Annotated in this window: 111 protein-coding genes and 2 riboswitches (2 of these 113 running past the window's edge); of the genes, 25 read left to right on the forward strand and 86 right to left on the reverse strand. The window is 39.7% G+C overall.

Annotated elements, in window-relative coordinates; all coding sequences use genetic code 11:
• The 13 genes from fdhA to ACHUFV_RS09875 form a co-directional block, all read right to left on the reverse strand.
• A protein-coding gene (fdhA, locus tag ACHUFV_RS09815; RefSeq protein ID WP_394233585.1) for a formaldehyde dehydrogenase, glutathione-independent crosses the window boundary here: on the reverse strand, positions 1–133 show its beginning. It extends 1,082 nt beyond the left edge of the window; 133 of the gene's 1,215 nt are visible here — the first part of the coding sequence; its start codon is at positions 131–133; its stop codon lies off the left edge, out of view.
• A gap of 268 nt (positions 134–401) precedes the next feature.
• Positions 402–1,046, reverse strand: a complete 645-nt coding sequence (locus ACHUFV_RS09820) for a GntR family transcriptional regulator (protein WP_394233587.1) — start codon at positions 1,044–1,046, stop codon at positions 402–404.
• Positions 1,047–1,371: 325 nt separating this feature from the next.
• Positions 1,372–2,733: an MFS transporter gene (locus ACHUFV_RS09825; RefSeq protein ID WP_394233589.1), complete on the reverse strand. Its 1,362-nt coding sequence runs from the start codon at positions 2,731–2,733 to the stop codon at positions 1,372–1,374.
• Positions 2,734–3,092: 359 nt separating this feature from the next.
• On the reverse strand, positions 3,093–3,854 hold the full coding sequence (locus ACHUFV_RS09830) for an SDR family NAD(P)-dependent oxidoreductase (protein ID WP_394233591.1): 762 nt from the start codon (positions 3,852–3,854) through the stop codon (positions 3,093–3,095).
• The gene (locus ACHUFV_RS09835; RefSeq protein ID WP_394233593.1) at positions 3,855–4,556 is read right to left on the reverse strand and encodes a 4-carboxy-4-hydroxy-2-oxoadipate aldolase/oxaloacetate decarboxylase; all 702 of its coding nucleotides are present in this window, start codon (positions 4,554–4,556) and stop codon (positions 3,855–3,857) included.
• Positions 4,553–5,293 carry a PIG-L deacetylase family protein gene (locus ACHUFV_RS09840; RefSeq protein WP_394233595.1) on the reverse strand — a complete coding sequence of 247 codons (741 nt, stop codon included), beginning with the start codon at positions 5,291–5,293 and terminating at the stop codon, positions 4,553–4,555. Before ACHUFV_RS09840 ends, ACHUFV_RS09835 begins: the two co-directional genes overlap by 4 nt.
• Before the next feature lie 88 nt (positions 5,294–5,381).
• On the reverse strand, positions 5,382–6,206 hold the full coding sequence (locus ACHUFV_RS09845) for an alpha/beta fold hydrolase (RefSeq protein WP_394233597.1): 825 nt from the start codon (positions 6,204–6,206) through the stop codon (positions 5,382–5,384).
• A gap of 79 nt (positions 6,207–6,285) precedes the next feature.
• Positions 6,286–7,248, reverse strand: a complete 963-nt coding sequence (locus ACHUFV_RS09850; RefSeq protein WP_394233599.1) for a DODA-type extradiol aromatic ring-opening family dioxygenase — start codon at positions 7,246–7,248, stop codon at positions 6,286–6,288.
• 79 nt (positions 7,249–7,327) lie between these two features.
• Positions 7,328–7,717: a RidA family protein gene (locus ACHUFV_RS09855; RefSeq protein WP_394233601.1), complete on the reverse strand. Its 390-nt coding sequence runs from the start codon at positions 7,715–7,717 to the stop codon at positions 7,328–7,330.
• Between the two features lie 238 nt (positions 7,718–7,955).
• Positions 7,956–8,477, reverse strand: a complete 522-nt coding sequence (locus tag ACHUFV_RS09860) for an aromatic-ring-hydroxylating dioxygenase subunit beta (RefSeq protein ID WP_394233603.1) — start codon at positions 8,475–8,477, stop codon at positions 7,956–7,958.
• 49 nt (positions 8,478–8,526) lie between these two features.
• A complete protein-coding gene (locus tag ACHUFV_RS09865; RefSeq protein WP_394233605.1) occupies positions 8,527–9,885 on the reverse strand; it encodes an aromatic ring-hydroxylating oxygenase subunit alpha in 1,359 nt (452 codons plus the stop codon).
• 74 nt (positions 9,886–9,959) lie between these two features.
• Positions 9,960–10,409 (reverse strand): GlcG/HbpS family heme-binding protein, encoded by a 450-nt coding sequence (locus ACHUFV_RS09870; protein ID WP_394233607.1) that lies wholly within the window; start codon positions 10,407–10,409, stop codon positions 9,960–9,962.
• Positions 10,410–10,755: 346 nt separating this feature from the next.
• Positions 10,756–11,397, reverse strand: coding sequence for a GntR family transcriptional regulator (locus tag ACHUFV_RS09875; protein WP_394233609.1), 642 nt, complete (start codon positions 11,395–11,397; stop codon positions 10,756–10,758).
• 333 nt (positions 11,398–11,730) lie between these two features.
• On the opposite strand from ACHUFV_RS09875, the gene ACHUFV_RS09880 reads away from it, so the two are divergent.
• The gene (locus tag ACHUFV_RS09880) at positions 11,731–12,972 is read left to right on the forward strand and encodes an MFS transporter (protein ID WP_394233611.1); all 1,242 of its coding nucleotides are present in this window, start codon (positions 11,731–11,733) and stop codon (positions 12,970–12,972) included.
• Positions 12,973–13,070: 98 nt separating this feature from the next.
• Here ACHUFV_RS09880 and ACHUFV_RS09885 read toward each other — a convergent pair whose 3' ends face one another.
• Both ACHUFV_RS09885 and ACHUFV_RS09890 read right to left on the reverse strand, forming a co-directional pair.
• A complete protein-coding gene (locus ACHUFV_RS09885; protein WP_394233613.1) occupies positions 13,071–14,198 on the reverse strand; it encodes a hypothetical protein in 1,128 nt (375 codons plus the stop codon).
• A 34-nt stretch (positions 14,199–14,232) separates the two neighbouring features.
• Positions 14,233–14,694 (reverse strand): Hsp20/alpha crystallin family protein, encoded by a 462-nt coding sequence (locus ACHUFV_RS09890; protein WP_394234445.1) that lies wholly within the window; start codon positions 14,692–14,694, stop codon positions 14,233–14,235.
• Between the two features lie 245 nt (positions 14,695–14,939).
• Here ACHUFV_RS09890 and ACHUFV_RS09895 point away from each other — a divergent pair, with 245 nt between their 5' ends.
• The 4 genes from ACHUFV_RS09895 to ACHUFV_RS09910 are packed head-to-tail and all read left to right on the forward strand — an operon-like array spanning position 14,940 to position 15,980.
• Positions 14,940–15,164: a hypothetical protein gene (locus ACHUFV_RS09895; RefSeq protein WP_394233615.1), complete on the forward strand. Its 225-nt coding sequence runs from the start codon at positions 14,940–14,942 to the stop codon at positions 15,162–15,164.
• A 26-nt stretch (positions 15,165–15,190) separates the two neighbouring features.
• Entirely contained in the window at positions 15,191–15,454 is a 264-nt protein-coding gene (locus ACHUFV_RS09900; RefSeq protein WP_394233617.1) for a hypothetical protein, read from the forward strand.
• Positions 15,455–15,465: 11 nt separating this feature from the next.
• Complete coding sequence (locus ACHUFV_RS09905) at positions 15,466–15,702, forward strand: hypothetical protein (RefSeq protein ID WP_394233619.1); 237 nt, start codon at positions 15,466–15,468, stop codon at positions 15,700–15,702.
• 41 nt (positions 15,703–15,743) lie between these two features.
• Positions 15,744–15,980: a hypothetical protein gene (locus ACHUFV_RS09910; RefSeq protein WP_394233621.1), complete on the forward strand. Its 237-nt coding sequence runs from the start codon at positions 15,744–15,746 to the stop codon at positions 15,978–15,980.
• Positions 15,981–16,097: 117 nt separating this feature from the next.
• On the opposite strand, the gene ACHUFV_RS09915 is transcribed toward ACHUFV_RS09910, so the two are convergent.
• The 5 genes from ACHUFV_RS09915 to ACHUFV_RS09935 all read right to left on the reverse strand — a co-directional run bounded on the left by ACHUFV_RS09915 (position 16,098) and on the right by ACHUFV_RS09935 (position 22,543).
• Positions 16,098–16,775, reverse strand: a complete 678-nt coding sequence (locus tag ACHUFV_RS09915) for a CoA transferase subunit B (RefSeq protein WP_394233623.1) — start codon at positions 16,773–16,775, stop codon at positions 16,098–16,100.
• 2 nt (positions 16,776–16,777) lie between these two features.
• Positions 16,778–17,464, reverse strand: a complete 687-nt coding sequence (locus ACHUFV_RS09920) for a CoA transferase subunit A (RefSeq protein WP_394233625.1) — start codon at positions 17,462–17,464, stop codon at positions 16,778–16,780.
• Between the two features lie 97 nt (positions 17,465–17,561).
• Positions 17,562–18,062, reverse strand: a complete 501-nt coding sequence (locus tag ACHUFV_RS09925; RefSeq protein ID WP_394233627.1) for an acetone carboxylase subunit gamma — start codon at positions 18,060–18,062, stop codon at positions 17,562–17,564.
• 26 nt (positions 18,063–18,088) lie between these two features.
• Entirely contained in the window at positions 18,089–20,365 is a 2,277-nt protein-coding gene (locus tag ACHUFV_RS09930; RefSeq protein WP_394233628.1) for a hydantoinase B/oxoprolinase family protein, read from the reverse strand.
• A gap of 42 nt (positions 20,366–20,407) precedes the next feature.
• A complete protein-coding gene (locus tag ACHUFV_RS09935; RefSeq protein ID WP_394233630.1) occupies positions 20,408–22,543 on the reverse strand; it encodes a hydantoinase/oxoprolinase family protein in 2,136 nt (711 codons plus the stop codon).
• A 408-nt stretch (positions 22,544–22,951) separates the two neighbouring features.
• Between ACHUFV_RS09935 and ACHUFV_RS09940 the strand changes: the two genes are divergently transcribed.
• On the forward strand, positions 22,952–24,919 hold the full coding sequence (locus tag ACHUFV_RS09940; RefSeq protein ID WP_394233632.1) for a sigma-54-dependent Fis family transcriptional regulator: 1,968 nt from the start codon (positions 22,952–22,954) through the stop codon (positions 24,917–24,919).
• 109 nt (positions 24,920–25,028) lie between these two features.
• On the opposite strand, the gene ACHUFV_RS09945 is transcribed toward ACHUFV_RS09940, so the two are convergent.
• The 3 genes from ACHUFV_RS09945 to ACHUFV_RS09955 are packed head-to-tail and all read right to left on the reverse strand — an operon-like array spanning position 25,029 to position 29,705.
• Positions 25,029–25,646 (reverse strand): hypothetical protein, encoded by a 618-nt coding sequence (locus ACHUFV_RS09945; RefSeq protein WP_394233633.1) that lies wholly within the window; start codon positions 25,644–25,646, stop codon positions 25,029–25,031.
• Between the two features lie 11 nt (positions 25,647–25,657).
• Positions 25,658–26,095, reverse strand: coding sequence for a hypothetical protein (locus tag ACHUFV_RS09950; protein WP_394233634.1), 438 nt, complete (start codon positions 26,093–26,095; stop codon positions 25,658–25,660).
• The gene (locus ACHUFV_RS09955; RefSeq protein WP_394233635.1) at positions 26,088–29,705 is read right to left on the reverse strand and encodes an AAA family ATPase; all 3,618 of its coding nucleotides are present in this window, start codon (positions 29,703–29,705) and stop codon (positions 26,088–26,090) included. The genes ACHUFV_RS09950 and ACHUFV_RS09955 overlap by 8 nt, the downstream gene beginning before the upstream one ends.
• A gap of 106 nt (positions 29,706–29,811) precedes the next feature.
• Here ACHUFV_RS09955 and ACHUFV_RS09960 point away from each other — a divergent pair, with 106 nt between their 5' ends.
• Positions 29,812–30,183 carry a hypothetical protein gene (locus ACHUFV_RS09960; protein WP_394233636.1) on the forward strand — a complete coding sequence of 124 codons (372 nt, stop codon included), beginning with the start codon at positions 29,812–29,814 and terminating at the stop codon, positions 30,181–30,183.
• Between the two features lie 139 nt (positions 30,184–30,322).
• Here ACHUFV_RS09960 and ACHUFV_RS09965 read toward each other — a convergent pair whose 3' ends face one another.
• Positions 30,323–30,451 (reverse strand): anti-repressor SinI family protein, encoded by a 129-nt coding sequence (locus ACHUFV_RS09965; RefSeq protein WP_394233637.1) that lies wholly within the window; start codon positions 30,449–30,451, stop codon positions 30,323–30,325.
• A 32-nt stretch (positions 30,452–30,483) separates the two neighbouring features.
• Positions 30,484–30,567: riboswitch (cyclic di-GMP riboswitch) on the reverse strand.
• A 408-nt stretch (positions 30,568–30,975) separates the two neighbouring features.
• Between ACHUFV_RS09965 and ACHUFV_RS09970 the strand changes: the two genes are divergently transcribed.
• Entirely contained in the window at positions 30,976–31,359 is a 384-nt protein-coding gene (locus ACHUFV_RS09970) for a globin domain-containing protein (RefSeq protein ID WP_394233639.1), read from the forward strand.
• Positions 31,360–32,126: 767 nt separating this feature from the next.
• Complete coding sequence (locus tag ACHUFV_RS09975) at positions 32,127–32,849, forward strand: hypothetical protein (protein WP_394233641.1); 723 nt, start codon at positions 32,127–32,129, stop codon at positions 32,847–32,849.
• A 135-nt stretch (positions 32,850–32,984) separates the two neighbouring features.
• On the opposite strand, the gene ACHUFV_RS09980 is transcribed toward ACHUFV_RS09975, so the two are convergent.
• The 3 genes from ACHUFV_RS09980 to thrC form a co-directional block, all read right to left on the reverse strand.
• Entirely contained in the window at positions 32,985–33,269 is a 285-nt protein-coding gene (locus ACHUFV_RS09980; protein ID WP_394233643.1) for a DNA-binding protein, read from the reverse strand.
• A 131-nt stretch (positions 33,270–33,400) separates the two neighbouring features.
• Positions 33,401–33,826: a DUF4395 domain-containing protein gene (locus tag ACHUFV_RS09985; RefSeq protein WP_394233645.1), complete on the reverse strand. Its 426-nt coding sequence runs from the start codon at positions 33,824–33,826 to the stop codon at positions 33,401–33,403.
• 157 nt (positions 33,827–33,983) lie between these two features.
• The gene (gene thrC, locus ACHUFV_RS09990) at positions 33,984–35,396 is read right to left on the reverse strand and encodes a threonine synthase (RefSeq protein ID WP_394233647.1); all 1,413 of its coding nucleotides are present in this window, start codon (positions 35,394–35,396) and stop codon (positions 33,984–33,986) included.
• A 278-nt stretch (positions 35,397–35,674) separates the two neighbouring features.
• Positions 35,675–35,772: riboswitch (guanidine-I (ykkC/yxkD leader) on the forward strand.
• Positions 35,773–35,838: 66 nt separating this feature from the next.
• On the opposite strand from thrC, the gene ACHUFV_RS09995 reads away from it, so the two are divergent.
• The 3 genes from ACHUFV_RS09995 (at position 35,839) to ACHUFV_RS10005 (ending at position 38,420) form a co-directional block, all read left to right on the forward strand.
• The gene (locus ACHUFV_RS09995; RefSeq protein ID WP_394233649.1) at positions 35,839–36,177 is read left to right on the forward strand and encodes a DMT family transporter; all 339 of its coding nucleotides are present in this window, start codon (positions 35,839–35,841) and stop codon (positions 36,175–36,177) included.
• Complete coding sequence (locus ACHUFV_RS10000) at positions 36,177–36,491, forward strand: DMT family transporter (RefSeq protein ID WP_394233651.1); 315 nt, start codon at positions 36,177–36,179, stop codon at positions 36,489–36,491. Before ACHUFV_RS09995 ends, ACHUFV_RS10000 begins: the two co-directional genes overlap by 1 nt.
• A gap of 990 nt (positions 36,492–37,481) precedes the next feature.
• Complete coding sequence (locus tag ACHUFV_RS10005) at positions 37,482–38,420, forward strand: LCP family protein (RefSeq protein ID WP_394233653.1); 939 nt, start codon at positions 37,482–37,484, stop codon at positions 38,418–38,420.
• 128 nt (positions 38,421–38,548) lie between these two features.
• Here ACHUFV_RS10005 and ACHUFV_RS10010 read toward each other — a convergent pair whose 3' ends face one another.
• From ACHUFV_RS10010 to ACHUFV_RS10060, 11 genes are all read right to left on the reverse strand, one after another.
• Complete coding sequence (locus ACHUFV_RS10010) at positions 38,549–39,316, reverse strand: DUF1259 domain-containing protein (RefSeq protein WP_394233655.1); 768 nt, start codon at positions 39,314–39,316, stop codon at positions 38,549–38,551.
• A gap of 183 nt (positions 39,317–39,499) precedes the next feature.
• Positions 39,500–39,952 (reverse strand): PNPOx family protein, encoded by a 453-nt coding sequence (locus tag ACHUFV_RS10015; RefSeq protein ID WP_394233657.1) that lies wholly within the window; start codon positions 39,950–39,952, stop codon positions 39,500–39,502.
• 75 nt (positions 39,953–40,027) lie between these two features.
• Entirely contained in the window at positions 40,028–40,864 is an 837-nt protein-coding gene (locus ACHUFV_RS10020) for an alpha/beta fold hydrolase (protein ID WP_394233658.1), read from the reverse strand.
• Positions 40,865–40,930: 66 nt separating this feature from the next.
• A complete protein-coding gene (locus ACHUFV_RS10025) occupies positions 40,931–42,844 on the reverse strand; it encodes a XylR N-terminal domain-containing protein (RefSeq protein WP_394233660.1) in 1,914 nt (637 codons plus the stop codon).
• 86 nt (positions 42,845–42,930) lie between these two features.
• Positions 42,931–43,239 (reverse strand): 2Fe-2S iron-sulfur cluster-binding protein, encoded by a 309-nt coding sequence (locus ACHUFV_RS10030; RefSeq protein ID WP_394233662.1) that lies wholly within the window; start codon positions 43,237–43,239, stop codon positions 42,931–42,933.
• Between the two features lie 124 nt (positions 43,240–43,363).
• Positions 43,364–44,212: a cytidyltransferase gene (locus ACHUFV_RS10035; protein ID WP_394233663.1), complete on the reverse strand. Its 849-nt coding sequence runs from the start codon at positions 44,210–44,212 to the stop codon at positions 43,364–43,366.
• A 155-nt stretch (positions 44,213–44,367) separates the two neighbouring features.
• Complete coding sequence (locus tag ACHUFV_RS10040) at positions 44,368–45,564, reverse strand: acyl-CoA dehydrogenase family protein (protein WP_394233665.1); 1,197 nt, start codon at positions 45,562–45,564, stop codon at positions 44,368–44,370.
• Positions 45,565–45,681: 117 nt separating this feature from the next.
• Positions 45,682–46,596 carry a catechol 2,3-dioxygenase gene (locus ACHUFV_RS10045; RefSeq protein WP_394233667.1) on the reverse strand — a complete coding sequence of 305 codons (915 nt, stop codon included), beginning with the start codon at positions 46,594–46,596 and terminating at the stop codon, positions 45,682–45,684.
• Positions 46,597–46,906: 310 nt separating this feature from the next.
• Positions 46,907–47,233 (reverse strand): 2Fe-2S iron-sulfur cluster-binding protein, encoded by a 327-nt coding sequence (locus ACHUFV_RS10050; protein ID WP_394233669.1) that lies wholly within the window; start codon positions 47,231–47,233, stop codon positions 46,907–46,909.
• 55 nt (positions 47,234–47,288) lie between these two features.
• Complete coding sequence (locus tag ACHUFV_RS10055) at positions 47,289–48,203, reverse strand: catechol 2,3-dioxygenase (RefSeq protein ID WP_394233670.1); 915 nt, start codon at positions 48,201–48,203, stop codon at positions 47,289–47,291.
• A 445-nt stretch (positions 48,204–48,648) separates the two neighbouring features.
• A complete protein-coding gene (locus tag ACHUFV_RS10060) occupies positions 48,649–49,305 on the reverse strand; it encodes a DsbA family oxidoreductase (protein ID WP_394234447.1) in 657 nt (218 codons plus the stop codon).
• Positions 49,306–49,796: 491 nt separating this feature from the next.
• On the opposite strand from ACHUFV_RS10060, the gene ACHUFV_RS10065 reads away from it, so the two are divergent.
• Entirely contained in the window at positions 49,797–51,209 is a 1,413-nt protein-coding gene (locus ACHUFV_RS10065; RefSeq protein WP_394233672.1) for a GntP family permease, read from the forward strand.
• Positions 51,210–51,290: 81 nt separating this feature from the next.
• On the opposite strand, the gene ACHUFV_RS10070 is transcribed toward ACHUFV_RS10065, so the two are convergent.
• From ACHUFV_RS10070 to ACHUFV_RS10095, 6 genes are all read right to left on the reverse strand, one after another.
• On the reverse strand, positions 51,291–52,598 hold the full coding sequence (locus ACHUFV_RS10070) for an MFS transporter (RefSeq protein ID WP_394233673.1): 1,308 nt from the start codon (positions 52,596–52,598) through the stop codon (positions 51,291–51,293).
• A gap of 131 nt (positions 52,599–52,729) precedes the next feature.
• Positions 52,730–53,596, reverse strand: a complete 867-nt coding sequence (locus ACHUFV_RS10075) for an alpha/beta fold hydrolase (RefSeq protein WP_394233675.1) — start codon at positions 53,594–53,596, stop codon at positions 52,730–52,732.
• 28 nt (positions 53,597–53,624) lie between these two features.
• Positions 53,625–54,602 carry a DODA-type extradiol aromatic ring-opening family dioxygenase gene (locus ACHUFV_RS10080; RefSeq protein WP_394233677.1) on the reverse strand — a complete coding sequence of 326 codons (978 nt, stop codon included), beginning with the start codon at positions 54,600–54,602 and terminating at the stop codon, positions 53,625–53,627.
• A 20-nt stretch (positions 54,603–54,622) separates the two neighbouring features.
• Complete coding sequence (locus ACHUFV_RS10085) at positions 54,623–55,450, reverse strand: bifunctional riboflavin kinase/FMN adenylyltransferase (RefSeq protein ID WP_394233679.1); 828 nt, start codon at positions 55,448–55,450, stop codon at positions 54,623–54,625.
• Positions 55,451–55,470: 20 nt separating this feature from the next.
• Complete coding sequence (locus ACHUFV_RS10090; RefSeq protein ID WP_394233680.1) at positions 55,471–55,953, reverse strand: flavin reductase family protein; 483 nt, start codon at positions 55,951–55,953, stop codon at positions 55,471–55,473.
• A gap of 82 nt (positions 55,954–56,035) precedes the next feature.
• Positions 56,036–57,223 (reverse strand): acyl-CoA dehydrogenase family protein, encoded by a 1,188-nt coding sequence (locus tag ACHUFV_RS10095; RefSeq protein WP_394233682.1) that lies wholly within the window; start codon positions 57,221–57,223, stop codon positions 56,036–56,038.
• Positions 57,224–57,472: 249 nt separating this feature from the next.
• Between ACHUFV_RS10095 and ACHUFV_RS10100 the strand changes: the two genes are divergently transcribed.
• Positions 57,473–58,681, forward strand: coding sequence for an MFS transporter (locus ACHUFV_RS10100; protein ID WP_394233684.1), 1,209 nt, complete (start codon positions 57,473–57,475; stop codon positions 58,679–58,681).
• Between the two features lie 81 nt (positions 58,682–58,762).
• Here ACHUFV_RS10100 and ACHUFV_RS10105 read toward each other — a convergent pair whose 3' ends face one another.
• Positions 58,763–60,625, reverse strand: a complete 1,863-nt coding sequence (locus ACHUFV_RS10105) for a XylR N-terminal domain-containing protein (protein WP_394233686.1) — start codon at positions 60,623–60,625, stop codon at positions 58,763–58,765.
• Between the two features lie 221 nt (positions 60,626–60,846).
• Between ACHUFV_RS10105 and ACHUFV_RS10110 the strand changes: the two genes are divergently transcribed.
• Positions 60,847–61,038 (forward strand): hypothetical protein, encoded by a 192-nt coding sequence (locus ACHUFV_RS10110; RefSeq protein ID WP_394233688.1) that lies wholly within the window; start codon positions 60,847–60,849, stop codon positions 61,036–61,038.
• Positions 61,039–61,161: 123 nt separating this feature from the next.
• Here the strand turns inward: ACHUFV_RS10110 and ACHUFV_RS10115 are convergent, their stop codons facing one another.
• The gene (locus ACHUFV_RS10115) at positions 61,162–62,550 is read right to left on the reverse strand and encodes a M28 family peptidase (RefSeq protein WP_394234449.1); all 1,389 of its coding nucleotides are present in this window, start codon (positions 62,548–62,550) and stop codon (positions 61,162–61,164) included.
• A gap of 546 nt (positions 62,551–63,096) precedes the next feature.
• Positions 63,097–64,680, reverse strand: a complete 1,584-nt coding sequence (locus ACHUFV_RS10120; protein WP_394233690.1) for an amidohydrolase — start codon at positions 64,678–64,680, stop codon at positions 63,097–63,099.
• 105 nt (positions 64,681–64,785) lie between these two features.
• Between ACHUFV_RS10120 and ACHUFV_RS10125 the strand changes: the two genes are divergently transcribed.
• Both ACHUFV_RS10125 and ACHUFV_RS10130 read left to right on the forward strand, forming a co-directional pair.
• The gene (locus tag ACHUFV_RS10125; RefSeq protein ID WP_394233691.1) at positions 64,786–65,004 is read left to right on the forward strand and encodes a hypothetical protein; all 219 of its coding nucleotides are present in this window, start codon (positions 64,786–64,788) and stop codon (positions 65,002–65,004) included.
• Positions 65,005–65,430: 426 nt separating this feature from the next.
• The gene (locus tag ACHUFV_RS10130) at positions 65,431–65,721 is read left to right on the forward strand and encodes a HesB/YadR/YfhF family protein (RefSeq protein WP_394233693.1); all 291 of its coding nucleotides are present in this window, start codon (positions 65,431–65,433) and stop codon (positions 65,719–65,721) included.
• A gap of 51 nt (positions 65,722–65,772) precedes the next feature.
• Here ACHUFV_RS10130 and ACHUFV_RS10135 read toward each other — a convergent pair whose 3' ends face one another.
• From ACHUFV_RS10135 to ACHUFV_RS10195, 13 genes are all read right to left on the reverse strand, one after another.
• Positions 65,773–66,993: an MFS transporter gene (locus ACHUFV_RS10135; RefSeq protein WP_394233695.1), complete on the reverse strand. Its 1,221-nt coding sequence runs from the start codon at positions 66,991–66,993 to the stop codon at positions 65,773–65,775.
• Between the two features lie 210 nt (positions 66,994–67,203).
• Positions 67,204–67,689, reverse strand: a complete 486-nt coding sequence (locus ACHUFV_RS10140) for a carbonic anhydrase (RefSeq protein ID WP_394233697.1) — start codon at positions 67,687–67,689, stop codon at positions 67,204–67,206.
• 69 nt (positions 67,690–67,758) lie between these two features.
• The gene (locus ACHUFV_RS10145) at positions 67,759–68,124 is read right to left on the reverse strand and encodes a Na-translocating system protein MpsC family protein (protein ID WP_394233699.1); all 366 of its coding nucleotides are present in this window, start codon (positions 68,122–68,124) and stop codon (positions 67,759–67,761) included.
• 87 nt (positions 68,125–68,211) lie between these two features.
• Positions 68,212–70,842 (reverse strand): DUF2309 domain-containing protein, encoded by a 2,631-nt coding sequence (locus ACHUFV_RS10150; protein WP_394233700.1) that lies wholly within the window; start codon positions 70,840–70,842, stop codon positions 68,212–68,214.
• Entirely contained in the window at positions 70,842–72,359 is a 1,518-nt protein-coding gene (locus tag ACHUFV_RS10155) for an NADH dehydrogenase subunit 5 (protein WP_394233702.1), read from the reverse strand. Before ACHUFV_RS10155 ends, ACHUFV_RS10150 begins: the two co-directional genes overlap by 1 nt.
• A 658-nt stretch (positions 72,360–73,017) precedes the next feature.
• Positions 73,018–73,755: a glucosamine-6-phosphate deaminase gene (gene nagB / locus ACHUFV_RS10160; protein WP_394233704.1), complete on the reverse strand. Its 738-nt coding sequence runs from the start codon at positions 73,753–73,755 to the stop codon at positions 73,018–73,020.
• Positions 73,742–74,959: an N-acetylglucosamine-6-phosphate deacetylase gene (nagA, locus tag ACHUFV_RS10165; protein WP_394234451.1), complete on the reverse strand. Its 1,218-nt coding sequence runs from the start codon at positions 74,957–74,959 to the stop codon at positions 73,742–73,744. Before nagA ends, nagB begins: the two co-directional genes overlap by 14 nt.
• A gap of 164 nt (positions 74,960–75,123) precedes the next feature.
• Positions 75,124–76,110 (reverse strand): aminoimidazole riboside kinase, encoded by a 987-nt coding sequence (locus ACHUFV_RS10170; RefSeq protein WP_394233706.1) that lies wholly within the window; start codon positions 76,108–76,110, stop codon positions 75,124–75,126.
• A gap of 6 nt (positions 76,111–76,116) precedes the next feature.
• Positions 76,117–77,550: a sucrose-6-phosphate hydrolase gene (locus ACHUFV_RS10175; RefSeq protein WP_394233707.1), complete on the reverse strand. Its 1,434-nt coding sequence runs from the start codon at positions 77,548–77,550 to the stop codon at positions 76,117–76,119.
• A gap of 62 nt (positions 77,551–77,612) precedes the next feature.
• Complete coding sequence (locus tag ACHUFV_RS10180) at positions 77,613–79,016, reverse strand: sucrose-specific PTS transporter subunit IIBC (RefSeq protein WP_394233709.1); 1,404 nt, start codon at positions 79,014–79,016, stop codon at positions 77,613–77,615.
• 249 nt (positions 79,017–79,265) lie between these two features.
• Positions 79,266–80,255 (reverse strand): LacI family DNA-binding transcriptional regulator, encoded by a 990-nt coding sequence (locus ACHUFV_RS10185; protein ID WP_394233711.1) that lies wholly within the window; start codon positions 80,253–80,255, stop codon positions 79,266–79,268.
• 84 nt (positions 80,256–80,339) lie between these two features.
• The gene (locus ACHUFV_RS10190) at positions 80,340–80,879 is read right to left on the reverse strand and encodes an HXXEE domain-containing protein (RefSeq protein WP_394233713.1); all 540 of its coding nucleotides are present in this window, start codon (positions 80,877–80,879) and stop codon (positions 80,340–80,342) included.
• Between the two features lie 158 nt (positions 80,880–81,037).
• On the reverse strand, positions 81,038–82,261 hold the full coding sequence (locus ACHUFV_RS10195) for a benzoate/H(+) symporter BenE family transporter (protein ID WP_394233715.1): 1,224 nt from the start codon (positions 82,259–82,261) through the stop codon (positions 81,038–81,040).
• A 275-nt stretch (positions 82,262–82,536) separates the two neighbouring features.
• Here ACHUFV_RS10195 and ACHUFV_RS10200 point away from each other — a divergent pair, with 275 nt between their 5' ends.
• Both ACHUFV_RS10200 and ACHUFV_RS10205 read left to right on the forward strand, forming a co-directional pair.
• Positions 82,537–83,139 carry a TetR/AcrR family transcriptional regulator gene (locus ACHUFV_RS10200; RefSeq protein ID WP_394233717.1) on the forward strand — a complete coding sequence of 201 codons (603 nt, stop codon included), beginning with the start codon at positions 82,537–82,539 and terminating at the stop codon, positions 83,137–83,139.
• 413 nt (positions 83,140–83,552) lie between these two features.
• Positions 83,553–83,939 (forward strand): hypothetical protein, encoded by a 387-nt coding sequence (locus tag ACHUFV_RS10205; RefSeq protein ID WP_394233719.1) that lies wholly within the window; start codon positions 83,553–83,555, stop codon positions 83,937–83,939.
• 96 nt (positions 83,940–84,035) lie between these two features.
• Here ACHUFV_RS10205 and ACHUFV_RS10210 read toward each other — a convergent pair whose 3' ends face one another.
• Positions 84,036–84,179 (reverse strand): hypothetical protein, encoded by a 144-nt coding sequence (locus ACHUFV_RS10210; RefSeq protein WP_394233721.1) that lies wholly within the window; start codon positions 84,177–84,179, stop codon positions 84,036–84,038.
• A gap of 342 nt (positions 84,180–84,521) precedes the next feature.
• Here ACHUFV_RS10210 and ACHUFV_RS10215 point away from each other — a divergent pair, with 342 nt between their 5' ends.
• Positions 84,522–85,055: a YitT family protein gene (locus ACHUFV_RS10215; RefSeq protein ID WP_394234453.1), complete on the forward strand. Its 534-nt coding sequence runs from the start codon at positions 84,522–84,524 to the stop codon at positions 85,053–85,055.
• 120 nt (positions 85,056–85,175) lie between these two features.
• On the opposite strand, the gene ACHUFV_RS10220 is transcribed toward ACHUFV_RS10215, so the two are convergent.
• Entirely contained in the window at positions 85,176–85,940 is a 765-nt protein-coding gene (locus tag ACHUFV_RS10220; protein ID WP_394233722.1) for a hypothetical protein, read from the reverse strand.
• Positions 85,941–86,167: 227 nt separating this feature from the next.
• Between ACHUFV_RS10220 and ACHUFV_RS10225 the strand changes: the two genes are divergently transcribed.
• The 3 genes from ACHUFV_RS10225 to ACHUFV_RS10235 are packed head-to-tail and all read left to right on the forward strand — an operon-like array spanning position 86,168 to position 87,306.
• Entirely contained in the window at positions 86,168–86,548 is a 381-nt protein-coding gene (locus tag ACHUFV_RS10225) for a group-specific protein (protein WP_394233724.1), read from the forward strand.
• Positions 86,549–86,564: 16 nt separating this feature from the next.
• Positions 86,565–87,080: an RNA polymerase sigma factor gene (locus ACHUFV_RS10230; protein ID WP_394234455.1), complete on the forward strand. Its 516-nt coding sequence runs from the start codon at positions 86,565–86,567 to the stop codon at positions 87,078–87,080.
• Positions 87,061–87,306: a hypothetical protein gene (locus ACHUFV_RS10235; protein WP_394233726.1), complete on the forward strand. Its 246-nt coding sequence runs from the start codon at positions 87,061–87,063 to the stop codon at positions 87,304–87,306. The genes ACHUFV_RS10230 and ACHUFV_RS10235 overlap by 20 nt, the downstream gene beginning before the upstream one ends.
• A gap of 168 nt (positions 87,307–87,474) precedes the next feature.
• Here the strand turns inward: ACHUFV_RS10235 and ACHUFV_RS10240 are convergent, their stop codons facing one another.
• From ACHUFV_RS10240 to ACHUFV_RS10345, 22 genes are all read right to left on the reverse strand, one after another.
• Entirely contained in the window at positions 87,475–88,764 is a 1,290-nt protein-coding gene (locus ACHUFV_RS10240; protein ID WP_394233727.1) for an SLC13 family permease, read from the reverse strand.
• A gap of 266 nt (positions 88,765–89,030) precedes the next feature.
• Positions 89,031–91,070, reverse strand: coding sequence for a (Fe-S)-binding protein (locus ACHUFV_RS10245; protein WP_394233729.1), 2,040 nt, complete (start codon positions 91,068–91,070; stop codon positions 89,031–89,033).
• A gap of 266 nt (positions 91,071–91,336) precedes the next feature.
• Positions 91,337–91,828: an aromatic-ring-hydroxylating dioxygenase subunit beta gene (locus ACHUFV_RS10250; protein ID WP_394233730.1), complete on the reverse strand. Its 492-nt coding sequence runs from the start codon at positions 91,826–91,828 to the stop codon at positions 91,337–91,339.
• An 18-nt stretch (positions 91,829–91,846) separates the two neighbouring features.
• Positions 91,847–93,094: an aromatic ring-hydroxylating dioxygenase subunit alpha gene (locus tag ACHUFV_RS10255; RefSeq protein WP_394233732.1), complete on the reverse strand. Its 1,248-nt coding sequence runs from the start codon at positions 93,092–93,094 to the stop codon at positions 91,847–91,849.
• Positions 93,095–93,167: 73 nt separating this feature from the next.
• Positions 93,168–94,163 (reverse strand): dihydrodipicolinate synthase family protein, encoded by a 996-nt coding sequence (locus tag ACHUFV_RS10260; RefSeq protein ID WP_394233733.1) that lies wholly within the window; start codon positions 94,161–94,163, stop codon positions 93,168–93,170.
• The gene (locus ACHUFV_RS10265; RefSeq protein ID WP_394233735.1) at positions 94,160–95,002 is read right to left on the reverse strand and encodes a DODA-type extradiol aromatic ring-opening family dioxygenase; all 843 of its coding nucleotides are present in this window, start codon (positions 95,000–95,002) and stop codon (positions 94,160–94,162) included. The genes ACHUFV_RS10260 and ACHUFV_RS10265 overlap by 4 nt, the downstream gene beginning before the upstream one ends.
• A 36-nt stretch (positions 95,003–95,038) precedes the next feature.
• Positions 95,039–95,296: a hypothetical protein gene (locus tag ACHUFV_RS10270; protein WP_394233737.1), complete on the reverse strand. Its 258-nt coding sequence runs from the start codon at positions 95,294–95,296 to the stop codon at positions 95,039–95,041.
• Between the two features lie 45 nt (positions 95,297–95,341).
• On the reverse strand, positions 95,342–95,866 hold the full coding sequence (locus ACHUFV_RS10275; protein WP_394233739.1) for a cupin domain-containing protein: 525 nt from the start codon (positions 95,864–95,866) through the stop codon (positions 95,342–95,344).
• Between the two features lie 18 nt (positions 95,867–95,884).
• The gene (locus tag ACHUFV_RS10280) at positions 95,885–96,418 is read right to left on the reverse strand and encodes an aromatic-ring-hydroxylating dioxygenase subunit beta (protein WP_394233741.1); all 534 of its coding nucleotides are present in this window, start codon (positions 96,416–96,418) and stop codon (positions 95,885–95,887) included.
• 18 nt (positions 96,419–96,436) lie between these two features.
• Complete coding sequence (locus ACHUFV_RS10285) at positions 96,437–97,771, reverse strand: aromatic ring-hydroxylating oxygenase subunit alpha (RefSeq protein WP_394233743.1); 1,335 nt, start codon at positions 97,769–97,771, stop codon at positions 96,437–96,439.
• Between the two features lie 227 nt (positions 97,772–97,998).
• Positions 97,999–99,453, reverse strand: a complete 1,455-nt coding sequence (locus ACHUFV_RS10290; RefSeq protein WP_394233745.1) for an aldehyde dehydrogenase family protein — start codon at positions 99,451–99,453, stop codon at positions 97,999–98,001.
• Between the two features lie 41 nt (positions 99,454–99,494).
• Positions 99,495–100,793 (reverse strand): ATP-binding protein, encoded by a 1,299-nt coding sequence (locus ACHUFV_RS10295; protein ID WP_394233747.1) that lies wholly within the window; start codon positions 100,791–100,793, stop codon positions 99,495–99,497.
• 83 nt (positions 100,794–100,876) lie between these two features.
• Positions 100,877–102,217 (reverse strand): CapA family protein, encoded by a 1,341-nt coding sequence (locus ACHUFV_RS10300; RefSeq protein ID WP_394233749.1) that lies wholly within the window; start codon positions 102,215–102,217, stop codon positions 100,877–100,879.
• A gap of 158 nt (positions 102,218–102,375) precedes the next feature.
• Complete coding sequence (locus tag ACHUFV_RS10305) at positions 102,376–103,494, reverse strand: CapA family protein (RefSeq protein ID WP_394233751.1); 1,119 nt, start codon at positions 103,492–103,494, stop codon at positions 102,376–102,378.
• 32 nt (positions 103,495–103,526) lie between these two features.
• Positions 103,527–104,516, reverse strand: a complete 990-nt coding sequence (locus tag ACHUFV_RS10310; RefSeq protein WP_394233753.1) for an electron transfer flavoprotein subunit alpha/FixB family protein — start codon at positions 104,514–104,516, stop codon at positions 103,527–103,529.
• Positions 104,503–105,267, reverse strand: a complete 765-nt coding sequence (locus tag ACHUFV_RS10315; protein WP_394233755.1) for an electron transfer flavoprotein subunit beta/FixA family protein — start codon at positions 105,265–105,267, stop codon at positions 104,503–104,505. Before ACHUFV_RS10315 ends, ACHUFV_RS10310 begins: the two co-directional genes overlap by 14 nt.
• Before the next feature lie 23 nt (positions 105,268–105,290).
• Positions 105,291–106,775: an FAD-dependent tricarballylate dehydrogenase TcuA gene (tcuA, locus tag ACHUFV_RS10320; protein ID WP_394233757.1), complete on the reverse strand. Its 1,485-nt coding sequence runs from the start codon at positions 106,773–106,775 to the stop codon at positions 105,291–105,293.
• Positions 106,776–106,857: 82 nt separating this feature from the next.
• Positions 106,858–108,162 (reverse strand): TRAP transporter large permease, encoded by a 1,305-nt coding sequence (locus ACHUFV_RS10325; RefSeq protein WP_394233759.1) that lies wholly within the window; start codon positions 108,160–108,162, stop codon positions 106,858–106,860.
• A 76-nt stretch (positions 108,163–108,238) separates the two neighbouring features.
• Positions 108,239–108,850 (reverse strand): TRAP transporter small permease, encoded by a 612-nt coding sequence (locus ACHUFV_RS10330; RefSeq protein ID WP_394233761.1) that lies wholly within the window; start codon positions 108,848–108,850, stop codon positions 108,239–108,241.
• 40 nt (positions 108,851–108,890) lie between these two features.
• Positions 108,891–109,928, reverse strand: coding sequence for a TRAP transporter substrate-binding protein (locus ACHUFV_RS10335; protein ID WP_394233763.1), 1,038 nt, complete (start codon positions 109,926–109,928; stop codon positions 108,891–108,893).
• A 61-nt stretch (positions 109,929–109,989) separates the two neighbouring features.
• Entirely contained in the window at positions 109,990–111,153 is a 1,164-nt protein-coding gene (locus ACHUFV_RS10340) for a cytochrome P450 (RefSeq protein ID WP_394233765.1), read from the reverse strand.
• A gap of 95 nt (positions 111,154–111,248) precedes the next feature.
• The gene (locus ACHUFV_RS10345; protein ID WP_394233767.1) at positions 111,249–111,857 is read right to left on the reverse strand and encodes a hypothetical protein; all 609 of its coding nucleotides are present in this window, start codon (positions 111,855–111,857) and stop codon (positions 111,249–111,251) included.
• A 460-nt stretch (positions 111,858–112,317) separates the two neighbouring features.
• Between ACHUFV_RS10345 and ACHUFV_RS10350 the strand changes: the two genes are divergently transcribed.
• Entirely contained in the window at positions 112,318–113,232 is a 915-nt protein-coding gene (locus tag ACHUFV_RS10350; protein WP_394233769.1) for a LysR family transcriptional regulator, read from the forward strand.
• A gap of 62 nt (positions 113,233–113,294) precedes the next feature.
• Here ACHUFV_RS10350 and ACHUFV_RS10355 read toward each other — a convergent pair whose 3' ends face one another.
• Together ACHUFV_RS10355 and ACHUFV_RS10360 are read right to left on the reverse strand one after the other, a co-directional pair.
• Complete coding sequence (locus ACHUFV_RS10355; RefSeq protein ID WP_394233771.1) at positions 113,295–113,609, reverse strand: 2Fe-2S iron-sulfur cluster-binding protein; 315 nt, start codon at positions 113,607–113,609, stop codon at positions 113,295–113,297.
• A 16-nt stretch (positions 113,610–113,625) separates the two neighbouring features.
• Positions 113,626–114,540 carry a catechol 2,3-dioxygenase gene (locus ACHUFV_RS10360; protein WP_394233773.1) on the reverse strand — a complete coding sequence of 305 codons (915 nt, stop codon included), beginning with the start codon at positions 114,538–114,540 and terminating at the stop codon, positions 113,626–113,628.
• A 458-nt stretch (positions 114,541–114,998) separates the two neighbouring features.
• Between ACHUFV_RS10360 and ACHUFV_RS10365 the strand changes: the two genes are divergently transcribed.
• Positions 114,999–115,343, forward strand: the 5' portion of a protein-coding gene (locus ACHUFV_RS10365) for a DMT family transporter (protein ID WP_394233775.1). 576 nt of this gene lie beyond the right edge of the window; only the first 345 of its 921 coding nucleotides appear in the window; its start codon is at positions 114,999–115,001; its stop codon lies off the right edge, out of view.

Genomic DNA, 115,343 nt, shown 5'->3' on the forward strand with positions numbered 1-115,343 from the left:
CATGTTCACACTTACGACCAACATTTAAAGGGTTGACACCAGGGCCATCTCTTAGAATCAAATCAGGGTAGCTGATGTCCTCTACCGCTACACGTCCTTGACCTTTATATACTACAGCTCTATTACCTACCATGTTTATCCACCTCATTCTTCTTTCTTTGAATCTAGTTATCTAGTAATCCTTATCATTAATGGAGTATTTTACATCTAAGAAGATGGTTTCATTTCTGGCGAATACAACTACCTCCTTTTTTAAACTAAAATGAACTCTTATTTGTTGAACAATGTTGTGCATAGATTTAGTATAATTTTGTATAATTTGTTTGTCAATATTGAATATTTACAATTATTTGAATATTGCAATAAGTTTTATTAACTCTTCTTCAACCAGTCCTAGTCAATTAAACTAAATAATTATAGTTACACTCTATTAATTCGCGAATATTCATTACATGTAATTTTACGGCTTCCTCACATTTGACTGGATCCCTGCTCTGCAAAGCTTTTAAAATCGCTTCATGTTCTTTTATCGAATGATCCTTTCTACCGGGAACAAGGATCGTTCTTAAGTAATAGCGATTTAGTTGAGTTTTAATAGTATTAATCATTTTTACAGCTTCCGGATTGTTCGAGGCCTGATAAATGATTTGATGGAACATACGGTTTTTCTTTGAATATTCATCAAAACGGTTCTCTTGTATTAACGTACTCATTTCAGAATATAGTTCCTCAAGCCGTACTAAATCATTATCTGTAATGTTTAGTGCTGCCTTTCTGCCAATGAGACCTTCCAATACAGCACGCATTTCTAAATAATTCATCATTTCTTCCAATGTGAATGACTTGATAGTGGCCCCTTTATTCATTTCAACAGTTACTAGATTTTCTGTTTCCAGCAACATTAGAGCCTTTTTAATCGTATTTCGGCTCACATTGATTTCTTCGGCCAATTTAATTTCTGTTAATTTTTGAGATGGTTTAAAAACACCATTTAATATTCTTTGTTTAATAAAATCATAGGCAATTCCCGTTTGTGTCACGGCCATAATAACTTCCTTCCCCCTCTCTTTGAAGCTAACAATATCCCTTTTAATAGAAAAAATGATCACAATGATCAAATAAAAATAATAACCTGCTTAGCCCAAGTACATGATAATCAAAAGGGCCTACCACACATTAAGCTAAAAAAAAACTGCAAGTAATAAAAATAAGGCTGTCTCTAAAGAAAACGTATTATCAAGAGCCTCGATCCTTTTAATTAGAAAAAATTACCTCACTAATCATAGAGAATTCCATTGGCACCAGACACATAAGAGACAGCCTCATTTTGTTATAATTGATAGATTGTTATAAATGATAGAGATGTAACTTTTAGTGGTTAACAGCTGATTCTGCCTTTATATCATCTTCTTCCACTACTTTGTCAAAAGACGCATACTTTTCTTGAACGAGCAGGTAACCAAGAGAAACAACAATACATGGTACGGCAAATAAAGCAAAGGCAAATTTTGTATCTATTCCTGTTGTAATTAGCATAGCAATTAATGTAGGGGCAAGGATGGAACCAATCCGTCCTACAGCCAGAGAATATCCAGATCCGGTTGCACGTATTTCACGCGGGTAGTATTCGGCAATATATGGGTTCGCTATGTTCATGCCTCCAAATGTACCAACACCTGCAAGGAAAATCAGTATGTACACAAAAGCAATATTTGATGTAAGACTCATACCAATAAATGATACAATACCCAATGCAAATGACCATACAAGAACCCACTTATGTCCTATCTTGTTAGCAAAATATCCACCTACCAAAGTTCCGACAATCTGACCAAAGCTTACAACCATATTAAATGACAAGCTTGATTTCATACTAAAACCTGCATCTTGCATTAATTTTGGCAGCCATGTATTCAGACCGTATACAATCATCATCGTAAAAAATACAGCCACCCAGAAAGCGATTGTGCTGAACGCACGGTTGTTAGTAAAAAGCTTTTTAACTGGAAAGCCTTTACTTTCTTTTGCCGCCTCAGCTAATTTATAATCATATGTTTCTTTAAAATTTCCTTCAGGTTTTACTTTATTAAGGATTTCTACGACTTTTCCAATTTGTTTTCTTGCTAAATAATAGGACAGTGATTCAGGAAAGTATTTAATAAATAGAGGAATCGTCAGCAATGGAATTCCGCCGATATAGTACAATACTCTCCAGCTAGTTTGTTGAATCAAAAACATTCCAATTAATGAAGCTAAAATACCACCCAAAGCATAGCCAATATAAATTGATCCTACAAGGATAGGACGGTTTTTCTTCGGTGAATACTCTGTCATGAGAGAAATACAGTTTGGCATCAATCCTCCCATTCCAATAGCGGATATAAAGCGCAAAGCAGTAAACCAAATCAGATTTGGAGCGAATCCAGCCGCTAACGTAAAGGCACTGAATAAAAACATACATAATACAATTGCATTTTTACGGCCAAATTTATCAGCCAATGGAGAAAGTACGAGTGCCCCTAACATCATACCAATTAAAGAATAACTTCCAACGGCACCTGCCTGAATCGGGGATAAGTTCCATTCTTCCATCATCGAAGACAATCCAACACCATACATTGCAATATCATATCCATCAAAGCCTATTAAATAAAAACACCAAGCAAAAACCAAAAAATGAAAGCGGTTAAATTTACTAGCAGATACAACGTCTTGTGCATCAATTGTACGCATACCTATTTCCCCTTTTATTTAAGTTTATGAGTGTCAAACCATGATACTTAATTCAAAATTCGATTCGAATATTTACGAAAGAAGAGTCTGAATGAATAGGCTGATAGAAATATTGAATCAAAAAGCATTCCTTTTGAATGGTTGGTAAGACGATGAGAAAATAATTAAGTAAAAGCATCGCAACAATGAAAAGAGACTGTCTCAAAATGTTTGGCCCACTATATTACTTTATTATATTCAATTGTAAGTGTCAGACGCATGAACAGTCTCTTTAGTCAAGTAATCTAATAAAAATCTATTATATTAGCTCTACCGATTAAAAAATCGATTATACCTTGATTTTTCATTTCACTCCATAACTAAATCATCAAGCTACCGCCATTTACATCTAAGACAGCACCATTTACATAACTGGCTTTATCTGAAACAAGGTAAAGAACGGCATCAGCCACTTCGTCTGGCTGACCGATTCTCCTAAGAGGTGTTCTTAGTGCAGCTTGACGGCTCAATTCTTCATCAACACTCTGAGTCATGGGTGTATCAATCCTGCCAGGTACGACCACATTCACTCGAATGCCATTAGGACCATATTCACCAGCAAGCTTCCGGCTTAATCCTAAAAGTCCTGCTTTACTCGCTGCATAATGTGCGGATGTTACAGGGCTAAAGGTTCTAGATGCTTGTGAACAAATATTAACAATAGAACCTTGACCTTGATTGACCATTATTTCTAAAGCAGCCTGGCTGCAAAGAAACGCACCATTTAAATTGATGGCAATCACTCTATTCCAATCTTCAAAAGTGATATCCTTAAATGGAATCGCACCATTCGGACCTTTTGGTGAGATTCCAGCATTATTAATCAATATATCTACTCTATTGAATCGCTCTTTTATTTCTTCTTTCGCTGCGGACACCGACTGTGGATCTGATATGTCGATTGGAAGAGCTAACACGTCAATATCGAACGTTTTTAGTTTCTCTGATACCTTGTTTAAAGCTTCCTTGTTTATATCACTTAAAACAAGATGACTACCTTGCTGGGCCAACTTTTCACTTATGGATTGCCCGATGCCGCCGGCTGCCCCTGTTACCCAGCTAACCTTATGCTTCAGTTCCATTTAAGACTCCACCTTCACAGTACCTTTATCAACGTAAGTTACACCTAAATTTTCTAATTTTTCACGAAGTCCATAAATATCTAACCCAAGCTCCCCTTTTGCAAGACGTTGTCTAACTTTTGCTTCACGATCTTCCCGTGCATGTGCAGCCAGTGCTACTTTTTCGACATCCTCTTTAGGTACTATTACGACACCATCACGATCTCCAATAATAACATCACCTGGGTTTACGATTGCACCTGCACATACAACTGGAATATTTACGGAGCCCGGTGTTGCTTTAACTGTTCCCTTTGCAGAGATCGCTTTTGCCCAGACTGGAAATTTCATTTCCGTTAATTCCGTTGTATCACGTACCCCTGCATCAATGATTAAACCTTCCACACCTCTTGATTGTGCGGATACACCAAGGAGGTCTCCGAACATTCCATCCGTATTATCAGAAGTGACTGTCACTACTAGTACATCACCTGGTTGACACATTTCAATTGCTGCATGAATCATCAAGTTATCTCCTGGATGAGCAGAAACGGTAACGGCTGTTCCACATACCTTAGCAGTATCATAGATGGGGCGAAGGTACGGGTTCATTAAACCCGTACGTCCCATTGCTTCATGAACCGTCGCAGTTCCAAATGACTTTAACTTTTCAATTGCATTCTGATCTGGCCGATCGATATTTTTTACAATGACATGACTCATACTAGTGTACCTCCTACAGTTGGAAACAGACGTTGATAGGCCTCAGCATATTTGATCTTACTGCCTGAAACGTTGATGGCACTACCGATGTTACGACCAGCTTGCATACCGCGGCGCTTCGCTAATTCTGAATAATACTCCCATAGATGTTCTTGTGCATTCATACATTCCATTGCTTTACGCTTACGATCAAACACAGAACTAATATCTAAAAAGGCATTCGGTTTGAAATCACATTGTTCCGGTTGATGGGGCTCAAATGAGAATACTTGAGGTGCCCCTAGTATACCGTGTTCTGCAGGATAGCCTTCTGCTTGAGCAAGAACGCGGCATTCAAGAGCAAATTCTGCTGTTCGCTTATGGTCAAAATTATATGGATCCTCAAGTGAATGAGTCAGGATGATTTCAGGTTGATGTTCTCTAAATTCATTAACAACAATATCCTGTAATTCCTTTGTTATTTGTAAAGGATAATCCCCAGCATCTAAGAAGCGAATTTCTGCTCCTAAAATTCTAGCTGCTTCTTCTGACTCAGCACGGCGTTTTGCCTTAATTTCATCTAATGTTTTTCCTTCTTTCCATAAACGGGCAGACTCTCCTCTTTCACCAAAAGATAAACAGATGACACGGACTTGATATCCTTGATCATGATATAGAGCGATTGCTCCCCCACAACGCCAAATAAAATCTGCTGAATGGGCACTTATAACTGTAATTGTTTTTTGTGTATTAGACATGATTTAATTCCCCTTTACCATCGTTTTACTACTCAGATCATATATTTGAAATACCGATTATAATGATAAGTATACTTTTATTTGGTTTTTATCTTTTTAAGGTTTGTAAATCAGCGTGTTTTTGAATAAACTGTATGACTACATTATTGAATTCTTGCGGTGCCTCACTTGGAAGAAAATGTCCATAAGGCAATACAGCCATTTCAGAATTTGGAATAAGTGAATGAACTCTCTCACCCATACTTAAGTCATTTACTTTATCCTCTGATCCCCATACGACCATTGTTGGTACTTTTATATGTGGCAATCTTCTTTGAAGATTGTATCTTGCCCTATGTAAAGGCTGATTCATATGATTTAAGATTTTTTGATAGGCTTCAACAGCATCTGTTATCTTTGTACGCTCATACCATCTTTGAGCCTTTTCTTCTATATTAATGCTTCCTGGTTCAGTCGTTTGCTTAATATGTTGTAAAATATCTTCGTAAGAAGGCGGAGTAAAAGCAGTCATGGTTGATAAGGTTCGAGTTGAAATGCCACCATTGCCTACCAATGTTAATGTACGGATACGTTCTGGACTTTCATATCCAAAAAGGGCTGCCACCCATCCGCCCATGGAATGACCTACTACGTGTGTTGACGAAGCCCCAATTGCATCCTGAAACTCTCTTACAAAATCGGCTAGGTACGAAAACGAATACTCCACTGGAAGTCGGTCTCCATTACCCCATCCTACAAAATCTGGAGCGTACACATGAAAGTACTTGCTAAGTTCTTCAATATTTTTTAACCAATAATCGCCGCCTGTATAGAATCCAACCCCGTGAAGCAGGATCAGCGGCTCGCCCTGACCTGCTTCTAAGTAATAAGTTGTACCGTGACTTAATTGAATCTGGTTTTCATTAATCTCCATCTTAATCATCCTTTTCTAGTATTCTTATCTATTCTGGTAATAAAAGATTGAGTTTTATATAGAACTAGATTGGGATCGATTACTTCCAAACTGCAAATGTCATTCCTACTCCCGTACCCGCTGGTGAACGATAGCCTGCCACATATTCTAAGTAATCGATTTTTTTATCTTCTAAAGCCCCCGCTGCAACAATCCAATTCAAAATCTCTCCAGAGGCTCCCTCTAATTTTTCTCTTGGGATAGACTTAAGGACTTCCGCATCTCCTCTTTTTAAACCATCGATTACCACTTCATCCAGTTTTTCATCTAGTTTAAAATGGCTTAGACCACCGGAACCGATGATGACAACACGTTTATCTTCTCCCCAAGATTCAATCGCTTTTCCCAGCGCTTTACCAAATTCGTAGCAGCGAGCTGGTGTCGGCTTATTTGGCGGGAAGAAACAGTTTACGAAGATTGGAACCATTGGGATTGTTTTATTAGAAAGAAGACGTCTCCTTACAAATGTATAAGCATGACCGATTGAACGCCCTTCAACTTGTGTTGTACTCTGAGAAACATCAAATCCATCTAGCATCATTTGTTCAATGATGTGATTCCCAAGTCCACTTTCTGTTGGATAAATATCCGTTTCTTCTGTAGTATGCCATGCCCAAATGACAGGACGTAATGATGGATGAAGATCGTCTAATCTCACAGGAAAATCTTTTAATTCTGTTCCATTGAACACCCCGAAAGTTGGCTTCGCTTCGTTCATAAACAGTTCTTCCTGATCATCTCCAATGACAACGAGAATGTCTGGATCCGCAGCAAGGATTTCTTTGTTAAGATGATTAACGGCTACATTACACATTTCGTATTTTTCTTGCCAAAGTTTTGGGTCTAAATGTCCTTCAAGTGTTGCAGCCAGCTCCTGTGAACGCACTTCAAAATTTGTCTCAGGATTCAAACGATCCCTGTCTGCATGCATGGACCAAACTTCCGCTGGACTGCTAACTTGAGGACTATGTGATGAACCAATCCCTAGTACAATTTTTGCCATTTAAACCTCTCCTTTATATTTTATAAAATAATTAATTTCGTTATCTTCTAAGCCCGTTGTCCATCATTGGAAATAACTATCATTCAGGTAAAACTGCGATAATCTCCAATTGTACAACTGCTCCTTGTCTTAACTGGGTCACTTTGGAATGTCGAGCAGGCCTGCTTTCGGGATCTGGAAACATTTTGATCCACTCTTCATTCACTTTATCTCGGATGCTTTCATCCTGAACTAATACGGTCACTTTCCCGATATGTTCAGGACTCCCGCCCGCAACCTCCATAAAACTTCGAACGTTTTGAAAAACATACTTCACTTGTTCTGCGGGATCCTCTGGAATCAACCCTGTTGCAGGATTATTACCAGCAATCGCTGAGGAAAAAACCATATTACCTAGTTTAGAACCCAATGGAATGGGTGTGTTACCATGGGCTACTCCTTCAATTTCAATACTTTTACGATAAGTCATTTCGTCACCTCATTAGCTTAACTCTTTATTCATTTTCCGATTTATTGTCCTCATAAATGGGTTCAATATTGTTCAACACTTTTGTGTATGAGTTTAGTATATTTTTTAATTATTAATCTGTCAATAAATAATATTTAAAATTTTCTAAATATTGTATAAAAAATAACATACCTTAGAGAAGCCATCACATCATGCTTTCACCTCTCAAAGGCAGTCATATCAAAATTTTTACAAGAGTTTATAAAAACGTAGTTAGATTCATAACAGTTAAGATAGATTGGTCAGGATAAATGCATCGAGAGGCAATTTTCCACTCTCCGTTGACTTTGCGAAGGACATCAATACGCTCACCGAAAATTTCTTCTGCTTGAAGGTCCGTACCTCTGCTTCGTTTTGTTAAAAAATAGCTTTTTACATTAATTTCATTGTTCATTAATCCTGGTTCAATCATAATATTAGAAACAAAATGACGGGTATGTAACGGCGGATCTTCCGCCCATGCTGAAGTCGTTCCAAATCTTAGTACACGCGTTGTCAAAGATTTCTTACTTTCTTCAAAATAAGTCATAGCATCGTCTTTACCTGACAGATCTTTTGATTCTCTTGTCACACGTACTGGCATACGATAAACGATGTCATTAGTCAGTAATTCCAACCAATCCATATATTTTCGATCGTCTAATAATCTTGCTTCATGATTAAGCAAATTAGTAATTTCATAGAGTAAATCCATGTTTAACTTGATCTCTTGTACTTCCATATACAATCTCCTCTCCTAATAACTACGATATGATTCAAACGCTTACAAATTATTCATCCCGATTCGCAGACAGTAAGTCAAGCCAATAATCATGCATTCCCCTTAAAGCAAAGTCAGTAAAACAAGTTGGATAAGCAATCCCAGGACCAGGCCAATTTTTGTTCGGCTCAATTTTATCCATGCCCATCATATAATTTAGAACATTATTAAAGTTTAGATCACGATCTCGTGCCATTTTCCCTTTACTTGCTTTTGTCACACGAGTCCAAATTTCTGTATCATCTGCCTCTAACGTTCCAGATGGGCCGAATGAAGCTACATAGCCTTTATACGAAGCTTGTTTATACTCCTCAGTAGCAGCCTTATCAATTAAAAACCATGCCCAAATTTCAGTTTTATCCGGTGCAATCGGTCTCCAAATTCGTAACGTTAAATAGTTATGCAAATGCCCTTCATTTCCATGAACTGGACAGTGGAAAGCAAGATTTGGAAAACAGTTTCCAACGATTACAACTGTTTTTTTGTATACTTCTAACTGTTCTTTCGTTAGATTTCGCTCAAACATTGGCCACATTTCTTCTGGAAGTCCTTGATATGGAGGTACATTTAAACCATTATCTGAAGAACTAACATTAATTGCGTGTCCATGATTTAATTGAACCTGATGTCCATAGCTGGCATAAAGCGGATCCTGTGGACTAATCCCAAGCTCAACGGTTGATTTATGTGTAGTTGCAACATGGTATGGATCTCCACCAAAGTTTTCTGCCGCTATCTTCCAATTCGTATTGACAACCCAACGCTGTGGAGAGCCAACTACTTCCATCCCACCATCACTACGTGCCAAAAATAAATCAAAATACCATTTAAGTTCACCTAGATAATCGTCAAGCGGCATCGCATTTTTATCTAAATTTCCGAAAATGAGTCCTTTATAAGTCTCAACTCGTGGAATTTTTCGTAAATTCCATTCTGGTCTTACCATTTTATCGCCAAAGACCTTATTACCAGCAATGACTCCCATTAATTCTCCATCTGTATTAAAGCTCCAGCCATGGAATGGGCAGGTAAAGGTCTTCCTATTTCCCACATCTGCGGTACATAAATGAGTTCCACGGTGTGAACATGAGTTTAAGAATACATTAATTTCACCTTTTTTATTTTTAACTAACAAGACTGGATCGTCCATTAACCATCTTGTAACGTAATCCCCAGGCTCCTTTAGTTCAGATTCATGCCCTAAATATTGCCATGTAAAACCAAATACCTTATCCTTTTCTAATTCATAAATCTCTGGATCACTAACCATCCATTGTGGAAACAATCCTTGGTCAAACTTTTCTTTTATATCCTCTAATCTATCTTTTGAAAGTACACCATTTGAGTTTGGTTGACGTGTAATACTCACTTAGAATCCCTCCATTTTACAAATATATTAATCTCCTAATATGAAAATTATTTGGTAAAGTCATTTTCCATATATTACGAAAAAACAATTCCCTCTTCCTCTATAACTTTTTCTATTACTGAAATCGCAGCTTTAGCACATTCAATATCTTCCTCCGCTGTACCGCCGGAAACACCAATTCCTCCTACCAACACACCATTCAAATGAATAGGTAATCCTCCGCCAAATATGGCTAGGCGATTAGTATGGACAATCCCATGAAGTAGAGCTGGGTTATCCTTAATTGTTGGATACCATTCTTCAGTAGCTCTGCCTGAAGCTGATGTGTAAGCCTTATTTTGAGAGATTTCTAAACTTAATAAGCTCGCACCATCCATCCTTGAGAATGATTTCAAATTTCCACCATCATCATATATGGCTACAGTCACTTTAATTTTCAACTCTTTTGCTTTTTTACAAGCTGCCTTGATCATTTCCAAGGTTAGTATTTGAGGTAGTATTGGTTTTTGATAACTAGATTGCATTTTTTCTTTCCCCTTTCAGTTTTAAAAACAGTGTTGTGTTTTATTTTAATTACATTCACAAAGATTAACGAAACTTTTGAGAGCAAAATTGATTAACATTTTTGTTTACAATTTGAGTATAAATTCTGAATATTTACATGTCAATAATCAAACTAATAATATTTATAATTTTCCTTTAATTTCTCCCCCTAGAATACAATTTTCTCAAATCCTTGACATATAGAGAAATTTGAAATCAAAAAAAAGCCCTGAGAACAATATGTCCCATGACTTTTATCATCTATTATATGGAATTTCAAGGATATGTGCTATTTAATACCCATATAAATCGATTTTTTATCTATTTTTACTGAAGGAACTGATAATTCTGAACAATCACTTTCCGTACATGATCAACATGGTGTTCAACCGCTTCAGCAGCTGCTTTCTCATTTCGATTTTTTAATGCCTCATAAATCTCTATGTGCTCCTGTAGCGATTCCTGATTCCTTCCAGGTAGTAAAAGGCTTCTAAAATTAATTCTTTTTAATTGGTTTTTTATAGTATTGATCATTTCAACAGCCTGCTTATTTTCTGAAGCTTTATAAATAATTTCATGAAATTCATTATTTAATAATGTATATTGATCGAAATCGTTTTCTTCTGTATACTTTTTCATCTGCTGTACAATTTGTTCAAGTGCTTTTAAATCAGTATCTGTTATTTTTTTTGTTGCGATTTTTGCGACTAATCCTTCTAACACTCCCCTAATTTGCATGTAGTTAACAACTTCCTCCATCGTGTAGGACTTAATCGTGGCACCCTTATTTTTCTCAAGGTCTACTAAATTTTCACGAGAAAGCATTAATAAAGCTTTTTTGATTGTATTTCTACTAACTCCTACATCTTGAGATAACTGTGCCTCTATTAATTTTTGCGAAGGTTTATACGTTCCATCTAGAATTCTTTCTTTAACATATTGATATGCTGTTTCCGTTTGTTGACTCATATTTCAACACTCCACCTGATTATTATTAAAAAAGTTCAACAATATTGTATACAATTATCTTACAACTCTTTAGATTATTTAGTCAATGAAATTTGATATATGGTCTGTGTAGCTATAAATAATCTCGAACAAGTCCAAGATTTTGTAGTAAAATTATCAATAGATCACTGGAGAAATTATCAATCAATAAAGGACTTTCATTCATTTATTACGCCATTATAAAATAATAATGGATTAGGCGAAGGTAATTTCAAATTCTTTGGAAAGAGGTTAAATGTGGCATCATACAAAACAAAAACTTTAGAAAGACAGCCGTCATGGGTCCAGAGTTACATGGATTCAAAAGAAAAGCAAAAACAATTATATCGGCGTACGTTAATAATTGTTGTGATTTCACAAATTTTTGGCGGTGCCGGCTTAACTGCAGGTATTACGGTCGGAGCCCTACTAGCTCAGAATATGTTGGGTACAGACAGCTTTACAGGCGTTCCCACCGCCTTATTTACCCTTGGCTCTGCCGGATCTGCGTTTCTCATTGGAAGGGTTTCGCAACGTTATGGGCGACGTCCGGGACTTGCTGCTGGATTCCTGACTGGAGGAATTGGTGCAATCGGCGTTGTGATTTCTGCTATTACGAATAATATTTTGTTACTTCTAGCCTCCCTACTTATTTACGGCAGTGGTACAGCGACCAATTTACAGGCAAGGTATGCAGGAACTGATTTAGCTGATTCAAAACAAAGAGCCACAGCAATTAGTATCGCCATGGTATCTACGACATTTGGTGCGGTTGCCGGTCCCAATTTAGTTGAAGTAATGGGCGACTTTGCTACAACGATTGGTATTCCTGCCTTGGCAGGTCCCTTCATTCTTGCAGCTGCAGCGTTCATCCTTGCCGGTTTAGTTCATTTGATCTTCCTTCGTCCGGATCCACTCGTTGTTGCGAAGGCCCTAGCAGATGATGTGAAAAATGCTGAAACCAATCTATCAAACACAGATTCTCTAGCTCTAGCAAAAAACAAACAGGGAATTGCTGTCGGTGCAGCCGTTATGCTCATTACCCAGATTGTGATGGTTGCTATTATGACTATGACACCCGTGCATATGAGGAGTCACGGACATACGTTAAGCGCCGTTGGGTTAGTTATAGGCTTCCATATCGGAGCCATGTTCCTCCCCTCTCTCCTAACTGGTATCCTTGTAGATAAAATTGGTCGAACGAAAATGGCCATAGCTTCCGGTGTCACTTTGCTCTCAGCTGGTGTCATAGCTGCAGCAGCACCTGCTGATTCCATGTTTGTTCTGACTATTGCATTATCCTTGCTTGGACTGGGTTGGAATTTTGGCTTAATCAGCGGCACTGCCTTAATTGTGGACTCTACTACTCTACAAAACCGCGCAAAGACACAGGGAACCGTAGACATCTTAATTGCTTTAGCGGGGGCATCAGGTGGAGCACTTTCTGGGATGGTTGCAGCATATTCGAGTTATGCGATTCTTTCTCTTTCGGGAGGATTTCTTGCCTTACTGCTTATTCCTGTTATGATTTGGTCTCATCGTAGGGAAAAAGAATAGTTAAAAATATTTACATCGAGACCGAGGAACCCGTCCCCCTGGTACAAAAAGGAAGCTGGTTTCACTTTACCAACTTCCTTTTTGTGTTCAGAGTTTTCTTATGACGACTCTTCCTCCGTTAAGGAATCGACTTCAATTTGAATTTCTGTGAATGGAGTTTCATCTGTTGAATGGGCACTTGGAGGTGATTCACTATTTGATGTGGATTCCTTACCCATATGGTCACTTAATGATTCCGACTTTTGTTGCGTCTCCATTTCTTCTTTTGCCGCCTTCATCTTTTCTATATCCTCTTTAACTTGTTCAGCAATCGGCATGGGCACACTTCCATATGTTGCACCAATATTCAACGCTCCGCTCAGACTTTTAATCCCAAGCTGGGCAAAGTTATTATTTTGCTCATATTTATCAAGATATAGCTTGTCTATATATACGGTTCTCAAAAGGGGGTCAGCCTGTTCTTCTTTTTCAGAGTCTGCCATTTGGTTATCGTTGGATTTTCCAATCAGTTCATTTACTTGCCTAAGAAGCATAACTTGTCCTTCATTTAACAGATTAATATTTTGTTCTAGCAAAAGAAGCCTTTGGCGGGTATCAAAATAAAAGGATTCTATGCTCTCGTTTTGCAGGATACCTTCAGATGGTGCTTGTTTACACGACTCGCTGTCTAGATTGAGTTGAGAATTCTCCCCTTTTTGTCGAACTTGAGTTTGGTCATTTTCTCCTTCCAATATTTTAGATACCTGGATTTCTAACCTTCGAATTTTGTCATGCCATTCTTCTTCTTTTTTCCGATCTTCATTAAATTTTTGGATAAGGATTCGCTCTACTAACTCCCTCACTTGCTTTTCTACTTTCAAAGAATGGAGTTGCCGTTCTTCAATTGAAGGTATGTTCTCGTTTATATAAAGTTCCAGTTTGTCTATTCTTCGGGATAGTTCCTCTATTTTTTTGTTAACAAACTTACCCGCTTCAAATGTGTCTTTCGATGAATCCTCATGGGATGAACGTTGATTCAAATTATTCTTCCGATTGACTAAAGTCTTTTCTTTGTAGCTGCTTGCAACTGGACGCGACATGGATCTCTGGAACTCGTTTTCAAAGTTTAATAACCTTTTTAAATGAACCTCAAGGGCATTGATTCTAAGCGTGATCTTTTCAATTTCATTTTTATGATTCGAGTGTTCCATTTGTCTATTTTGATTAAATAACCCTTTAAACGGCATACATGAGTCCTCACATTAGTTTTTTATTAGCTGATTATTCTATTGGTACTTGTTCATCCTGCATAAATTGCCTTTTATAGGAGACGAAAAGGAGTCCATCTTTAAAGGTTGCCCGTATTTGGTCCGGAAGCGTTGGTTCAGGGAGATGAATCACTCGTTCAAACGGTCCGATATTTCGTTCCTGCTGTATTGGTTCACCTGGGAAGACTTGATTGCTGTTTCCCCGTATTAAAAGCTTTGTCCCAGAAATAGATAATTGAATATTATTTTTTTGATAACCTGCTAATTCTGCTATTAATAGAACCTCTTGATCAGTAACATAGATATCTATTGCAGGAAATAATTTATTTTGCTTCATTTCAAAAGGGGACCCCGTTCCTGAATTTTCATGGTTCTTCATCAAATCTTCAAAGGAGGACTGCTCAAAGACCTCTTTCCAAAAATCATTGGTTTGATACTTTTTTGCTAAATCCATCCATTGAAATATTTTATTCATATCCACGATGGATCTCCTCCTTGCCGTGCCCGTTTTGAGAGAAATAGGCTATTCTATGTGCATCTATAATTAATCATATTTAATTATTAACAATTCATTCTTAAAAAAGGTGGCTTTTAGTATTTAGTTTAACTGTCCACACCTCCGCTTTTATGCGGCAAGGTGCTACCTAACATAATCAAAGCTTTATGAGCATATCTTTAATTAATCCGTAAAAAAAGAAAGGAAAACTGCGTATGTCTTTTATGCCAATAAAGGTAAATATTGGGGATATAAAATCAAATAATATTGACCACTTATCCGCTGTATCCTTTGGTTCTACCAGTAAGAAAAATAGAAATGTGAGCGCAAAAAAAAACCAAGGTTTTGGGCAGGATTTTGCAGATGGGAACATAAGAATCGATACTTCTAGCTCCATTCTTGATAATGAAATCCATGATTCCAATTCTGAGAAGACAAAAATTAAATAAACAGATTCATCGTGAGGAGGTTTCAAATGGCTGGTCAAGTGCCATACATCAACATTAATATAAATATTATTAAAGTGAATTCATTTGAAAATGCATCTGCTATAAATGTTGGGCAAAACCTCTTGGCTGAATGGCATAATTCTGATAAAAAGAACATGGGGTTAGGCCAAAATATGGGAGACGGGAGCAATTTTTTTGGAACGAGAAGTTTTGTTGATGACCGGGATCAGCTTGATTCCAATTCTACCTTTGAGACAGCTAATTCAGCGTCTGCTCTTCCAGATCTCTAAGGAGTGAAAAAATGACATTATTTACACCAGTCAATCTCAATATTTTAGGGGTGAAAATCAATGCCATTGACAATGGCGGGATTGTCAATTTTGGCCCTAGTCAGCACCTAGACATTTTTGTTTCCTACAAACGAAATCAGGGATTTGGGGAACATAATGGAGATTACAGTCTCATCCTTCAGAATCATTCATGGGTTTGGGATATGGATTTACTCGATAGTTTGTCTGTTAAATCTAGTATCGTTTAGCCATATATCTTGACTATCATTTTATGATTGGAGTGCTGTTTATGGTTTTTTTCTCACCAACAATTGTCAATATCCTTGGAATTAAAATTAATGCGTTAGATAATGGAGCTATTTCAAATACGGGTTCACTTCAGGTCATTGACCAGTTAGTAACGTATAAACGAAACCAAGGTTTTGGTGAGCAAAACGGAGACTTATCCCCTTCAAATGCCATCACTCCTGCAGTTGTTGATCCAGATGTCAGTGATAGTAATTCAATGAAAAATAGTGTTGTTTAATTTTTTGCAAGACGAAAAGAGCTGGGTTTTGAACCTAGCTCTTTTTATTTAGATTTCAAATTGGACATTTTCCTTTTAAATTACTTAGGAAAAAGAACCTCTCCTTCTCCCAATTGATTAAAAAGCATCCATTTTTAGATGCGGATCGATGAGAAGATCAGGCTCTGTAGCCGACTGAATATCCTCAACAGTATAACCTTTTGCGACTTCAACCAGCTTTAGACCAAATTCTGTTACATCTATCACTGCTCTCTCTGTAATGATTCGATTGACTACCCCTTTACCAGTCAAGGGCAAGGTACATTGCTTTAGTAGTTTAGGCTGCCCGTTTTTATTGGTGTGATCCATAATCACAATAATCTTTTTGGCTCCATGAACAAGGTCCATCGCACCACCCATTCCCTTGATCATTTTTCCGGGAATCATCCAATTAGCAAGATCACCTGTCTCTGAAACCTCCATGCCTCCTAAGATCGCCACATCAATATGTCCTCCGCGAATCATGGCAAAGGACTCAGCACTTGAAAAAAAGGATGCCCCATTAATCGCCGTAATCGTTTCTTTACCTGCATTGATTAAGTCAGGATCTAATTCTGATTCCTTCGGATAGGGACCAATACCAAGGAGCCCGTTTTCAGACTGAAGAACGACTTTTTTAGTTTCATTAATATAATTAGCGATTAATGTGGGCATACCTATCCCAAGGTTCACATAATTCCCCGAAGCAATTTCTCTTTCCGCTCTTTTGGCAATTCTTTCTCTTGTATCCATCGTTTGTTCCATTGGAGCACCCATTATTACCCCACCTTTTGTATTGTTCGTTTTTCAATACGTTTTTCTTTTTTTCCTAGAATAAGCCGCTGTACATAAATACCGGGAGTATCAACCTGCGATGAAGGAATATCTCCTATCTCTTCTACTTCTGCTATGGTAATTGCACCGGCTGCTGCCATGATAGGATTAAAGTTTTGCGCTGTTTTGTTATAGATTAAATTTCCCATTTCATCTGCTCTAAAGGCCGATACTAAGCTGAAATCAGCCTTCAACGCTGTCTCGAGAATATAGTCTTTCCCATTAAAGGTGCGAACCTCTTTTCCCTCTGCAATGATTGTCCCTACCCCCGCAGGCGTATAAAAAGCAGGAATCCCGGCCCCTCCAGCACGGATTTTTTCTGCTAATGTTCCTTGCGGCAGAAGCTCAACCTCGATTTCACCTGATAAATATTGTCTTTCAAACTCCTTATTTTCACCAACATAGGAGCTAATCATCTTTTTAATTTGCTTCCGTTTTAAAAGAATTCCCAGCCCCCAATCATCGATTCCGCAGTTATTCGAAATGACGGTTAAGTTTTTGACACCTGTTTCAGCAAGGGCTTGAATCAGGTTCTCGGGGATCCCGCATACACCAAACCCGCCAACCATAATCGTAGCGCCATCCTGTATATCCTTTACCGCTTCTATTGAAGAGGAACATATTTCTATCATTAGCTCTACCCTCATTTCTATTGGTCTATCATTCTCATAAAAATAAATAAAGGGAAACCCCTAAGGGTCTCCCATCCTAGAGGATCACCGGTTAACTCTATTTAACGGTCGGCAGCGGCTTTTTAATCCACTCTTTATAGAACGTATCAATATCCGGTTCAAAATCAAGAATAATTGGATACCAAGGTGGTACAGCTTCAACCTCGAGCTGCGTGGCGCAGCTTGGACAATAATATTCGCGAATGACCTGCCACTCTGGATCCGGTGACATTAATTTAGGATAAATTTCATTCATTTTTTCCTCTGTATCGCGGACAAAGATCTTTGCTTGGAGCTTCCAGTTTTCTCGATAATCACAGAATTCGTGACCGCAATCGCATTTGACTACCCGATCACCGTTGGCTTTTTGCACAATATAGAGATGCAGCCCATACGGAAGCAGGATTGGATCATCCCAGCTCACACGATCCTGCAATACCTCCCGATAAATTTCAAAGCGCTCCGGGTCTTTATGGCTTGTCATCATATCCTTCAGCTGATAAAATTCCAGCGTTCCATCTATTAATTCACCAATTCTTTTTTTATCGTATTTTGCCACTTTCTTCACCTCTTTGTCTCATTATATTATTTTTTCTTTTTAAAACGATTGATACGTGATCCTAGCGTTGGTACACCTAAATCATCCTCATAGATCATCCACTCTTCAGGGATACTCCAGAAGCTCTTGAATTCATTTGTAAACTTTTCACTTAACGCAAAGCTTTGTGCATACATATGCTTCACCTGAATGGCAGCCTCTTCGTTCATAATCTTCGTTCTCTCGCCTTCCATCCACTCTTGAGTTGGCTGGCTGCGGTTCAAACGCTCCATACGAAGTTCCTTGCGTCTTTCTTGCGTTGCTTTAAGGTCAACTGTATAAACACCATTTTCCTCTGTAAAAGCACATCCGTATACTTGCTCTGCATAACGAAGTAGGATATATTTTTCATTCAAGTCTGTTTCAACCTGTTTTGGATCCCTTTCAAGCGGATCACCAAAGCCAGGACCCCCGCGAAGGTAGTTCATAATTACATCGTAATCACCAAATTGCTCCTGTGTTGATACCGCCTGTCTGTCACGGTGAATAACCTCGGCCTCCATATTTTCCTCATAGATTGGATTGTCCGGATCGACATCGCCGCCTAACGGGATTGGAAGACCTTTCTCAATTCGTTCTTTAATATTCGTTTTATTTGCTTGGAAACGATAGCCTGCAGATGCCGGATAGCCGCCCATGAGACCGCAGTCTGTCGCCATGACTCCAGAGCCGGCAACGAACATTGTCCATTCCTCTGCACCCCATCCTAAACGAAGCGATTGCCAGCCATTTCCGCCACGGTATTTACCAGCTCCGCCTGATCCAGGTAGAATTTGTCTTCCAAGGAAGATAAGCGGCTCAAGCAGCTCCCAAATTTCCATGTCTCCCATATCCCCCTCTGGATTCCAGAGAGCAGCAGAGTGGCTGATTCCATCCTGAACAGCACTTGCCCCTACCCCACATGAGGAGGTTTCAAAGCTGTTCATAGCGGATAATTGACCATACTGATCATATCCTCCGCCCATCAGCCAGTTAGAGGTATGTGCATTTCCAGCGTTTACTTCCTCCAAATAGCCGCGTCCAAAGTAAGAACGGCTCAAGCCGCGCCATAGAGGTGACCATGCTGCCACGAGCGCATGCCATGTATTGGAATGGGCAGAACGAATATCATCAGGATTAAACCAGGATCCATACGGAATGCCAAACTTACTTGCATAATAGGCCCCATCATTAATCCGGTCATTTGGTACAAGTGTTTGGGAAAGCATAACCCAGATACCACTAGTAATCGAAACCGGCGTTGCGTTGAACGGGTGCCAGCCCCAGCGGTTTGCTCCTTCAAAATCAATTTCAAACTTCGCATCCTTATGAACGGTAATTTCAGAAGGTGTATGAATGATCGTATTCAGCTTCGCGAATGAAGGAAGATCCAAATCCTTAAACGGCACATCAACAAAGGATGCTTGACGATATTTTCCTGGAATTAACATTGTTTTTACTTGGTTAACGAAACCACGGCGTCCATCTTCAATAATCTCACGCATAAATTGTTTATACGCGTCAACGCCTTCTTCCTTAATAACTTCTAGTACAAGGTCACGGATCATATGACATCCGGCGATACGTGTTTTTTCATCCAAAGTCCAGTATTTAACGGCACGTACGGACCTGGTACTTTCAAGCAGCCAATCCTTTGATAACGTGTCATTTTGACCAATTTTTCGGCATGTGACTTGATAACCGTCATCATAGCGCTGAACCGGACCCATTGGCATACTACCTGGCGCAGAGGCACCTGTATCGATTACGTGCGTTACACCGCCAGCCCAGCCAACGACCTCCCCTTCCCAGAAAATTGGAACAAGGGTATGAACATCACAGGTATGAACGTTCCCTACATGGTTATCGTTATTACAGAAAATATCTTTATCGGCAATTCCCGGATTATCCTCATAATCATTTTCAATCATAAATTTAATTGCCGCACCCATTGTACCTACGTGAATAATAATCCCGGTAGAGGTGACAATCGAATCGGCTTCAGGTGTGTACAAGCTAAAGCACAGTTCGCCTTCCTGCTCAACAATCGGTGATGCAGCCACCTTTTTTGCCGTTTCCCTTGCATGAACAACCCCGCCGCGCAGCTTGGAATAAATTTTTTCAAAACGAATCGGATCCTTTTCTTTAAAATGAAGTGTCTTTAAACCAGCATAATGACCGGTTTCCCGACTAATTTCATCCATTTCCTTCCGCATTTGCTTAAGCGTTTTTCCGTCCCAGCCGATCGTTTTTTTGCCTTGAATATCCTCAAGAGTTTTTGCCAAATTTAGTACCCCCTTAAATTGAATTAAATGGATTAGAATCGATTACTTTAATTCTCTTAAATGGAAAATACGATTGCCATCAAGATATGCTTCAAATCCAAGCGGAACAACTAATGTAGTCGCAGTGGATTCAAGAATCGCAAAGGCTGAAATTCGGTTACCAGGCAGTAATTTTTCCATTTCATAAATCTCCGCTTGCAGGAACTCGCCATCCCAATAAATTTCACGGTAACCCATGAAGGCATCACGAGGCGGTGTTTCACCGGCTAATGGCTCCTGTGGAATTTGCGGTTTTGCTACTTCAACCACACCACGCACAATCGCGCCTGTGATGGAATAGCCAAGCTCTGGGGAAAGAGCTGCTTTTGCATAGACACGTGCATAGGTCTCTTCAAAGGTCCTCACAAGGTTTTCCCAATCTTCGACAGATTTAAAGGAAGAAATAGGGGCTTCGATTTCGAGATCATTCAATTGTCCTTGATATTGCATCCGGAATAACAGACGGAAATCGACATCCTCTGGCTGGTAATCATTTTTCCTAAATTCCTCTGTTACTTTTGTCTTTAATTCATCCCATGCAGCTTGTAATTCTCTGCCCGCAATCAATGCATCGGAATCCTCTGCTCCATCATCAACATTTAGATCCAACGTTTTGTCATAACGATATTCGAAATCTGCTGCGCCGCAGCCAAATGCTGAGAATCCGGCAGCCCAAGCAGGGATTAGAACATCCTCAAAGCCGAGCCCCTTCGTATAGCCTGCTGTGTGCAACGGACCACCGCCGCCGTAAGAGAAGCAAACATATTGAGAAGGAGAATATCCTTTTCCTAAAATCATCGACTCAAGGTAGTTTCGAAGCTGTGATTCTAGTAATGCAATAACTCCATATGCCGCATCCTCAACGGTTAATCCAAGTGGATCAGCAATTTGAGTTTTGACTGCTTCATAGGCTTTTGCCTTTGAAAGCTTAATGACGCCGCCAATAAAATTATCAGGATTAATTAAACCCAGCACAACGTGACAATCTGAAACAGTCACTGTATCGAGACCGCCTTCAGGGTTACATACACCAACGCGTGAGCCTGCACTATCAGGTCCTAACGTAATATTTCCATAGTTTGGATCAATTCGAACGAAGCTTCCTGTACCCGCACCGGTTGTATCCATGGATACAAGCGGCAATGACAGTACAAGTCGAGCCATATCCGGACTTGCATTAATTGCTAATTCCCCTTGGGTAATTAGTCCAATATCAAAGCTTGTACCGCCGATATCGGAGCATGCTACATTTTTCAACCCGAGCTGTTCTGCTAAGTATTTCGCACCAACCATGCCTCCGATTGGTCCGGAAACGCAGGTTCTTGCCAATTCATTTGCTTTGATACTGATCGTACCACCGTGACTGGCCATAATCCTTAGATCAAAGTCAGTTCCTGCTTCCCTTAATGCTTTATCAATGTTTGCTAATGTTTGACGTGAAGGCTCCGCCGCATAGGCTTCAACAATGGTTGTATTGGTCCGATGTGATTCTTTCCGGACTGGATAATAATCCACCGTTGCAAAAACCTTTATGTCTTTATTTGCCTTTGCGATAATCTTTTCCGCAATATCACGAACTTTTCTTTCGTGATCAGGATATTTATAGGAATGCAGTAAGCTGACAACAATCGCTTCCACATCCTCATCAATTAACTTTTGGATAGCTGGTTCAATTTCATGCTCATAAAGAGGAATTACTACATTTCCGAAAAGGTCAACTCGCTCTGTTACACCAACCGTCCACTTTCTTGGTACAAGCGGCGGATCAAAGTGATGGGTATTAATATGAATTTTGTCAGAATAGGAGTAGCCAAGAAATGACTGCAGCCCACGACCCATTCGATGGTTATCCTCCATCCCTTTATTTACAACTAGTCCAACTCGTCGTCCAACCCTGGAAACGAGACGGTTGAGCATCGCAGTTCCGGAATAAACCCCTGCAAGCAGGTTCGGGAACTCCTCCTCCATTTTTGCATCCCATTGGCTCAAAGCATCTCGAGCAGAGTTTAATAGCCCAATGTGTTCATCCATCGGAGTAGTTTGTGCCTTGCCGACAACAAAATCTCCTTTTTCATCAATAATGAACGTGTCTGTCATCGTACCGCCGGCATCAATAGCAAGAATTTGAGATTTGGCCAAATAAAACGCTCTCCCTTCAAGTGAAAGTAAATGGATTAAACAGCAGTTCAATATAAATCATTTATTCATCATATTTTTGCTGTCATTCTAATACATGCAAGTAGCATGCCAAAGAGTGAATTTTTTTAATTTTTTTATTCATTAGGCGCTGCTGTATGATTTCTAAGTGAATAGCAGAAAAGCTAAAGGAGACAAAACAATCAAGTGTAGCGTTTTGCAACAGTTGTAGCGCTACAGTTTGTTTTCATGAAACAAATTAACTATTGATTTTGTTTATGGGATTGTTTAATATTTTAAATATACTGAATATTTGAAATATTAAGCAACTTAGTATTGTGTCTATATCCCTTGATTCAGCGGTTTTAGGAAAAAACGTTCCGAATACATCTCTAAGGAGGTTTCATATAGTTGCAAAACCCTTATCTCTCTATTTTTTCTACACAGGATTTGTCTACTAAAGTTAATGAAATCAAACATAAATGGGAAAATTTCATAACAAATCCTACTGATAGTGAAAATTTACAGAACGCCGTTCGTCAAGAGATACTAAATTCATGGAGCCGTTGTCAATCATTTGGACTAAATCCAAATCAAAAACAAGCAAGAACTGCCCTCACCACATTTGAGCTAGAAGAATTACTTCTAGGATCCGATCTATTTGGTGCTGCCAAACCAATTATTGATAGCATTTATGATAAATTAATCGGTACTGGCTATTTAATTACACTGAATGATGAAAGTGGAAAAATGATTTATTTAAAAGGGGAAAAGGAGATTATAAAGAAAACCGAAAAAATCAACTTTTTGCCGGGAATGGACTGGAGTGAACATGCTGCAGGTACGAATGCAATTGGTACAAGCATTGTGTCTAAAAAGCCTATTCAAGTGTTTTCTGCTGAACATTTCTGTGAAGGCTTTCATCCCATGACCTGTTCCGCAGCTCCTATTTTTCATCCCTACACTAAAAATGCGATTGGTGCCATTGACTTCACTGGATTTTGGCCAAGTACGCAACCACACACACTGGGGTTAGCCGTCACCCTCGCACAGATGATCGAACAACAGCTACGTACCACATACAGTACGAAATATTCGGAGCTGGAAGACTATTATCATCAATGTACCTTGAAATGGAAGGATCATTCCGTCCTTGTTTTCAGTAAAGATTCCGTTCTTGTTAATGGGGACCCGGCGCTATTACATGCTTTACACTTGAAAAAGGAAACAACCTTTGATAACCATATAAAAATAAAAAAACTTCTTCAAAATCAAGATCAATTCGAAAGTATAGAAAAAGGATTTCAATTCACCCAGTTGGACCCCATTATAATTAATCATGAAGAAATTGGTTACGTGGCTATTTTTAAAAAGAAAAGCAATCTGGCATCGAGGATGCAAACCACATCAAAGGATCATCAGTTGGTCGGTGAATCCGAGGAAATCAAAAATATCCTACTTAAATGCCAGCAGATAGCATCGGTCGATACCCCTATCCTATTAACAGGTGAAACCGGTACAGGGAAAGAATTAATTGCCAGATATATTCATGATGTAAGCTCAAGAAGTGATAAGCCTTTTATCGCGATTAATTGTGGGGCAATGCAAAAGGAGCTTATCGGAAGTGAGCTATTCGGATATGAAAGCGGCACCTTTACCGGAGGAAAAAAGGAAGGAAAAAAGGGGAAATTTGAAGAAGCGAACGGCGGGACCATCTTTTTAGACGAAATCGGTGAAATGCCGCTTGAGCTGCAGGTACATTTACTGAGGGTACTACAGGAAAAAGAGCTGACAAGGCTCGGTTCATCTAAGACTATAAAACTAGACGTCAAAGTAATTGCCGCCACACACAGAAATTTGGAAGAGATGATTGAGGAAGGGCTGTTTAGAAGAGATTTGTTCTTTAGGCTAAATGTGATTTCCTTTACGGTACCCTCGTTACGGGAAAGGAAGGAGGACATACTTCCAATCAGCCTTTATTATTTAAATCAATTTGCAAAAAAATATCATAAGACCTTGCCCTTTCGTTTAACAGAGCGTACAAAAAATTTCTTTTTAACCTACACATGGCCTGGAAACATTAGAGAATTAAGAAACGCTTTGGAGCATGCCGTTATTTTTAGTCATTCAGTTGAAATTGATCCTTGTCATTTACCCGATTATCTAGCCAACTACAAGGCACTCCCTTCGCGTAACGAGGTTGAACACTCAAACCTATCCATCATGGAAAAAACTGAAAAGGAAGAAATTAAGAAGCTTTTAATTCATAACCGTTGGAATATTTCAGCTGTAGCAAAGGAATTGAAAATCGCGAGGTCCACCTTATATCGGAAGCTGAAAAAGTTTGATTTAACAGAACAAACCTCTAATCAGTTATAAGGAGGAAATTGAATATAATAAGAAGGAAGTGCAAGCTTGGCCACCTAACCTAGCTTGCTTTCCTTCTATACTTTAATATACTCCCTCTTCTTTTAAGACGATTAATTGATTACGGTTTAGGAAGGACCGTATAGGTATTCGATCCCCCAACCGTTACAACATTAAAATAGGTGTTATGATTGTTTGGAAATTTTACAGCATAGGAAATTCCCCCACCATTATCCTTGACACCGCTGATTGTAACTAGGCTGGGAACAGGGATACTAATACTAATTGCATTATCCGATAGGATTAGCTTTTCCTTAATCGGAGCCCCGTCAACAAAGACAGCTACTTCATCGAAATCGATCGCGTTGAAATCCCATAGCAGCATTCTTGCTTCTCCACCATCTCTTCCTGCATCTGTGACCTCAAAATTTCGACTTTCAATATTCGCATTTGATTCAACTGAAAATAACTCCTCACCAGCTGCAGTTGCAGAACTGATACGATTGGCAACTACTTCCTCTGCTGTCCCTTCATCCGTAAAGCTTGTCGTAAAAAAACCACCTAGGATACTAATCCCAATTAAAACCAAGGACATGATCCAAATGGACCGGCGTATCCCTGACTGATGCGGTACCAGTTCATGCTCCTCCTCACCCACTGGATCGTTGTCAAAGTCTTCCTGCTTGTTATACAGTCGTTTCTTTAAATTCAATGATTCATGCTGTTTTGTTTTTTTCATCAACATTCACCCTACATCTTGTGTACTTTATAACTGATTGGGTATTTACTGTACCAGTACGACAAATAAACTCGCACTACGAGAATACTGATAATCGAAAGAACAATAGAGGTTCCTTTTCCAATCAACTGTTTATCTGCCCAAAGGTTGGCGAAGAAAATCGCTGCCTCAATTCCCACCAAGGTGACAAAAAACATTTGCAGCAATGGGATCAGGACGGGATAACGTCTGTATAACCAACCTAATCGAGGATAACGATAGGACAGGAATAAGAGAAAGCCTAAGAAAGTCATCGCCCACAAGGTTAATCCACCCCGAGGAGATTCCAGCTTGTAAATTTCGCGCAGCACGTCAAATTCCATCATTGGTCCAAAAATAATCAGGATTAATAAGACTGGATAGAACAAGTAATAGGCAATAACCCCAATGATCGCGAATATATTACCCAATCTTCTCACCCGCTTCCATTATATCCGGCGGCAGTATGGTGACCAATTCCTCAACTGTCGGATTATTGATCTGACTCACCCGTAATGCATGAAGACGGATAGCAAGTTCACAAATATTACGGGCCATTCTCCCATTACCGGCATTTTCAATTTGACTGTTTTCACGAAACTTGGCTAAAAGAGCTTCCTCAGTCTCTTGCGTCACTTCGTATCCCTTTCCCTTTAATATCAAGCGGCTAATCTGAAGCAATTCACTTGGCGAATAATCAGGAAACTCAATCATAGTTGGAAAGCGTGACCGCAAGCCGGCATTCGTATCAAGGAATCGCTCCATATCCTTATCATAGCCTGCTAGTATGACAATGATATTTTCCCGGTGATCATCCATAAATTTTACAATGGTATCAATGGCTTCTTGACCAAAATCATTCGTCCCTCCTGCTAAAGCGTAGGCTTCATCAATAAACAGGACGCCTCCAAGCGCTTTTTCAAGTACTGTTCTTGTCTTCAGTGCCGTTTGACCGACATAGCCCGCCACTAATCCAGAGCGATCCGTTTCCACTATATGATCCTGCTTAATCACACCTAATTCCTTCAGCCTTTTTGCTAAAATGCGGGCAATCATTGTCTTACCCGTTCCTGGGTTTCCTTTAAACACCATATGAAGGGACTGAGCACCTGCAGCTGGGAGCCCTAGTTCCTTTCGTTTATTGGCTATTTCGATTTGAGCGGATAGGGAACGAACAAAATTCTTGATTTCTTCCATTCCAATTATCTGTTCTAATTCCTTTAAGGCTGTTTCTTGTTTTTCAACTGCAGCAATTCTGAAATCCTCAAGCGTTAATCTGGTCAGCTCTTCTACTGGTAAATCAAGCTGCTCGGCAATTCGGATTGACTGATTACGAATCGCTGCTTCTAATGTATTCCGCACCAGTCTGCCATTGCCGCTGTCATTTTTGCCTGGGATCTGTTTCTTCTCGTAAAAGGGAATCATTGCATGTTTTACTTCACTCGCTACAACAAATCCCTTTGATTTTGCTATTACATCGGTCATTTCGGCTAGCTGCTCTGCTGTATAATCAGGAAACGGAATGGTTAACGGAAATCGGGATGAAAGCCCAGGGTTTGATTTAAGGAACTGTTCCATTTCATTCGTATAGCCCGCAAGGATCACCACCAAATTCTCCCGGTGGTTTTCAATCAGCCGAACCAGCGTATCAATTGCTTCCTTACCAAATCCCCCGCCAACTGTCCCTTCTTCCACAAGTGAGTAAGCTTCATCAATGAATAACACTCCGCCTAATGCACTCTCGACGACTTCCGTTGTTTTGACCGCCGTTTGCCCGGCATACTCAGCGACGAGCTGCGATCGATCGACTTCAACTAGATGACCGCGCTTTAAAATGCCCATAGATTGAAGCATCAAAGCTAAAAGCCGTGCAATGGTCGTTTTCCCTGTCCCTGGATTTCCAGAGAAAATCATATTCAGAGTCTGTTCATTTCTTGTCTCAATCCCCGCTTCCTTCCGCCGTTTATTCGCAATGATTTGTTTCTCCAGTGTTCGGACGAAATTCTTCACATTTTCTAAGCCAATGATTCCCGCAAAAGCTTCATCCAAACGAAATTCTTCCTTCACACCTATTCCAAAATCACTACTGGTTAGGACGTTGATGTCTGTTTCTTGCCTTTTTGAACTTTCACTGATCCGTACTGATTGCTTCCGAATGGCTTCTTCCAGGAGATTGCGTACAAGTCGCCCATTGCCGCTGTCGTTTCTGCCTGGAATTTGTTTTTTCTCAAAAAGCTCCAGTAGCCCTTCATGCGCTTCGGAATCGATGACATATTCCCGTTGTTTACTCTGCAGGAGCAAAATTTCCAGCATATCCTTTGGAGTATAGTCCGGAAACTCGACAATAAAAGGAAAACGGGAACGCAAGCCGGGATTGGACTTGATAAAGGTTTCCATTTCATTTGTATAGCCGGCCAGGATCACGACAAGATGCTCCCTGTGATCCTCCATTCCTTTGACTAATGTATCAATGGCCTCCTGGCCAAACGGGTCATGCTTATCTCTTGCAAGCGTATAGGCCTCATCCACAAATAAAACACCGCCAACTGAACTTTGGATAGCCTGATCCGTTTTACGTGCAGTCGAGCCTACATACTCTCCAACAAGGTCCTGTCGTGCCGTCTCCACCAGCTGGCCCTGAGGAAGAATCCCCATCGCCTTTAAAATTCGGGAAATGAGTCTTGCCACAGTCGTTTTCCCTGTTCCTGGATTTCCGGTAAACACCATATGCAAGGTCATCGGAGTGATTTTACCGCCTCTTTTTTCCCGTTCCTTTTGTAATTGAACCGTCTGCATCAGTTCGTTAACGAAGGTTTTCACGGAAGACAATCCAATCAAATGCTGCAATTCATTCAGAACATCCTCCAGCGATTCTTCTTTTATGATGGAGATTTGCTTTAGCAAAACAGGTTCTTTTCCCGTATCGGCTACAAGCTGATCATTCAACATTTTAATTACGATATGGCTGCTGGATGTGAGAACCCCTCGAGCCCTTGCGTCCAATAATACAGAGGTAAAATGGTTCTCCACCAGATCCTCTACTGCTTCTCCATATTTTTTAGACGGCAGGATTCGTTTCGCCAATTCAGTAAAAACAAGCGGATCAAACCGAACGTTCAGCTGTGCCTTTGCAGACAGGGACTCTGCTGCTTTGTGTAATTGTTTCTCCAAAATCGTGCTGAGTGCGTCTACCCCTAAAGGCTCTGTATAGGCAAAGGATTGAATTTCCCGCAATAATCCAGGCGGAACACGCTCCGCAATCGACAACGGAATTTTCTCTCCCGGCTCTTTTTCCTTCACCGCCGCATCCAAGTATAGAATTAAAAAGTAGTCAGTAGCACTTACGACAATCCCTTCAGGCGTCCGAAAATAACCATCTCTAAATAATTTGGTTAGATAACCTAGAACATCCTGATGAGCCTTCTCAAATCCGGTAAAACAAACGGTTCCTATTCCATAGCTAAATAAACTCGAACAATCGACAATAAAATTCGTGTTAACGTCTTTTTCCCCATATTGACTTAAATCAAGGGTGGAAAAGCTTTTATAGGGTGTCAGTTTCTTCTTGTATAATTCATGGATAAGAATAGACAAGCTCCGATTTTTCCCGGTACCCGCAGGACCGCTGAGCAGGATCGAATTTTGAACAGCTCCCTTATTTCTCGCTAAAAAGGCCTTCTTAAAGCTGACCAGTAAATCATCTATGAATCTTTCCTGTTCCCATACATGCTGATGTAATGTTTCTTTTATCTCTCGGAAGAGCTCGTCCAATTCTTCATTTGTTTTGTGCAGGGTCAGATTCTTTACCCCAAGTTTTGCATCACGTGCCACTTCTTTAACAGCCCCGCTTGATTGAGGAAGTGCAGAGGGATTCCTCCCAGGCTGCTTTGAAGCAGCCGGAATACTGCCTCCCCCAAATTGTGCTGTTTTTGTACTTGTGACAGCCTTTTGATGTTTCTTTCCACGGAACCCTTCCTTTTGAATAAAATCAATCAATTGAATCTCAGGAAGGACTATTCTTAGCCACTTTTGCAAGCTCATTATGATCACCTAATCTATGTCTGAATTCCTTGATGATTTAAAGGTTTATAAATATAAGTTTGTTCAATTGGAGGGGTTTCTATCAACAGCGAGGTAGATATAGGAATTGATTAACATTATTGTATTACCGTATAACCTGTATCAAGCAGGTAAGAATGATGATAAAGTTTGGAAAAAGAATTTCTCATTGGAGGATTTTAACATGACAAATCATTTAACTGAAAGTGAATTTCAGGATATCATTCGAAGAAGAAGTGAGGGTGTTATTACGTTTGCCGAATTCTTAAATGAATTGTCTCAAAAAGGGATATACGAATACGAAATTGATGTTGCTACAGGCCAAGCAACCTATAAAGCCAAGGAATCAAGCTTTAAGACAGATTCCCAGGTTACGTTAGTGGTTGCCAATACATTTAATAGGGATAAAGTATTAAAGGCAATTGCTACCATTTCACTTCCCTTTTTAGCGTTTCTTTAGGAGATTGCCGACGCAGGAATTGTTCGGTATCGTGTACAAATTGAAGAGAAAGAGGTTGGTTACATTGGAATTGGAGGAGAGCTGCTCGAGGAACAGCTTACAATATAGTTATTGGTTTTGCCAAGGAAAAAAAAGACCATTATTGAGGTCTTTTAGTTTGATTGATAAATTCTCTTATATCCTCAATGGATAATCCTTGTTTTCTTGCCTGTAAAATTAATTCAACCCACTCTTTATCTAGTTCATTTTCTTTCAATACTGTATCCAATATTACATCCTCCTAAAATATTGGGATATATTTTAGGCAGCACAGCCATCATAGTTTAGAACCTTAGACCTGTAGCTTTGCGTCCCTATCTTTCGAAAGGTTTGCCTTTATCTAATTAACTAATTAAAGTACAATTTTATAGTACAAGGAATTTTCTGAAAATGAAATATAAATGATGCTGCATTTTTAGACAAAAACTAACATTCATGCAAATCTCAGAGGATTAAAGTAACCTTATCCAATCATTTCAAGGTGTTTTTCATATGGAATAACCTATTTCACCTCTTTCTTTTAGCCCCGTAAAGGACCCTCTCTATATGCACTCAAGTTCATTATATACCTATCTATTATTATATAATCATACATGAAATGAAAACTAGTATTATGAACTGAAAATTCAAAATAAAGCAGAGGGACGGTTCTTTTGCTTCCAATCCTTTCTCCTATCATGTATGAGATAAATCACAATCGTGAGTGATGTATGGGTTTATACTATAAAGATAATGAATAAGGGGGTAAATTAAGTGAGTGAATCAAGCTTAACCACATTATTTGACCAAATCGGCGCAGAAAAGATAGAGGAATTAGTTCGTGCTTTTTATCCAAAGGTATACAGTGATCCTGATTTAAGTCCATTGTTTGAAGGGGATATAAAGGAAATCATGCGAAAACAACGAATGTTTCTAACCCAATTTACGGGAGGTCCCGCACTTTACAGCGAAGAATTCGGACCACCTGCCATGAGACAGCGTCACCTTCCCTTCGAGATTACTCCATTGCGTGCACAATGCTGGCTCCGCTGCATGAGAGAAGCCTTTGCAGAAGTGGGATTGGATCAGCATCCAGCAGGGGTGTTTTTTTACAGCAGATTACAGCAGGTTGCCGGGATTATGATTAATTCGGACTAAGTTTAAGATGTGGTTTCTCATAGAATGGGGTGCTCGGACTGTTTGAGACAATCCTCCCCCGTTTTACTATTTGAATGTTAATCCATAAATTGAATTATGGACCATCGAAATGCTCTGAAAATGGAGTAATGTGCTTCAGTGCCTTCTATTAGATATGTTTCAGCTTGAATTGTAGTGGCTTGGCCTTTAGGAAGCTGCTATGAGACATTTTTCTACTTTAACCCTGGTGGCTTGGTCTTTAGAGAACTGCTATAAGACATTTTTCTGTTTGAACGGTGGGGGACTGGTCTTTAGGAACCTGCTATGAGACATTTTTCTACTTTAACCCTGGTGGCTTGGTCTGAGAGAACTGCTATAGACGTTTTTCTGTTTGAACGGTGGGGGCTTGGCCTTTAGGAACCTGCTATGAGACATTTTTCTACTTTAACCCTGGTGGCTTGGTCTTTAGAGACCTGCTATAAGACATTTTTCTGTTTGTATGGTGGGGTTTTGTCCTTTAGAAACCTCCTATACGACAAACTTAACAAAAATAATTACAACCGTAGCTTTTCATCACATTGGAAAAAATTCCCTTAATCTCTTTCTTGCAAATCCCCCATATGATACCTTAGCAAAAAATCTATATATCCTGCTAGATTGGCGGTACCATTGATTGAAGTTCCCTCATTTGTTAGAATATTATTGCAACAAGAATTAAAATAATTTTCTAGTATGCAAATGTTGTTAAATGATATAGAAGGATTTTTATTTTTGGGGGAAATAAGGAAATGTCAACAGTAGTAGAAAGAAATCTTTCTGAGAGATTTGAAGTCGCGTTTAACCAGATTCATAGCTGGCTTCAGAAAAATATAAGAGATGCTCATTCTAATAATTTCACTGATTTGCTAAAAAGTGGGTTTCCACAGCACTCACTGATTCGCAAAAATTATCATGACTTAAAAATGTTTGCTCGTCTGCGCAATTCAATCGTACACGAGAAAATTGATCAAGGATTCTATATAGCAGAGCCGCATGAAACGGTGGTTGAGCAGATTGAAAAAATTGCTTCATTGGTATATCAGCCAAGATATGCTCATTTAATCGGCTCTAAACCAGTATTTTACTATCATGAAAACACTGTACTCGTTGACGTTTTACGAGTGATGAAATCAAAGCCGTATTCGATTTTCCCTATTTATGACCAAGATGGATATAAATGGCTGTTAACAGCTGAGTGTATGATACAGTGGCTTGCCCTAAATCTATCAGATCAAACCATCCATTTAGAGGATATTCAAGTGAAAAGTTTATATGGCATCAGTAAACCACGTCCGGTTGAATTCATGGAAAAGGATGCTGAAATGTTTGAAGTAGAAGAAATTTTTGAGCAATATCACCAGAGTAATCGCAGGCTTGAAGCTGTCATTATTACCGCTTCGGGTAATAAAACAGAAAAACCATTAGCCATTATCACACCAAGGGATTTAATTGAGATGGATACGATGATTTAATGAATCAAGTAGATGAAAAAATCCCAATGTACAACCATGTAAAGTCTTGTACATTGGGATTTTTTCAAATTTTAATACATTTTTATCAGATTAGTATATGTAGATAAAGATTCGTCATAGCAGGTTCAATCTGCATTATCTTTTATAAAGCTCTTTAGAGGATAGCCAGTCTAAAAAATAATGATACGGATAATAAGTAGTTCCCTTCAACTCCATTTTTGGTGCATCAGGATATTTAGTTAACAGCTCGTTGACTTCTTCTTTACTTAAACCTAAATAAAGGTGCAAATCCCTTTCCTTGATTAATGTCGGATATGAGGATGGGCTCCCTTTTGGATTCTTAAAATTCTTTAATCCATCCCCTATAAAATAGCCTAAAGCTGCTAATCCAATGCCTATCCAGAAAAAACTAATATCCATTTAGTGTTACCCCTTCCCTTAAGGTCCTTTACTTTCATACGGTTGAGGGCGTAAAAGGTTTCCTTCTTTTTCATTAATTTAACACAGTACAGCGCCGGGGGACTGTCCCCCGGCGCTGTACTGTGTTAAAGCTAGTGTTGTGCTCGTCTATATTGGTACTGTTTCCACTGGTACAATATAAAACAGCCTATGCAAAATCCTAGTATCGCGATGAATGCTGCTGTTGCAACCATTATCGTAAAAACGTATCCTGCTGTATTCCAGCCAAGTAAGAAGCTTACAAAGCCTGCTCCTAAACATAAAACTGCTATTTTTTGATTAAATTGCTGCTGTTCCCAATCTTCCGGGATGTAGCTTTTCATTGGTTTCTTCAGAAATTTTTTCGCCAATTGCATAATCGGATTATATCCAAATAGGATACCAGATAATCCAGCTATAAAAGGAATGAGCAATATCCATTCACTTTGGGTAAGCCAGGTTAATAAAACACTTATGACAATAACCGATTGATTTGTTTTAACAAGCGGTCTTGGAATCGAACGAGGAATCTCAGACATAAAACCATACCTTTCCTATTGGTTTTATTTATTATATATCCATTCTCTCCTTTTGTCACGAAAAGTGTATAAAAAACCAGCAGTAGTACATGACCTACTGCTGGTTTTTTTGATTTATTGGATTAAATGATTTTACTACTCCAGCACTGCTGCAATCTTACTTCACATCAGCAAGTGAAGAGCGAAAATGCTTTTCTAATTGAGCGCAGATTTCCTCATTGCTTGCCTCAATCACTTCTACATATTGCGGTTTATCAAACAACGCTTTAATTTCTTCCGGATACGTTTGTTCAATGTCACAACGTTCGATAGCTTCATTGAATTTTGCTGGATGTGCTGTCGAAAGGGTTACACACACTTCACCCTGATCATTACAATTTTCGTATGCTGCAACGCCGCAAGAAGTATGAGGATCTAATAAATATTGAGTCTCTTCATAATATTTACTAATCGTTTTCAGACTTTCTTCTCCCTGTACACCATATGCTGAAAAATCAGCTTGTACCTGACGCATCTGCTCCTCATTCACAGAGATTTTTCCCTCTGCTTTGAATTGCTCCATTAATTCAGCTGTTGCACTTGGGTTTTCATCCAACAGGTAGTATAAGTAGCGTTCAAAGTTGCTTGCCACCTGAATATCCATTGATGGACTGTAGGTGCTATGGAACTCTCCTGGCTGATAGACGCCTTCCTTAATGAAACGCTCTAAAATATTATTTTCATTTGTCGCAACAATTAGCTTTCCAACAGGCAGACCCATTCTTTTCGCTAAATATCCGGCAAAAATGTCACCGAAGTTTCCAGTCGGTACACTAAAGTTGAGGCTTTGAATATCCTTTTCCTTTGCCACTTGGAAATAAGCATAGAAATAATACACGGTTTGCGCTAATATCCGGGCAAAGTTAATGGAATTGATCGCACGAAGATGGTATTTGTTCTTGAAATCCAAATCAGCGAAGATTTCCTTAATGATTCGTTGGCCATCATCAAAGGTTCCTTTAATCGCTAAATTTAACACACTTTCGTCATCAACCGTTGTCATTTGCAACTCTTGTACCTTACTTACTTTTCCATGCGGATGCAGAATGCAAATGCGGATTCCTTCTTTTCCTCTTACACCCTCAATCGCAGATGCACCTGTATCTCCAGAAGTAGCTCCGAGAATATTGATGGTTTCCCCTGTTTTCTTTGCGATATAGGAATACAAATTTCCTAAAAACTGAAGCGCTACATCTTTAAAGGCAAAGGTAGGGCCATGGAACAATTCAAGTACATACATATCATCCTTCAGCTTAACAACCGGAGTTACCTCAGGTGAACGGAAAGTACCGTAGCTTTGTTGAATTAATTCCTTTAGTTCATTTTCCGGGATTTCTCCATCAACATAATAGGAGATAATTTCAAAAGCTAATTCCTGATAGCTAAGCTTAGACATTGCCTGCAGCTTCTCCTCAGGTATCTGCGGGATTTGTTCCGGAACTAACAGACCTCCGTCAGTTGCCAGCCCCATTAAGACTGTATCAATAAAACCAATTTTGCTTACATTTCCACGAGTACTAGTGTATTTCATAGCATCCTCCAAGAATAAAAAAATATATTCCTATCGTCACCTAAATTCGGTTTAGAGTCAATAAGAATTATACTGAAATACCTGAATAATTTAAAAAACATTTAAAGTAACAGAAACCTGTTAATTTTTTATTTAAATATAGCAAATATATAACCATTTTTTCAAAAATTTTAAAGTGCGTTTTCATAATTATTTCTATAGACTGTCTCTTTTCACTATCCTTTTTTCTCCATTGAATAAAGTTTTTACTCTATGTATAATATTTATTAATTATATATGAAAATGTTTTCTAGGGTTCCGCAGCTTTTAGGCTGGTCTGGTCCGAGAGAAAACTCACAGCAATGCTGTGTCACGGAAGGACAAAAGCCTGGGAGATACTGTTTAACAGTAATCTCCCAGGCTTTTTTTCGTTTCGTAGAAATTTAGATGGAGGTATACAGTGATGAATGCACATTGGATGAAGGTGTTTATTGGTGCTTTTTTTGAAGTGTTTTGGGTGATAGGTCTAAAACATGCAAATGAATTTTGGGGCTGGACAGGGACGATCCTCTCCATTATTGTTAGCTTTTATTTAATTGTACTCGCTGGACGCAAGCTTCCCGTTGGTACCGTGTACGCCGTTTTTGTGGGAATGGGGACAGCAGGGACTGTCTTATCTGAAATTATGTTCTTTGGGGAACCCCTTAAATTAGAGAAAATACTTTTGATATTACTTTTACTTGCTGGTGTTCTTGGATTGAAGCTATTAACGAAAGAAGAACAGGAAGGAGCTGATTCTTAATGGCATGGATTTCATTAATCATAGCAGGCCTATGTGAAGCATTCGGTGTATTTACAATCAATAAATTGAATAACAATCGTGATTGGCAATCCTTATTCTTATTCGTTCTCGGCTTTGGAGCCAGTTTTTTATTTCTTGCCTACGCGATGAAAACTCTTCCGATGGGAACGGCTTATGCTATTTGGACAGGAATTGGTTCGTCCGGTGGAGCACTGGCAGGAATATTGTTTTATGGAGAATCAAAGGATTGGAAACGATTGACTTGTATTAGCATAATCCTAAGTGCAGCAATTGGGCTAAAGCTTGTTTCCTGACATGTTTATGTGTAGGATCATCTCTACCACAAGGTCACCAGATTTTCTTGGTGACCTTGTGCTTTGCGACCCCTACCCAACAGGCATCAGATTGCCTTCTTGGTGACCTTGTGCTTTGCGACCTCTACCCAGCAGGTATCAGATTGCCTTCTTGGTGACCTTATGCTTTGCGACCTCTACCCAGCAGGCAACAGATTGCCTTCTTGTTGACCTCTTGCTTTGCGACCTCTACCCATTGGGCATCAGATTACCTTCTTGGTGACCTTTCGCTGGGTGCTCCCTATCCAGCGGGCAACAGATTGCCTTCTTGGTGACCTTTTGCCGGGTGCTCCCTATCCAGCGGGCAACAGATTGCCTTCTTGGTGACCTTTTGCTTAGCGACCCCTACCCAACGGGCATCAGATTGCCTTCTTGGTGACCTTTTGATTGGTGCTCTCTATCTAACGGGCATCAGGATGCATTCTTGGTGACCTTTCGTTGGGAGCTCCCTACCCAACGGGCATCAGATTGCCTTCTTGTTGACCTTTTTCCGACAATTCCCTCCAAACGGGCATCAGATTGCCTTCTTGTTGACCTTTTGCTTTGCGACCCCTACCCGACGGGCATCAGACCTCCTTCTTGGTGTCCTTTTACTTGATGCTCCCTACCCAACGGGCATCAGATTGCCTTCTTGGTGACCTTTTTCCGACAATTCCCTCCAAACGGGCATCAGATCCCTTTCTCCATGACCTTTTCCTTAGTACTATCTAATTAATTTAGTTTTGTCTATTAAATAAATCTGTATTTGCACCTTGAATTTAGTAAAATATCTTATATGTTGGATTCTATTTGACGAAAGAAAAAAAGTGTAATCATAATTTCAACATAATGTAACAAAAATTTTAATAGAATGAAATCTTTTTATGGAATAATAATGAATCCGATAGCCTATCAAAAAAGATAAATTTCTCGTTTAATAGACTACATTTTTACAAAAAAGGTGGTGAAAAATTGTCACGTGCAAAAAAGAAAAGAAGAATCAGATGGGGCAGAATCATCGGTGCTTTCTTCTTCATTGGAATTTTTCTGGTTGGCCTTTTCCATATTGTCGACTACATAAGCGCAACGTTTACAGCGCTAAACCAGCCGTTAAAAAAAACTGAGCAGACTCTATCGTTCCAGGGTAATAAGAATCAAGATAAACTAGATCCGATTAATGTTCTATTGTTAGGCAGTGACTCACGTGGAGAAGAAGATGCCCGAACAGATACGATTATGGTTGCCCATTACGATCCGGAAACCCAGCAGGTAAAGCTTATTTCTCTCATGCGCGATATGTATGTCTCGATTCCTGATTACGGGGAGGAAAAATTAAATGCGGCCTTTTCACATGGTGGTCCGGATCTGCTAAGGGAAACAATTAAAGAAAATTTTGGGCTCGATCTTCATTATTATGCCATTGTGGATTTTAAAGGCTTTGAAAAAGCTGCTGATATCCTTGCTCCAAATGGGATTGAAGTAGATATTCCATATGAAATGTCTGATGGAATCGGTATGACGTTAGAAGAAGGAGAGCAGACGCTTCATGGGAATGAGCTGCTGGGCTATGTTCGATTTCGTCAGGATCGCTTAAGTGACTTTGGGCGAATACAAAGACAGCAGGAAGTGATTACCAAGCTAAAAGATGAAGCGGTTAGCCTGAATAGTATTAAGAATCTTCCTAAGCTGTTAGAGCTTTTACATACATATGTGGATACTAATTTGGAGACTACTACCCTTCTGCAAATTGGAAAAGACCTCTTAACGGAGAAAAGCGGGGACATTGAAACATTACGGATTCCAGAAGATGGAAGCTTTGAAAATAATCGTTATGATGGTGTTGGGGAAGTATTAGAGGTGGATTTTCCGCAGAACAAGGAAAGTATTAATAAGTTTTTGGCTAAAGATTAAGAGTCAATGATTAATAGAATTATATAATTGCTCGCAAAAATCTTCAGATTGTAAAAAAACTGCCTACACACATTCATCTGTAATTGTGTAGGCAGTTTTCGTTTTCATTTACTGCCCTCTAATCCCCGTTAAAACAATCCAGCTTCTTTTGCAGCTTCAAAGCTCTTTCTGGCAAAATCAAACGGGTCTCCGGTATTCTCCCAATGCATGTACATTAAGCGCGGCTCATCAAACAGCCAGTGGTTATGAACAGCAGTCACGATAAGTCCTCTTTTACGCAATTCAGTTAGAAATGGATTAATTTCCTTTTGAAGAATGACAGTTTCTCCGAGATTAAGCGTATTTCTACTATGATTTTCAAAGGAAAGTGCAAATGGCAGGGCTAGCGGTGACTGAGTACGACGGCCTAAAATTTTTGCATCAATATCCCGAAGCCGCTGCACAACACAGACAGGGTCACTTGTAATTACGTCTCCGCCAATAATGTCTGCGAGCTTCCGACATGTTGACCGATTCAGTCCTTCAACATCCCGATGTGATTCCCTTTGGTTTGACCGATTCAGTCCTTCGACATCCCGATGTGATTCCCTTTGGTTTGACCGATTCAGTCCTTCGATATCCCGATGTGATTCCCTTTGGTTTGATCGATTCAGCCCTTCAACATCCCGATGTGATTCCCTTTGGTTTGACCGATTCAGTCCTTCGATATCCCGATGTGATTCCCTTTGGTTTGACCGATTCAGTCCTTCAACATCCCGATGTGATTCCCTTTTGTGATGCTGCCTTTCATCCGACTCAGATTCGACATCGAATTCATCGTTTAATCTTTCATGATGGCTTTCACGATGACGATTTGATCCCCCGTACATAAAATGCCAAAAATCCCTTTGTTCCATTTTATACATCTCCTTACTTCAGAATCTTTAAATTCTTAAATAAGGTATTCAAAACATTTTGACCTGCATGGTTTACATACCTATGCAAAACAAAGTTAGATGGAAAAATGGACAAGAGTAACCTGTTAATGCCCTTACTAAACAAAAACAGGCCCCATTTAAATGGGGCCTGCTTAAAATCTCTTATTCCTTTGAACTTAGTAATTCATAAACCTCATCATCTAACTTCTTAGCTAATGCTGGATCATATGTCTTTTCATATTTAGGGAGTGTCGTTAATTTTCCACCATAAAACATAACGTCTTCTACCTCTTCCACGTCAACTGTAATGACGCGATACTTCATGGTTCCTGAAAAAATGTCAGATACGGATGCTTGTCCTGTCACAGAATAGCAGCTTTCAGGTCCAATCAATCCAAGTGTAACAGAAGGATCTGCTTCAATGTTGTTGATGCTGGAGCCTTTATGTCCAACTGCAATTTTAATTTGTTTTCCATCGTCTGTTGCTAGTACCCAGGATACAACCGTCAGCTCCGGTTTTTTGGTTTCACGATTAATTGTTATTAATTGGACGATCGTTTCCTCTTTTAACAAATCAATGATTTTCGAATCTAATACTGTTTGAACCTTGCTCAAATTAATCTCTCCTCTTTCGAATAGTTTGACTAACTATATTCTATAGAAAATTCACAAAGAACGTTAGTGTTGTGCTCAGACATTTGCTGTTTCTGGCTGTTTCAAAAATCCAATCACTTGGGCAATAAATTCTTGTGTTTTCTCAATTTGGACCCAGTGCCCACAGTGTGGAAATACATGAAGCTGGGAATTCGGAATCAGCTGAGAAATTTTCCAGCTTGTTTCTTCAAGAGGAATTACTTTGTCCTCTCGACCATGAATCAATAGCACAGGCTTCTGAATGCTCTTAAGTTCATCATCTGACAATGCCATCGCATCTAAATGCCTTTGTCTTGGTGCAGGGAACATACTTGAAAAGGCCTCTTGGAACCCTTCTTGGATACTCGCTTGATAGCGCATTTCTACTAAATTATCATTTGCCGCATTGCTTTGATCATAGGAAAAGATCTTGATCAAATTTTTCATATTTTCAAAGCTTGGTGTATAACCCCAAACTGCATCCAAACCATCTGAAAGTGTTGATTTATTTCCGACACTACCCATCAAGACCACTTTATTAACGAGATCAGGGCGACGATTGACCAAATGAAGAGCAATCGCTCCCCCGAAGGAATTCCCAATAATATTAACCTTACGCTCACCAATTGCTTCAATAAAATTTATCATATGATTGGCCCAGACATCAATAGAATATTCCTGTCCCTCTGGTCGATCTGTGTAGCCAAAGCCAACGACATCTGGTGCGTATAAATGAAAATGCTCTGAAAGCGCTGGAAATGCTAAACGCCAGTTCGCCCATGCTGAAACCCCTGGACCAGAACCATGGATTAAAAGAAGGGCTTCTCCCTGTCCATCCTCGTGATAATGTGTACGAATTCCTTTCACATCAATATATTTTCCTTGTTCTACCATTTTAAATTCTCCTCTCATTTCTAAAAGTTCCACTACATCTATTTCTCTAACATTTTCTTCTATTTCTTATGAACCCTTCTCACTTAAATCAATTGAACTGCTCACATCAATATCCAATTCACCCCAATAAATCATGAGCTTAAGCGATAAATAGATTTGATAGCCCACGTCAGGAACATTAATATCCGCGTCTAGTAATTCATTTATTTTTTGAAGACGATATCTTAGACCGCTAATCGAAAAATTCATTGCTCTTGACGTTCTATTAATATTACAGCCATTATTTAAATAGTGAAAAAGAGTTTTAGTCAATTCCATATCCTTTTTCTTATCTTCCTCAAGTAGTGCCCCTAATTTCCTTTTAATAAATGTTTGCAGGCGCTCATTTTCCGACTGAATGATCATTCCCTCAATCCCTAAAAATTCAAAGAACACCACTTTTTGATAATGATTGGCAATTTGTAAGGCTGAGGTGCTCTCATCAAATAAATGGGATGCATCCACTACATTGGCGGAACTCGAACTGATACCAAATTTAAGGTCGTACGAGGAATACTTTTTTGAGATATAATCCTGCATGGATTGACAGAACTTTTTCTTACTGTTTTGGCTTTTCAAACTCAAATCTTCAGATAAAAAAATAATCAATTTGCCTGATTTCTGACCTAGCAACGCATTTACTTTCCGATCCTTAAGGAATTGGGAAATGTCATTGATTAAGCGGTCATTCAACTCTAACTCGTCTCGGATCGTTAACTTTTCCTGATTAGGACTAACCGCAATCATGAAAAATGGGGAATTTAATTCAAATCCAACGTAATAGGCCTTTTTTGATATTTCTTCAAATGTCATTCGGTTTGAAAGAATCGTATCCAATAAATTACCTTGCATCCGCAGCTCTGTTTGAATCATTGTACTCTGATTAAATAGATAGAGAGAGCAAGCCAGGGCCCCTTGTTCTAAAATTAGCTTGTCTACCTCCTGAGGCTGTGATGCTTTATATAAAAAGGAGCAGTATGCTACCACTTCTTTTTGCAGGTAAATGGGCGTAATCAGTCTGCTGTAGTCGTCAAAATCATTTAGTAATTTTGCCCTTGTTATTTTGTTTAAATCCTTTTTCCTTTTGTTCGTCATGAGTGAGCTTAATTGCTTGGAATAAAGGTGACTCTCTTCCTCCGAAATTCCCGCCGTTGCTAAAACTTCCAAATGTTCACTTTCAATAAGAACAGGCAAATCGGTATGCTGATATAGAACCTTAGCCACTCCGGAAAGGTCATTTTCCTTTAACAATTCTTCAACCAGCTTTTGATGAACATCATACGCTTTGCTTAAATGATCTCTTTCTATTTTAAGCTTTCGAAACGTCTCATTCAGTTCATCAATAATCGATTCCTCTTTATAATATTTTAGTTCCTGTTCAACCGCTCCATCCCATTCCTCAACGGTACGACAAAGCACCTGACAATGATCATGACCCATTGCCTTACATTTTACTTCCTTAGCAATGACTTTCTTCTCAAGAATGTTAGATAGGTAACCGCTTGCATAACCTGTTAATGAGTGGCAAACAGGCTCATCACTATAACCATACCGATTAATATGTTCCTCTGCTTCATAGGAATTTTTCCACAAGGCTTCGTGATAAATCGATCCTACATGAAAATTTGCTTCTGCTCTAAGATTGGGTGCTTCTTCGATATACCCATGTAATGTATGCATTTTAGGACCGGCTAACAGCATCTCACGTTGATCCTGCCAGCTTAACTCCTTTACCTTTTCTGCATCATACGCACCTGTATGCCATCCATACCTTAGGAGAAAGCCTTTTGTTCGTTCCAGACCAATGGTTTCAAGGAGTTCATGCCGGAGCATTCCAATTGAAGCTGCTGGAATGGAAACCATTCTTGCCTTAGGATCATGTTGATTAAAGGGATCAGATTTTTTATAAAATAGTTCTAGCTTTAGTTCTTCAGCTTTCAAATTCCCACCACCATGTAAACGAAATATATCTGCCTTTCAAGCTGAAAAAACCTTTGGCGTTTAGAGCTAGAGCATATTTGTGAATTTTAGCTGCTAATCTTTTCACTTTGTCTAGCTAGATCTAATTGAATACGCATATTGCCTTTTGGATAGGTTTTACAAGCGAGTGAGTAGTTAAGCTCTCTTTCGTCTGCGGGCAAAACAGCTACTGAGCTGCGGCCTCGTTCAAATTCGCCCTCTTCAACCCATATTTTGCAAAGGCCGCAGCCTCCTCCTTTGCAGGCATAAGGAATTTTCACTCCGTTTCTTTGTGCTCCATCTAGTACACTTTCAGGTCCACTGCTGTTCCATTGAATAGTAGCAGCCTCGTTATCAGTTACTTTGATTGTATACATGAGCATCCCTCCATCTATGTATCGTGCTTTGAAAGGGATTCTATTCTTATCATAAGTCAATCGAACAATAAATTCAAATATTCTGTATTTTTCGACTTAGATCCCCTTTAGAATCACTATTCCTTTAAATTTGCACCAATTGAACATTCTCTATCTCAAAGCTTCGAATCCATTTTAATGTAATGGCATGGTTTTTCTGACTTTTAAAAGAACCATCGAAGGAAAGCTTTATTTTATTGGAGTATACAAGTGCACTTCCTTGATAAATCTGTTCTCCCGTTTTCATCTCTACTTCATAGATTCCATTGTATGGCAGGGTGTAGTAGGGATGGGTCGATACATCCAAATAAAATCGGTTCCCCGTTTTACTGCGAAAGGAGGAAACGACCTCTCCCCTTGTTTCATAATAATCTCCAAGATACGAGGCAATTTCACTCACCTTACCATTTGACAACAGGTTCCTAATGGAAGTTGAACTGATTTTATTACCTCGATAATCAAGTTTTGAAATGACGGTTACAAGAAATTTCCCATCACCATCCGTACTCATTGTTTTCATATTTCCTTTTCCCTTTTGTCCGTATGTAAAATCAAAACCCGCCACAACATGCTTCACATCAAGACCAATTACATAGGTTTCAATAAATTTCTTTGGGGAAAGTTCAGCAAAGAACTGATCAAATTTGATGACATAGACAATATCAACCCCGAGCTTCGAAAACCGATTCAGTTTAACCTCGATCGGAGTTAAATAATTCATCTTTTCTTTTCCACAGCTTAGAACTTCTTTTGGATGGGGGAAAAAGGTCATGACTGCCAGTTTAATCTTTCTTTTTCTAGCAATGTTTTTAGCCTCCAGAATCACTTGCTGGTGTGCTACATGAACTCCATCGAAAAAGCCCATTGCCATGACACAGGGCTCTGGCTTTGGTAAAGAACTTTCCGGACCATAGGTAAGATAGACAGTTTGCAAATCCCTCAGCCCCTTTTTACTAGTACTTTTATTTTATCTGTAGATTCAGAGAGGTCCCAAAAGGTGTCAGCCACTAGTTAGTACAAAGCGGTGCCTGACACCTTTACGACAGGACGTCCAGGAATCTTTGAATCTATTAATCTACGTTTTATTTATTACCAAGTTGGATGTGCTGGTCCGCCAAATTGCACACTTCCGTATGAGCCCATTGCATCTTCCCAAAGCTGCGTTGGATGTGAAGCAAATGCGATGACGTCTCTTACAAATAATTCGACAGGATCGCCTTTAAAGATAGATGTACCGCCTAGTGTTAGAATGGCTTTCAAGGCCATTTCTGCAGCCATTTTAGATGCCTGTGAACGTATCGCAAACAATTCCATGCGCTCTTCTTCACTTGCCACTGTTTTACCTTCCTCTTGGAATTGTTCCAGTACTTCAAGATAACGAGACATTAAGCCCTCTACTTGGCGACGTTGAATTTTCATTTCAGCTAGCACACGTTGGCTTCCAGAACCGGTTTTCTCGTTCTTTCCTCCATTAAATACGCGAACCCGTTTCTCCGTACGTTCTTGGAAAATATCAATAATACGATCCATGGCACCTAATGATGTAGCAGGAAACGCAGCTAAGAACATCTGCATAAATGGCATACGGTAAATAGGATCTTGTGGATCATATTCTCCGCCCGCCGGTTTTCCGAGACCAAATATATCTTTACCACGTAGGATAAGATGTTCAGGGATATACGCGCCATCCACATGAACCCCATTACTTCCCGTACTACGTAATCCGAGTGTATCCCAGTTTTCAATCAATTTAAGATTCGGGTCTGAAACTCTTAGTACAGGCATGACATACTCAAGACCCTCTCCTAGATCAGCCATTGCACCTAGACCAATCCATTCACTCCAGAGAACACCGCTGGCAAAGTTCCATTGACCGTATAGGCGGTATCCTTCTCCATCCTTTTCCATCTTTCCAAGCGGAGCAAACACATCGGCAATCAATTCATGTTTTCCAAGAACCTCTTCTCTGCCTTTTGGTGGAAGATAACCAGGCCAAATATCATGTATCGCATAGAAGTTTGTTAACCATGCTGCGGCCATACTATGGCTCGCAACCTTTCTAACAATTTTTGTGAATGGCTCCACACCAATAAATTTACCGCCATATTGTTCCGCACGCATCAATTTATTAATTCCGCCTTCAACAATCGCTTCTGCAACCTTTGAAGAAAAATGACCATTTTTATCAGCCTCTAAAGCTTCTGCCTCTGCAACTCTGCCAATTCTTTCTGCTACTTCTAACCAGTGCTTCATATCTACCTTTTCTTTTATTAATTGATTTGTCATTTAAAATTCCTCCTCGTATATAATGGCATTCAATTTATATGAAAGATATTTTTCTAAAAGCAAGCTATAGTAAACGTTTTCATTTTATTACTAGATTTATAGAGTTTTAACGATAGATTAAGTTAGTGCTTTAACAAAGGAATCAATCATTTCTTTTCTATGATAGAAGATTCCGTGAGCAATTTTATCCTCTGTCCAAGTTATCGTTGGGAAATCTGGATATGTAATGTATCCTCCAGAGTAGGCTTCGTTTCGGTTCCCAGATGGATCAAAGAAATAAATTGTTTCAGCTCTTGTTATGGCATGACGAGTTGGAGTGACTTCAATCGGTACATCATATCTTGCCAAAAGGTCAGCTGCCTTTAACACATCGTACCAATGTTCAACCTTGAAGGCAGCATGGTGCAATTTAGCATCCGGTCCTTTAATGAAGGCAATATCATGAGCCTTTCCGTTTTGAGCATGCATAAAGCTTCCAACCATGTCTTCGCCGTCTAATGTCATGATTTTTTCACTTTGGAATATCTCTAACGCTTCTATGAAGAATCTCGTAACCGTTTTCACATCATCGCCCGTTAATAGAACATGATCCAAACGATGTGGAGCCATCCCTCTAGCTTCATCTGGCCATGGATGCGGATTTAAGGTACCTGTTTTCTTTCCTATTTGTTGAATATCATGATAAAGTTCCATTTCGTGCCCTGTTGGCAGCGTAACGCGAATGGCTTCACCTTCAGCTAGCCGTGTTCCCTTGGAAATACGTTTCGTTGTGCAGCCAAATTGCTCGATTTTTCTTTCGTAATACTCTAAATCTGTTTCACTTCGCACTTTAAAACCAAAATGGTCAAGACCCGGTGAATCAGCTTCTTGCAGAACTAGACTATGATGATCATATTCATCCCATGCCTTTAGATACGCTCTACCTTCGCTTCTTCCTACTACTTCTAATCCAATTATATTTGTATAATATTTAATTGATTCTTCAAGATCTAACACTCTTAATTCAGCTCTACCAATACGCATGATTGCCATGTTCATCTCTCCTTATCTTGTTTCCTTATGTGCCTATTGTATAATTTTAAATTTTCAGAATATACAATAAGTTAAACTAATTTTCAGACTATTTTTCAGTTTTTTTAGTATGTTTTATACTAAATCGTATTTACAGTCTGTTACTATGAGCCAAATGCCAAATTGAGCGACACCCTCATTTCAAAGAAAAAAACCTAATTACACATGGCTTTGTTTACATAAAGCCAATGGGTAATTAGGTTTTCCTGTCTGAAAGAACCACATATCAATCGAATCATTTGTTCCTATAGATTAGTAGATAATAACTTAATTATTTCGTCTCTTCTAGCTGACCTTTGCTTTGCAGCTTTTCATAATCTTCAGCCGTAATGATTTCAAGATCGCTTTTAGGAGTCATACAGCAAGCTAATGCAAAGCCATTTTCCAATTCTTCATCGGATAATGCATCGTGTGAACGTATTAGCTCCTGATCATATTCTCCGTTTAATACTTTTACTTTACACATTCCGCAGCCGCCTCGTTGACATCCTGTTGGAAACGGAATAAATAAATCACGAGCTGCACGTAACGGCGTAACATTTGGTGCACAATCATATTGAAATTCCTGATTTCTTGCTTTGAGTGTAACATTATACATAAGTACTTCCCTCTCCCCTTTTTTCTCTAAAAGCAGTTATCTTTCATAGTAAAAATCAAGTTAGCGCTTTCGCGAAGGATTCAGAAAGTTCTCTGCGGTGATAGAAAATACCTGTTCCGATTTTTGATGCATCCCATGTAATCGTTGGCATATCGTGGAATGCCATATATCCGCCTGCAAATGCTTCATTGCGGTTACCAGATGGGTCAAAGAAATAAATTGTTTGTCCTCTAGAAATTCCATGACGTGTTGGCGTTACATCAAACGGCACTTCATACATAGATAATAAATCAGCCGCTTTGAATACATCATGTAAAGAATCAACGCCAAATGCTGCATGGTGAAGCTTTGCATCAGGTCCTTTTACAAAGGCAATATCATGTGCTGTATTCGTTGTGAATAGGAAGCTTCCGACTAGATCCTCGTCCCCTTCCGTTACCACTCGTTCACTTTGGCCAAAGCCAAGCACCTCAACAAAGAATCTTGTTACCGTTTTCAAATCATCGCCAGTGAGTAATAAGTGATCAAGACGATGTGGAGCAATTCCTTTTGTACCCAGCGGCCATGGATGCGGATTCTTCGTTCCAACAGCTGTTCCTAGAAATTCAATTTCATGGTAGAGTTCACAAGCATGACCAGTTGGAAGGATAAAACGAACAGCTTCTCCTTCAGCCAATCTTGTATGATTTGAAACCCTTGTTGTTGTACAGCCAAATTCTTCAATTTTCTTTTCAAAAAAAGCTAAATCATCGATTGTTCGTACTTTGAAAGCCATATGTGCTAATCCAGCAGTATTTGATTTAGTCAAAATAACGCTGTGATGATCATATTCATCCCATGCTTTTAGGAAAACGCTGTCACCAATGCGCCCAGTTTCTTGTAATCCAATAACATTTGTATAGTAGTCTACTGATTTATCTAAGTCTAATACTCTTAATTCAACTCTACCTAGACGTAATACTTGTGCCATTTTTCATCCCCCTAACTTTTTCAAAAAGTTCCGTTTGTCTTTAATAAGACCAATTAATTAATAAGGTTTTCACTATCAATATATGATTAATACCGCTTACATTCTTAATATATTATATTGACATAAAGTTTTCAATCTTTTTGAAAAAATAATTTTTTATAAAATTTATCTTACTTATGTAAAATTTTTTTAATGTATTTTATCGACTCTATTCTTTCATAAATAGATAAAAACGAACACTACTAATGTCAATGTTTGTTGATATTGCAACGATTGTTTGCATCACTTTTGCTCAAATAGTTCTTCCATAATATAGGGTTTGCTTTTGTATTCAGAGGATAATATGTTGGACCGATTAAAAAAGACATGGGTTCTCCTACGTCAAATACAGGAAAACCCATGTTCTTTTGTAAAAATATGATTTATTTTAAAAGGTGAACTGCTCCTAATCCTTCTTAGGAATTTCACAGCCATTTTCATCACAGTTCAGTCCGTCTTGATTGTTCAATACGACGATTTCATCTTCTGCAATCACTTTTTTCAACGCCTGTACAAACGTTTCCGTTGGCTGCGCACCTGTCAGGGCATATTTTTTATTAATAAGGAAGAACGGGACACCAGTTACACGGTATTGCCGTGCTAATTGTTCTTCTTCCCGAACGACACCAGCCATTGCTTCGCTTGCAAGCATGCTCTTCACTTCATCCCGGTCAAGCCCTACTTCTACTGCCAATTCCGTTAGTGTCTCATGATCGCCAATATGCTTGGACTCTGTAAAATAGGCCTGCAAAATCCGCTCGGTCATCTCTTTCATTAAACCTTTTGTTTTGGCAAACATCGTTAAACGGTGTGCATCAAAGGTGTTTGTCAGAATTAGCGTATCCATTTGATAATCCAATCCAACTTCCTTTGCCATCCGTACAACGTTTTGCGTATTGGCTTTTGCTTGGTCTATTGTCATCCCATATTTCTTAGCCAAAGCTTCGTACATATTTTCTTTTACATCTTTTTTCATCGTCGGATCCAATTCAAAGCAGCGATAGGTCACTTCGATTGGATGGTCAATTTGTTTAATAGCGTCCTCCAGACGCTTTTTGCCAATATAGCAAAATGGTCAAGCAAAATCTGTCCACATTTCGATGTGCATGACAATACCCCCTATTCGATTATTCTCAACTATTATACGGGAATATATTTCGTTTTACACATGATATACTCTCTTTTCCCAGCGTCAATGATTACTTGGTAATATTTTACTTGTATAATATACAACATTTTCACTATATTTATATTGTATTATAACAATTATCTAGATATAATGATTTCGAGATATTAGGAACACAAAATAATTAGTATTTACTATTCCTTTGTTAATATAACACCTATCATTTATTGTGAAAGAATTTTAATTCTATTATTGTACTAAAAAAAATCTCATAAAATCTATTATTTTAAAATACCAATAGAAACAAATGTATGCGTTTCTACTTACTACTGTTATATAAGGGAACTGGAATAAATGATCTTATTATTATCTTTTAACCACTTTCACCCCCTTTATATATAAATTATTTTAAAAGGAGAACAAACAAAATGGAAATTGTTATCATACTGCTGGCATTAGCGATGCTGATGTTTATTGCCTATAAAGGTTTCAGTGTTATTATTTTTGCTCCACTTTGTGCTTTATTCGCTATTCTTTTAACAGAACCAAGCTGGCTATTACCTTGGTATAGCAATGTCTTTATGGGAAAGATGGTTGAATATATTCAATTATATTTTCCAATCTTTTTACTAGGGGCTTTATTTGGTAAAGTAGTCGAAATGAGTGGCCTTGCTCGTTCAATTGCCACAACTCTTATTCAAGTATTAGGCAAAAAGCAAGCAATGCTTGTCATCGTATTGTTAGCCGCTATCCTTACCTATAGCGGGATTAGTCTTGTGGTTGTTGCGTTTGCGATTTATCCTTTCGCTGCGAACCTGTTCAGACAATCAAACATTCCAAAACGATTAATTCCTGGTACTATTGCATTGGGTTCATTTACTTTCACGATGGATGCCCTTCCTGGTTCACCTCAAGTACAAAATGTCATTCCTACCACGTTCTTTGGAACTGACATTTATGCAGCACCACTTCTTGGGATAGTAGGTGCCATCTTTATCTTTATTGTTGGTATGTTGTATTTAACCTCACGTCGTAAAAAAGCGGAAAAAGCAGGCGAAGGATACGATTGTTTTGGTACAATCAAAGAAGAAGATTCAGGCGTTGTTGACTTAACTGTCCAAGAAGGTATTGGTCGTAAAATCCTAGCCTTTGTTCCGGTTGTATTAGTCGCTGTATTAAACAAAGTATTTACGACAGTTATTCCAAACTGGTATCCAAATGGATTCGATTTTGAAGCCATTGGTATGGCCGCTTTCCCCAATATCGAGACAACTAAAGTTATTGGGATTTGGTCAGTTGAAATCGCATTAATTGTTGGGATTATTGCTACCATTCTTTATAATCATAAACCGGTTGTGATGGACTTCAAAGAAGGAACGAAAATTGGGGTTGCAGGTGCACTGCTTGCCATTATGAACTCAGCAACAGAATATGGTTTTGGTGCGGTTATCTCGAACCTTCCAGGATTCGGTTCAATCAGAGACGGAATTGCCAGTGTATTCAATCACCCATTAATCAATGGAGCGATAACCACAAACGTGTTATCAGCTGTTTCAGGATCTGCTTCAGCGGGAATTGCCATTTCTCTAGGTATGATGTCTGAAAAATACATTGCTTGGGCAAACGAACTTAATATCCCACTAGAAGTTATGCACCGTGCCATTTCAATGGCATCAGGTGGTATGGATACTCTCCCACATAACGGTGCGGTTATCACCTTATTAGCCATCACTGGATTAACACATAAACAATCTTATAAAGACATCTTTGCGATTACCATTATTAAAACGATTGCAGCATTCTTCGTCATCGGATTCTACTTATTAACTGGTATTTATTAAAAAGACAAAGTAAATGTTAAGAGGCAGGGACCATTCAATTCCGGATGGTCCCTGCCTCTTTAGTTCTTCATTCTACAGCTATCAAACAGTTTCCGACAATTCCTGGCTGGTAACAGGAACTTCCGACTTTTTCGGTCTTACAAATGCCCAGACAAGACCTCCAAAAACAAGCAGGACCACACCGCAAACGATGAAGGCAAATTCAAACCCTGCAGCTGGGCTTGACGAGTTTTCAATTAAATAACCGGTTACATAAGGTCCGACAATCCCGCCTAGTGAGGTAATGGCCATGAACCAGCCTTGAATTTTCCCTTGATGTTGTTTGGGAACAAGCTCCATTAAAATGGCTGGACCCAGTACCAACGTAATACAGCCAAATGTTAATCCAAGTGATAATAAAGCAATGGCTAGAAGATTCGAACTTGACATGGACCCGATAAAATAACAAACTGCTCCAGTTGCCATGACGGGACCTAGTACAAATACACGGCCTTTTACAACACTCTTCGTTTTATGAAAAAGACGATCCGAAATCATCGAGAAGGATATTTGAGATAAAGTAATGAATATCCATGGAAGCGCAACGACGATTGATAATATTTCAGGACTTAACTTACGAACATTTTCCAAATAGTTAGGCAGCCAGTTTAATCCAATTGTAAAAGACCAGTATGTAGCAAATCCGCATAATGCAATGATGATGAAGTTTTTTGACAGAAGGACGGATAAAAATTTCGTATTCCCTATGTCTGCCGAATGGTCAACATCCAATTTTGCAACAATGGATTCCTCTTCTGATTCCTTTTTTTCTTTAACAATCCACAACCAAACAACGACCCAGATTGCTCCGATAATTCCAGTTACAATAAAGGCAGAGCGCCAGCCATAATTGGTTATCAGATGCATTAAAATAGGAGCGGATACTGCTACTCCCAATGGTCCCCCAATGGAAACAAATGAAATTCCAATCCCCCGTTTTTCCTTAGGCAGCCATTTGGATGCAGCCGTCATGGCTAGTGAATAGGATGGACCTTCCCCAGCACCCAAAATAATTCTCGTAATCAATAAAAAGGTAAAGCTTGACACAAAGATGGTTGAAAATTGGACAACAGACCACACAATGACCATCCCTGCAATAACAGCTCTTGTTCCGACTTTATCAGCAAGTATCCCCCCAAGAACAGCTGATAGCGAATACAAAAGAAAGAAAACACTGCCGACGATTCCCCACTGCTCAGCGTTCAGTCCTAATTCATCCATGATGGGAACAGAGGCAAATCCGATGATTGCTTTATCAGCATTACTGATAACTGTTAATAAAAATAATAATGTGATCACAACCCATGCTGTCTTGGATAATTTGGATTTCTCCGCACTTTTTTGCACCATATACAAACCTCCTATTTTAAGAAAATCTATTTTGTTCTGAAAATTCAGATAATAAAATCGGAAAAAGTAAGAGAAAAACAAATCATTGTTCTTCTCTTATTCTAGGTGTTTTACTAAACTGGTATAATTGATTACTGAACAGCCACTTTTGTGGTTTTCTCTAACAAGAAATTGATGACAATTTCATTGAACTCTTCTGGTTTTTCCCACTGTGGCCAGTGTCCGGCATCCTTGATGACAATGAATTCACTTCCAGGAATCATATCCTGCAGCGGTTTTCCTTCTTCAACTGTTGAGGTTGGATCATGATCTGTCCAAGCTAGTAATGTAGGAACATTGATTTTCCCACACCAGGAAGAATCCCAAGAATACTTTTCTCTAATTTCAATGTCTTGCAGACAAACAATATTGTATACCGCTTCCTTGTATTCAGGTCTTGTATATATATGATAACGGCATTGGATTAGCTCTTCTGTTACTTGACTCTTATCATACATTAACCATTCAAGTCTTGTTTTCACATTTTCATAATTGGCATCAACGACTGCCTTTATAGTTGATTCCTTCAACCTTGTCATCACGTCTAGTTTGTTTTTCACGTTTCCAGGTGTATTTAAAACCATCGCTTTGACATACTCAGGATGTTCAGCAGCAAACCACGCTGCTACCCAGCCGCCTAATGATTCACCTGAAAGATAAACCTTTGATAGACCAAGTGCTTGAATGACGCCTAGAAGATGTTCACTATAAAAATCAATTCCATATTCACGATTTGGCTTATCACTATACCCGTGACCCACCATATCAATACAAATCACACGGAATTTCTCACTTAATCCCTTCATGTTTCTCGCATATGCTTCAATATGTCCACCTGTACCGTGAAGCAAAATTAAGGGTTCCCCTGTACCTGCTTCCAATACTCTTGTCTTAATTCCGTTTGCATCCAAATAGTATAATTTATATTCGATATCTGCTAAATCTGTCCAAATTGTCATTTTCAACTCTCCCTGTTATTAAAGTATATTAAACGCTCTTAGTTTCAGCTGTTGTCGAATTCTTTTGCTCAATCACACTCGCAAACTGCACAATCGCCATACCCGTAACCCATTCTGGGATAGGCTCATAAAAGGCCACCTGGTTTTCAAAGTTTTGCAATGCCCCCATTAGAACAAGCCAATTGTGAATTTCCTGTCCGCCATTGCCACCATTTTCTTCGATATAATCGGAAGTCCAGCTTCTCAGAGACTGATAATCCTTTTCCGAAATCAATTTCAAAAATAAGCGATCCCATTCTTCGTTCACAGGCCCTGTTTTTAGGCTCGTTACTCTTGTTTTTCTTGTTTCTAAGTATTCATCAAGCTGTTCGATTTCCTGACGTCCATTTTTTAAAATTTGAACCAAGCCTTGATCCTCTTCCTTTTGACTATCAATCTTTGGAATCGGAACCCAGTGTGATAAGCCTCCAGATGCCACAATCGCTACCTTTTTATCAGTTTCCCAGGATTCAATGGCTTTTCTCACCACTTCTCCTACCTGAAAGCAGCGTTCCATAGTCGGAAGAGGTGGTGCGGCAGTATTGACGGCAATCGGTACAACAGGAATATCTAACTCTTCATTTAAGAAATAGATCGCTTGTGTATGACCGTGATCCACTTTCATTCTCATTGTAAATGCAAAATCAACATTACTAGCCAATCCTGTGTCTAGGATATGCTTCGCTAACTCTTTTTCGATCGGAATATCATACTCCGGAATCTGCCAATCTCCCCAACCCTCACAGCGATCCGTCCCAATCGTAAATGATGGCATATGGTCATAAAAATAACTGTTAAAATGGTCATCCGAAATGAGGACGATGATTTCAGCACCACTTTCCTTTAACCACTTTTTCATTTCAGCAGCCTTTTGTAGAAAGCGTTGTCCTTTTTCTCCTGCAGCCTCTTCGCTTGTCATAATCATTGGACTATGCGACATCGCTACACCCGCAATTAATTTCGCCATTTTCTCACTCCCATTTCCTTTTAGATGGTTACTAACATTTTTTCATTTGAGATTTCATGATTCTTGATTTGATGGTGCCAAAGGATCGATAGCTCTCCTGCCATATGATAAGGAAGCTCCTGACAGGTCTGAAGCATTGATTCCTCAGTCACAATCAATTCTGTTTCAATAGAATGCCGCTCATTTTTCACCGTTACCCTGTAACGTCCTGGTGCAGGCAGTGTATAAAAGGCTTCGAGCTGGATAGTCATTCCATCCCGGGTTCCCTTCACTTCATATGGACGCCCAAGAAAATAAGGAATTTCCTCTACTAATCCTTTTACTAGCCTTTCTCTTATACAGGTGGAGCTAATTTTTTCCCCTTTGCACGCTACTTTTTCTACCTTTGTCACTTCAATAAGGCCACCTGAATCATTCGTTAACCGGTCCAGATTTCCAAGACCGCGCGAGCCATAGGAAAAATCAAAGCCAGCGACCGCATGTACAACACCGAGTTTCAATAGATACTGAGCGACAAATTGTTCTGGTGACAGAGAGGAAAACTCCTTATCAAATCGAACAATGTAAAATAAATCCACTCCAAGCTGCTCTAACCTCTTTTCTTTTTCAGATAAAGGCATTAAATAGCAAACTTTCTTTTTCCCATTAGATATTACGGTTTTCGGATGTGGAAAAAAACTCATGACCGCGAGCTTCACATTCTGTTCCTTTGCCTTTTGTAAGGCAGCTTGGATGACTTTACAATGTCCTTGATGGAGTCCATCAAAAAATCCTAATGCCATGACAGTTGGTTCTACTGACCGTTGCCTGCTCGCAAGATTTTCTCGGGTTAAATAAATCGTTTCCATGCAGTCACTTCTCCTTTCACTTAGTTTGTGACAGGTTGAACACTTGTTAATGAACGGTACTTGCCACTATAAAAAATAAGTGGTTCGGCCTCATCCTCAATATGTATATCCGTCACTTTTCCGATAAATAATGTATGGTCACCTTCGACGTGTAAAGCAGAAACTTCACAAGCAATTTGTGTCAATGCTCCAGGAATGACGGGCTTGCCATCAAGATGCTCAAACTCTACTTCTTTATCTTTCCGTTGTCCTGCAAAGATCATAGACACTTCTTGCTGCTCAGAGCTTAATATATTAACTGTAAATATTTTACTTTCTTTAATTTTATTCAATACCTTAGCCTTTTCACCTATTGAAATGACTACCAATTTTGGATCAAGGGATACGGACATAAAAGCGTTTGCTGTCATTCCATGAATCCCTTCTCCTGCCACCTCTGTCGCAATTACTGTTACACCTGTTGCAAACTTTCCCATCGCTGTTCGAAATTGACGATCATCCATTTTCTATTACCCTCCAAAGTTGTATTTTCATGTACCAAGTCGGAACGTTAGACCAACTTGGTACTTATGATGATTTTCATTATTAACCTCTTACACCTGAATCGAATCCAAATAATTCTTGGCCATATGCAGCAACAGAATCTTCATATAAAGAAGTCTTGTGCGTTGCAACGGATAAAATATCTCGGATCATAAGCTCTATGACGCCGCCTTTATAAAGTGCACCGCCGCCTAGTGTTAAGAGAATTCTCACGGCGATATCTGTACATGTTTTCGTAATTTGAGTTCGGATTGCAAAGAATTCGGCACGGCTTGTTTTACGTCCGTCTTTATCATAGTTTTCTAGCAGTGTTAAATACTTGTCCATTAAGCTTTCAGCAGAATGGAACTGAGTCATAATTTCCGCTATTACCCTTTGACTGCGTGGAGATTCGCTTTCTCTTACACCATCCATTAAACGAACACGGTTTTCAGTTGCTTTCTTAAACTCTTCAATTAATCTTTCTGCCCCGCCTAATGCCATGTTTGGAAATCCAAGATAAAAGGCTGGATAAAATGGAACATGGTATAATGGGTACTCCTTATCATAATCTTCTTCAGGTGGTCTACCTGTTGCATCCGCAGCATTTAAGCGTAAAATTCTTTCCATTGGAACATACACATGATCTGCAACAACTTGGTTGGAACCGCTTCCTCTTAAACCAAAGGTATCCCAGTTTTTAACAATTTTCACTTCTGATGCCTTTAACATTGGCAAGCAAACCTCTGGTTTGTCACTATCAGGGAATTGTATTGCTACACCAAGACCGATCCAATCACTGTATAAGCAGCCGCTGGCAAAATTCCATTTACCGCTGATGCGATATCCATCTCCATCTTTCTCTGCCTTCCCTACTGCAGCAAACACATCACAGATTAGCCCGCCTTGGTTGACGATTTCATCGCGGCCTTTTTCAGGAAGATAGGCTGGTAGGATATTGTGTAATGGATAAAGATATGTCAACCAACCAGCTGAAACATTATGATAGGATACTGTACGTACAATTTTGGCAAATGTTCGTAAGTCAACTTGTGGACCGCCATATTTCTTCGGTAACATGATTCTTGAAATTTGTGTTTCCTTTATAAGATTGATGACGTTTTCAGAAATAGTTGCATTTGTTTCCGCTTCTCTAGCTTCCTTTTCCGCTAATTCACCTATTCTTTTTGCACCTTCTAATAACACTTCTTCTACTGATTTAGTTTGAGTTTCAACCATTTGCGTTACCATATGAACAACCCCTTTTTCAGTTATGTTTATGTTTTCTTGTTATCGCTTTCAACATTTTCACTTTGTTTATATTGTTTTTGTTGATAGCTTTATTTTATTCAATTCTTAATTTTCAGACTAGAACAAAAATGATTCATGTTTAATCAATCTAATGAACACTTTTTGTTCATATTGAGTATTTGGACGTCATTTTACTGAATATGCATGTCCATCTTGTTATACTATCTCAAATAAAGGAGGGAAATGAATGTGACAATACCAAAACTTTGGACAAAGGATTTTATCCTTATTTCTTTAAACAATTTTTTCACCCATATTGTGTTCTATATTTTGATGGTAACCATCGCCCTGTATGTCACGAAAGAATTTAATGCCAGTAACAGTATGACAGGGTTATCGATTGGAATTTTCGTTATTGCCTCACTTCTGTCACGCATTTTTGCAGGAAAATATATGGATATAATCGGTAGAAAGCGCGCAATGATTATGGCATTAATCATTTTCGTCGTTGCCATGTTTCTTCATTTACAAGCGCATCATTTTGCTTTTTTCATGTTGATTCGTGTGATTCATGGGGCCTCACATGGCTTCATTACAACGATTGCAGGTGCGATAGCAGCAGATTTGATACCAAATGAACGACGCGGGGAAGGAACCGGATATTATACAACAAGTATGAATTTGGCAATGGCGATCGGTCCTTTTATCGGGTTATACGTGAGTGAATATGCAAGCTTTCAGATCATTCTTCTAATTGGAACTACAGTTGCTGTCATTGATTTAATCATTTCATTATTTTTGAAGGTACCTGAAGCAAACACCAACATTCGTGATACAAAACTAACAAAATGGAAATGGAAAGACTTTATTGAACCAGGGGCTCTTCCTATTTCCACTATTCTTTTAATTATGACTCTTGGCTATGCTAGTCTGCTATCCTACTTATCGCTTTATGCTAGAGAAATAGAATTTGTCGAAGTATCCAGTTATTTTTTCATGGTGTATGCAGCTGCTTTATTACTATCAAGGCCCTTTACGGGGAAATGGTTTGACAAATATGGAGAAAATAAAGTGACATACCCGTTAATCATTTGTTTAGCGCTCGGGTTCATCCTTTTAAGTCAAGCACAAAATACGTTCGTCTTTTTGTTTTCTGGGGCTTTAATTGGAATCGGGTATGGAACGGTCCTTTCTAATTTCCAAGCGATTGCCATCCAGCAATCTCCATCAGATCGAAAGGCATTAGCCACCTCGACCTTTTTCATGTACCTTGATTTGGCAAATGGCATTGGGCCTTACTTAATAGGAATCTTGATCGGATACATGAGTCTTCAGCATTTATACCTATTTGTAGCATTATGGATGTTCCTTTGTATGGGGTTTTATTATTTCGCACATGGAAGGAAGACTTCTGTTAACAGCCTAATGGAGGAAAAAATAGTGAAGCAGAGTGGATAACTTTTGCATCCAATCCTATTTAATACAAAAGCAAGTAGAGGAAAGAATGTTGCCTTCCACTACTTGCTTTATTTTTCCTATTTATTCAATTGAGAGCTCTCCCAAAGCAATTAACGCTTTTATAATTAAGAGTAACTGGTGCATTTCTTCCGGGTCACGAAGGTCTTTTTCTAGTAATCCCTCAATTCTTTTAATTCGATGTCGAAGACCGCTCATGGAAAGGGCCAGGTCACTCATCGTTTGCTCCAGCTTCCCGCCATTTGATAGAAAGACATATAAGGTTTTCAAAAGCTCAATATTCCTTGGATCCTCCAGTTGATAGAGGGCTCCAAGCTCCTTTTTGGCGACCATTTTAATCCCCTTGAGATTATTCGAATTTATTAAGACCCCCACTATCCCTAAAGAATCAAAAGAAACAATATTTTTTTGCAATGTTAACTTTAATGCAATAGATGCTTCCTCATAATAAGCAGCAGCATCCTTGATATTATACCCTTCATTACTAACTCCCAGTTTAAATTCTCCGTGCGGAAATTTCTTTTTCAAAAATTGGTATAGTTCAGCAATGGCAGTATGAATAGAGAAATCCTTCTGCTGTTTAATCATGAATAATACTAGCTTACCTTCTCGCTGACCAATTAAATTTTGATACCTATGATCACTAAAGTACTCAAAGATCACTTCCAAAATCTGCTCATGCAGAAAAAACTCTTCTTCCATCGATAATGCAGATTGTTCCGTTTTCCGATACTCCATTGCCACCAAGTAATAAGGCTTGTCCAAATCGAGATTCGCATATTTCCCCCTTTGAATGATTTCATGTGGTTGAATATGCGACTGAAGAATTTGTTCTAAGAAATTTCCTTTCATCCGTTCGAATGATTCAAATCTTGTCTTTTCATTTAATAGAATCAGTGAGACAGCGTTTGCAAAACGATCCAATATTAAATAATCCTTTTCTTCATTATGAGTTTTTCCATCATGGTATAAGAACGAACAATATCCAAGTACCTTTTTTTCCACAAAAATAGGTGAAATCAATTTTTCTTGCCTGTCTGTCTTAATGGTTTTCTTCCCGATTGGTAATAGGAATTGACTTTTACTCTTCCGCATATGTTCTTTCATATCCGATTCTAGTTCACGATACAAATCCTCCGATAAACCAGCGTATGTGATTGTTCGAAGTTCCTTATCTTCAACGAGAATAGGAATATGTGTGTTGTCGTATACCTTGTTCGTAATCATTTCTATGTCTGTTCCATTGGCAATCTCTTCGTTTAGCTTTTTTTGAAATTCTGTTAATTGTGTCAAAAAGCTCTGTTGTTCAAGAAGTTGTTCATAGGTATAATCTAACTCTTCCATAATCGGGGTTTCTTGATAAAAGGATAATTCCTCTTCCATCATGCTATCCCATTCTTTCTTTGTTCTTGTTATCCAAGTACAAACAGAATCACCTTTCCCAACACAAGTAATTTCCTTTGCTAAAACGGTTTGTCCACATATGGTTGTCATAAAGCCGCTTGAATAGCCAATTAAGGTATGGCAAACTTGCGTATCCGATAACCCCAGTCTTTTCACATGCTCTACAGCCTCGTACGAATCAATCCAAGTCCCACTTCCATGGAGGGAAACCACCTGGTCATTTTCATTAAATTCGGCTGCACATTTATGTGTAAATCCGCGTATATGTCCGCTCTTCATGTGTACAATAGGACCTTGCTCAATTAATGTTTTAACAGAGATATTCTTTTTTAACGCTTCTTTTGCGTCATTTACACCCATTTCCCAGCCAAAGCGGACTAAGAATCCTTTGATCCGTTCAATTCCAATATTTCTTGCAAGCTGGTGCCGCATAATCCCTAAAGCACTTGAGGATGTTACCATCGGCCGCTCATCTATAGCCATTTCATCATTGTATGCTTTATCATTTATATTAATAATCATCCATTTCACCTACTTCAAATCTAGTCCTAAAACTATATACACAATCCTATTTATAGTGAAATTATATCACAGCAGGACCACATGATGGCTGAATAAAGGGTGCCAGCTCCGCTGCTTTATCGGATTAACGCAGCGGAGATACTGGTGAAGAAAAAACTGAGGAATATGATGGGATTAAACTGATACATACATTAATAGATTCCTATATAAGGAGGATAACGATGAACGAAACCTCTATCCCGTTTTTATCAAATATTTCTTCGTTTGTTAATTCTGATACCTATACTAAGGCAATAGCTCATGATTTGGTGGTACTGGTTCCTCCTATTGAGGACTACATACAGGTAAAATTATCTTCAAAAGAAAAATGGGATCACATTCTTTATAGAAGATCATCATACATGGTATTTTAATGAAACAGATTTAATTATTAGCTTTAATGAGCAGTTAGATGAATCTGTATTTTCACAAGGTATATAATAAAAAAAGTGCCAATCGCCATCCAAATTCTGGAAGTTGACTGGCACCTTTATTTTTCACTCTAATTCTCTTTCCTCAAAATTGTAATCAACTGCTTTTGGAGCAACTTTAGCATTTTCTAATGCAGGTGTGTCAGGGCGTGCCACTTGATATACTGCAGCACCTACGATAGTAGAAACTTCTCTTAGCTTATCTAAACTAATTTTGTCTAAAGTATCCTCTGGAGAATGATAATGTGGTTCAACCGGGGCATGGATAAACAAGGCTGCCGGAAGTCCTGCTTCCGCAAATGGAACGTGATCACTTCGCCCTTCCATCCCATATGGAGTTGCTTGTCCCGTTTGGGATAGACGCGCACCCGCTGCTGCTCCAAGTTCTGTCACGGTATTTTTCTCACCATCATTAGTATACATAATTAATGGTCCAGCATCTTTGCTTCCAACCATATCCATTTGGAACATACCGACTGTACGATCATAGTCTTCTTGAGTCATTCTTTCCACAAATTCATAGGAACCCAATAACCCATTTTCCTCAGCCCCAAATGTGACAAAACGAATATCCGTATCGGTTGGAGTATTAGCAAATACACGTGCAAGCTCAAGTACAGTTGCTGTACCCGAAGCATCATCATTTGCTCCCGGTGCACCATCTACGGAATCATGATGAGCACCAACTAGAACTAATTGATTTGTTGATTTTTGTGTCGCTTTTTTTGTAGCTACTACATTTTGAGAAACGGCATGTTCTGTTTTAGATCCTTCTACATTAATGGCGGCAGTTACGGCTTGACCACTTTCCAGACGACTTTTTAAAGCTTCTCCCTGCACTTTAGTAATGGCAAGAGCTAGAACATAACTTTCATTAGGTTCACCGAGAGTTCCGTTAATTACTCCATCTGCATTGTTAAAAATAATAACCCCAACAGCTCCTTTTGCAGCTGCATTCGTGATTTTTTCAGCAAAGGAAAATCCACCACGTTGAATTAGAGCAATCTTCCCTTTTACAGCTTCTTCCTTAATTTCATCCGGTGATCCTAAACCGACATAGACCAGTTCACCCGATACCGCCCCATTTACACCATAAGTAAAGCCCATTGGTGCCGGAGCTAAGGTCATTCCATCAACACTAAACTCTATTTTACTAGGCTCTGTGTAACTATAAATATCGAAATCTTGTACTTCCGTATCATATCCGAAAGTTTCAAATTGTTTCTTTATGTATTCCACAGCTGCGGCCTCGGCTGGTGTACCAGCAACACGAGGTTCCTTTGAAAGCTTTGCAATATGATTGTAAATGTTCTCTACCTTAATTCGTTTAACAATCTTGTTATCAAACGCCTGATCTGATTGCAGATTTACCCCTTGTAGCGGTGCTGCCCATACAGCTGTTCCCCCCAAGGAAAGACTAGCTGCCAGTAAAATCGATAAGGATGTTTTTCGTATCAACTATGATACCTCCCTCTTTTTTCATAATTCTCAAAATCTATAACTTACATAAAAATACTAAATGTATCTCTATAGTTTGTCTAATATAAATTATCGTAAAATTCAGACATTTACCGCAAGATTACTTGCTAGCTTAGCGTACCTTTTCTCTAAATGTCGAAACGAGAAAAAATAAGGAGTGAAATCGTTATGAATTCACGCCCTTATCTTTTGTTTAATAGAAACTTGGAGAAGGATCGAGACTGCTGAAAAAGTCTACAATGGGATTCTTTTGATAGCTTTCTGAAACAAGTCTTTTATTGACTACATCAGAAGTTATCTTGTCCTAGCTGTCAGAATCAATCAGAATGAGTACCCATTATTTAACAGATACTTTGATTATAACCTTCTACACGACAGTATGAAATCTTTATTCTGACAGATTCTTCAGCTTCGGATTTGTCTTGGTCAGAATGGGCCCCCCATAACCTCTATTTCACCGGTTCAGTATGGTTCTCCTGTTTTTCTAATACAAAATAGAATTTATCCCTGCGTTTCCAACCCTCACTTCTTTCGATTAAAAACAATTCTCCCTGCAACAACTGTTTTAACTGCCTTGGCTTCAAGCATTTCCTCTGATGTCCCTTTAAATAAATCTCGGTCAAAAATAGAGAAATCTGCAACATACCCTGGTTTAATCAGCCCGCGTTCATGTTCTTTACAAATGGCTTGTGCACTCCCTACTGTATAGGCGCGAACTGCCTCAAAGCGGGATAATTTTTGTTCAGGAAGATAGCCATTATGATCTTCGCCAGGTTTTTTCCTCTCAACTGCAGCATAAATGGTTGATATTGGATTAATTTCTTCTACTGGCGCATCTGTTCCTAAAGCACACATAATCCCTTTGTCTAATAGGGTTTTCCATGCATAAGCATAGTCAAGACGGTCATTACCTAGTCGTTTCACTACCCATGGGAAATCAGATGGGACAAACAAAGGCTGGATATCGACCACAACCGGTAATTTGGCCATTCGTTCGACTAAATCTTCACGCAGTACGCAGGCGTGAATGAGACGGTCTCTTTTTCCACTTGGAGCTGGATATTTTTCTAATAATGTAAGTATTTGTTCAGCCCCAGCATCCCCAATGATATGAACAGCAACAGCCTCATGATAGTGACGAGCCAGCTTAACTAGCTCTTCTAGCTCCTGATTTGTTTGAATTAATAGTCCTTTATTATTTGGGTTATCTGAGTAAGGTTCCGATAGAGCAGCCGTCGAACCGCCTAAGGCTCCATCTGTAAAAATTTTCATCGCACCTGGTTCCACAAACGGTTCATCAAATGGCACATGATCTTCCATCATCTCTTTGAAAACGGCATTATGGCGTAATAGATTCACACGAAAATGATGCTTTTCTCCAACCGTGCGCAAAAAGGCGGTTAATGGATTGGTGTAATGACCAAAATAATGCATATCCTCGGTGTGCCCACCTGTTAACCCTTTTGCTAGCATATCGTCAATGCAAAGATTGAGTTCATTGACTAAACCTTGAACATACCCTTCCCCAACTCTTGGAATCGCATTTGTTACGGTATTCATGGCATTATCAAATAGTAAACCATTTAATTTCCCTTCGCTATCTCGTCCGATTTCACCACCTCCAGGAGATGGTGAATCTTGATTGACCCCGCCTGCTTCAAGGGCTGCACTATTTCCTAAAATCACATGATGACAAACTCTTGTTAGAAGGATGGGTTCTTTGCGAATATCATCCAGCTCCTTTATGGTTGGAATTCTGCCATTTGAAAAGTTATTTTCATTCCAGCCTTCGCCAAACAACCATTTATCCTCGGGAGTTGATGCTGCCGCTTCTTTAATCATTTCTAGCATTTCCTCGGCTGAAGCTGCCTTCGCTAAATCCAGCCGTATTAACTTCTCTCCTTGAAAAATCATATGCAGATGACTATCAACGAAACCCGGATACATGGCAGCACCCTGAAGGTCAATCTTTATATCAGCTTGTTCACTTAATTCCTCAAGGTGACCAACAGCCGTAATTTTGTCATCCTCTATCAGTACTGCTTCAACCGTTTCGTTTTCTTTTTCCATTGTATAGATGGTTCCACCATACCAAAGTTGTTTCATTTACAGCTTCCTTTCCCTATACAAAATGCTTTTTGTTCGAAATATACATTCCTACTTTAAAGTATATGGTAAGATTTAGATACTACATACTAAAGGAGGTCTAAAATGGCAGTTATAACAGCCAGTGTCTTTTCCATCCTCATCATATTTATGACGATCTATTCTATGATAAAAGTCTTTATCATCGCTAAAAAGAGAAATGAAATATCCCTTCAGAAGTCCATCATTTATTCAGCTCTATCCATTACTGTTGGTTTTATCGTTGCTTCCATTCTGCCTTTTGGTTATCAACTAGTATTTGATTATGTATTATCCGTTATTTAAGAGAATTAAGATTCAAATAAACACAGTTGTTGATTTCCGTTCCAGGCACTTCGCTTTCCGCGGGCGACCGCCGAGCCTCCTCGGCACTACGTGTCTGCGGGGTCTCGACTGTCTCGCTTCTCCTGCAGGACATTGAATTACTTCCTCGAATCCGCCCACGCACGAGAAAATTCGATAGAATTTTCGAGGAGTCTTCGTACCTTCCACTTCAATCAACAAGTGCCTAAAATAAAGTTCTTTAACAAAGCCAAAAATTATTGGAGCATATAGAAATATATAGAACATCTGAATCTATAAATTCATATATAAATGATTCACAAACTATACACTTTTTCTATACATGAGCTGTGCTATACTACTATCAAGAACTAAATTGTGAAGTACATCACAAATTTAGATTCTTATTAACTAACGAGGTGAGAAACCATGCAAATTTCAATGTCTGATAAAGTAGTACAATGGTACAAAGAGGACCTATCATTAACTGAGGGCGATTTTGTAAGATTTTATGTCCGATATGGCGGTTTCAACTCGTTTATCAAAGGGTTTTCTTTGGGAATTGATCGAGATACACCTGAGCAGTCCCAAGTTCGAATGGAGAAGGATGGAATTACCTTCTATATCGAGGATAATGATACGTGGTATTTTGATGATAAAGATCTAGTTATTGACTTCAATGAACAATTAAAAGAGCCTGAATTTACACAAGGAATGTAAGATAAAGTGCCAGGCACCATCCAATTTTTGGATGGTGCCTGGCACTTTTAATTAATCTACTTTTCTTAATTCCAAATCCTGTTGTTTAGAGAATTCTCGTAAACTGCTGCTTATTTTTCCATGTAGGAAGTAATAAACAATCAACCCTGCAAGAGCAAAAATAGAGCTATAAAAATATAAGGAGTTGTATCCTATTTTTGCTCCAAGAATCCCAACGATTACAGAACCAATTCCGATTCCTAAGTCCATAGTGGAGTAAAATGTAGCAGTGGCCGCACCCCTTCTTTCCGGACGTGCAATGGCAATGGCAATGGTTTGGATGGTTGGAAAGATGGTCCCCCAGCCAAGCCCGATAAATGCTGCAGACAATAGGAACATAAATGCACCTGTAGCTTGGCTTAATAGGAACATACCAATTGCAAAGCTTATGATAGATGGGACCATGATAACATTTGCTCCGTACTGATCAAACCATCGACCTGTAAATGGCCTTGAAATGATCAGTGCAACGACATAGACAATGAAGAAATAGCTTGCAACCTCCGTCAATTGAAGCTCCTTCGCATAAACGGACACAAACGAAACAATCGATGCATACACGATGGCAAAAAAGAAGCAAACAAGTGAAACACGTAAGGCAGAGACTTCAATTAGCTCTTTTACGTTAAATCCTTTCTTCACTACCTCTTCAGCTGCTGACTTTTTCGCCTCTTTAGGTATAGAAATAAGAAGCCCTGTTAACACTCCGATAATGACACTAGCGAAACTTATCGCAAACATCGTGGTTGTTCCCCATTTGTTAATAGCAAGCAGTCCCAAAAACGGACCTAAAGCCATGGACATATTCAGCATTAAGCCATAATAACCCATCCCTTCCCCTTTCCGATGTTGAGGGATGAGATTCGCAACAATCGTTCCTGTTGTTGTGGTAATCATACCAAATGCTATACCGTGAATCACGCGTAGAATCATTAAACTTTCAAATGAACTTGTGAAAAAATACACAAAAGCAACAGCCAAATAAGCTAAAAGTGAAACGAGAAAAACCTTTTTTAAACCAATGGATTCAATCCATTTTCCCGCAATTGGCCTAATGAAAATTGCCGCCATATAAAACACCAAGACAAGTAAACCCGCTTGTGCAGAATTACCCTGTAAATCCTGAATTAGATATATTGGTAAGGTCACAAGCAAATAATAATAGTTTAGAAACATAAAAAAAGTAGTGAGACAGACGAATATATAATCTTTCGTCCATAGTCGATTTACCAATGTAATTCCTCCCCGTTCAAACATGTTACTCATCATCTTATCATGAATTCAAATATATTTAAATAATGTTATTAGTGTATTAATAGTGTAAAGGAGCACAAAGAATCCAAACATAGCAAAATGTAAGGCTATCAGAAACTACAAATAAAAAACAGACATGCCTTGAGGGCATATCTGTTTTTTACTCATCTTGAGCTATTTCCATCGATTTCAAGCTGTTTCCCATTCTTGATCTAACCGAAGATTTGTGACGATGATTGAATCTGGCATTAATGGATGACGGCGGATTTTTTCCACATTATCCTGTCTATCTTCTATTATTCTATGACTTCCCTCAATCCATTCTCTAATTGTTCCTTCTTGAAATTCTGGATTGCCATGGCTGAAAAGATAGTCCAATATACTATTACTATTTTGCATATCTAAACGGTTATCTATCATACTTAGAATACTTTCCGAATGATTTCTTTTCCCACTCTGGTCAACGATCACTATTTCTTCAATATCCTTTTGATAGACATAGAGTAGAATATCCCTCATTAAATCACCGAAGGGTTCTATTCGGTCTAATTCATCACTTTCTATCATGTGGATCTCTTCGGGAAGAAGTTGATATTTTTCTTTGACATATTCAATATTTACGTTCTGTTCCATTCCGACTACGAATAGTACCTTTTTATTCTCTTCTAAATACATCAAATCTCCCCCCATGAATCATTATTTTTTACCAAAATACCTGTATATGTATAGACATTGAAACAGACTTTAACCTAATTGATGCTGTAAATCACCTGAAAGTTTAAAGACCATGATTCGTTCTCCGGTTTGAGTACTTAAATCGGTATAAAAACTCAACACCTCAAAACCTGTTGCTGTAAGGATGATTTCCTTTAATTCATCTACACCAGATTCCACTAAGCTGTTTCGACTCTCTTTAACCGATAACAGCCCCTCTTTGTCTTTACATAAGGAATATTCAGCAGGTGTTAAGATTCCGCGTAGACTGACAATGATCATATCTCGTAAAATATCCGATTTAACAGAAACCGAACCTCTTCCGAGATAATGCTTTTCCCAATGAGTTAGGGCTTTGCTTATGTCTGCTTCAAGAGCTCCTTTTGTTTTATCCATAAATCCTCCACTTTCCTTTTTCAAAATAAAAATAATATCTTTTTATATCATATTGCGTACGAACATATTTTCCAACTGGGTAAGCATTTAAGACCAGCTTACCCAGTTACCTGCCTCATCAATCGATGATAGACGAATCCAGCCGTTTTGGACCTTTTGATGAAAGGCATGATCCTGCTTTAATAGTTTTTCTACATACTCTTTAGGTGCTTGGATCAACACTAACAATCGTAATGGGACATGATAGAGCTCATGATCGGAACTCATAACAGTTTGCCAAGGAAGTCCAGGTAATAGGTCACTGGAGTTCCCCTGCATCACACCAATGCCGGACGTAACGGTTTGGGTTCTTTTATTCCCGCTTCCATAGTAATGTGGTGCAACAGTGGATGCATAGTATTGCAGGTTAATCCATTGTGTGACCGTTGCAGGTCCTTTTATAATATTGCCAAGAATCGTACCATTCTTATCCTTCTGCCAGTCATAGTTATGGAGAAAAGCTCTTCCCTCTAAATTGCACTGCTCGGTGAGCTGACGATTTCCAATGATAAAGGCAGCATTTCGTGCAAGTCCCCACTCCGGCCTTACCTCGCTCCAGTCTTCAGCAAACCGCTCAGCCTCAAGCGTCGGATTCTTGCCTTTATATCCTATATTTGGAAGATCCATCATTCGCTCGGCGCTGGCTTCCTCTCTCACTTTCGGTAATACAGCTTGGAGCTGATCAAATGCATGATTCGCTTTCTCTGAAAGCTCCGGGACATAAATCGGGCGCAATTCATCAGTGGATGTGACATGCTCGGCAGCGATAAAAACCGTGTCAGCTGGAATGTTAATCCCTTCCATGCTTAGTGCCTGCCTTACTTCACGAAGATTACACAATGAAGCTAAGACCCGCGCATTAAATTCACTGGATGTTCCCCCACATGCACCACAGTCAAGAGAAGAAGCATATGGATTATTCGTGCTGTGACTTCCGTGCCCACAAATCACCACTAGCGGAGCGAAATTCTCTGTCAGTCCCATCATTTTCAATGCCTGACGTACATAGGTCACTTTTTCCTTATCAGTAAAGCCGGTAGCTAACTCTGCTGCAGTATGATCGATGTTGAGTGATAATTCCACATTTGGCTTACTAAGCCATTTTTCATTTGCTTTACGGAATGCGGCCCCTGCTTTTCTCGGAACAAAGCTTCGAGCTAACGTTTGGAAGGTCAGCCATGGGCCGCTTATTTCCGGCAGTACAAGGCTTGCAAGCACATGATGCTTCATGCCCTTAAACGTGTGGCTGGATGCATGTACCGCTCCCAATCGCTCCTGAAATTGTTCCACACCGGGCTCCCTTGAAAATTCTTTCACCTTCATTTGCGGTTTAAACATCACGGGCAGCGAAGGGTGACGATGCTCACTTCCAAGCTTGCACGTTTCAATTGGTAACCCGAAAAATCCAGCGGTTCCAAACGTCTCAAAAGGACCAGTTGCTTCGAGTTTTCGGCGAAAAGTCTCTGAACGCACATCGATACAAAAAACAACTTGTGCTAATGCAGATTGATTGTTACGTTCTGCTTCATGATCCAGATTTTCTGTAATCTTATTTTTCAACTGATCCTCGTATGATTTTTCCCATGCTTCGAGCCAAAGTCGATTGCGGAGAATCTTATCAAAACGATAGGCAAGAGTCAAACGGGCCTTTACGTCGGTTTGCGTCAATTGTGACCAACCCTGCAAAGGCATCTCCCCAAACAATGCCCAATCTGTAATAAGCTGCTCGATAAGCTCCTGATTCTCTACTTTTTGCTGTGGCAGTGGCAAATAAGGTTCAATGATTGCCCATTCCATGGAGAGCCGAACTGCCAAATATTCCATAAATAATGTGTTTTCTTTATCTGATTGCTGCGAACGCCAAAGCATCATTCCCGCCCAGCCAGGTAAGGCAAGTAAATGGGCTTCGAGATATTCTTGCATATGTGAATATGGAATTTCTAAAGCTAATAAGAAATACATGATAGCACGTTCAGGCTCACTAGGAATGGTTCCTAATTTTTTGCGCACAGAAGGCTGTAATGCTGGATCGTGTTGTACAAGCTCCTTCCAAGCATAATAGAAGCCTTTTTTTCGATTTGGCATGGACCAAACAGCCTGAGATTCATCTAAGTATAATTTACTCCACTTGATCATATGAGTATTGAGTGCTTTCGCAGCCTCCACTCTCCCTTGATTTTCGAGAAGCTGACTGCAGGTTTGGACTTCATGTTTTTCAATCATTTTCGGTCTAAAACGACTTAATTTCTTTGCCCAATTGTTTAATTCAGGTTTCGATAACGGAGCAGAGACAGAGGATGATTTAACTAATCCAAGTATAGCTTTGCAGTATTGCTCTTGAATATCCCTTGGTAATGGAAGATTCTGCTCATCAAGCCATTTTTGAAGTCCTATTTCTAGAAATTCCTCTTTAATCTCTCCACGAGACCAAGCTGTTTTGAACAAAGAATCATTTGGATACATATCCACATCCACTCGATCCTTTAGAAATCGAGCTGTTTTTTCAAAGGATTGATGCTCCATATTAGCCCATGGATGTCTTGCTGCAAACGCATTGAGTGGTCCTAACGGTACGATAACGCTGCTGGCTGTTTCCACGAGCTCTTTCACATTCAGATCGATGTCATGTGATCTTTTTTCAACATGTATTGGATTGGTTAATGTTAGAACTGAATTCATCATTTATTCCCTCCTTGTGACATGTATTGCGTTAGAAACTTCGGATGGCTTTCAACCACATCCTCATTTGGTTCACCTAACTTTACAAGCCATAGATAAAGCATCGTCCTACCTTTAAACGATCCCTTCTGAGCTAGCCCTAAACCGATCAGACTGCCTATCAATAGAATAATCAAAAGGAAAGGAATAGCCGGTACAGATGGCTGTATTCCTGATACAATCGTCTCATGTAACAGACGATGAAAGCCGGAATGAACCAGACTATATATAATGGCTCCTGCTACAAACAGGATAAAGCCTGCTATTCGTCCAATACGTCCTTGGCCATATACGATAAGCTGGAGCCAAGCGAGCGTCACGGAACAACCTAAGATGATACTACTAATCAATGTATAGGCCTCTTCGGGAGAGGTTGACCAATAACCAATCCCCGCAATGATTCCTACAATTAATCCAGAGCCTTTCGCTATAAAAGAAGTGGATTCTTTTGACTTCTTTTTTGCATGGCCATGCTGAATCGCAGAGCCGGCTTGCAGGAAAAGCGTCGATTTAAATAGACCATGTAAGATTGCATGAATAATTGCCGCTACATAGGCACCTAATGCACATTGAATCAGCATGAACCCCATCTGGGCGATCGTTGAACCGACCAGCTGTCGTTTATAATCTACCTGCACTAACATGATCCCCGTACCGATTAAGACGGATATGCCCGATAGAATCAGTAAAGGAATCTGGGCTAAGCTTGCGCTAAATAACGGTGCAAAAAGAGTTAACAGGATACCGCCTGCATTCACAATACCCGCATGCATGACGGCTGAAATAGGAGTCGGAGCTACAGCCGAATCTAATAGCCAGCGCTGGAAAGGCCATTGCCCAGCCGGAATCAAAACAGATAAGACTAAGAGCAGATTAATTATGGTCTTTTCCCAGGATGCGAATCCAGCCAAACTCTCTTCAGTCATCACCTGTGAAAGCTGCCAATGTCCGGTTGCTTGAGATAGCCATAGAACGACTGCCAGTAAGACAAGCCAGCTGAATGTAAATAGACGGCCCATCGTGACAGCAGCACGTTTCGCAACGATCCATTCTTTTTTTAGCCTAATAATTAATGTCAGCCCAAGAAGTGTCGTTCCCCAGCAGATTAATAGAAGACGAAGATCAGCACTAAGCCAGGCAAGAGACCCGGCAGTAGTCGTAAGTGTCAGAAGAGAAAAGTATTTTCGATAAGAGCGGTCACCAAGTAAGAAATGAACACAGTATCGCTGCACAATAAGCCCCATTGTCAAAACAAATACGGCCAAGAGCCAGGATAACGTATTAAATTGCCAAGGTCCCCATATCAAATGTTCTTTTTGAAAAATAAGAGCACACAAGGCAAGGATTGGAGGCACTGATATCACTCCAATATGTATCCGAACATAGTCCAAAGGCACCTTCGAAGATAATAGAAATATAGAGCTAATCAATGAAACTACGATAAAAATAAAAAATACGATTGGCCAAGAAACTAACATCGTGCTCCCTCCCCTCTTAAAGAATTGACCCCTACTTTTTCAAAGCCGCAATAACGGTATGCGAAATGATTCATGTTTGCAACTTCCCTTCCAGCACGCACTTTTTTTAAACAAATCTTAGTAAAAGAATAATGTTGATTTTGGCCACTTGTTGATTGTAGTGGAAGGCACGAAGACCCCTGCGGTCGCCCGCGGAAAGCGTCGTTTCTTGAACGGAAATCAACAATAATGTTCAGCGCCAAAAACAAAAAAACCGACAACTTCAATGATTTAATAGTCAGATTTGACCATTAAACATGGAAAATTGTCGGTTTACTATCAACTAGCCCACTCTAGGCTTTTATAAGTCTACCTAAATATGTAATTCAAATAGGTGAATACACCTGTTATACCTTCATTAATTTAAATATCGATTTATTTTTTCATCTAGTCAACTACAAATGATTAACTATATGCTAAAATAATCGTATATTTATAGGAATCGTCTATTGTTTTTACTTAGCAGTAATATTACTCTTTTTCAAACATTCTGTCAAGTATATATTAAACTTTAGTTTAATTTTCCTTAACGGGGACAGGGTTGTCCCCGTTCACTGATATAGACAAAATATTGGAACAGTGTCCCCTTTTGCTTTTACAATCAAAACAAAGAAATCATTTAACATCGAACCTTACTAGCTGAGAGTGCTGCATGGTCAGCTATGACTGTAACAAACGGATGTATCTTTAATACAGATGCAGGATTTTTCTCTGTTATTTCACCTTCAAGCAGTTGAGCTAAAGCCTCGCTCTTATTTTCGCCTGAAACAAGAAGCAGAATCTCCTTAGCCTTCAGGATGGTAGCAATCCCCATTGAAATCGCCTTAGTTGGTACTTGTTCCAGACTCGAAAAATACCTAGCATTGGCTTTTCTTGTAGATGGTGTCAACTCAACTACATGTGTCTTCGAGTCAAAGGGTGTACCAGGTTCATTAAACCCGATATGTCCATTACTTCCAATTCCAAGCAGCTGCAGGTCGATTCCGCCGTGGTCTATCAGCAGTTTTTCATAATCAAGGCATTCCTGCTCTATATCGAGGACATGACCGCGTGGAACATACGTGTTTGATTTCTGAATATCAATATGGTCAAACAGCTTTTTATTCATGAAATAGCGATAGCTGTTCAAATGATCTCCTGCAAGTCCAACATACTCATCAAGGTTAAATGTTGTCACATGACGATATGATGTATAATTTTGCCTGTGATCTTCAATTAAATTGCGATAGGTACCTTCTGGCGTACCCCCTGTAGCCAGTCCGAGAGTGATTTTTTTGGATATACGCACTTTATGAGCAAGATAATCTGCAGCCCTTGCACTCATTTCCTGATATCCCTTTACTTCAATCAATTTCATGTCCATTTTCCTCCCTTTTATAAACAAGCGTCCCACGGCAAAACGTCATGACAACTTCCATATTCTCATCAAGAATAACGATATCTGCATCCTTCCCTTTTGCTATGCTTCCTTTCCGATCGAATACGTTTAATTGCTTTGCCGGATTCGTAGAGGCCATTCTAATCACTTCTTCAAGTGAACATCCTGTATAGTTCAATATATTTTTCGCGGCGGTCCCTAGTTTTAGAATACTTCCTGCAAGTGTTCCATCACTTAGAACAGCTTTACCATCTTGTACAGTAACGTCCTGCCCGCCTAAATCGTAGTGCCCGTTTTTTAAGCATTTTGCCCGCATAGAATCCGTAATTAAAATGAGACCGTGGCTTCCTTTTTGCTTAAAGGCAAGCTTCACCATTTCAGGGCGTACATGAACTCCATCAACAATGATTTCCGCCTTCAGTTCATCATGTAAGAAGGCTGCTCCGACGACACCAGGTTCTCGATGGTGCAATCCTCTCATCTGATTAAACAGATGTGTAACATGATTGGCCCCCGCCTTAATAGCTTCCATGACCTCTTCATAGACCGCATCCGAGTGCCCGATAGAAGCGACAACCCCTGTTTCTTTTAAATAACGCACCAGCTCAAGCCCTCCTGTTTGTTCAGGAGCTAAGGTTACGAGTTTAATTCCATTCTTTGCTAACGACTGCCATTTTTTAAATTGATCAATGTCAGGATCTACAATATGATCTTTTGGTTGTGCACCCGCATTTCTTGGATTGACAAATGGGCCTTCTAAATGAATGCCAAGGATTTCCGCTCTACCAGCCTTCTGCTGTCCGTTCATATAATGGCTTGCATTTGAAAGAGCCTTTTCAATTTCCGAACTGCTTTGTGTAATCGTCGTGGCTAAAAAGCTTGTTGTTCCTTCACCGGGAAGAGCTTTTGTCATAATGTCCAACGATTCACGGGTGGCGTCCATCACATCGGCTCCGTTGATTCCGTGAATGTGGACATCAATGAATCCGGGAACTGCTTTATATTTTGAAGGAAAAGTAATCTTCTCACCACAGGGCTCCTCTGCTGATAATTCCTCCAGTGGTCCAAACTCAATTATTTTTTGATCCTTCAGTTTTATATATCCGTTCTCTATTTTCCTTTTCTCAGAATAGATTTGAATACCTGTTAGTAAAATGAATTTATTAGATAGAGTCAATTTTATTCACCCTTTCAAACCGGTTAAAGCATCTCTATCGCTTCTCCAACTGCCATTAGGCTCTTCAACTTAAAGAGGATAGCAAATATACTATCCTCCAAGCATTTAATAAAAAAGGCCGTAATACAAAGATTACGTAAGCCTGTATTTAAATGTATTGGTTGACTGTTTCACCTTTTCAGCAGCGTCTCGTATTTTCTATCTTTCATTTCTTGCAGTGTAGGTAGACCAGTCATAGCGCCTTTTTTGGTAGTGGCCAGCCCTCCAGAAACACTTGCAAATCGGATAACTTCGACCATTTCCTGTTCTGTAAAATCTGTTAGGGATTTTGCCGATTCATTTATGGAATATAGGATCCCGGAAACAAAGGCATCACCTGCTCCGGTTGTATCAATCACTTTGCATGCTAATGCAGGAACGTTACCCATCTGACCCTTAAAACGATACAAACATCCATTTTCACCCAAGGTCACAAGAATAAGGGGTAAATCAGGTAATTGTGCCACACCATCTTCTAAATCGCTGCATCCTGTTAAGAAAATCAGTTCTTCCTCAGAAATCTTTAAAATATCCGCATGATTTAGTGTACCTAAGATAGTCTCCTTTGCCTTTTCACTAGTGTCCCACAAACCTAATCGAAGATTCGGATCATACGATACCAACATACCCATTTCCTTTGCCATCTCTATGGCCCGAAGTGTAGCAGATTTGGAAGGCTCACTGATTAGGGAAATCGATCCGAAATGTAAAATTTTATGTTGTTTAAATAGCGAAGGGTCTAATTCTTCTTTTTTTAAGAACCTGTCCGCACTCGGATTAATATAAAAGCTAAAGTCACGATCTCCGGAAGAGTCTAATGTAACAAACGTAACACCAGTCCTAGCTTCGTCCGTTAATGTCATGAATTCCGTATTCACTCCGTAATCCGTTAATGTCTTCAAAAGAAAGTGCCCCAGCACATCCTTGCCAACCTTGCCAAGGAATGTAGCTTTCCCTCCAAGCTTCGCAATTCCAACCGAAACATTAGCCGGTGCACCCCCGGGTGCTTTTTGATAGGTTTCATTATCTGAATCCAATGGGATAAAATCAATAAGTGCTTCTCCTATACAAATGACACCGTTCAACCTTTTCACCTCATTTAAAAATAATCCCATCATTCGCACTTAACCAAGGTCCCATTTTGTCAGCTTAAACTCCGCATCACCATGAATGATAATCGTATCATCCTTTGGATTTGGAAAATAACGGGTAGTAAAAACCTCTTCACCCTCATTAATGAAAATCTCTAAGGAAGAATGATCCATAAAAATTTGAAGCTTAGATAAAGAGGAGATTTTGCAGGTTCTTGTTTCTAAATCACCGGTCTTTAGATTTTTCCTTTGCAAGCTAACTTCATTTTTGTCCGAATCTAAAATGAAGCAGGCTTCATTTCGGAAAGTGATTTGAAAATGGCCTATTTCTATATTTAATAGTTCCAATAGTAATTCTGATGACTGACCCGCTTCTAAATGAACAGGGGTTCCTTTTAGCTTGTCTATTTTCACTTCCACCTTATCTTTTCGAAGCGTTTTTAATTCTTCCACTGGAGCTTGATAAACTTTGCCCTCTTTAAGCTGTAATACTCTTGGAATCGTTAAGGCATGCACCCAATGATTGGATATCGTCGGTTGAAAGATTTCCGTCTCATCTGTGATACCCATCCAGCCATAAAGAATGGTTCTCCCTAACTCATCTGTAAAGGTTTGCGGGGCATAAAAGTCAAAACCACGGTCTAACTCCGTAAAGGATCCATGCTGAAAGTTCAGGCTATCATAGTCTAATTTTCCAATAAAATACCCCGATTGAAACAAATTATTGTACAAATATCCGGAAGGCTCAAGTCCCTGTGGTGAAACCAGTAATACATCTTTTCCATTTAAATGAATCAGGTCTGGACATTCCCACATATAGCCAAAATCACCAATGCCATTCATTCCTGAGCCGGCAATTCTCCCTAACTCCTCCCAGTGATACAGGTCTTTCGAAGTGAACAAAACAGCAGATCCTTTTTCATCCAGGGTCTGAGCACCCAAAATCATATACCAGCACTCATCTTTCTTCCAAACCTTCGGGTCACGAAAATGGGCTGTATAATGTTTCGGAAGCCTGAGAATGGGGCCGTGTTTTTTAAAATGGATTCCATCTGAAGAAACTGCCAAGCATTGATAGGTTTCTCGTGTACCATCTTCTAGCTTTACATTTCCTGTATAAAAAAGATAAAGCTTTCCATCCGATTCGACTGCACTTCCAGAATAACAGCCGTTTCTGTCATACCATTCACTTGGAGCCAATGCGATGGGTTCCTCATGCCAATGAACCAGGTCTCTTGACGTATAGTGACCCCAAAACTTCGCACCATGCGAGGTTTCAAAAGGGTTCCACTGATAAAACACATGGTAAACTCCTTTATATTGAATTAATCCATTTGGATCATTTAACAATCCAACAGGCGGCATGAGATGATACGTTAATCGGTAAGGATCAGCCTTACTTTTATCCTTGTATTTTTCAACTTTATTGTAGGCCTTTTGAATAAGGAGACCTTTTGTTTCATTCATAGCTGAACCCCCTTGCTGCGTCTCAAAAGAAAAGGCAAGATTGAACTCGCCTTTCCCCTCTGCTATTGTTCAATTTCTTTCTTTTCCTTATCGGAGTATCCGAACATCCAAGTCAGGATAAAGGCTACAGCAATCGCAATGGCATTTACTAAAATATATTGAAGGATTTGTCCATTTAAATAAAGCAGAGCTCCAGGAATGACTGTAACCGCCATACCGGTTGCCTTAAGCCCAAGAATGGAGGCTGCAAATCCTCCTACTGCACCGCCAATCAGCCCCATAATAAATGGCTTTCCGTAACGAAGGTTAACGCCGAAAATGGCCGGTTCCGTAATTCCTAAAAAGGCTGAGAAAGATGATGGCAGGGCTAGTGCTTTTAATTTCGCGGACTTTGTCTTAAGTCCAACTGCTAGCGCTGCTCCCCCTTGGGCAGCAACTGCACATGTCACAATCGCGTTATAAGGGTTATTTTTAAACTCAGCCAGCAATTGAATCTCTAACATATTGAAAACATGGTGAACACCTGTTATAACAATCAGCTGATTCAATCCGCCGATTAATAATCCACTGATTCCAAACGGCCATGAAAGAACGTTTGTTGCCACGGATAGGATCCCTCGTTCCACTGTATGGAAGATTGGTCCAATGATTAATAATGATAAAACGATCATGATAAGAAGTGTCAAAAACGGCGTAACAATTAAATCCAGCGCTTCAGGTACACGTTTTCTAATCGCTCTTTCAAGCTTTGCTCCAATAATTCCGGCAATAAAGGCTGGTATGACAGATCCTTGATAACCAACAACAGGAATAAAGTCAAAGAAGCGAATAGCTTCAGCACTCCCCCCTGCAACAGCGTATGCATTCGGTAAAGCTGGAGAAACAAGCATTAGTCCCAGCACTAAACCAATAATCGGTGTTCCTCCAAAAACTCTAAAAGTTGACCATGCAACAAGAGCCGGCAAGAAAATAAAGGCTGTATCCGTCAACACTTGAGTAAATAGCAGGAAGTTTTGTGAAACAACTTCAGGACTCATACCGAAAAGCGCTAGGATTTGTTCCTGCATGACTAAGCCGCGGAGTCCCATAAATAGTCCAGTAGCTACAAGGACTGGGATAATCGGAACAAATACATCTCCAAAGGTTCGAATCGCACGCTGAAATTTTGAACCGCTCTTTACTGCCTCTTTTTTCAGATCAGATGTAGACTTTGTTTCTAAACCAAAACTGGATACCTCCTCATAAATTTTATTTACAGTACCGGTTCCAAAGATAATTTGGTATTGTCCAGAATTAAAGAAGGCTCCCTTTACCTTGCTAATCTGCTCTACTTGCTCCTGGTTGATTTTCTCCTTATCATTGACCATGACTCGAAGTCTTGTTGCACAATGGGCTACCGATTGAATATTTTCTCTGCCCCCGACTGCTTCAATAACGTTTTCCGCTATTTTACGATTTTCTGACATTGTATTTCACCCCTATTTGTTGTCTTTGGAATCGATTCCATATATCCGAAAAATATATAATTATGATTATCATTTGGAAGAATAACCATAATTATTCTTATACTACATAAGGAATCGATTACATACTAGTTAGATTAGATGTTAGTAAGTATTGTATTATAAAAACTGTTCTATTATGGAATCGATTCCATAATAGCGAAAAATAAAGTGTAATCGAATTCATATGTTGTGGAATCGATTACACACTGATTATATACTCGATCGTTCTAGAAGTCTATACCTAATCGTCCTAATTGTTTCGTGGTAATTTCCACCATTTATTTGCTCTAATAGTAAAGTGGCCGCTTCACGCCCTGCATCTTCAATAGAAAAATCAATTGTTGTTAAAGCTGGAGAAATAAATCTAGACAGCTCAGACCCTCCCATCCCTACAACGGCGATATCATTAGGTATGGACAAACCTATTTCTTTTATATATTGTAGAGCTCCAATAGCCAGCCGGTCTGTTACGGCAAGTACTGCAGTGGGCTTTTGTTTAGAACTATCCAAAATTTCCTTCATTCGTTGATAACCAGAATCTACGTTAAATTTCCCTATCTGAATCCAGCTTTTATCACAGGGTAAATGATTTTCTTTCATTGCATCTAAGTAACCCAATTTCCTCAAATATCCAACAGCGCGGTCCTTTTCGTTTACCCCGATAAATGCAATGTTTTTATGGCCCTTTTTAATTAAGAAATTTACCATATCTTTGGACGCTTGATAGTCATCAAAGAGTACATTGGCCAATCCTGAAATATATTGTCCAACTGTTACAAAAGGGATTTTCAGCTTAAAAATTTCTTCGATCAATGGCCGATTGATATTGGTCGCTGATAAAATAATGCCATCGACATGTCTGCTTTTCAACAGCTTTAAATATTCTATCTCTTTTTCTGAAACAAGATTTGTATTAGTAAGAAGAATTTGATAACCTTCTTTTGCAAAAATTTCATCCAACCCAGTTACAAGGCGGCTCGATGTTTCGGTACTAATTTTAGGAAGAATAACGCCAATAACCTTTGTCTTTTTGGTACGTAAGGCTTTGGCATTTTCACTAGGGATATACCCCGTCTCTTCAATTACCTTTTGTACTCTTTTTTTTGCTTCCTCACTAACGTAACCAGAATTATTTAGAACTCTGGAAACCGTTGTCCTCGATACATTTGCCCTTTCGGCTATTTCTTTAATGGTTATCATGTAAAAAATTCCCCCTGGGCAGCATTATTGTCATACAACCATTTTACACAAATTAGCAAAAAAGAAAATAGATAAGAACCTCCCTTATGAATCAGGCAGGATTTTGGCTGCCAGCTTATGACCATACCACACAATCCCGACACTAATTAGACCATATGGCAGGTTTTGTATCAAATCTAAATAGCTAATGATTGTTTCATTGATTAATCTGTAAAATAAGTAAATGGAATATGGTAAAGTAATCACTATGGCACTCCCCACCCCAAGTGCATAGGTTCCAAAAAACAAGGTTTGACCAACATGGGAAAAGATGTGAAGAAAAAATAAAGCATTTACCCCTAAAAATAACCCATAATAATTTTGTTCAACAGCAAGATAGGAAGCAATAATATATACAATAAATTGCATAAGAACTGGAATTGAAAATCTTGCGGCATTTGTTTTGGAAAGATCACGAAACACCTTTTTCATTCTTCCAGGCACCTTTGGTTCTAACCTCACATAGTTTTTTTTGAACCAAGTCTCCACAAAAATAATCTCTTCAAAATCATGCAACAGAAATGTAATTGGAAAAAGCCAAATTAAGGTATTCAGACTGATATGTGACTGAAGCCAATCCAGCATCGAACGATCCCCCTTTCAGAATATTTAAAACCTTGTTCCAAAGAAAGTATACTACACTTATCTTAAAACGGCAGGCACCACCCAAATTTTTACTGCTTGGGATCGTAAGCCTTCACAAGTAAAAGAGCGAACAACCTGATGTTCGCTCTTTTCCCTTCCTATGAATTATTCACCTTTAATTTCAACCCCAAATGTTCTTTTTCTAATAAAAATGTAACGAGGAGGCTTCCAATAATCGCCCATAGTGGTGCACTAATGTTAAAGAAATTTACTCCTGACATGCCAATGATCAATGCAAAGAAGGCACCCATTTGAAATTTACTGTCAGAAAAAGCGGTTTTAAGTGAATTAATTAGAACACCCAGCATCGCCAGCCCTGCAATCACCGTTACAATCACGCCAGGCATGGCGGTGACAAAAGGAACGACAAGTGAGGCTAGAAGCCCATATAGCGCATAGATCACACCATTTAAAAACCCGGCCGCATACCGAACCTCCATCTCCCCAACCTCTTTAGAAGCATTTATCGCGGTTGCCGGTCCTGCGATATTGATCGCATGTGCACCAAAGAAGGAGGCAATCACGCCGATTGCCGAACCGGAAATAGCCATGGCATTATTCGGCGGTTTGTAGCCTTGCGCCATCGGCACACCAGATGCCTGAGCGTTTTCAGAGCAGATGATCAATAATGCAAGTGGAATACTAATTGATACAATGGCATCTATACTAAAGCTCGGCAGGATTATCTGTGGAAGGATAAACGAAAATCCAGTCTCCGGAAATTGGAATGCATCCATAAAGAAGGCTAATGAAATAGCCACCACTAAGGCAGATAATACAGGCGGCACCTTTTTGAAAAAGCGTGATGAAAGTAAAAATGCAAAAATCGCTGAACCTGCAAGTAAAGGTGAGATTGTAATAGATGTGATCATATCAATCGCAAAACGGATCATCACACCGACAATCATTCCCATAACAATGGGCAGGGGCATCCACTTCATCAGCTTGTCAATCAGTCCAGATAAACCGAGGATAATGACAAGAATATTGGCAATAATATAAGCTCCAATCGCCTCATTCAATGAAAAATGAGTTAAGGATCCCGCCACTAAAACCGTCCCAGCAATCGTATAGGCCCCCGTTATCGGCTGGCGGTACTTTAATGCGAGATACATACCAAGCAGCCCGCTGAAAAAGTAAACTGCGAACAACCAGCTAATGGTCTGTTCATAGGTAAGCCCTCCGCTCGTGGCAGCACCAATCACAATTAAGGCAGGTCCTGTACTTCCAAAAATGGAAGCCACTAGCGCAGAACTAATCGTATTCATATTAATGGTATGACGTAAGTCTTTCATATTTGTCAGGAATTGGTTCTCCCGCATGCTAAGTTCCTCCTCAACTATTTGGTGTATTTTCCTTGTTTCGCTTTGAAGATTTCCAATATTCCGTCATTCGAGCTTATATAATCAGAGCTCTAACGCTTTTAATGTAAAATTCATTTACGAAACGATACGTTCTGTTTTATATTATAAATTAAAAGAAAATTTTTACAATATAAATATTTTTTTATTTTCACTGTGTTTATAGAGAAATATTGTTTACAATTACAGTAATTCGTTGAGCATCGGACCTATATTTTTAGAAGCGAGGAATGAAAATGACTGAACATAAACAATCTAAACTGCAATCACCAGGAAGACCACGTAGTGAGGCATCTAAAACCGCAATTCTCAATGCAACCGTTGAATTATTAGAGGAATCAGGCTATGAAGCATTGACCATTGAAGCGATTGCCGCACGCGCAGGTGTTGGAAAATCAACGATCTATCGCTGGTGGTCAAACAAATCCTTTGTCGTTTTTGAGGCTTTCCTTGTATCGACTGAATCGACTCTATTCTTTCTGGAGGATGTGACACTTCGTGGAAATTTCCGCCAGCAGCTTAATAGCCTTGCCACAACGTTGAACAGCGCTCTTGGAAGAACCGTTGTCGGGCTTGTAGCGGGAAGCGGGGATGACTCAGAAATCGCTGCTGCCTTTCACAACGACTTTCTTAAATCCCGTCGGGAGGATGCGATTCGAGTCATTGAGCGTGCTATTACGAAAGGTGAAATCCAATACACAACGAACTTGGATATCATAGCGGATATGTTTTACGGGCCTGTGTATTACCGACTGCTAATTCAAAAGAAGATTGTTGATGCAACGTTTATTGATACATTAGTAGATCAAGTGATGAAAAGTTTAGGTGCTCTTAAGTGATTCCCCGACCGATGGTATCGGGTTCTCTTTCATGGTGTGCATAACATTAAACGGAAGAATTCCGCTTAAATTAGGAAATACCCATATTTCCCCATAAATAAAGGAGGTTTTTCCGTTTATATGATCCAATTCTTCAGATTTTGTCTAATTTAGAGCAGCTAATCGGAATTTCTCCGCTTATATATGCCTCTTAAGCCTCCCCTCGACTCATTACACGGAAATTCTCCGCCTATGAATTCGGGTTCTCTTTTGAAGCAAAAACATATCAAATAACTTAAGAAAACGCATGGTGATACCTAAGTATGACTTTGGATGAACTTCAGACCCTTATCCCTCGATAGAAAAAATTGATGAATAGGATTAGCAAAAGGCTAATACATATTTTTATAGCCTTTTATAAAAGAGGGATGACGATGGACGAATCTACTGTCCCATTTTTATCAAGCATTTCTACCTTTTCAAATACTGGAGTTTATGAAAGAGAACTGAAAAGAGATTTATTGCGATTAGTACCTGCTTTAGAGGAGTACATTAATGTAAAATTGAATCTAGAAGAATTAGTGTGGAAATCCTTTATCAGTCATTTGACCAGATTGCTGGAGCGTATATATGACAACAAGCTTATTCAAGGGGAGCCACAAAGAATGAATACGGAGGTCAGATATGCATTTCACCTTCATCATAAAGCAATCCAAACAATATTTAATCATGTAATTTCTGATAAAAAATTAGAATTAACCTTAATCGAGATGTATTTTTTAGTTCTTTATTTTCTTCGTTTAAAAACAGAATCAAGTTAAACATTCCATGTCCCAAATAAAAAGAGACCTCATGAATTCGCCATCGAATCACAAGATCTCTTACAATAAGTTTATTTTCATTCTTCGTATTTCCTTTCAATTTATCTTTTTTGTTTTACACTCTTTAAATTGAGTCTGATTACGAAGGTTCATTTGCTTGATTAGGTACGCAAGATACTCATTTAAATCAAATTGATTATCCTTAATAAAGTGTTTTAATAATGGTTTACTTTTTTTCATCTTCTCCTCCTTCCCCCAGCAAACACCAATTTATGTCTTAGCCCGATATTATTATTTTATGGTAATAGCCCCGCCTTCGCTATGATACCAAAATGGCCACGCACGCCATTTCCCTGTAATCATTATATTCGCAAACGCTTACATTACTCAAGAATTTCCGTACATCATGTTTCGACAGCCTCTTTCTACAAGGTTTGAAGGAGAGCCATCCGGCGCATGTGCTAACAACAGAAGAAGGCAAACAGGAATATCCAACGGACAACCACCATAGGTATTATGAAGACGAAGACTTTTGTATTTAAAAATGAGGTGGTAAGGATTTTTGCTAGAATAGCAGCTTTGGTGATTGGGAGCATTCTGCTTGCCATTGGAATTAATGGATTTTTAGTCCCACATCAATTGCTGGACGGAGGAATTATTGGAATAGCGCTTATTCTTCACTATTATTTTGATTTTCACGCTGGACTATGGTCTGCCTTATTAAGCATCCCTTTAATCATTTATGCTTGGATAAAGGATCGTAAACAGTTTCACGGCAGCTTTTACGGGATGATTGTAACGGCAGTTTTTATTGATTTACTGGCTCCGTTTCAATTTTCCCTTCCAATTTGGCTGAGTGCCATTCTAGGCGGTGCGATTTGTGGGATTGGTGTTGGCTTGATGCTTCGATATAAGACAAGTACTGGCGGTACAGATTTAATCGCCTATTTCATTGCGAAAGCAACACCGCTAAATATTGGATTTCTTATTGCCCTAATGGATGGATTAATCGTACTACTGGGCTATCAAACATTGGGACTACAAAGTGTTGTTTTCTCATCGATTACCATATTAACTGCTGGCTTCCTTGCCTCATTATGTTATGAGGAATTTTAATGAGGCAAGGTAAGTTTATACGCAGGAAGTCACGTTTACTAAACCAAAAGAAACTAGTAACTTAGAATGATTTATAGGCAGGTTCCTACTTCCATCCCCCTGTTTCTTGTCATTATTCATTTACTTAACAACAAGCTCTTTATCCTCTAGCTCTGCCATATGAATGAACACAATTTTTCCATCATGATTTATATAAGCATCTAATTTATCTATGTTTTCGATGACATAGCTTTCTTTTTCTTCAAGTGTTTTAAGCTCTATTAAATTATTACGAGGAGATTCATCACCATTTGTATTAATTGTATCGATAAAAAAGTCTATACTCATGAAGCTTCTTTCTTCCTCTGGTTTGCTCTCATTTATTTTCACTTGCCTATTAATTCCTTCTATCAGTTTTTGGGGATCAAAATGATATTTCTCTAGTAATTCCTTCGTACTAACCTCTTGATCTTTTTCTATATCATAATTCACAACATGTATGCCGCCCGGACCTGGCTTTTTAATGTCCATCACGACTGATATGATCCCATCATTTAAATAGGCCTTTGATTCTATAAAAATAGTTAAATTTTGGCCATCTCCGATTCGTTCTTCCATGTCCTTTTCCAAGCTTAAAAACGTTTCATTTATTTTTTGTGCTCCCGGTTTATCGATAAGGATGATAGGTACCTCATATATATATCTTACCTTTTCACCATTTGGGGCAATACCTTCTTGATTTACAGCCTCTTTTATTTCTACAAGGTCGTAAATATCTTTCTTTTCTTCAACTGCTTCATTCTCTTCCGTGCTAGTTGTTTCATTCACCTTTTTGCCTTCCTCACAGCTAACTAATAAGGAAAAGGCCAATACGAACAGCAGTAATATCATTATTTTTCTTTTCATTTTGCAGCCCTCCCATAAATTAATTGCTTTCAAACTTTCTCACCATGAAAAAGAGTCCCCCTCTTTATCATAACTGAATGGTTTTATAATCCGCTGGAATATTCCGACATTTTCGTGTACAACGTTACTAACGGCTATTTACTATTGGAGGTTTACAAAAATTTTTCACAGTTAATGAACCTTATGGCTTCCTCGTTTGTATAGTTAGCAAAGAAGAATGATGGGGGATGTTTAGATTGGATACTGGTTGGATTGTTTCACTTATTGTTGCAGGTGTGCTAATGATTTTTATTTTGGCGATTGCGATTCCAATGGATCGTAAGCATATTGTCCGGGAAAATGGTAAAATCAATTATAAGAAAACAAAAATATTTTTGAGATGGAACGTTTTTGATACTCTTACAATTGGTCTTGCCGCCTATTCCATTATCTGTGTGCAGGCTCTAAATTTTTTAGTCTCCAGTGGGGAAAATGTTGAAAATGTTTTTGTCCAATTTTTTACAAATCAAGCACAGGTTTGGACACTTGTATCGATGCTTTACTTAATTTCTAGGGTATCTATGACGTTAAAGGCGATAAAGGAACGCTGGGGCGATGAGATTGAATGAACGTGAAGATGAGTTAATGGTCGCATACCAAAATGGTGATAACCAGGCTTTGGAAGGAATCTATACCCTATTAAAAGAGCCGCTTTATTCATTTATTTTTCGCTACACACGGGATGAGCAGTTCAGCATAGATATTGTTCAGGATACGTTTGTGAAGCTGCAGCGTTATAAGAGCGATTATCATCCTAACAAAGGAAAGCTGAAGTCCTATCTCTTTCAAATTGCCTATCGCTTAATGGTTACAAAGCTGAACCGGCGCAGTAAATGGAGAAGCCTTTTGCCCTTTCTTGCACAAGTTAAGCAGGATGATTTCCATCATTCAGACCGGATAACCGTTCGAGAGGCTGTTGCAAAGCTCCCTGAAATACAGCGTGCTGTTGTCATCCTGTTCTATTATCACGACATGCCTCAAGAGGAAATCGCCAATATCCTTGGGATTCCAAAAGGGACGGTTAAATCAAGATTGCACATGGCGATGAAAAAATTAAAGGTAGAATTGGAGGGAGACGAATATGACGCAGGATCCCTTTGATAAGGATCAGCATCTAAGTAAGAGGATGGATGAATATCATGTGGAGATACCAGATTTTCCAATGAAGCCTAACAGGTGGATACGATTTATCAATCTCCTTGCTTCACCTGCAAAAGACCCGCTTGATCCACTTATTTCATCAACTGATGGGTTACTCTTGCTAAAGATTGCACCCATTATAACGACTGCTGCTATTGCATTAATTCAGACTATCCTTATTCTATAATAGGGAGGGCAAAGGGTACACATTTTAACGTCTACGTAATGTTTAGGGATTATTTGGGACTAGTCACATCCTTCTAGTCCCTTTTCGTTACTATTCAGATTGACCAATGTATATATGATTTAAAACCATTAGCCTATTCTACTATATTCCTCAACAAATAAAGATTAGTTACCAAGGCATCCCGATCACAATAAATAAAAGCCAGGCTAAACCTGGACCAATAGCAAAAAAAATGCCGGTGGTCATTAAGAGCTGCCTAAAGAATACTTTTTCTTTTATTCCTTGAACATTAGCAAGCAAAATGGCACCTGCGGAAGAAAGCGGACTTAAGTCAACAAGACTGGATGAGACCGAAATTGCTGATATGACATCGATCGATGATAATTGAGGATTCATAAGGATTGATTCTGCCATTGGAATAACAGAAGCCAGGTAAGCAGTTGTTGAGGAAAAAGCGGAAATAAATCCACTGACATACGAAACGGCAAGTGCTGCTAGAACAGGATTCCCCATTCCCGCAATAGAATCTGTCAGGTTAGCCATTACCCCTATCCTTTCCATCACTCGAACATATGTTAATATTCCTGTTACTAAAAGGATAACTCCCCATGGCATCGCTTTCAGAACATTAGATTGTTTACTAGGTGAAATGAAGGAAAGTACCAATCCTAAAAAAATGGCTATAATCCCTATATTCATACCGAACCCAATGGTTAAAATTCCTAGTACCGGGATCGCCACAAGACAACACCCTTTATAAAAATCTAATCCCGCTTTCCCTTTCTCTAACCAATCCTTTTCATTTATCCTTTCCATCGATGCGGCAACGTATATCATTGCCGTTGAATTCCTCCTACATATGCGAACTCCTCCAAGGAGAAAGAAGGAAAGAAATGCAATTATACCGAAATAGATGGAACAATTAAGTAGGAGTAATACTGGTGAGTATTCAAGACCTCTAGTCTGCATCCCACTATTGACAATGACACCAAAAATATTTAAGGGGGAGAACGAGCCCGCCTGCATCCCCATCATAATCATGATGCTAATCATGAGCTTGCTGATCTTACATTTATCGGCAATTTGTAAAGCAATGGGGGCTAACATCGTAACAACTGCAATGCCGAAGGTGCCAACACCCGCCAAAACCAAACTCAATGCAAACATGACCCAAGGGATTAACCCAATCTTCCCCTTTACCAATCGCAAACCAACAGCAGCAATCAAATCAAAGGCTCCGCTTTTTTGAATAAGGGCAAACATAAAGGTAATTCCCACTATGAGAATAAACAGATCTACAGGTAATGCACGAAAAACCTCGTCCAAACTAAGCCCATAAAAAAGTTTACCGACGATAAAAGCGGCGGCAAACCCTAAAATTCCAATATTGATTGGAAGGTTTGCCCCGATAAAATATATGACGAGCAGTGTAACAATGGCGATGACGGCTATGCTCATGAGCATCCCTCCCTTTTTGGTACAGAACATTGTATTACCAAAATGATTATATCAATTAATCTGAATATTATAATTATTTATAAGTATAAGATATAAAATCTAGTTTTGGTATACCTTTTTGCGCAATATAAATAAGGGTTGATTCTTCTGCTTCTAAAGCAGCGAAAATCAACCCTTGTTTAAGACAAACTATTCAGTATCAAATACTATAATTTAGCCTGTTAATCCAGCTCTCACGAACAGTCCATTCAATTCATTATTAGATCTCATAGTGATCGCTCGATAATCTCAACAATGTCCAATGTCTGCACCTGTGATTCGACCTCTTTGGCCTTCGTGCCGTCTGTAAGCATCGTTAAGCAGTATGGACAGTTACTGCCGATAATCGTTGGATTTGTGGCAAGTGCCATTTCCGTCCGGGTAATATTGATCCGTGTGCCTTCCTGCTCCTCCATCCACATCCGGCCACCGCCGGCACCGCAGCATAGTGCATCCTCACGGTTACGCTCCATTTCCAGAATCTCAATCCCGGGAATCATGCGGAGAATATGACGTGGAGCATCATACATACCGTTGTATCGCCCAATGTAGCAGGAGTCATGATAGGCCACTTTCTCCAGAACCTCCTTCCTCGGTTTCAAGCGCCCTTCCTTAATCAGTTGCAGGAGGTATTCAGTATGATGCAGTATCTCTGCCTCAAGGCCGAACTCCGGATATTCGTTCTTGAACGTGTTGAACGCATGCGGGTCCATCGTTACGATTTTCTTCACACCATGTGATTGAAACGTTTCAATATTCTGTACGCACAATTCTTGGAATAAATATTCATTCCCCAATCGGCGTACAGAATCGCCTGAATTTTTCTCTTCATTACCAAGGATCGCAAACTTTACACCTGCTTTATTCAACAGGCGGGCAAATGACTTCGTGATTTTTTGGCTTCTTGCATCGTATGAGCCCATCGATCCTACCCAATACAGAACCTCGAATTCGTCCGTTTCTCTTACCGTCTTAACAATGTCTTCCATTCCTTCCCGCCATTTGATGCGGTCTTTACGATTAAGGCCCCATGGGTTGTTCTGCCGTTCAATATTCTGCAAGTATCTTGAAGCATCTGCTGGCATTTCTCCCTTTGTCATAATTAAGTAACGGCGCATATCGATAATTTTGTCCACATGCTCATTCATTACCGGACATTGGTCCTCACAGTTTCGACACGTTGTACATGCCCAAAGTTCCTGATCTGTAATGACGTCACCGATCAACTGGTCCGCTAGAGCCTCTGATCCTGCCGCGGCTTGATTCACTCCGTTTCCGGGGAAAGCAAATGATGGCATCCACGGCGCCCTTGAGGTGACGGCCGCACCCTTCTCTGTCAAATGATCCCTCATCTTAATGATCAAATGCATCGGAGAAAGTATCTTTCCTGTTCCAGAGGCAGGACACATATTCGTACAACGTCCGCATTCAACGCAAGCATATAAGTCAACCAGCTGGTCGCGTCTAAAATCCTCAATCTTCCCTACCCCGAATTCCTCTACATTCTCATCCTCAAAATCGATTTTTCTTAAGCGCCCTGCTGGACCGGTCTTCTTTAAGAAGACATTAATAAGAGCAAACAATTCATGTGCCTGCTTGGACTGTGGTACAAAGACCATAAAGCTCATTACAGTCAGCATATGAACCCACCAAAACAAGTAGAAGAGAACAGTGCTGGCAGTCGTACCGATTCCAGAAAGAGCAGCTGCAATGACACCTGAGAAAGGAGCGTATTTGAAATTCGGTTCATCATTCAGCATCACCGTTTCAAAACCTAGTGTCAGTAGAATAGAAAGCGTCAGCACGGTCAAAGCCATATAGACAAAGGCTGCTTTTCCATCCCTCCTCCATTGAAGCCGCGTTAGCTTTTCCCCATAACGGCGGTATGAAGCATAAAGGATGGCAATAAGCATAAGAAATGTCGCCCATTCCTGTAAGAGACTGAAGTATTTGTGTGCGCTACCGAATGGAAACTCATAACCAGTGATAAATCCTTTTATTATAAGTTCAATGAGACCGATTTGGATAATAAAAAAACCATAGAATAAGATAAAATGGAAAAGGCCGCTTTTCTTGTCTTTAAACAATTTTCGCTGACCGAAGCCGTTTATTAATACACTGTTGATTCTCTCCTTGAAAGCAGGTTCAAATGCTGCCTTTTTTCCCATCTTAATAAACAAATATCGGCTGTACACAAGCTGGAAAAACAAATAGAAGGCATAGCTGGCAACAGCCAAAAATACCAGTAAATTAATTAATTTGACCATTGTTTATCATTCCTTTACTTTAAGAAGAAGCAAACAACATACGCCGGGACTTTGGCTGGAAATGAGGCACTGCGTATGTAAGACGCCATACCTTTTGGGGATAATTTAACAATCCTTTTATGTGAGGCAGATTTTTGACTCATCCCTTGAAGACTTATTTCAAACAGCTTTCAGCTTGTCAAAATAGTCGAATCGCTATTCGGCTTGATGAGTCAAAAATCACCCTATTGGTACACGATACTATTATTTGTCCCTTTCCTTTTTACTCAAATAGGCGTAACAAGTAAACTAGGAATATTTAATGTATCATAGACTGCTAATCGTTCTTTTAACTTGGGCTTTCCCTTTTCGAATACAACTTGATCGATATATTTCCCAGTATTGTAGACTTCTGTATTCCCATCTAATTTAGTTTGGAATACGACATAATTGGATTGAACATGGTAGACACCATTTGTCTCATCGACTAACAGACTGTTGCTGACGATATGACGGTAAAAATGGGCTTCAAAGATATTGGCATTTCTATGAGCGGAAATGCGGTCCTTTAACATGCCTTTACTTTTACAATAAACGAGTGCAGACGGTAGATTCCTGGCATAATTCTCTCTTGAGATGATTTTATAGGTACAATCTTCTGTAAAAAATTCAGGCCATTCCTCTAGCCGATCATCATCAATACAATGAATATACTGATCATTTAATTGTTGGATTTTTTCCTTAACCTCTGTCAAACCTAGCGTTTCCTGATTACTCATCCCAATTCCTCCTATCTATTAAATTCCCATTAACGTTCGATATTGCTTCCAAAAGCCACGAATAGATGTTTCCGTAATTCGGTAGTTTTCACTTTTTACATCTTTGCCTCCCATTTCAATGAAGGCCGTTTTCTCTCCATCTCGTACAATCGCTTTTTGCACCATTTCCCCAATGCCGCCATCCTCCAGCGAAACAAAGCCTGCCGGACCAACTAGGTTATTTTGCTTTAAGCGCATTTCAATCTGCTCATCGGTGTCGTCTTCATAACCGATAAACGTCCAGACAAGCTCACATTCCCCTGGGCCTTTTGGCAGCAATTGGCGTACAGCTAATGTATTATGAATTTGCTGCAGAATGACACCAGGGAAAATTGATTGAATCGCCAGTGTAATGCCATCCTCAAATTCATTCCACCCATCAAGTAAGGATGGATCGTCTAACGTATATTTGGAATAGGAGCGGACCTTTTCATCTTTATATACATTTTCATTCTCATTTTTATTGCCGAACGTATAGCTGACATGATGCATGCCACGTTCATCTAAATCAATGCCACCCTTTTGTGACAGTCGGTTAATGCCGAATGTTGTAAAGAAAAGATGTAGCAGGCTGGCATGATAGGAATCCTTTACATTTTCAAAATATAATTTCCAATTATTCTGCATTTTTTGACGCTGATAACCTAATATTTTAATAGGCCGTCCATTAAAGACACGCTGCAAATAATGACCCATTTTTTCGCCAATATATTGGTCAATCGGCTCTAGCGTTTCATCAAAGGTTCCAAATAGCATTCCGTGATAGTTTTCTACTCTGACCTTTGTCAAAGATAGCTTCTTTGTATCAAAATCATCCGGCATCCCGCCGTTTCCGTTGACTCCATTTTTAAATGGAACACCCTTCAAATTTCCTTTATCATCATACACCCATGCATGGTAAACACAGGTAAAATTCCGGGTATTTCCGCAGGAATCCATACATACGGTTGCGCCGCGATGGGCACAGCGGTTAACAAAGGCATTGAACGTACCATCTGTTGACCGTGTGACAACCACTGGTGTATCCCCGATAAAGGTCGTCTTATAATCATTCCGATTTGGCAGCTCTGCTTCTAAGCAAAGATAATTCCAGGTTGGACCGCGGAATATTTGCTTCTGCTCTTCATCATATACATTCTGATCTAAAAAAACTTGATAGGGAACTCTCGTAATTCCTTCCTCCGGCCACTTTAGGTTTAATTTCTGATTCTTTGTTGCAGATTCCATCCTTCACAACCCCTTTTCTATTTTAATAGAGTGCTGATAATCATTTATTGTGAAATATTGTGCCGCGATCCGTTCACGACTCACTTTCGTTCATCAGTGTCAATTGACCACTGTATTTTTTCCGTAATTCCGCCAGACGTCTGCCTGCTTCCCTCGCACCTTCTGCATATTCTTCCGGTACTTTCGTGTAAGGAGGACGGCTTGGACCTGCATTGATATATCCAGCTTCATTAATGCGGATTTTTTCCAGCTGAATATTGTACTTGGCAAACAATTTAAATTCTCCGTCTGGAAAAAAGGTCTGTGAGGCATGCTGCATGCCTTCTGTGATTTCCTGTGCCTTTTCCTCATCGCCAGTAAAAATACTACGTTTTAATTGAACAGCCGGCTGTGGTCCGCAGGAAGCGGCTCCGCTCCAGCAGGCTAAAATTTCAGCTGGTTTCGTTTTCCAGCCTTCATACCAATCCCGCTCCATCGGCAGCATTCTGATTTTTCCTTTTACAGCGTCTACATCATTCCAAAACGCTTGGCCAAGTGAGGTACATTTAGCTGCGATAATAGAAGGGATTTCAGCCAACTGGGCATAAACAGCTGAGCTAATCTTTCCTTTGAAAGCTACCGGATTGTCATAGACGATAATGCCCAGCTCCGGAACAGCTTCTGCCACATCACGGTAAAAGCTGACAATCGTATCATCATCACATTCACACCACATCGGACGGCCTAATAATAAGCCCGAAACGCCCTTTTCCTGAAATGCCTTCGCCCTTACAATGGTGTCCCTTGTATTTAATGTCGTCGCACCAGCATAGATAGGAACTCGGCCTTTGGCTGCTTCCACGACTGTTGCAACAAAGTTTAGATGCTCTTCCCATGTCAGTGTTGCGGCCTCGCCGAAAGTACCTGTTGTCATAATCGCATCGACGCCATCTTCAATCATACAATTGACAGCTCTTACCGTTTCTTCATAATCCACCGTATCTGCCGTGGTGATTTGATCTGCACCAGGTATGGCAGGAGTAGGGATAATCGCATAAATTCCTTTTACATCATGAACTGTCTCTCTCAAACTAAGGCACCCTCTTCCACTTTCATTTCAACAAAGCCCAGCCCTGTTACCCATTCCTTCACGTTTTCATATGCAATGACCTGACCTTGATTGGATAAAGAAGCACCAACCACTACAGACCAAGCACGAACCTCTTCTGCGCCATTACCGGCAGGGATGATTTCCTCATCGTTCATACAGGCAAATTCCTTTGCCCGGCCTGATTGAATCAAATCTAAGACGCGTCGGTCCCATTCTTCATTAACGGTTCCCATTTCTTTCGTACCGACCCAGTGTGACAAGCCGCCTGTCCCGAGAATGGCCACCCTTTCAAAGATTTCCTGCTCTTCAATTGCTTCTCGCAGTACTTTTCCAAATTCATAACATCGCTTCATGGACGGTAATGGCGGCGTAATCCCATTCAACACGACAGGGATGACCACAACTTCCTCTTCTCGCGGTTCCACAAAGTGCAATGGTTGAATGATTCCATGATCAAGAGCCAACTCACCCGCCATGGCCACATCAAAATGATTTTGATAAAGCCTAGACAGAAGGAAATGGGAAAATTCGAGTGATCCTTTATATTCCTTTTGTGGAATGCCAATCCATTTATCAAGCGGGCCTGAATAGCTTTCGGCCACACCTAAAGTAAAAGGAGGGATTAATTGTGGCGACAGGGTGCTCATATGCTCAGCAGATATAATAATAATCGCCTGCGGTTTTTTCTCTTCTAATATGACTCTGCATTGATCATATGCTTCTTGTACTTTTTCTCGCTTTTCGATGGGCGGAGCCGTTGGAATCGATGGAATTAACGGGCTGTGACTCATCGCAAGGGCAGCTACCAGTTTACTCATTCTTTTACCTCCAGATGTTTTTTTCACACTTTGTATCTATGATTCTCGCGACTTTAAGCTTTTTAACATTTCCGGAACTGGAACTTGATGAACGTCTTTGATTCTCATTAAAATAAGACCATTGACTCCATATTCTGTAAGTGCGGCAAAATCATTTTCTTGAACCATCCTTTGTTCCTGCTCGTTCAAGTGATATTCATTCATGACCTTTTCCCGATTCTCTACATATCTTTGCTTCACTTCCTCATTAACTGAAATGGCGTGAAACAGTTTATTAATCTCATAAGCAGACAAGCTCTTTCTCCCCCTTTCATTTGTCAGATTCGAGCAACACTCAGATTATATTTGAAGTTCAGTATTTTTCTTTTTTAATCGTTCTTGAAGTTCTGCATAATCAATCGAACCTTCTGATTCGCGAAAATTCAGCCCGAAGGTTTCCAGCAGCTTCGAATTTTCCACAAGGAACATTCGGACCGGCTCCTCCTGACTGCTGTTGTAATGCCTGTGCCAGACCATCGGCGGTGTATAAACAAAGTCACCTGTAGACCAATGATAGGTTTTATCACCAATCTCACTATAGCCCGTCCCTGACATCACATAATGAACGGATTCATGGTGATGACGCTGCATATCTGATGCGGTACCCGCTTCAATTTCCTGTAAAAAAATTTCAAAGCTCTTTACCGGTAATTGAAGCACAGGTCCTAAGCGAGAAGGATTTGTTTCCTTACCCGGACTGTACCAAGGTATTGCATCTGCATGAACGACGACATGTTCCCAATCATCCTCCGGCACCCTCGGTAATGGTTTCCGCTGCTCTGTAATCACTTTTCGAAATTCTGCTAATTTTTCATTATTCTCCATGCGCGTCCACTCCTTTAATTAGAAAAAGTTATGCAAGTTTTGTGTTCCGATCACGGCATGATCAGGATAGATGGTTCTTTTTGCGATTCTCCAATCATGGCCGTCTCTTTGTAAAATATCTACACGTTCACCTGTTAGTTGATCATTTATCGTTTGATTGCCTCGATTTCGAACAAATTGAAAATAGCTTTTCACTTCTAATTCGTTTTCATTCCTGCCCTTCTTGATTCGGACATGACTGATAAAATGGCGAGTGCGTGAAGGCGGATCATTGGACCATGCTGATTTCGTATACAAGCGGTCAACCCGCGTTTTCATTGTGGTATAATCATCTTCAAAATAGCTCATTTCATCAATAATATCCGATCCATTTGAGCTCTCACGTGTCACCCGCGCCGGCATGCGGTAGATAATATCTTCGGAAAGCAGCTGAAACCACGATTGATAATCTCTTGTATCCAGCAGTTCTGCTTCACGATAGTAAAACAAGGTAATTTCATTCTGTAATTCTAAATCAATGATATATTGATCCTGCTCCTGTATATTAACCATGAATGTACCTCCTCTTAATCAGGATTCCTTTGACAATAATTCCTGCCAATATTCATAAAAGCCTCTGTGTACTACATCTAGGAAGGTTGTCGGGTAAGCAATACCCGGTCCTGGAAAATCGTCAACTGGTTCTACGAAATCCAGCCCCATTAAATAATTCACAACATTATTAAAATGTAAGCTCTTATCTCGGGCAGTTACACCTTTGCTTGCGTCTGCAAGCCTTGTCCATAATTCAGTATCATCCTGCTCCAAGGTTCCTCCTGGACCAAAGGTATTCACGTACCTTTTATAAGAATTTTCTTTAAATTCCTGTGGTGCTTCTTTGTCTACCAATACCCATGACCAAGCTTCAATCTTGTCCGGTCCAAGCGGACGCCATTGCCTGATTGTTAGGAAGTTTGTTAGGTTCTCGTGTTCTCCTTTTCCATGCATTGGACTTAGGAAAGAGAGATTTGGAAAGCAGTTCCCATTGAACACCATTGTATTTTTAAAGACGGATAATTGTTCTTCTGTTAAATTTTCTTGAAACATAGGCCACAGCTCTTCAGGTAGACCCTGATATGGCGGAATGGAAACAGAAGCTGGCGGCTGAATTACGTTTAATCCATGACCGTTTTCGAGCTGGATTTGATAGCCGTTGCTGGCAAATAACGGATCCTTCGGACTGATTCCAAGTTCAACGGTCGAGCGGTGTGTCATTGCTGTATGATAAGCATCACCCACAAACACTTCCGCGCTTACCTTCCAATTGGTATCCACAACCCAGCGCTGCGGTGCTCCGATGACTTCCATTCCTTTATTACTGCGGCCAAGCATAATATCAAAATACCATTTTAGCCCGCCTAAAAATTCTTCTAATGGCTCTGAGTCCGGATTAAGGGAGGCAAAAATTAATCCATGATAGCTTTCAACCTTTGGTACTTTCCTGAGCCCCCACTCCTTTTTATCCATATCTTCACCATATAATTTATTTCCAGCAAGAATACCGACCAATTCGCCTTCAATGTTATAAGTCCAGCCGTGATATGGACAGGTAAAGGTTTTCTTATTACCTAAGTCCGCAGTACACAAGTGGACACCACGGTGTGTACAAGAATTGATAAATGCGTTTATTTCACCCTCGCCATTTCGTATGACCAGAACGGGATCATGAACAATCCATCTGGATACATAATCTCCTTTATTCGGGATCTCAGATTCATGGGCGATAAAATACCATTTCTTGCTAAATATTTTCTCAATTTCTAATTGATGGATTTCAGGATCTGTCATGATCCACTGCGGGAGCTTCCCCGTTTGAAGCATGTCTTTTATATTTGATAAATGGTCTTTATTCACAGTTTTATTCAATTTACATTCACATCCTTTTTATATTAAGCTCCGTTCAACTATGTTGTTGATTTTCGTTCCAGGCACTTCGCGCACCTTAGGGCGACCGCCGAGCCTCCTCGACACTACGTGTCTCCGGGGTCTCGCCTGTCTCGCATCTCCCGCAGGAGTCTGCGTGCCTTCCACTACAATCAACCAGCGAAAAAGTCCAAAGTCCATAATGACACTTTAACAATGCTTCTATGAAATTAGCTTTCTTTCAACATACGAATGGCTTGATACTCGATGTATTCAGAGAAACCTATCTCTGTTCTTTCTCTCCCTAATCCGCTTTGTTTAACACCGCCAAACGGCATATCAAGTGAAAGTGAATCCACATTATGACTGTTGATGAAGGTTCCGCCCGCTTCTATTCTCCGGGCTACAGCTAATGCACGCTCTTGACTCTCTGACCATACGGAAGAACACAACCCAAATTCGGTTCCATTTGCCATTTCAATTGCTTCATCGATTGAGCTATACGAGATTAATGGAATAACCGGTCCAAATTGTTCGCTAACGACCAATTCGTGACGAGGATCAATATCCCTTACAATAGATGGCAGCATATAATAGCCGTTTTGCCATTGCTCTGGGTCAACTTTTTTCCCGAGCTGTCTAACCGTCGCACCAGATTGTCTTGCTTTTTCCGCTAAGCCTTGTACATAATCATATTGCTTCTGATTAATTAACGGTCCAAATGTCGTTCGGCCGTCCAATCCGTGGCCGACTTGATAGTCATTCACGATGTCAGACATTGCCTCATACACCGCATTTAACATATGGTTTGGAACATAGACCCGCTTGACAGCAAAGCAGATTTGACCTGCTCTGGTGAAAATTCCTTTACATAGTCTAGGCATGATTTTATTTATATCTGCATCATCCAAAATGATGGCTGGATCATTTCCCCCTAGCTCTAAACTAACCCTTTTAACCGTCGATGCTGAACTGGCCATGATTGCGCTGCCTGTTTGCGTTCCACCTGTAAAAGAAATTTTACCTACTAAAGGATGTTCGGTTAATGTAATCGTGACATCAGACCGTCCATTCACCACATTGATGACACCATGCGGGAGGACTTTTGCCATCGCTTTTAAAGCTAATGTCAAGGCAACAGGGGCCTCACGTGAAGGCTTTACAACGACTGTATTTCCGGCAAGTAATGCAGGAGCTAATTTGGACATGGTCAATATAATTGGAGAGTTCCATGGAACGATTAAGCCAACGACCCCAATCGGATTCTTTTCAATGCTCATCCTGCTCACTGTATTTTCAAAACGTGATGGTTCGAGAAACGCTTCAGCGCGATCCGCCATATTGTGAATCATACTAGCCCCTCGAATAAAATCTGCAGTGGATTCCTTAACAGTCCCGCCATTCTCTCTTATCAGTAAGGGTCTTAAGGATTCTGTTGATTCTTCTAATACCACTGCGGCCTGTTTGACCAATTGAATTCGTTCCTTTACAGATACAGACTTCCATTTCAAATAAGCTTGGTGAGCCGTTTCTACTGCTTGATTGGCTGTCTCCTTTGTCCCTCTTGCCACACTTGCCACTACATCTGTTTTATTTCCTGGATCAAATACTTCAAAATATTCTGTACTTTTAATTTCTTGATGACCCAACACGTTGTTAATTTTTCCAACGGATACATTTATCAATGTGGGATACCTCCTTTTTAAATGTAGTATCAATACTAAAATTAAGTATGAATGTGGATTTCTTTAGGCAGCATCTTTTCGTCAATTGTTTCATTACTTTCTGCTGTAAATGGCAGAAGGATATGAAACGCTGTTCCTTTCCCCTTTTCACTGTTCACTTTGATTTGTCCATTTAGTTGCTGGATGACACGATACGCCACCATTAACCCCAATCCAGTTCCTTTCTGGCCTTTCGTTGTAAAATAGGGTTTTCCTAAACGCTTCATTTGCACCTCGTCCATCCCTAAACCAGTATCTTGTATCACAATTTCATATTGGTTCTTATGCTGCTTCATCGAAATGGTTAATTCTCCGCCATTTGGCATGGCTTCAACCGCATTTTTCAACATATTTAAGAGAGCCTGCTGCACCACTCTTTTTTCACCAATAATGGAAATCGGAAGAAGATCCTTTTTCACTACAATGGAATTCATATGGGATAGAGGATTAAGAATCTCAATTAATTCCTTGAGTAATTGTTCTACATTGATGGTTTCCACCTTTTCAGGTGCTGGTTTGGCAAAAGTAAGAAAATCGCGAATAATCATATCGGATCTTTCCAGTTCACTTAAAGCAATCCCAATATATTTTTGTTTTTGAGGATCCTTTTCGTTCTCTTTTAATAGCTGGATAAAGCCTTTGGCACCTGTTAAACCATTTCTAATTTCATGTGCGACAGATGCGCTTAAGTGACTGACCATTTCCATCTTTTCCATTTCAAGCAATTCATTTTTCAATTGATGATTTAAAATGATTTTTTCGTATGTCCAAACGGTAAGAACGATACACACTAATTTAATTAAGGCACCTATTAGAATAATGCTGAAGGGAGCAGCTAAGTGAAAAATGAAATTATTTATGATTACACTGAAACACATGTGAATAAACAAAATGCCTATCGAAATCCATAGTTTATGATTCCTATTTGCTTTTAAAAAAAGATGATGAAAAAAGATGGTTAATACCGGGATTAACGCATAGATAGAGGCTGTAATCCAAGAAGTTTCATTAATTCCTAAACCTAGCCGGACAACAAAACCACAAATGTATAAGCAAAAACTGGCTAAGGGTCCCCCATATAAACTGGCGACAATTAACGGTACAACACGGATATCATAATTCATGCCTTCATTACTGGAGAATGGAAAAAAGACAAAAAAGATAAAAGAAACCAGTCCTGATAAGAACACAAATACTTTGATATCTTTCGTTGCCCAATCTTTTTTGTAAACGTCCAGAAAAAGCTGTGTCAAAAAGAGCATAACGAGCAGAAAAAGAACATTGACCAAAATATCGCTCATAAGAAAAACCCTAAACATTTAAAATCTACTAATCTAGTTAGTCAGCCGATCCAAGAATCAGTGAGATTTTGGATCGACGATCATTATTTAACAGGATGTTTTAAGCGAATCAGCCCTTTACCATCGCTGTATTCTACGTGCGTCCCAAATGGTGCGGATAACTCTCCTAAATAGTCAATAATCTGTTCTCCTAACTCACCTTCAGCAAGCCTTGGAATGCCGCCGGTCGTGCGTGGTTTATGATCCATCGTTACTGGATAAAGGACTAGTTCGGTAAATTCTCCTGTCTCATTAAACGTACACACAGGAATGATAGAGCCGAATACTTTCACAGCAAAATGTCCACCAGGCGGATTTAATGGTTTTGGTAAGGCATCACGGGCATCGAAACCGTCTGCCGTTGTCGCTTGGCCATTCTTTAACTCTGGTTCATAGCCAGGTCTGGCAAAGAAATCAGCCGGAAGCCTTGTGACGGTGCTGCTCATGGCAAAGAAATCACCTGGATCGTAAAAGATTGGTTTGCCGTTATAAATTTCAATTCCTCTTAACGGCGCATGGCTGCCCTGTCCGACAAAGACACTTGCACCTGCATCAATACAAGACTTGGCAAAGGATTGGACAAACTCTGCCGGTACATTTAAACCTTTTTCCGGATGCATTTCGTGACTATGCAGGGCGACAATCACATGATCTGCTTGTCTTGCAGCCTCTTTGATTGCTTTTAGATTCCCTGCTGCATCGTCCTCGTCCACTACAGTTGTAATCCCCGGTTCATCCCTTTCGACAAAGCGCTGAATCGCCATCATCAATCCAGGCGGATTAAAATACCATTCCTTCCCGTTGTTGGAGATTCCCCAGCCCATCTTATAAGCAAGATCCTTCACCGTTTCAATGATGGTACGGTCTGCACTAAAGTAATGACGAAGTGGATTCAGACCCGGTCTGCCCTTCACATCCTGCCTTGTTTCCCCTGCTCTTGCCCAGCCGGTGAACGTAGAACTCATTGAAATGAGTGCAACTCTTCCCTTGGCTGTCTCAAGATATTTCGGTTCCCGAGCTTCTCCCAGATTTCTGCCTGTTCCCGCGTGTACAAGACCTGCTTCATCAAGAGCTTTCCATGTAGAGAATAGACCTCCGTAGGAATAATCTAAGCAATGGTTTGATGCATGGGAAACCATATCAAATCCTGCCCATTTCAATTCATCAGCCACAAAACGTGGTGAGCGCATCCACGTCCAACCGGCCTCAGCTGCAGGGTAGACTTCAGGTCCATCATAATCATGAATATTAGACTCAAAATGGGTATAGGATACATCAGCATTTCTAAGTACATTGACTAATGATAGAAATCCTGGATCTTGTTGAACGGAAATCCGGCGGTTGATAATAGAATCACCTGTCACAGCTATTTTAAAATCCTTCATAGGACACCTCCATTGAATATATGTATCGAAACACATTTGCGGTAAGATGCCAGGCAGCAGCAAAAGATACGTGCTGCTTTGAAAACCTGACATCTTAGCGAATGAGTTAGTATTACTTATATAGTAGAATGATTGTTGGACACTGGAAGTCTAAAAATCTATTCTTTAGATTCGATTAAAACTTCATCCCCGTCCCAGCTGAACTTGACATTTAGGTTTTCACTATTGGAAATATCTTCAATATAATTAAACACACCCTGACCTAATGAATCGTCATTTACTACAATTTCCGGTTCACAATTATTGTTGATATAACATGGAATATACGTAACCTTTTTAATTTCTCCATCCTCAATATAGGCCTTGGCAATCATCGTGTTTCTTGCCTCACGGGAAACATAGCCCTTTGGCATCTCTGGATCAGCGGTCACATTATATCTCTCTAATAATCCTGTCGGCGGTCCTCCTGGTCCATCGGCCGTACCAGGTCCGATTTCTGCTGCAAAATTCCCTGTAGAGTAGAAAATGGCTTTCCCTTTATACATTTCAATTCCTTTAGCAATATGGGTATGTGTTCCAAGAATTAAATCTGCTCCAGCATCAATTGCCGCATGACCGACTTCATGGCAATACATTGGTATGACGCGCGGAATCATATGCTGGCCCCAGTGATAGGACACGACGACGACATCTACTTCCTGCTTTAGCTTTTTAATATCTTTGACCATTGCCTCTAAATCTTCTTTATAGGCCATTGACACAATCCTTGGTGGTGTTCCAGGTTGATAGTCAATCTGATCATAAATGGTCCAAATACGTACAGGGGCGAGACCTGATTTTTTCGCATCGGCTTCAAAGCCTTTCGGATGTACGCAGGAGTAGGCTAAAAAGCCAACCTTTGTCCCTTCTCGATCTATAATCACTGGTTTTCTTGCTTCCTCAATATTTCTACCCACACCGCAATATGGAAGATTGACCTCATCTAATTTCTCCATCGTGTCAATTAAATTTTCTCTGCCCCAGTCTACCGTGTGATTATTTGCTAATGAGAGGACATCAAAACCTCCATAAAGCAAGGCTGGAATGTTTCTGCTGGCAGAATAAGTAGCGCTGCCGCGAATTGCATAACCAATATCAGAATAGGTTTGATCACAATTAGCAAAGGTAATATCCCCTGAGCGCATCACTTCAGCTACATGCTGAAATATCGTTTCTGGTTCTTCTCGGTCAATAATGACATCTCCAACACCAAGGACCGTAATCGGTTTCTTTGACATAGTCTCTCCTCCACTTTTCCACTTTGTATTTATTAGGCTTGTGGGACACTTTCTAAAAGGGCTGGAACAACATCCATAATGTCCCCCACGATTCCGCAATCTGCTACCCTGAAAATAGGAGCATTCGGATCGTTATTAATCGCAATGATATATTGTGAATCGACCATCCCTGCCACATGCTGGGATGCTCCTGAGATCCCTAACGCAATATAGATTTTTGGACGGACAATCCGGCCTGAAATCCCCACATGGCATTCATGCGGCAGCCATCCCATATCTGTAATCGGCCGGGAGCCGCTCACTGTTCCATTCAGCTTTTCAGCCAATTGCCTTGCTAACTCAATATTTTCTTTCGTTCCAATTCCTCTACCGACAGACACTAGGATATCTGCTTTTGTGATATCAATTCCTTCAATAGTAGGACTAAGTATGGATAAAATTTTGGCTCGGACATCATCAGCCTGTTGGGTTGGCTGGACAGCGATGACTTTAGCCGGCAGAAAACTTCCTTCGATTGGCGGTAAGTAATTTTTCTGTATACTTGCAATCAGCGGTAATTCATTTACCTCAATTTTGGCAAATACATCACCGTTAAACATTGGTCTTGTTACAAACAGACTGTCATTTTCATGAGTGATATCAACACAATTGCTGAGTAAGCTTGTCCCTAATCGTTTGGATAAAATCGGTCCTAACTCCATTCCTAAATACGTATAGCCGACAAGTAATAAGGAAGGTTTTTGTTCATTCATGAATTTCGTAACGGTATTCACATAGACTTCAGGGTGATAGGGCTCAAACTCTTCATGATCCAAGACATAGATTTGATTAAAGCCTTTATCTGATAATTGCTGGACAGGAGCTTCAAGGTCATGCCCTAGGATCAGTGCATTTAGCTCACAGCCCCACTCGTCGGCAAGCTGTCTTGCGCGGCTTGCCATTTGCAGGGCTAATGTATCCAGTTCACCATTTTTTGCTTCTGCTAATATGAAGATATTCTTATAATCCTTATCTAGCTGCATCAGCAATCCTCCTCATTAAGACAGTTGAAATTTCTTCAAGGTTTCCCTCAATGATTTCACAAGCATCATTGACTGGAGGGTCAAATAGATCTACAATGCGAAACGCATTAGAATTCTTGTGTTCCGTCAATCCCAGACTATCAAGTGTCATAGATTCCACTTTCTTTTTTCGCGCCTGCAGAACTTTCATGACGGATGCTTGACTAATTGGTCTTGTTGTCGATTGAACGGATATTAATGAAGGAAATGGTAAACCAAGCACTTCATATTGACCTTGCCCAAGCTCAGATGTTGCCTTTATCATTGACTGATCCTCATCATATTCAATGTTTGTAACAACAAAAGCATGGGGCAGCTGTAACTCTTCAGCCAGCAGCATGGCTGTCTTAGCCGTCATCGCATCACTGGATTCGACACCGGTTAAGACAAGATCACACTCCAGCTGTTCAATAGCTTTTGCTAAAATCTCTGCAGCATCATCGGCTTGGTCAGAGCTGACCCGAATGACTCGGTCAGCCCCCTTTGCCATTGATTGATATAACATTTCCTGGGACGTTAAACCACCAACGGTTAAGACAATAACCTCTGCACCGTATTCTTTTTTTAGAAATAAGGCCTCTTCTAAAGCGGCTTCATCGGATTCATTCATTACTAACGCACTGCTGTCATAGTTGATTTTCTTGTTTTGTTCATCATATTCCAGATTGTCAACCCATGTTGGAACCGCTTTGCTGCACACTACAACACGCATTCTATCACTCCTTTATCAGTCAATTAATTTGTTTTCACCATTCCATCAGCAAGAGCAGCATGCTTCCCAGCCTTACGTCCTAACACTAAATTACGTACAATTCCAGAGCCGCCTGGATAGTTTCCAATATAGAAGCCTCCAACCAATTCACCATTTGCATACAATCCTTTGATCGGCTTATCTGTTACATCCAGCACCTGCCCGTTTTTGTTGACCTTTACTCCACCGAAGGTAAAAGTGATTCCGGAAGTAACCGGATAGGCTCTAAATGGAGCTTTATCAATTTTTTGCGCCCAGTTGGATTTATTAATCGCAAGACCTTTTGTTTGCTTTCCATCACGTTCAGCTTGATTAAATGGACCTTCCTGAACGGCCGCATTATATTCCTCCACCGTCTTTTTCAAGGCCTCTACAGAAATATCCAGCATTTCCGCAAGTTCTTCAATCGTATTGGCCTCTACTGGTGTTTGGTGGGAATAATCACTCATTAAGTGGTCAAATACCTTTGAATCAAAGATTTGGAAGGCCACTCCATTCGGCTGGTCACGAGTGATTCTGCCTAATTTAGCATACGTATAGCCGTGGAAATCCTCGCCTTCATCAAAGAAGCGCTCTCCATTTGTGTTGACTAAAATACCATACGTATAAGACTTACGGTCAGTACTTAAACCGCCGCCTACATCCGCAGCACTAAGATCAATTTGCGTACAATGGGATCCGCTCCATTCACCTGCAGCTTGAGCCCCTACTTCTAATGCCATTTTGATTACTTCACCCGTATTGTGCTTAGAGCCTCTTACCTTTACCAAATCCCAGCCTTTGCCTAAATATTTGGCACGCATTTCGGCATTAGCAGAGAAGCCGCCTGCTGCAATAATCACCGAGTTGGCGTAAATATCTTGACCTTCACCCTTGCTCTTAGTTCTTACGCCGCAAACCGCTCCATCCTCATCGATTAAAAGCTTTGTGGCACTTGTATCAAAGCGGACCTTTACTCCTTTTTTGATAGCTATTTCAATCATTGAATCAACAAAGCCTTCTCCGCCGCCTTTTACATTTAAAGGAATCGCACCTTGCGTAAATACCATTCGTTCGCCTACTCTTGTTGCCATTTCATAGTTAACGTCCCATCCAATATTTAAGGAATCTACCCATTTAAAGGCATTATTGGATTCCTTGACAACCATTTCGGTTAAGGCAATATCAGCCCTACCGTTTGTTACACGCATGATATCGGAATAGAATTCATCCTCTGTGTATTCATTCACGTCAATTAATTGACGTTGACTTTCTGGAATCCCCGTCATATAGTCATATAGCTCCGCATTTCCTTTGTGGACAATTCGGAAGCCGCCGCCTGTATAACGTCCGTTACCGCCGGCTTCATGTTTCGGAGCTTTTTCTAGCATGAGAACTCTTGCCCCTTTTTCAGCTGCTGTGATAGCTGAAGCAGATGCAGCAATCCCTGCACCGATTACGACGACATCAAATTGTTCTTTTTGTTTCATGATATATTTCTCCCTTCGGTTACCTTATTATTTTTACTGAATTTTCTGAAATATAAAGTTAAATTCATCCTCTTCACTTACGCTAACTTTTCATCGATTCTGGCAGCCATAGGACAATTTCTGGGAATGCCACCAATATTCCAAGGAAAATCACCATGATGACAAAGAACGGCATCGAACCACGGAAGATTTTTGACATCGGTACATCCTGAACGGCTCCTGCTAAGGCGAACACAACCATCCCGAGCGGTGGTGTGATATAGCTCATCTCAATTGTAATAACGAGTAAAATTCCGAAAAGAATCGGGTCAACACCTATGGATTCAATGACTGGAAATATTAGTGGCAGCGTTAATAGAATCATCGCTAAGGAATCCAAGACACAGCCTAAAAGGATATACATTAGTAGAATCATAATTAAGATCCCTGTACTGCCTAAAGGAAGACTTGTAAAAAATTCTGCTAACATAGTCGTCACACCGCTAATGGTCATAAACTCACCAAAAATCATCGCACCCATAACAATGAGTAAAATCATAGCTGTTGTAAGGACAGTGTCTTTGAGTCCTGCAAGAATGGCAGGCATATCAAATCCTTTTAACATCACAAGCGTAACCAGGGCAAAGAATGCACCAATTCCTCCCGCTTCAGATGAAGAAAAGATACCGCCCCAAATTCCTCCTAGTACAAGAAAGACTAAGAGAAAAGGCATCCATAGAGATTTGGATGAAGCTAGAATTTCACTTAAGGTTGATTTCTCAGAAGCTGGTCCAAGTTCCGGCTTTACTTTACACTGAACATAGATCCCTAACATAAACATCGCTGATAGCAGTAACCCTGGAATGATTCCACCAATAAACAGGGAACCAATCGAAGCACCTGTCATAATTGAATACACAATCATTGGGGTACTTGGAGGGAGTAGTATGCCTAATGTTCCTCCAGCAGCAATGGCCCCTAATGATAATTTGTCATCGTATTTGTATTGCCGCATCGATGGCAGGGAAACTCTTGTCATCGTCAAAGAAGTGGCTAGGCTAGAGCCGGTACAAGCGGCAAAAAGTGTACAGGTTGCCACCGTGCCCATCGCAAGTCCTCCCGGTAAGCGGCCAATTGTTTTCTGAACGGCACCAAATGATTTTGTCATCATGCCGGAATGGGAAAGCCATTCTCCCATTAATACGAACAGCGGAAGAACACTAAAGGTGTAACTAGCAACCGTTGAATAAGGTACCCTCCCCAACTGATTTAACGCTCCATCTATGCCGGATATCATCGCAAAACCGCCAAATCCTACAAATGCCATCCCAAGGCCTAACGGCATTCCTAGAAACAATAGAGCAAACATGACAAAGAATCCAATGATCCCAATGATTGCTGGATCCATCATTCTCACCACCATAAATTTTTATCACAGCATGACATGTTCACATGTATCTGTGTTTGAAAGGTTATTTAATTGTTCATTCTTGAGGCGATGGAACTGCTTCACTTTCATTTAGGCTACCTTGAAAGTTGGTACCTTTTCCAAATGCCAATTTAATTGAAGCATATAACCATGTACAAAGCTGTATTGCTAATAAAGCACTGCCAAAAGCAGCAAAGGCAATAAAGGGCATAAGCTCCCATCCATAATAGCTTGTTGTTGGTCCTGGTGGATTATTTATGATATTGACTGCTCTCTCTCCCAATTGCCATGAAATCAAAAACACAATAAAGATACTGAGAATGGAGGTGAAAATGTCCACATATCCCTTTAGGACTGTTGAGAATCGATTGTATAGGAAATCAATCCGTACATGTTTGTTTTCCGTAGCCCCATAGGCAAAACTGCTAAATACCATGATGATCATCATGATCTCGATGATATCTGTTGAGCCATCAATCGGCATATTGAAAAAATAACGACCGCCAACATCGATGGTAACGAGGATAACCATTCCCATGAGTACTACCATCCCTAAATAACTCCAATATCGAGTTAACCGGTTAATCATATTCGGTTTGCTTGGACTAGAGGATAAATCTGCCGGCTCAACAGGACGATTTTTATCCGGAATAATCGTTGATTTCATCCATTTACCTCCAACATCATTTTTTAGTCCTTTTACACATTTATTGTCCAGTGGCTTCCCGCATAGACTTTAATGCCGCTTTACCTGGATAGCCTTGTTTTTCAAGCTCTTCTGCATGCTTTTCCGCTACATTTTTTGTTGCCTCATGCCATCTTTTTTGTTCTTCCTCTGATAGGGTATAGACTTCCATTAAGCCTTCTTTCTCAAGCTTGTCCCACAATTCTTTATCCATTTCCTCTACGCGCTTCAGCTCCGCTGCCGTTACTTTATCTACAGATTTTTGTACCGTTTCCTGTAATTCAGGGGATAAAGAATCCCATGTTTCTTTATTCATCAGTAAGGTAAAAGTAGCTTCATATAATGGTAGTTTGAGCGCATAATCAGCTGTTTCATATAATTTTCGGTCATGGATATTATCGATACCTGTCAGTGTTCCATCAATTACACCACGATCAAGACTCATGTACACTTCTGAACCAGAAATTGTTACTCCAGATGCCCCTAACGCTGAAAGAGTTTCTGCCTGCGTTGAAGATACAGCTCTTATCTTCAACCCTTTTAGATCTTCCATTTTTTCAACCTTTTTATCACGAAGGAAAAGATGACTAGCAGAAATGGGCACATAGCCAAGTACTTTAAAATTATCTGTCAATTCCGCCAGATGACCTTCTTTTTCCCACTTTTTAAGTACCTCTAATGTTGTCCCTGGGTCTGTTACCTCAAAGGGAAGCGCTATCATATTTGTCACAGGCATACGGGAAGTGTTATAACCTTCTGCCGTGTACGTCATTTGGACCGTATTATCCTTCACCATATCCCATGCTTCCGTCGGCTTTCCAAGTGTATCTTCATGGATGGTCATCTTAATCGCACCGTCTGTACGCTGATCCAGCTCATCTTTTAATTGATGGAGCACTCCATTCATATTATGGCCAGCTGGAAAGCTTGAAGTAATGGTCCAATTATAGCTTTTACTGCTTCCACCCTCTCCGCTTGAGGATGTGGATGAGGAAGAACAGGCTGCCAGTAATGAGAACATCATTAAGAATACTAAAATGACAAAGAAACGCTTTTTCATCTTTTATTAACCCCCTAATAGTATGAAATTCTCGTAAACTCTTACCTCTCTTCCAGCCCTTCTATTTTTCGATTAGGATCGGCAGGGAACTAACTCCATAACGAGTAAAGCCGATTCGGTGAATCTCCCCATTTAATCGGAATGAATCCGTTCTATTTAACAGCTCCTCAATGACAACCCGCAGCTGTGTTCTCGCAATTGGTGCTCCAATACATTTATGGATCCCTGAGCCAAAGACAAGGCTTTTTTTCGTATTTCGATCGAGGATACATTGATCCGCATTCGGGAATACCTCTTCGTCGCGATTTCCTGCTCCCCATTGTAAAAATACCTTTTCGCCTGCTTTAATTTCCTGATCTTGTATCACTGTATCCTTTGTCACGGTTCGCGGGTGAAATTGTACAGGTGACTCATATCTCAGGATTTCTTCAATCGCATTTGGGATTAAATCTGGATTATCCTGCAATCGCTTCCGGTCTTCTGGATGGGTCGCTAGATAATTGATAATAATCCCTAAAGAGCTTGTGGTCGATTCATGTCCTGCTGTTAACAATAAATGCAATGTGCCCACAACTAAATTCTCAGTAACCGTGGCTCCTTCACTTTCTGAGCTGTTATGTAGCATTTTACTGAGCAAATCATCTTTTGGATCAAGCATATTTTCTTTTCTGTATGCGACTGCCTCTCTACAGTAAACTTCTAGTTCATCTGCCGCAGCCTTTCTTGCTGCAAGGTCTCCTTCTGCTGCACGATAGTAAAGCTCCTCAGCCCAATGCATGATACGCGGCCAATCCTGATCAGGCAGATTAAGAAAGGCCATGATGCCGCGGACTGGCAGTGGATAGTTGACTTCTTTTGCGATGTCTCCATATCCTCTGTTTATGACAGGTTCTAATAGCTCAATCGCAATCGGTCTCAGCTTATCTGCAAAGGTTTTCATTTTTTTGTCTGTAAAAAACTCCTGCATGACTTTTCGGTAGGGTGTATGAAGGGGCGGATCTGCTTCAAAAGGGAACCTTGGCAAATGTGGATATCTGATCGCCCCTGCGTTCGAAAACGTTCCTGGATCAAGGGCAGTTTTGACAATATCCTCATGTCCGATAATATTCCAGCCTCCGCCAAATCCATCTGTATGAGAAACGGGACATTTCCCCCGCAGCTCTTCAAATTCCAATGCAGGATTCTCTAGATTTGGATTATCGAGTTCCGTTTTATAGTTTTTCATTTTTACCACCTTTCCTTTCATATTCAGACCGTAGGAGAATGGATCATCTCTTGATTCTCCTACAGATATTTTGGCGATGAGTATTGACTAGTCCTTCACTCTTCTTCACCCAGCTGTTTAAACCCTGGCGGCAGCATGCGAACGTGGACATTGCTAAGCACTGGAGAATCATAGAATACTACCCAGCTAATCGGACGCGCTGAATCATTTACCTTACGAAAAACTAACGGTCCATGAACAAGGCCTGCCGGTATATGCACCATTGTTGGTTTGGTAAACGTAAACTTTTCAGCCTGATCACCCAGCCCCAGCCAAAGCTCCACTTCACCGCCTAAATCTAGGTTGTCATATGGATTTGTACCAGTAAAAAGATACACTTCGTCATACGTATGATAATGCGGTGAATTATCCAGCATGGATGTTTCATCATCGTCAGCAAACATTCCTGGCGGTCTGCAATCTAAGTGCTTATGGATTCCTCCCTTAGGACTCATGGCACTAAAGGCCTTTGGCTCAGGAATAATCCATGATTCAATATGATGCGTAGCTGTAGGTAAGTTAAAACCATCTCCAATAATCGGAGGGGTAATTCGCTTTTCTACCACTTCTTCCCTTGTTAGATTTCTTGATTCCGGCCCCCAGCCGATTTCGGCAAGATACTTTCCATATTTCGTTTTTTGATCTGTCATTTGGATTTCTGCCATGTGTAAATCTCTCCCTTACTTTTTATTTTTTTGAAGAAGCTCACTTTTGCGACAATCACCTGCATACGATTGACATCATTTTATTCCCATTACCAAATTATTTTTTTAATATTCAGAATACACAGGTGATTAACTTCTATACAAATCATAATTCAAAACGCTTTCGTCTACTATACCGATTTTTCTTAATATATCTTTAAGGAAAATCTTAAAGGTTTATGGCATTTATAGAAAAGTTATGAATTTATTTGGAATATTTGTGAACCTTTTATGACTCTATCCCGACATAAACAACTGCAAAAGTTCAGAATTCACTACTAATTTTTAGCATTCACAAGAAAATCTTATGATTCGATAAAATATTTTAGAGGAGAAAACGCTTTTATGTCGAATATTTCTTTTGATAATTATCTAAATATTCTATATTTTCTTTCTACAAAAATATCTTTGAGGTGATGGAATGAATTTTTACAACTTATCTGTTTTCTGTAAGGTCGTGCAAATGGAAAGTATCTCAAAGACAGCAAAGGAGATGCTGACAAGTCCTGCAGCGATCAGTGGGCATATTCGAGAGATTGAACGTCATTTTGGGGCTAAATTGACCGAACGTTCCGGAAGAAATATTAAACTAACACCTTCTGGTTTAGAAATATATAAATATGCCCTAGAGATTGAACAAATGGATAAGAAAGTAAAGGAGAAGCTTTCCCAATTAAAGGAACCAGCTCAAGCCGTATCGATTGGGGTTACACATGTTTTATTTAATTTACTGAACGAATCACTGAGGCGAAAATCATATCCATTTACTTCTCTGCAATTAAACTTAAATCCCTCTCCTTCATTTGATACCTGTAAACTCGTTGAAAATGAATCCTTACAATTTGGTTTAGTATCGACCCGCATGATTACACAAGTCTATCAAACCAATCAACTTGATCATGATATTATTTTCTCCGTCCCATTGGTGATTGTATGTTCAGAGGGGCACCCGTTCGCAGGCAATACAGGGATTCAAAAGAAGGATTTGGAAAATCAACCTTTTCTGATGACTCCGCATGCAAAGAAAAGAGGAAAATTTGCACAAAGTGGTTTATCCTTCCTCAAAAATATTGTAGAAATCGGTGATATTGAAACCATTAAAAATGCGGTCATGAACGGAAAAGGCTTGTTAGCCATATTAAGTTATCCAGATGTAAAAAAAGAAATCGAAAGCGGTCAGCTATCGATGGTAAACGTTCAGGATTTTCAATTCGACACACGCTTTTCCATTATTTATCGAAGGGAAAATCAGAAAAACAATGAACTAATCAAAAACCACCTCAAAAAAACCTTCCAGCAAGAATGGCTACAGCCGCCTTTTATACTAAGTAAGTAACTCAAAGAAACAAAAGGCCTAACTATTTTCTAGTTAGACCTTTTATTTCTAGCATTTCTATTCTATATTTCTACTTTTTCTTCTTGTTTCGAATAATCCTCTACTGTCATAATGTTAAGATCGCTTTTTGGCACCATGCAGCAGGCTAACGCATAACCGTTTTCTAGTTCAGCATCCGATAACGCCTCGTGAGAACGAATGAAATCCTGGGTGAATTCTCCCTGAAGTACCTTTACCTTGCACATCCCGCAGCCCCCTCTTCTACAGCCAGTCGGTATGGGGATAAACTGATCCCGTGCTGCCTTTAGTGGAGTGACTGTGGATAAACAGGAATAGTCAAAAAGCTGTCCGCGTGCATGTAATTTCACCTTATACATAAGATTCCTCCATTCATTAAGTCAAGGCCTTCATAAAGGACTCTGATAATTCCCTGCGGTGATAGAAAATACCTTGGCCGATTTTATCTTCCGTCCAAGTAATGGTTGGAAAATCCGCGTATGTTATATATCCATTGGCAAAGGCTTCATTACGATTACCGGAAGGATCAAAGAAATAAATGGTTTCCCCTCTTGTAATTCCATGACGTGTAGGGGTTACATCAAATGGAACCTCATACATAGATAAAATATCCGCTGCTTTAAACACCTCGTGAAGTGAATCAACAAAGAAGGCAGCATGATGAAGCTTTGCATCCGGTCCTTTTACAAATGCTAAATCATGGGCTTTATTGCTTGTAAATAAGAACGTTCCTAATAACTCTTCCCCATCAACTGAAGTAATTCTTTCACTTTGTCTGAAATTTAACGCTTCAATAAAGAATCTTGTGACCGATTTCAAATCATCGCCAGTTAATAAGCAATGATCCAGTCGATGCGGGGCAATCCCCTGTTTCCCTAACGGCCATGGATGTGGATTTAATGTTCCCACAGCCGTTCCGAGAAACTCCATTTCATGATATAGTTCACCATGGTGGCCTGTTGGCAAAATAAAGTGGACTGCTTCACCTTCAGCCAGTCTTGTTCCATTGGAAATACGAGAGGTCGTACAACCGAATTGTTCAATTTTCTTTTCATAATAGGCTAAGTCATCTAGCGTCTCTACTTTAAAAGCAAAATGGGCAATTCCCGCACTGTTAGATTTGGTTAGAATTAAACTATGATGATCATATTCATCCCACGCCTTTAAGTACACACTATCTCCGAATCGTCCTGTTTCTTCCAAACCAATAATCTTTGTATAGTAGTCTACTGATTTTTCTAAATCCAATACCTTAAGCTCAACTCGTCCAAGACGCATCACTCTTGCCATATTTCCCCTCCTAAAGGTGTTAGTAGTTAGGAACATTGTTTTTTGTGGATATCCAAGGCTCCTCTAATTCAAAAGTAATTGAAAATAACGATAACTACTATAACGAATTTTCTTAAAGAACGATTAAGAATTTTCTTCTATATCTTCAAGACTTGACCTGTGGTAACCACATAAACATGGCACCGTTCATCCCGTTAACCCGTGATTTCATAAGGGTTAACGGGATCAGTCTTCCCTGTATTTGCGGAAATACGCTGCCTGTTGCACAGCTGAGAATAATCATTTTTCTCGGATTTTATCTCACTTTGTACCACTCAACCTTTTTCGATATAAAAATAAATAAACAGGAATTCTCATAAAAAAATCGAATTTTCCGTTAAATAAATTCACTAATAATATTTCATAAAAAGTAGTTTTTGTGAGACAAAGATTATATTCAAAAGGAGAGGAACGAAGAGATGTTTAATAAAATAGCACCATTGGCTATCGTCATCGCGGGATGTATGTGGGGTTCTGTCGGACTTTTTGTGAGATATCTTGAATCGCATGGCCTAAGCAGTATCGCCATTGTCGAAACTCGCATGCTTGGTGCCTTTATCATCGCATTGATCGGGGTATTGATTTTTAGGAGAGATGCTTTAAAAATAAAACTAAAAGATTGCTGGTATTTCATTGGAACAGGGATTGTCAGTATGCTGCTTTTTAATTATCTATACAATCAGACGGTTAGTCTGGTCACACTTTCTCTAGCGGCTACTTTGCTATGCACCGCTCCCATCTTTGTTCTGCTGATGTCCGCAATT

Origin of the sequence: Niallia oryzisoli, assembly GCF_043641075.1 — a bacterium.
GTDB lineage: Bacteria > Bacillota > Bacilli > Bacillales > Cytobacillaceae > Bacillus_BD > Bacillus_BD oryzisoli_A.

Excerpts from the sequence above, each read along its gene's own strand:
- ACHUFV_RS10310 (WP_394233753.1), bottom strand. The coding sequence starts at position 104,516 with ATGCAGCTAGATAAGGATTATAAGAATATCTTCATATTAGCAGAAGCA.
- ACHUFV_RS10095 (WP_394233682.1), bottom strand. The coding sequence starts at position 57,223 with ATGGTAACGCAAATGGTTGAAACTCAAACTAAATCAGTAGAAGAAGTG.
- ACHUFV_RS10195 (WP_394233715.1), bottom strand. The coding sequence starts at position 82,261 with ATGCGGGAGAACCAATTCCTGACAAATATGAAAGACTTACGTCATACC.
- ACHUFV_RS10080 (WP_394233677.1), bottom strand. The coding sequence starts at position 54,602 with ATGGCGAAATTAATTGCGGGTGTAGCGATGTCGCATAGTCCAATGATT.
- ACHUFV_RS10280 (WP_394233741.1), bottom strand. The coding sequence starts at position 96,418 with ATGGTTAATATACAGGAGCAGGATCAATATATCATTGATTTAGAATTA.
- ACHUFV_RS10190 (WP_394233713.1), bottom strand. The coding sequence starts at position 80,879 with ATGCTGGATTGGCTTCAGTCACATATCAGTCTGAATACCTTAATTTGG.
- ACHUFV_RS09855 (WP_394233601.1), bottom strand. The coding sequence starts at position 7,717 with ATGACTTATCGTAAAAGTATTGAAATTGAAGGAGTAGCCCATGGTAAC.
- ACHUFV_RS10325 (WP_394233759.1), bottom strand. The coding sequence starts at position 108,162 with ATGGATCCAGCAATCATTGGGATCATTGGATTCTTTGTCATGTTTGCT.
- ACHUFV_RS10235 (WP_394233726.1), top strand. The coding sequence starts at position 87,061 with ATGACGCAGGATCCCTTTGATAAGGATCAGCATCTAAGTAAGAGGATG.
- ACHUFV_RS09900 (WP_394233617.1), top strand. The coding sequence starts at position 15,191 with ATGGCTGGTCAAGTGCCATACATCAACATTAATATAAATATTATTAAA.
- ACHUFV_RS10105 (WP_394233686.1), bottom strand. The coding sequence starts at position 60,625 with ATGATTATTAATATAAATGATAAAGCATACAATGATGAAATGGCTATA.
- ACHUFV_RS10255 (WP_394233732.1), bottom strand. The coding sequence starts at position 93,094 with ATGGAATCTGCAACAAAGAATCAGAAATTAAACCTAAAGTGGCCGGAG.
- ACHUFV_RS10205 (WP_394233719.1), top strand. The coding sequence starts at position 83,553 with ATGGACGAATCTACTGTCCCATTTTTATCAAGCATTTCTACCTTTTCA.
- ACHUFV_RS10020 (WP_394233658.1), bottom strand. The coding sequence starts at position 40,864 with ATGGTAGAACAAGGAAAATATATTGATGTGAAAGGAATTCGTACACAT.
- ACHUFV_RS10145 (WP_394233699.1), bottom strand. The coding sequence starts at position 68,124 with ATGGATAAAACAAAAGGAGCTCTTGAAGCAGACATAAGCAAAGCCCTA.
- ACHUFV_RS10225 (WP_394233724.1), top strand. The coding sequence starts at position 86,168 with ATGTTTAGATTGGATACTGGTTGGATTGTTTCACTTATTGTTGCAGGT.
- ACHUFV_RS09910 (WP_394233621.1), top strand. The coding sequence starts at position 15,744 with ATGGTTTTTTTCTCACCAACAATTGTCAATATCCTTGGAATTAAAATT.
- ACHUFV_RS10125 (WP_394233691.1), top strand. The coding sequence starts at position 64,786 with ATGGCAGTTATAACAGCCAGTGTCTTTTCCATCCTCATCATATTTATG.
- ACHUFV_RS10275 (WP_394233739.1), bottom strand. The coding sequence starts at position 95,866 with ATGGAGAATAATGAAAAATTAGCAGAATTTCGAAAAGTGATTACAGAG.
- ACHUFV_RS10150 (WP_394233700.1), bottom strand. The coding sequence starts at position 70,842 with ATGAATTCAGTTCTAACATTAACCAATCCAATACATGTTGAAAAAAGA.
- ACHUFV_RS10300 (WP_394233749.1), bottom strand. The coding sequence starts at position 102,217 with ATGAAGGATTTTAAAATAGCTGTGACAGGTGATTCTATTATCAACCGC.
- ACHUFV_RS09835 (WP_394233593.1), bottom strand. The coding sequence starts at position 4,556 with ATGAGTCATGTCATTGTAAAAAATATCGATCGGCCAGATCAGAATGCA.
- ACHUFV_RS10085 (WP_394233679.1), bottom strand. The coding sequence starts at position 55,450 with ATGGAAACGATTTATTTAACCCGAGAAAATCTTGCGAGCAGGCAACGG.
- ACHUFV_RS10355 (WP_394233771.1), bottom strand. The coding sequence starts at position 113,609 with ATGTATAAGGTGAAATTACATGCACGCGGACAGCTTTTTGACTATTCC.
- ACHUFV_RS09825 (WP_394233589.1), bottom strand. The coding sequence starts at position 2,733 with ATGCGTACAATTGATGCACAAGACGTTGTATCTGCTAGTAAATTTAAC.
- ACHUFV_RS10185 (WP_394233711.1), bottom strand. The coding sequence starts at position 80,255 with ATGATAACCATTAAAGAAATAGCCGAAAGGGCAAATGTATCGAGGACA.
- ACHUFV_RS10210 (WP_394233721.1), bottom strand. The coding sequence starts at position 84,179 with ATGAAAAAAAGTAAACCATTATTAAAACACTTTATTAAGGATAATCAA.
- ACHUFV_RS09870 (WP_394233607.1), bottom strand. The coding sequence starts at position 10,409 with ATGCAATCTAGTTATCAAAAACCAATACTACCTCAAATACTAACCTTG.
- ACHUFV_RS10340 (WP_394233765.1), bottom strand. The coding sequence starts at position 111,153 with ATGAAAAACTATAAAACGGAACTCGATAATCCAAATCTAGAGAATCCT.
- ACHUFV_RS10250 (WP_394233730.1), bottom strand. The coding sequence starts at position 91,828 with ATGAGTAATCAGGAAACGCTAGGTTTGACAGAGGTTAAGGAAAAAATC.
- ACHUFV_RS10230 (WP_394234455.1), top strand. The coding sequence starts at position 86,565 with ATGGTCGCATACCAAAATGGTGATAACCAGGCTTTGGAAGGAATCTAT.
- ACHUFV_RS10070 (WP_394233673.1), bottom strand. The coding sequence starts at position 52,598 with ATGGTGCAAAAAAGTGCGGAGAAATCCAAATTATCCAAGACAGCATGG.
- ACHUFV_RS10065 (WP_394233672.1), top strand. The coding sequence starts at position 49,797 with ATGGAAATTGTTATCATACTGCTGGCATTAGCGATGCTGATGTTTATT.
- ACHUFV_RS10295 (WP_394233747.1), bottom strand. The coding sequence starts at position 100,793 with ATGAGCGATATTTTGGTCAATGTTCTTTTTCTGCTCGTTATGCTCTTT.
- ACHUFV_RS10245 (WP_394233729.1), bottom strand. The coding sequence starts at position 91,070 with ATGGTCAAATTAATTAATTTACTGGTATTTTTGGCTGTTGCCAGCTAT.
- ACHUFV_RS10240 (WP_394233727.1), bottom strand. The coding sequence starts at position 88,764 with ATGAGCATAGCCGTCATCGCCATTGTTACACTGCTCGTCATATATTTT.
- ACHUFV_RS10305 (WP_394233751.1), bottom strand. The coding sequence starts at position 103,494 with ATGTCAAAGAAACCGATTACGGTCCTTGGTGTTGGAGATGTCATTATT.
- ACHUFV_RS10200 (WP_394233717.1), top strand. The coding sequence starts at position 82,537 with ATGACTGAACATAAACAATCTAAACTGCAATCACCAGGAAGACCACGT.
- ACHUFV_RS09860 (WP_394233603.1), bottom strand. The coding sequence starts at position 8,477 with ATGGAAGTACAAGAGATCAAGTTAAACATGGATTTACTCTATGAAATT.
- ACHUFV_RS10110 (WP_394233688.1), top strand. The coding sequence starts at position 60,847 with ATGAACGAAACCTCTATCCCGTTTTTATCAAATATTTCTTCGTTTGTT.
- ACHUFV_RS09850 (WP_394233599.1), bottom strand. The coding sequence starts at position 7,248 with ATGGCAAAAATTGTACTAGGGATTGGTTCATCACATAGTCCTCAAGTT.
- ACHUFV_RS10265 (WP_394233735.1), bottom strand. The coding sequence starts at position 95,002 with ATGAGTAAACTGGTAGCTGCCCTTGCGATGAGTCACAGCCCGTTAATT.
- ACHUFV_RS10000 (WP_394233651.1), top strand. The coding sequence starts at position 36,177 with ATGGCATGGATTTCATTAATCATAGCAGGCCTATGTGAAGCATTCGGT.
- thrC (WP_394233647.1), bottom strand. The coding sequence starts at position 35,396 with ATGAAATACACTAGTACTCGTGGAAATGTAAGCAAAATTGGTTTTATT.
- ACHUFV_RS09945 (WP_394233633.1), bottom strand. The coding sequence starts at position 25,646 with ATGAAAAAAACAAAACAGCATGAATCATTGAATTTAAAGAAACGACTG.
- ACHUFV_RS09995 (WP_394233649.1), top strand. The coding sequence starts at position 35,839 with ATGAATGCACATTGGATGAAGGTGTTTATTGGTGCTTTTTTTGAAGTG.
- ACHUFV_RS09820 (WP_394233587.1), bottom strand. The coding sequence starts at position 1,046 with ATGGCCGTGACACAAACGGGAATTGCCTATGATTTTATTAAACAAAGA.
- ACHUFV_RS09985 (WP_394233645.1), bottom strand. The coding sequence starts at position 33,826 with ATGTCTGAGATTCCTCGTTCGATTCCAAGACCGCTTGTTAAAACAAAT.
- ACHUFV_RS09955 (WP_394233635.1), bottom strand. The coding sequence starts at position 29,705 with ATGAGCTTGCAAAAGTGGCTAAGAATAGTCCTTCCTGAGATTCAATTG.
- nagB (WP_394233704.1), bottom strand. The coding sequence starts at position 73,755 with ATGAAATTGATTGAAGTAAAGGGATATCAGGAAATGAGTGCAAGGGCT.
- ACHUFV_RS09915 (WP_394233623.1), bottom strand. The coding sequence starts at position 16,775 with ATGGGTGCTCCAATGGAACAAACGATGGATACAAGAGAAAGAATTGCC.
- ACHUFV_RS10040 (WP_394233665.1), bottom strand. The coding sequence starts at position 45,564 with ATGACAAATCAATTAATAAAAGAAAAGGTAGATATGAAGCACTGGTTA.
- ACHUFV_RS10315 (WP_394233755.1), bottom strand. The coding sequence starts at position 105,267 with ATGCGTGTTGTAGTGTGCAGCAAAGCGGTTCCAACATGGGTTGACAAT.
- ACHUFV_RS09840 (WP_394233595.1), bottom strand. The coding sequence starts at position 5,293 with ATGTCTAATACACAAAAAACAATTACAGTTATAAGTGCCCATTCAGCA.
- ACHUFV_RS10120 (WP_394233690.1), bottom strand. The coding sequence starts at position 64,680 with ATGAAACAACTTTGGTATGGTGGAACCATCTATACAATGGAAAAAGAA.
- ACHUFV_RS10010 (WP_394233655.1), bottom strand. The coding sequence starts at position 39,316 with ATGGAACAAAGGGATTTTTGGCATTTTATGTACGGGGGATCAAATCGT.
- tcuA (WP_394233757.1), bottom strand. The coding sequence starts at position 106,775 with ATGAAACAAAAAGAACAATTTGATGTCGTCGTAATCGGTGCAGGGATT.
- ACHUFV_RS09920 (WP_394233625.1), bottom strand. The coding sequence starts at position 17,464 with ATGATAGAAATATGTTCCTCTTCAATAGAAGCGGTAAAGGATATACAG.
- ACHUFV_RS10175 (WP_394233707.1), bottom strand. The coding sequence starts at position 77,550 with ATGAATGAAACAAAAGGTCTCCTTATTCAAAAGGCCTACAATAAAGTT.
- ACHUFV_RS10360 (WP_394233773.1), bottom strand. The coding sequence starts at position 114,540 with ATGGCAAGAGTGATGCGTCTTGGACGAGTTGAGCTTAAGGTATTGGAT.
- ACHUFV_RS10030 (WP_394233662.1), bottom strand. The coding sequence starts at position 43,239 with ATGTATACAATCAAAGTAACTGATAACGAGGCTGCTACTATTCAATGG.
- ACHUFV_RS10045 (WP_394233667.1), bottom strand. The coding sequence starts at position 46,596 with ATGGCAATCATGCGTATTGGTAGAGCTGAATTAAGAGTGTTAGATCTT.
- ACHUFV_RS10140 (WP_394233697.1), bottom strand. The coding sequence starts at position 67,689 with ATGTATTTAGAAGAGAATAAAAAGGTACTATTCGTAGTCGGAATGGAA.
- ACHUFV_RS09895 (WP_394233615.1), top strand. The coding sequence starts at position 14,940 with ATGCCAATAAAGGTAAATATTGGGGATATAAAATCAAATAATATTGAC.
- ACHUFV_RS09885 (WP_394233613.1), bottom strand. The coding sequence starts at position 14,198 with ATGCCGTTTAAAGGGTTATTTAATCAAAATAGACAAATGGAACACTCG.
- ACHUFV_RS09880 (WP_394233611.1), top strand. The coding sequence starts at position 11,731 with ATGGATTCAAAAGAAAAGCAAAAACAATTATATCGGCGTACGTTAATA.
- ACHUFV_RS09905 (WP_394233619.1), top strand. The coding sequence starts at position 15,466 with ATGACATTATTTACACCAGTCAATCTCAATATTTTAGGGGTGAAAATC.
- ACHUFV_RS10335 (WP_394233763.1), bottom strand. The coding sequence starts at position 109,928 with ATGAAAAAGCGTTTCTTTGTCATTTTAGTATTCTTAATGATGTTCTCA.
- ACHUFV_RS10090 (WP_394233680.1), bottom strand. The coding sequence starts at position 55,953 with ATGGATGATCGTCAATTTCGAACAGCGATGGGAAAGTTTGCAACAGGT.
- ACHUFV_RS10075 (WP_394233675.1), bottom strand. The coding sequence starts at position 53,596 with ATGACAATTTGGACAGATTTAGCAGATATCGAATATAAATTATACTAT.
- ACHUFV_RS10220 (WP_394233722.1), bottom strand. The coding sequence starts at position 85,940 with ATGAAAAGAAAAATAATGATATTACTGCTGTTCGTATTGGCCTTTTCC.
- ACHUFV_RS10130 (WP_394233693.1), top strand. The coding sequence starts at position 65,431 with ATGCAAATTTCAATGTCTGATAAAGTAGTACAATGGTACAAAGAGGAC.
- ACHUFV_RS10350 (WP_394233769.1), top strand. The coding sequence starts at position 112,318 with ATGAATTTTTACAACTTATCTGTTTTCTGTAAGGTCGTGCAAATGGAA.
- ACHUFV_RS09980 (WP_394233643.1), bottom strand. The coding sequence starts at position 33,269 with ATGGATATTAGTTTTTTCTGGATAGGCATTGGATTAGCAGCTTTAGGC.
- ACHUFV_RS10330 (WP_394233761.1), bottom strand. The coding sequence starts at position 108,850 with ATGAAATCAACGATTATTCCGGATAAAAATCGTCCTGTTGAGCCGGCA.
- ACHUFV_RS10180 (WP_394233709.1), bottom strand. The coding sequence starts at position 79,016 with ATGTCAGAAAATCGTAAAATAGCGGAAAACGTTATTGAAGCAGTCGGG.
- ACHUFV_RS10170 (WP_394233706.1), bottom strand. The coding sequence starts at position 76,110 with ATGATGGGATTATTTTTAAATGAGGTGAAAAGGTTGAACGGTGTCATT.
- ACHUFV_RS09830 (WP_394233591.1), bottom strand. The coding sequence starts at position 3,854 with ATGGAACTGAAGCATAAGGTTAGCTGGGTAACAGGGGCAGCCGGCGGC.
- ACHUFV_RS09975 (WP_394233641.1), top strand. The coding sequence starts at position 32,127 with ATGTCAACAGTAGTAGAAAGAAATCTTTCTGAGAGATTTGAAGTCGCG.
- ACHUFV_RS09890 (WP_394234445.1), bottom strand. The coding sequence starts at position 14,694 with ATGAATAAAATATTTCAATGGATGGATTTAGCAAAAAAGTATCAAACC.
- ACHUFV_RS09845 (WP_394233597.1), bottom strand. The coding sequence starts at position 6,206 with ATGGAGATTAATGAAAACCAGATTCAATTAAGTCACGGTACAACTTAT.
- ACHUFV_RS10155 (WP_394233702.1), bottom strand. The coding sequence starts at position 72,359 with ATGTTAGTTTCTTGGCCAATCGTATTTTTTATTTTTATCGTAGTTTCA.
- ACHUFV_RS10055 (WP_394233670.1), bottom strand. The coding sequence starts at position 48,203 with ATGGCACAAGTATTACGTCTAGGTAGAGTTGAATTAAGAGTATTAGAC.
- ACHUFV_RS09875 (WP_394233609.1), bottom strand. The coding sequence starts at position 11,397 with ATGAGTCAACAAACGGAAACAGCATATCAATATGTTAAAGAAAGAATT.
- ACHUFV_RS10345 (WP_394233767.1), bottom strand. The coding sequence starts at position 111,857 with ATGGCAGAAATCCAAATGACAGATCAAAAAACGAAATATGGAAAGTAT.
- ACHUFV_RS10050 (WP_394233669.1), bottom strand. The coding sequence starts at position 47,233 with ATGTATAATGTTACACTCAAAGCAAGAAATCAGGAATTTCAATATGAT.